The sequence below is a fragment of the bacterium genome, from assembly GCA_021108215.1.
Taxonomy (GTDB): Bacteria; Oederibacteriota; JAAXVQ01; order JAAXVQ01; family JAUVAV01; genus JAIORK01.
In genome coordinates this window covers 1-115343 of the sequence record JAIORK010000001.1, presented here as the reverse complement: position 1 = coordinate 115343, position 115343 = coordinate 1, and the positions used below count along the sequence as shown (strand labels likewise).

Here is a 115343-nt window from a genome sequence, read left to right as displayed (position 1 = left end):
TTCGCGCTAGCACGATAAAGATGTGACAGGGGTCTTCCTTTTGTTCTGAAAAAATCACGAGGAATGCCTTTTTCCAGCATTGGAAAAAAAGCCTTGATTGCCTCCCGCCCTGTCCGCCCAGCAGCATTGCTATTATCATCCGGGCCTTTTCTTATTCCAATGCTGGAAAAAGGCATTCCTCGTGATACACCCTGTAACATTAATGCACAACAGTTGCCTGTTTATAATCCGGGTGCTACAATCCTCCCATGCAACAGCCCTGTTTTTTACCCATGACAAAAAAAGAGATGCAGGCCCTGGGCTGGCAGGAACTGGATATCCTGTTGGTCACCGGTGATGCCTATGTGGACCATCCCTCCTTTGGCGCGGCCTTGCTGGGTCGTCATCTGGTCAACCAGGGATTCCGCACCGGCATCATTGCCCAGCCAAACTGGAAGCAGCCGGAAAGTGTGCTCACCATGGGGCGGCCGCGTCTCTATGCCGGGGTCACCGCCGGTGCCATGGATTCCATGGTTGCCAATTACACTGCGAACAAAAAATTACGCCGCAATGATTCGTATACACCCGGCAATGACTACGGATACAGGCCGAATCGCGCATCACTCATTTATACCAACCTCCTCAAAGCCGCTTTCCCCAAACTCCCGATTGTCTTGGGCGGGATTGAGGCGAGTATGCGGCGCCTGGCACACTATGATTATTGGGAGGATAAAATTCGGCGTTCTTTATTACTCGATGCCAAAGCAGACATCTTGGTTTACGGGATGGCCGAACAACAGGTGATCACGATCGCCCAACGTTTGTCTGACGGGACAACAGGTTCCGTAGGGGCGACCGGCCGGTCGCCCCTACCACAATTATTCGCCAACATTCCCGGCACCGCTGTGGTGAGTTCCCAATTACCTGAGAAAAACAGTTTTCTCCAGCTGCCGGCTTATGAGGCTATTCTCAAAGACAAATCAAAGCTGATTGATGCGATGCATCTTTTGGAAAAAGAGCACGCTATTCCCGGCGGCCCCTGTCTGGTGCAGGCCCATGCCAACCGCTTTGTCATTCTCCAACCCCCGTCAGCCCTGCTTTCCACAAAAAAAATGGATGCCCTCTATGCGCTGCCTTTTTCCCGGCAGACCCATCCGTCTTATGCACAACCCGTCCCCGCGCTGGAACCGGTGGTGAATTCCATTGTCACCCATCGCGGTTGTTTCGGCGGTTGCACCTTCTGTGCGCTCGGCGCCCATCAGGGTAAACTCATCCAATCACGCAGCCAAAATGCGATTATTGCAGAAGCAAAAAAAATAACCACCATGAAAAGTTTCCATGGCACCTTTACGGACTTGGGCGGCCCGAGTGCCAATATGTATGGCATAATCTGTACACGACCCGGCGGACCGTGCAACCGGCCTTCCTGCCTCATTCCGGAAATCTGCAAACATCTTTCCACTGACCATAAAAAACAAACCGCACTGTTAAAAGCCGTGAAAAACATCCCCAACGTAAAACATGCTTTTGTGGCATCAGGCATCCGCTATGACCTGGCCAATGAAGACCCGGCGTATATCGCCTATCTGCTAAAAAACAAACACATCAGCGGCACTTTGAAAATCGCGCCGGAGCATACCAGTCCAAGTGTGTTAAAACGGATGCGAAAACCCCCGGCACCGGTCTGCGAAAAATTCATCCGGCACTACCGGCAGGCAGCCAAAAAAAATGCCCAGCCGGGATACATCACAGCCTACTTCATTGCCAGTTTTCCGGGCAGTACACGCGAAGATATGCAAACTGTCAACCGTTTTGCCCAAAAACACAATTTACGCGTGGAACAAATGCAGGATTTCATTCCCCTGCCCATGACCCTGGCAGGTATCATGTACGCGACCGGATTGGACCCCTGGACACGCCAACCCCTGATGGTTGCCAAAAATCAGCGCGAAAGAAATGTACAAAGAAAGGTTTTATTGAAAAAAAACAGGTTTTCCCAGGCGATTAACCGCCCCAACAAAAAGAAATCTTAAGCAGACAAATACTCCTGATAATTCCAAATTTTTATTTCTTCCCCATAAGGAAAATTCGTGCCGTTATACAGCAGAATTCCTTTATCTTCAGCTTGCCTAAACTCCTCAACAACATGAATCATCTTTGGTTTAAACGAAGACGAAAATTTAATTTCTATCAAATCTTTTTTATTTTTTTTATCCACAATCAAATCTATTTCTTTCCCATGGCTTGTCCTCAAATAATATAAATTATATTTTGTGTCCGCATGATACTGTTTTTTCGCCACTTCAGATACAATATAATTTTCAAATAACGCCCCACTCATAGGTCCTTTTTCATATAATACTTTATTACTAATACCCGTAAGAAACGCGGCCAAGCCTGTATCATAAAAATACAATTTGGGCCGTTTAATAATTCGCTTATTGTAATTTTTATAATAAGGCGGAAGTAAAAACAACACATAAGACGCTTCCAGCAATAACACCCAACGTTTAATGGTGGAAACAGCAACACCAATATCATTTGCATAATGTGTCAAATCCAACACATGTGAAACATTGGCTGCCAGCAATTCAATAAATCTCCTGAAATCCCTCAGCTCACCTATTCCCGCCATGTCCCTTACATCTTTATTTAAGTAAGTTTCCAAATAGCCGGCATACCAATTTTCTTTATTACGATATTTTTGTTGAATCAATTCAGGATAAGATCCGCTATAAATGGATTTCGCTTTCATGGTGTCCGGTATTTCCCGATACTGAAACGGCAGCAAGGTCAACAATCCCAATCTTCCCGCCAGACTTTCTGATATTTTTTTCAGCATCACAAACTGACTTGATCCTGTAAGAACAAAATTTCCATAGGATGTCCTGTTTTTATCCACAGCAAGTTTTATAAGATTAAACAACAATGGAACTTTTTGTACTTCATCAAAAATAATCTTCTTAGAATAGAGTTGCATGAATTTCTCAGGATCATCCTGCAAAAAACGCACCATGCGATAATCATCAAACGTAACGTATTGATATTTATTTTTCAGCATCTGTAAAAGCATGGTTGATTTCCCGGATTGTCGCGGGCCGGTGACCGCCACAACCGGAAACTGCGTACAATATGCTTTAACTTTTTTTTCCATAATCCGGGAAATATATCTCATGCCGCGTTCCTCGGTTCGTGTATTTTTGCCATCCAATAGTATTATTGCACACATCCTGTTTATGCATCAATCTTATTTTTCAATTGGCGGTACGCGCGCGGACATGCAAGCCGTCAACCGTTTTGCCCAAAAACACAATTTACGCGTGGAACAAATGCAGAATTTCATTCCCCTGCCCATGACCCTGGCAGGTATCATGTACGCGACCGGATTGGACCCCTGGACACGCCAACCCCCGGCAATTTCCAAAAATCAGCTCGAAAGAACTGTGCAAAGAAAGGCATTGTTGAAAAAAACACCAAATTATCGTAAAAGAAACAATTCATAGCGCTCGCTTTTCAGCACAACTTCCACTTCCAATCTCCCGCTGCTTTTCAAAATATTATTGAAATGCTCGTTCCCCAAATGACTTGTGATAAATATCTTCTTCCCGGAATTTTTTTCTACAATATCAATAATGTCCGTCAATTTTTCGACATCCTGTTTTTGAAAAAAACTAATTCCATTTGCATAAAACTTATAACACCATCCCGAATCACGCATAAGCAAGATCTTGTCATCAGTATCTATCTCCCTTAAATATGCCGCCACTTGCTCTATGCCATCATTGCTCCTATAAAAAGCACCGTATTGCAATGTGTCTTTCTTAATGAATTGAAACGTTAACATTCCACATCCAATCAGAAAAATGATTGCCATGACAACAGTGCCCTTCTCATGGATTATTTTTTTCAATAAATTTTCAATATAAACTAAAAACGCACCTGAAATCAACACAACAAAAGGAACCCACAGAACAGCATAGCGGACATATTGGAAGGGTTTAAGCAACAACAAACTCACGAGATAGCCTGCGATAAACACAACAAACATCAATTGAGCAATTCTATTAATCTTTTGTCGCTTTGTCACATTTTTAGAAAACAACAATGCATGACTGTTTATCAGTACAAGCCAGACTATGGAAACATATCCAATGATGTTCAGGAGCGGCAGTTCAAATATTTTTTCATAGTGGCTCATCCAAAATGTCAATCCCCGGACTGTACTTTCTATGGTTGAAGAGCTTTTATGTAAATACAGCATAAATCCCCAAAAAGGATTGGAAAACGCAGTAATCAACAACAAGCTTCCAATCGTAATAAAAAAACCTTTTAAAAATGATTTCAAACGCACATCACGGAAGCATTCCCGCAAAGCGGTGTCTTGCATAATCTCCAACATCAACAGGACAATAATCAACGGTACCCAAAAAACACCAAATTGTTTAGTTGCCAGAGAAAGCCCCACCAGCACACCTGCCAAGGCAAAACGTTTACTCGTCATGGCCGCAATGCCGGCCAATCCTAACATCACCATTGTCATATCGGTAAATGCAGTATTGCTATAGGCAATATGCAAAGGTGAAATTGCCATGAGCCACGCACTCACCAATCCGGTCTTTTCGTTAAAATAATACTTCCCGATTTTATAAATCAGACTGACAGATACCACTCCGGCAATGAGGTTGGGTATCCGGGCGGCATTCTCTGTGATGCCAAAAAACAAATAGGCTATGGCTTGAAGATAAAAAAGCAGTGGGGGTTTATCAACACCGGATGCTCCGTTGAGCAAAAGATCATAATGTTCAAATATCCGTATTCCCCAGGAAGCGTAAAGCGCCTCATCCTCGTGAAAACGGTGAATTCCAAAATGGGTAAACCGAACAAAAAATGCGCTAATCAAAATTAGCCCTAACCACATTTTTTTATTCCATAAATTCCCTGCGTTTACATTCATTTTTCCGATGCCTCATCCCAACCATAGGCGTTCTATCAGTATCTGTCCAAACATACCACCCAACAGAAGTGCCCCGGCCAGCCGTATAAGGTGAAAGCAGTAGCCCACGTACCACAATGGCCAAATCGGCCAATTCGCCGGCGGTGATGTCGGCCGCGGCTGGGAGAGCAAGCGCCATACCGAGCGGGCACGCGGAATGGAAAAAAATACCAGCAAGGCTGCCAAAGGTAACATGTTGGTAATGGCACCGGCAACCACAGCCACATAAAATAAAACAATCAATCCTTTGACAACCGCCATGGCACGGCTATGCCCCAAAATAACCGGCAGGGTGTGAATTTTCTTCTCCCGGTCTTTTTCCAGCTTGTCAATATGCTTGGCCATTAAAATAGTGGTCACCATCAATGCGTAAGGAATCGAGGCCAGGTACACTTTCCAGGGCACCGATCCTGCAATCACAAAATAGGTCCCGCCCACCATCAAAGGCCCCCAGACAAAAAAGACCGCGATCTCTCCTAAACCAAGATGCTTCAGGGAATAGCGGCCGCCCACATACACCGCGCTGATGAAAAAACCGGCCAAAGCATAAACCGCCACACCCCAGCCGCGCAGACTGATGAAATACAGCAACAATCCCAGATCCAGCAAAGAAAAAAGCAGAAAAGCACCAAACAATTGGCGCTGGGTCACCCACCCCGAGGTCAAAGGATGAAAAGAATATTTCACTCGATAATAATCAGGTGTATCCACCCCGCTGCGGTAATCCATAAGATCATTAAGCACATTGTTGGCCGCATGCGCGAGCAACAATCCGAGTATAACCAAAAGTGCTCTAATCCAATCGGTCTGGCCTGTGCGCCAAGCCAGTAAAATGGCGATTAATGGAGAAAATACTGTCATGGAAAAGACACAAGCGCGAATAATGACCAGCCACTTGGCAAACCAATTTAAGTGAGCTCCCGCAGGCGGATTACAGGTATCGAGAATGGTTTTAATCGTATTTGCCACAACAGTCCTCCTGATAATAATTTCGAATTACTTTATTTTAAATATTTTTCCGCCAGCTTGCGCTGATCCTCAGCGAAAATTCCGGCAATGGATTCGAAATGTTTTTTCAACAGTGCATTGCCTTTTTTATCCGGAAGAAGTAAAAGTGCGTGCACAGCCTCGCGTTGGATTGCCGGTTCCCGGGCAGTTAAAAAAGATTCGAAAAACGCCGGATCAGCACAATAGCCGCCGCAGCCCAAAACCGCCAGGGCATCACGGCGCTTGGTTGCATCCTTATCCCGCGTCGTGCGTCGAAGCTTTTCAACACCGGCTTTGTCATATTGACAGACCGACAAACGGTCAAAATCATAATAAACAACATCGAAGTCCTGCTCTTCGTCAGGCTTCAAATAATCGACCGCTTGAAAACTGGTACCTTTTTCAAAATCCCCCAAATGCAATTTACCCTGTTTTATACGCCCGGCTTTTTCTTCCGGCGTCTGCTTCCAAATCCTTTGTTTGAACAGGGACAAAAACATTTCCTCCACGGGTAACCAGGCATCTTCCCGGACATAAAATATTACATAGGTGCTGTCATAGCCCACGATACTCAAATTAAGCAAACATTCCTCTCCGGTAGGTTTATCGGGACCCTTATACGCTGTCAAAATTCCCCGTGCCCAAGGATGGGTTGATCCAGTTGATTTCAATTCAACCAAATACGCATCCAACCATTTACCCAATGCCTCAATCACGGGTTTGGCTTCCGCCTCCTGTTGTTTGAGACTTTCCCACTCATCCCCGCCGTCCCTGGAATGGCCGATGGTAATGGCTTTGCGCACCTCACAATGCTTTCCGATAAATTCCACCCCGCCATGTGTGCTGGCTGAAACCTTTGCCTTTACCGTAATAACCATTATTATAAGAACAACCAGCACTGCCGTCCATTTCATAGACATTCACGACCTCCTGATGATTGTGGCTTCCACACCCTCATTTCCCAAAATGGTTCATAAACGCCTGCATGACCTGCTTCGCCGGGATATCCTCCACCCGGCCGGTAACCGACCGCACCAGCGTGTGCCGGGCAAGATCATAGGGGTGCCATTCCGCTTCAGGTTCATCCGTCCAAAGTGTCACTGTTTTGGCACCCACTGCCACGGCGATATGTTTGGGTCCGGAATCACAGGTAACCACCCCGCGGCTCATCTGCATTAAAACACCGGCTTCTTTTAATTCTTGCTGAAAAACCAACGGCCTGGATTTAGCGTACAGACTGATTTCCCGGGTAAGCGCTTCTTCCTGGGGTCCTGAAAGTAAAATCCAGGGACCGTACCGTTTTTTTTCCATGCCATCCAAAAATGCAACTGCTTGCCCCGCTGTCCAGCGCTTGCGCGCCTTGCCCGCCCCTGGTGCCAGCACCCAAAAGGACTTGTCAGCTGCCAAATTATTCTGCCTAAAAAAACCATCCACGCAAAGCCGGTCTGCTTTTTCCAGAACAAACTCCAGTGTGCTTCCAGTATCGGGTATCCCCATTGCGCGGACAACATCAAGATCACGTTCAATGGCTGACTTGGATTCTTTTTTTGCTGTGATGGGAATGGTAGTAAAATGGTCGGGACCGCTGTGATTGTGGACAACCCGTTTTTTTGCGCCTGTAGCCCGGGCTAAGAGCGCGGTCCTAAAAGAAGCGTGCAAAGTGATCGCCAGATCATAGCGTGAACGACGCAGTTGGGCCATAAAACCCAGGGATGTCAGCAGGTCCTTTTTGTCATAAACCAATACCCGGTCTACATGCGGATTACCTGCCAACACCTCTGCGCCGGAGGATGAAACAACCACGGTTATCATGGCTTCCGGATTGGCATGGCGCAGCGCGCGCAAGGCCGGGGTTGCCAGCAGCGTATCTCCCAGTGCGCGAACTTTGATCACCACCATATGATTACTTTTCATCATACGCCACTCCTGTCAAAAAAATTACACGGCTGCAAAATCATCCTAATGCAGTTATTTTTTGTATCACATCAATGAATTCGAAAACACTGTGACAAGACCATAAAACATATCATTTTTCGAAGGATAGGACTGTTTAAGCTTCTCCGAAGGAGGGCGAGTTCCGCATCCAAGAAAAATGATATGTTCTATGGTCAAAAACCGCATACTTGATTTTTTCACTAATATAATACTAGTATTTTTCTTTGATCACGTACAATCACATTCATTATTTCTTTCTACTCTTGATTTTTAACATTTCCCGGATTTTTTCCCAGACTTGCTCCACAGAAATATGCTGCATACACTTGAGCTCGCTGAATTTGCATTCATTGCGCACACAGGGTGCACATGCCAGAGAATGATCACGTAGATACGCACTGTGTTTTCCAAAAGGACCGGTCACTGCCGGATCAGCAGCGCCTTGCAATACCAGGACAGGGACATCTTGCGCATAGGCCATGTGCATGGCCCCCGAATCATTGCTAATCAGCAGTGCCAATTGTTTTATGACTGCCAAACCGGTACGCAATCCGGTTTGACCCGCAGTAATCAACGGTTTGTTTTTTGCCTGGCGCGCAACCTGCCTGGCCGCCTCCGCATCCACCGGACTGCCCACCAGCACGACTTTAAATCCCGATGCTGTCAAACGATCGACAATTTGAGCGTAGCGTTTGACCGGCCACCGCCGGCTTTTTGCCACTGATCCCGGGGCAATCCCCACCAGTCGCTGCCCGGCATGCGGACCCACCAAAGAGCGTGCTGCGCCAATTTCTTCAGAAGTAAGTTTGACCACAAAATCCCAGTGTTCGCACAGGTCCACGTCTGCGCCGGCCAGCCGGGCGAGGGTCAGATAAATTTTCGGCCGCGCAATCTGCTCCAGACTCTTGTTCCAGACCGCGCCCTGAGTGAGCAGCCAGCCACGATTGTCCGTACGATAGCCGACACGCTTGGGAATGCCGCTCCAAAAGGCAAGCCAGGCAGCTGAAAACGCATTGGTCAGCAAAATGGTAAGATCATACTTTTCCTTGCGCAATTGCATTATCAATTGGATCCACCGGACCCATCCCAATTTCCGGTCCAACCCGATCACGCAGTCAATGGCCGGATGATTTTCCCAAAGCGGTGCCACCCACGAACGGGCCAGCACATGAATGGCTGCATGGGGAAATGTTTTTTTCAAGGCAACCACCACCGGTGTGCCCATGACAGCGTCCCCCACCCAATTGGGACTGCGCAGCAAAATTTTCTTGGGCCCCTGGGTCTGTTTGGACATGATTTATGCTTTCCTTTTGAACATAGTTGAAAAAACCGGCAAATGTTCGTTTTGTCTGCGATAGGTGTCCCAAGCCTTTACCTCGCTCGTGAAAATATATGCAGCAGAAAAAAGATGAAATAAAAAACCTTCCAATCCATCTTTGAAACCACCCTTGAAAAGATAGGATTTCGTAAACCGATGCAGCGGTTTCATTAAAAGCGAATACCCGGTAGGCCGCCGTTTGAGTGTAAGTATGCGCTCGGCCTCAACTGTTGTGTAGGTATTGAATTTTTCAAAATAATGATAAATGTCGCGATACGAAAAATGCAGAATATTTTCTTGCAGGTATCCGGTTTCGCCTGAGACCTCAATCCCGCGGTGCAGCCCCACTTCCGGATAACCGCCTTTTTCCCTTTTAAAAAAACGCATATGATAATCCGGATAAAGACCGCCGTGCTGAAGCCAGCGCCCAAAATGAAAATTTTTAATCGGGACCCAATACCCGTCTTGGGCCTGAGCCGCGTCCTTAACTGCAAGCAATTCAGCACGAAGTTCCGGAGTAACCCGTTCGTCCGCATCCAGAATAAACACCCAGTCATGATTTAACTGTGTCAATCCAAAAACCCGCGCCGGTTCGGGATAACCATGGTGTCCGGCATACGTCGCGATCCGCGCACCACAAGCTTTGGCAAGTTCCACGGTCTGATCGGAACTTTCGTTGTCCACCACAACGATCTCATCAGCAAATGTCAGGGTTGCCAGACAATCCTTTATGTTGTGCTCTTCATTATACGTGTGTACGACCGCAGAAATTTTCATCATTGTTCTTGTACAACCTCTGTATAAAATTCTTGATATTTTTTAATCATGGTCTCGCGGCTGAATTTTTCTTTCACCTGTGCCCTTGCCGTCTCGCCCATCTGCATCCGCTTGGTAGGATGGCATACAAGATCATTAATCGCCTCGGCCAATGCTTCCGGGTCACGGGGCGGCACCAAAAGACCGGTCTCGCCATGGGTGACAATATCCGGAACCCCGCCTGCTTGTGTAGCCACCACCGGAATACCGCGCGCCATGGCTTCAATGAGAACCAAACCAAATGGTTCACACTCGCTTGGAAGCACAAAAACATCCAGCGCAGACATAAATTTCCCAATATCCTCTAAAAACCCGGTATATTTCATGACACCGGATGTCCTAAGAATGCTCCCGCGCATCCAAAGCAGCGTTGCAAAGGATGCATCGGTTGGATAGGCTTTGCCCCCCAGTAAAAACCGTACCATGGGATTCCACCGATTAATAATCTCAGCAGCTGCAATATAATAAGGAAATCCTTTGTTGGGCCGCCAAATACCGGTGGTACCCACCACCGGAGCATCGTAGTCAATCGCCAATTCTTCCCGCAAAGAGGAAGGAAATTCTTTTTTCACCGCTGTATTGGTGGAACAATGAATCAGACGGCACTTCGCCGCTGGAATACCATACCCGGTTACCAGCTGCTCAACATAATCGGAAATACAAATAAAGGTATGAGTTTTCCCGGCCAAAGCCTGCATGGCCCGGCCAACATAACCTTTGCGTCTTTTTTTCATGGCGCCACCAGCCAAACCATGGGCACACGGGCCCACTTGCATCCATAGGCGGCCAGCTTTGCTTCCTGGAGCCCGCTCACATGCACCAGACGAGCGGACACCTTTTTCACATACTGGTAAAATTGCCAGAGTGCAGGCAAATTTTTATGCAAGTAGCGAAGCTTACCTTTCCAAAAAGGAATAATTTCCAACGGAATGCCGCGCCGGCGAAGCTCTTTGGCAAACTGACCGTCCTGGCAGCAAACCACATGCGGCAAAAATCGTTGCCGGTCCAACCCATCTAAAATGGTCAATAAATGGTTCTGTCCGCCGCCGATGGTCCCATGATAATTAACAAATACAATCGGCACGGCTTTTTTTATTGGTTGTGTCTCTAAATAAGTTTCCATCGTCACCTCATTGAAACATGCTGCTTTTTCAGCAATGATCCCTTTTAATTTACAAAATATCCTGTTGCAAAGCCGGTCGTCGGAATGCCTGTTTTTAAAGAAAAACCAATACTGTCAACACACAACCAAGCAAACTTCGACGATCCGACCCACTTGAACGACACCTATATTGCTGATGCGTTCTTTTTCTTTAAAAACAAGCACTCCGACGACCGGCGCTATCATCTACTGGATTACTTGATTTTGATAAAAATGTCAGAAAACACATTTTCTATTTTCGCGCCAGTTCCCAGTGCTTGGCATGTTTGACCAGCGTATTTAACGCTGAAAACACGCATAGGACAAGCCCGGCAAAGCCATCCCGCCAGCCTTGCTTAATAAAATACATTTTCACAAACGTCCAGGGCGGATCAAAAACCATCCGCAAGCCGAAAACCCGTTTCCCGCGTTCAAAGCGGTCTTGGGCCGCCAAATTTGTATAGTGATTCAATCGTTTAAAATAATCTTCAATCGTTGCGTAAGAATAATGATCCAACGGCTGCTTAAAATAGCCTTTTCCTTTTTCCGTGACCAGCGCCTCATGCACATGCTTTTCCTCAAACCGTGCGCTCTTGGCCCGAAAAAACCGGAGCTGCCAATCAGGCTGCCAACCGCAATGGGCAATCACTTTCCCGAGAAAATAATTTCTGCGTCCAATGAAATAGGCATCCTGGACATCTGCTTGTTCGGCAATTTGACGGATCTCCCCGGCCAATTCAGGCGTCACCACTTCGTCGGCGTCAATCGATAAAATCCAGCCCGAATCAATTTCATCAATCAACCGGTTCTTGGTTTTGCCGTAGCCCTCCCAGGCAACCGAACGCACCTTGGCCCCGGCTTTTCGCGCCAGTTCCAGGGTATTGTCCGTTGAATTATTTTCACCCACCAGAATCTGATCGCAAAAACGCAGCGCAGCAATACATTGGTGAATGGTTGCCGCCGAGTTTTTGGCAATGATAACGGCTGTGATGGATGTGCCCATGCTCAATCGTCCTTTTTTCTTTTTCTGGGATTCAATTCTAAAATTTCTGCGACTTTTTCACAAACCGTATCCACCTGAATCCCGCGCAGACATGCATGATGTTTTAAAGGGCAGACCTCGCCACCATGCAGTGTACAGGGCCTACAGGCCAGCTCTTTTTCCAAAACAACGGCACGCGGATGTAACTGCGGCGCAAACCCAAAGGCACTCACGGTCGGACCAAAGAGCGCTACCACCGAGGTACCGGCTGCCAGCCCCAAATGCATGGGGCCTGAGTCATTGGTAATCATGATATCCGCCCGGCTGCACACCGCCGCCATGGCCGGGATATTGGTCAATCCTGCGAGCGAGACCACCCGGTTGTCAATCGCTTGAACTGCTTGCCCGCACAGTTCCCGCTCCTGCATACTGCCGGTAAAAACCGGGATAAGATTATGCGTCTTTTGCAACTGTTTGGCTGTTTCAATAAAATACTCCAGGGGCCATCGCTTGGCGCGCCATTTAGCTCCGGGTACAAACAGCGCAATCCTGTCCGCTTTTTTTATCCCGTACTTTTGCAGCGTCTGCAAAGCAGCTGCGTGAGCCCACTCGGAAATCTGCAAGGTAGGCTGCTTTTCCGGCACAGTAATCCCTGCCCGGCCCAATGCTTCCCCATACCATTTTAAAACCTGTTCATCTTTTTTTAGTCCGCTAAACCGGTTCCAGAAAACCGATCTGCCCTGGGGCCGAACCAAAAGCCGGCGCCCCACTGCCCGTTTGCGATACCGGATGAGCTGTTTGGTCTTAACCTCCCGCAAAAGGCGCCTTGCACGCAGCGTGCCGTGTAAATCAAATACCCAATCATACGCTGCGGCAAATTCCACTTTTGAACACAATACCCGGTCAACCCCGGGCAGCATTTTCCCCAAAGCAACATAGTCCGGATGCACCGCCAAATCCACTCCATGACCGGCCCGGTGTGCCGCCGCGATCGCCGGTTGGGTGAGAATAATATCACCCATGGAGCTTAAACGTACTATGAGTATGCGTCCCATTAAAATTCTTCTTTCCTAAATAATCACCTGTAGGGGCGACCGGCCGGTCGCTCCTACAGGTTCTTTTTTTTTTCTGCCACAACTGTTTCCAATAATTTTTCCAATCCCTTTTGTGGCGAAAGAATTTCCATCTCTATTTCCAGCGCCCAAACCGACACATCCTTGAACACTTCATCCACCGGCATCCGAACCGCATCTTTGGAGGTTGTGACCACCATGGCACCCAAAGACCGGGCCTGCCCGGCAATACGTTCCCGGTCTTGCCGGGTAAACCAATGATGATCTTGAAACCGCAAACATGCGCTAATCCGGGCACCGGCTTTTTCCAAGCTCTTTTCAAAACTGAGCGGCCGGGCAATTCCTGAAACTGCCAGTGTTTTGCGTTCATTCAAATAATCCAAGGACTGCCGCGTATGATCGTTTACTGAAACCAACTGCTTGGCTGTATGACACGCGGTGAACAACAATTTTTGAGGAACAATTTTTTCCAGTTTTTTATAAATCACCTTCAAAGGATACTGATCCGCCCGGGTAATTATCATGACATCCGCTTCTTTCAAACTTGTCAGCGGTTCACGCAAACGACCGGCCGGCAACAACTCCTCTTCCCCAAAAGGATCACCTGCATCAATTAAAACGATGTCCAAATCGCGATACACCTGATCCCGCCGTTGAAATCCGTCATCTAAGACAAGAACATTGCACCCCAGTTCATTTGTCGCTATTTTTCCGGTTGCGGTCCGGTCCTTGCCGACAATAACCGGGACATCATACAACCGCTTCGCCAAAAGTGCCGGTTCATCACCCGCGTCTTGCACACTGGTTTCCAGACCCTTTCCCCGGGAAACCACCAAAACCGATTGACGGCTTTTACGGCCATATCCCCGGCTTAAGATACCTGGTTGCAATCCCAAGCTGCGCAGTATCCCGCAGATCAATGCCACTGCCTCGGTCTTGCCGGTTCCGCCGACTGTAATGTTGCCCACCGAAATCACCGGCACTGCGAACCGATGACGCGGCTTGCGCTGCATCCGCAGACGATTCATGCGTACGCCCAAACCGTACAACCGGCTCAATAGCAGTAAAATAATTTGCATGATTACCACTCCGTCCAATCATTGGACAAAATTTCTTTGGGTGTTGTGTAACCTTGATTTTGAAGGGATTCCTGACGCCATTTGCGGACCTCTCCGGCCCAGCGCTTGATCAGCATTAATTTTTGCAGCAGCTCTACCGTCTCATTGGCAGTTCCCTGACAGGCTGCGACCACTTTTTTAGCCTGCTCCCCCATGTGCCCGGCTTGCTCAGGCGCAAGCAGCAGCGTGCTCACCGCTTGCGCCAGTTCCTCACTTGTGGTTACCACTTTGGCCCCGCCGCTTTGCAGAAGCATTTGTGTAACTTGGGCAAAATGCTCGGTGTGCGGTCCAATCAGAACCGGGACGCCGAGACCTGCCGGTTCAAGCGGGTTATGTCCGCCAAAAGGCTGTAAGCTCCCGCCTACAAATGCCACGGTACCCAAACCATAAGTTTCCGCCAATTCACCCATGGTATCCAATAGAATCACCGGAAAATCAATCAGCTCTTTGCCGACCCGGGAGCGGTGTGTAAATGCAATTCGTTTTTGTGTGAGCAATCGTTCAATATCCCGCAACCGTTCCAGATGCCGCAATGCCAGAATCAAAACCGCGTTGGGGACTTTTTCCTGTACCTTGGCAAACGCTTCCAGCACCATCTCTTCTTCACCCGGCCGGGTTGATCCCGCGACCCATACCGGCCGACCCGGAGCCAGCCGGAGGTCCTCTTTCAGCTTGGGAATTCCCGAACCGCTGGAAACATCAAATTTAACATTCCCAATCATCTTGAGCCGTTGCGGATTCGCCCCCAGCGCTTTGAAACGCTCACCATCTGCTTTGGATTGGACCGCAATCAGATCAAAGCCGGCAAGCATCTGCTTGACCATGCTGCGGATTTTTCGATACCGCTGAAAACTTTTCTCCGACAAGCGTCCATTGATGAGTGCCATCTGACAGCCGTTTTTTTTCGCCAGACGAATCACATTGGGCCACAACTCGGTCTCGGCAATCACCAGCAAATTGGGCTCCACCATTTTAAAAACACGTTTGACCACACCGGGATAATCAAGCGGCATAATAATGCAGGCAGATGCAAATGTCATTTTTTGCATCGCCAAAGCATACCCCGTAGCCGTATTGGTTGAGACCACAATTGCCATGTCTGGATTGCGTTCCTTTAATGCCTGGACTATCGGTGTTATGGCGGACAATTCACCCACACTGGCCGCATGCAGCCAAACGCGCGGTCTTGGCATTTCCTGAAATTGTTTCCGCATCTTGCGTGAATGAAATCCCAGGCGCTGACCCAGATGAAGACGCAGCTTTCCGGAAAAAAGCAGACCTATCAAGAAAAACGGTGACAACAACAATGTAATCAATTGAAGAATAAAATTGTATAAAAAACGCATGTCCCTACCCGATTATTTTTAAAATGACCTCAGCGGTCCTGGCGGCTGCGCCGATCCCGCCCAGGCGATTGCGAACCCGCGCCCAGCCTTGTTTCTGTTTCTCAATCATCGCCTGATCCTGCAGCAAGGCCTCGGCGATTGGGAAAACTTTTTCAGGCGAAAATGCATCCTGTAAAAACTCAGGCGCGATTTTTTCATCTGCCACCAAATTGGCCAATCCAAAAAATTTCAATTTCACAAAAATCCGAGCCAGCCAGTAGCTGATCCGTTTCATACGGTACCCGACAATCATGGGTGTTCCCAAAATCGCGGTTTCCAACGTGGCTGTGCCGGACGAGACAATCGCCAGATCAGCCGCAGCGCGAGCGCTATACGGTTGCTCACGAATCAGCTGTGCCGCCAACCCAACCTTGTCCAGAATCGCTGCAATGCGCTCCGCAGAAACGGTTCGCGCTACCGGAACAACAAACTGTATTTGCGGATGTTTTTCCCGAAGCCTTTTTGCAATCCCGGCCATGGTCGGCAATAAAAACTCAATTTCCTGTCTGCGGCTTCCCGGCAGCAATGCAACCAAAGGTCCCCGGGCCTCTCCCAAAAGCGCTTGCCGTCTTTGCGCGACCGGCACTTCCGGTTTCACCTGTTCAAGCAAAGGATGCCCTACGAAGGTTACCGGAATACCGGCCTTGCGATAGAGCGGTTCTTCAAAAGAAAAAACCACAATCATGTGGTCCACAATTTTTTTAATGGTATGGATGCGTCCTTTACGCCAAGCCCAAATTTGAGGGCTGACAAAATAGATCACAGGAATACCCAATGACTTTGCGTACGCCGCAATCCGAAAATTAAGATCAGGAAAATCCGTCAGGACCACCGCATCCGGGCGTTCTTTTTCTAAAAGCCTTTTTGCCAAGGTGAGGATTTTAAAAAACTCACTAATCTTGGCCAATGCTTCCACAATCCCGATCACGGCATGCGAGACCAGGTCAACCTCAATCCGTACCCCGGCGGCCTCCAGCATGGCGCCGCCCATCCCAAACGCCTCTATTTCGGGACGTTGTTGCTTTATCTTTTTATAGACCTCAGCCGCGTGCTGGTCGCCCGACGCTTCTCCGGCCACAAACATTATTTTTTTCATTATTTACGCAGAATAATCCTGTTTTTTTATTTGCTTGCTGATCTCAATTGCCACGGCCAAAGCCTCACGCCCTGCCAGGCCGGTCACTTCCGGCTCGGTCCGGTTGCGGATCGCGTCTACAAACGCGGTTAATTCAATCATCAACGGTTCCTTTTTCCCGAACACAATTCGCTTACGATCAATCATCTTCATAAGATTATTTTCATCAATTTTCCGTCCCTTTTTCAATTGGTAAATAGAAAGTTCCTGTTTTTGGTAATCAATACTTATATAACTGCTGGGTGAAAAAATTCTGATTTTACGCTGCGCATCCATCGTCACCCGCGAGGCATTGACATTGGCCACACAGCCGTTTTTCATGGTAATCCGTGCATTGGCAATATCTTCGTGCTCAGAGAGAATCCGCACACCCGTGGCTTCCACCTGTTCCACAGGTGCACCGACCAGATCAAGAATAATATCCAGATCATGGATCATCAAATCAAGGGTCACCCCGATATCAGTATTGCGTTGCGAATAAGGACCCAAACGATGGACCTCGATAAACTTTGGAGAATCCAGTACCTTCTTGAGTTCCTGGATTGCCTGATTAAAGCGTTCGATATGCCCAATTTGAAGCGTCGCCTGGTTGACTTTGGCCAAAGCAATCAGCTCATCCGCCTCTTCCACTGTCCGCGTCATGGGTTTTTCTAAAAGCACGGAAACACCTTTTGCTAAAAAATCTTTGGCCACTGCATAATGGACTGCGGTGGGCACAACCACCGAGACCAGATCAACTGCCTGAATCAGGTCATGATAATCCACAAACGCCTGGCAATGGCATTTTTTCGCGATTTCTTGGGCCCGTTTTTGACTACTATCCGCAACCCCCACCAGTTCAATTCCGGAAATTTGGGTATAAACCCGGGCATGATGCTGACCCAGGCTGCCCACACCGATCACTGCGGCTTTCAATGTTTTGGCTTCATTTTCAGACATAATAAGTCATTGGCTCCTTCAATTAAAACACCGATTATGCGGACATGCCTTTCACCTGTCAAGACGAATAGTTGAAAGCGGCATGACCCTTTCTTCGAATAGGCTTACCCTTTTCCACTTAAATTAAAACTCATCTTACCATTTTTGTCCCGTTTTCGGAGTTTTTTTGCAGGAAATAGAATGATATAATTTCAGGCGGGAGTTTGACTTGCAAGGTGATAAAAATCCACAGGCTTGCCCGGCACCCGGCATTCGCCCCCGCATACGCGGGGCAAGCTGCCCATTGTGTTCGCGCCGGCACGATAATCTTATGACCATCGGTCTTTTTTTCTTCCGGGAACACCTTACTCAAGTTAATATACATTGTTAATCACTGCTGTCCTAATTCACAAAACACCCTGTTACCAGGCCGGTTAGAATGCTTATTTTTAAAGAAAAACCGACGCTGTCAACGCTCAAGCAAGCCTCGACGACATGGCTCACTATAGCCATACTCTTTTATTGCTAATGCGTTTTTTTCTTTAAAAACAAACATTCTAACCGGCTTTATCACATACTGTAATACTTACTTTGGACAAAAATGATTGTTAACAATTAAGTAAGGTGTCCCCAATCCAAAAAACGCGACTTAAAAAAACCAAAATCAGAACCTTTATTTTTTCCCGTATTTAATTTGCGTCATTAAATAAAATTCTTTAATGGGATTAATGTCGGTTTCACTCTTTTTCAAACGGTACGTTGCTTGAACCTTCATCTTATTAAAGAAATAATTCAAGCCAATACTCCCGACCTGACTCCCATCCAATTCAACAGCTTGATCAGGATCGTACATCTCAAATTTCACTGCAACATCCAACTCCGGAACAACACAATAAGTAGCCAGCCCATACCAGCCTGAAGCAAAATTTTTGCTCGCGTCAACTTGTTCTTTTTCTTGATAGATATATTCACCCTGTAATGTAAAGCCGGCGTATGCGTACTTCAACAGTCCACCGTAGCGGGTGCGTTCACCTTCATCCGTCCCTGCCTGCGGTTGGCGGCCAACTTGAACAGCCCCCCCCAGAGAAAGACCGTCCAAAAAAGAACCGCTCCCTGCCATGGGTGTCAAAACCACGCGGCCCACAACATCTTTGTTATCATTGTTATCCGCTTGGTTACGGCCAGTGCCATTAAACACACCCGCGCCATAATAAATTTTATTTCCCAAGAGCTTGCCATCGGCCATGAGTCCCAGATCATAGTTATAGGAAAGTTTGCTGGTCGCTTCAGAGCGATGAAAAACAGCCAGTTTGGCGGAAGAACCTATTTGTTCCTCACTAAAGGGTATTTTAACTTGACCCATTTTTAAATTCAGATACGAAAAAGGTTTGTAACTAATATATGCATCCAACAAAACATTCGTCGCCGAAGCCATGTCAACTTGAATTTTGCTTTTAACCGCCCGGGCAATTACCCCTTCCAATGTCATCCGGGCGCGTTTGATTTCAAAATAGCTGTCCGGATTCATTTTTTCATACCACGCATAGTAAGCCTGGATAAAACCATGCACCTTCAAATCAGTAATAGCAACCGGCGCAGGAATTTTTGGCGCAACCTTAGGCGCGGTTTCCGTTGTCACCGGCTGAACCGTCTGAAGCACTGTTTCTTCCGCCATTGCCGCCGCTCCCAGGGATAACATACATAGTGCGCCCAAACAAACCACAAACCGTTTCAGCAAATCCGACATTAAGCATCCTCCTGTTTTGAATTATTTTTTTACTGTTTTCTTATCTCGATATAATTAAAAATAATTTTCTCTAAAAAATGCTCACCCCCTATTCACACCCATACGACTGATTTTGGCTGCTACGCCTTTATCGCATCGACATGTTTGTATTAATCTTAGTTTGCTCCACTTTTAATTATTAAATATTACAACACCGCACATAAAAGTATCAAGACTTCTTTTTTCCGGTCCGTGTCTTGATGTCACCCTTTCATACACCCCTTCTTAAAAAAACAAAGTCCAAATCAGCGCGCTCCGGAAATAGTTTTACTTATTCGCTTGACGCAAGAATCCCTGTGATGCATTATTATAAAGTAATACTTTTCACTCATAAATACCAATGTTTTTTTTAGGTTGCTAAACTATTAAAAAGGAGAAAAAAATGACAAAAAAATTATTAGGAATTATGTTGATCTGTTTTAGCTTGGCGCAAGCGGGAGAAATCTGGGCAAAAACATATTATCTCGGTATTTTGCCACTTAGAAAACCCACGGAGATGATGGAAAGATTCAAGGGAATAGAAAAAGTTCTTCGCGCGGAAACCGGCCTGGATATACGTTTAAAACTGTATCCCACCACCGGGGTTACCGGCGGATACACTGCCGTGGTGAAAGATATTGTGGCCGGTGAAATTGATTTTGCATTTCTTGCGCCCGTTACCTGCGTACAAGCTGCCGGCAGCGGCCCGGTGCTTCCCTTTGCCTGCGCTCAAAAATCCGGTTCCCCGACTTATTACGGCCATCTCGCGGTTAAAGTTGAATCTCCCTACCAATCACTTAAAGATTTAAAAGGAAAAAAAGTATGCGGGACCAGTCCTTCTTCCACTTCCGGCAATCTCATGCCGACCGGCTGGCTGAAAGACCAGGGAATTGACAAATTTAAATATTTTCAATTTGAACATCTCGGCAGGCATGATAAAGCTGCGCAAGCGGTTATTATTGGACAGTTTGCCGCTTGTTTCATAAATGAAGCCACTTTCAATCAATACAATGAAGAAAAAGAACAGTTGCGAAGTCTCTGGCGGCATCCTGCCGTACCGGAGTTCCCGCTTTGCGTCAATACCAAAACAATTCCTAAAAAAGAATTAAAAAAAGTCAAACAGGCACTCCTTAACATGCATAAAAAAAATCTTGCTGATATCCAATTGGTGAATAAAAAATACGAAAAATGGGTATCTATAGAATTAGCGGATTATAATACGGTAAAAAAAGCGTGTGATTCGATTCACGGTGAAAAATTTTATGACCTGGATTACTGGAAAAAAAAGTTTGATAAATAAATTATACTGTCTGATTAAGGAATGCTTTGGTTTCAGGATAACTATAATCAACTAAAAGGAGCTCCGCAAACTTTTGGCCGAAGCCGGATTCACCTAGTGCAGCTCCTTGTCGGCGGGTTAATCTCATGTTGATTCACTTTCATAACGGAGTCTATGATGGGGGAAAAAACAATTTTTTCGAAAACTAAGGTTCTGGGTTTAAGTATTCTTAATAAATACTTGATTGTAACCGTTGCCCTGCTCGTGGCAGCCATTCTTGCCTTGACGCTGTCATTTTCCTTCAACATCCAAAAAATCATTCACACTGAAAATATCATCCGGTTAAAAACCTTATCTTCAAATCTGGCGACCAATTGCAAGGAGATGTTAGTGTCATGGGATTATCCTTTATTAAAAGAAGTCTGCACTGACGTGCTTAAACAGGAAGATATTATCTATATTACGATTTATGATGACCGCGGCCGGATAATCGGTGATAGCGACTATTCCCGCGTGAGCCGGGAAGAACCTGAAATATTTAATGAAATAACCCAATTTGATTACAGTCAACCTGTTCCTTATACCAAAACTGTTGAAGATTCATTTTATATAAACAAAACGAAACGCGAGGATAAAGACGTCATAGAGGCGAGAAGGAAGCTGTTGATAAATGGCCGACTCATCGGCGCCATGGTGCTGGGTGCTTCACAGGAAAGATCAAATAAAATTATTCATACAGCGACACTACAGATTTTTATAATTTCCATAGGTATTCTTGTGCTTGGTGTTATCGCGGCATTTTTCTTTACGCGTACTTTAACCAGGCCGATTAAGCTTTTACAGGCGGGTGCCCAGAAAATTGGCGCCGGAGATCTAACACACACTATAAACGTCAACACCCGCGATGAAATCGGTCTATTGGCCAGTACATTTAATAATATGAGTCATTTTCTCGAATCCATCCAAACTGCAATCTTCCGCACCAAATCCCTGACCGAGACCCTGCAGCGAATCTCTGAACACTTGTCATCCCTGGCTGAAGAAATCAGCGCCGCAACCCAGGAGGTCACCAGCAATATCTCCTCTGTTGCCACCAATGCCGAGCAGCAGCGGGAACATACGGTCAATTCGGCCAAAACCATCCAAGACCAAGCCGCTTCCCTGAAAAAATTCCTTACCTCCCTGGATGAGGCCAGCAATCTGGCCCGACTCACGCATTCTACCGCCGAAGATAGCAGCCGGATCATTCAGTCCGCCATCGAAAAAATCAACCTCCTTTTCAATATCTTCGATCAAAACGTCCGCCAAGTAGAAGAGCTCAGCGGCACGATTCAGGAAATTGACCAGATGCTTGAAGTGATCACGCAGATCTCCGAGCAAACCAACCTGCTGGCGCTAAACGCAGCGATCGAGGCGGCCCGGGCCGGCGATGCGGGCCGGGGCTTTGCTGTGGTGGCGGACGAGATCAAAAAGCTGGCCGAAGAATCCGGGGATGCCACCAAACAAATCGGCTCTCTGGTGCAACGCATCCAGCATGAGAACCGGTCTGCGGTCACGTCCATGACCGACGGTGCCAAACATGTAATATCCGGCCGGGAATCCATGACTGAATCTGAAAAATCACTGGCCATCATCGTAAAATCCGTCAGCAACCTGGAACAGCGCGTGGCATCCATGTCCACCCTGTCCAGTTCGCAATTGGAACGAACAGACGAAGTCCAGGGCAACATGCGGGAAGTAATCGTGTTCGCCGAAGATAATGCCTCCGCACTGGAAGAAATCGCCGCCAGTATGGAAGAACTCAACAATTCCATGGTCTCGGTCACCGACAGTATTCAGGAAATCTCCACCGCCTCCGACTCCCTCCAGGAATCCATCCGAAAAATGACCTGATCAAGCTTCCTCAAAAAATTATCTGTCAGTTAACTTTTTCAGGACTGGCTGGATATTTTTATACAAATATCCACCTTTGGCGGTATTGACTCGCTTCAGCAATGGCTCACCCGGCACCCGGCATTCGCCCCCGCATACGCCGGGCAAGCTGCTCATTGTGTTCGCGTTGGCACGATAGATAAAAATTTTATTTCCCGGCGAGTTTCATTTCCTTTTTCCACTGCTTGACGAGACCAATGATTTGGGGTGGCAGCTCCGCTTGCAAGGTGATAATTTTGGGTCCATAAATTTCTTTGATGATCCGGCCCCGGCGTTTAATCAACGAAAGAATATCGGACTGGTTATAAGGAATTCTCAGGATGATTTCTTGCCAGGTCTCGGCCAGTTGCACTTTGAGTGCTTCTAATAAATCCTGGATCCCGTCCTTTCTCAAAGCTGAAACTAAAACACAGCCGGGGAATTGGTACCGCAAACGGTGGTGCATGGCACGGCTCACTAAATCAATTTTATTGAAAACCAAGATAACGGGTTTATCCCGGGCCTTGAGGTCTTCGAGCACGCTGTTGACCACTCGAAGGTGCCCTTCCCAGTCAAAATGTGAACAATCAAGGATATGCAGTAAGAGATCAGCGGAGACAACCTCTTCCAAGGTTCCGCGAAACGCCGCCACCAAATGATGCGGCAAGCGACGAATAAACCCGACTGTGTCGGTGAGCAATATTTCCTGACTCGGCGGCAGGATCAGTTTACGGGTAGAAAGATCCAGTGTTGCAAAAAGCTTGTCCTGTACAAAAGCATTTTCGCCGGTCAATGTTTTTAACAACGCGGATTTTCCGGCATTAGTATACCCAATCAGGGAAACCAATGGCAACGGAACAGATTCCCGTTCCTGGCGATGGAGTTTACGTGTTCGCTTAAGGGTCTCAATCTGCTTTTTAAGTACAGAAATTCGGGTACGTAATTGACGACGATCTTGTTCCAGCTTGGTCTCGCCCGGACCTCGGGTTCCGATCCCTCCACCGAGACGGGAAAGTTCCACCCCTTTGCCGCTTAGTCTCGGCAATAAATAGGAATACTGGGCCAGTTCCACCTGAAGCTTGCCCTCATGCGTCTTGGCGCGCTGTGCAAAAATATCCAAAATAAGCTGAGTGCGATCAATAACCCGAACCTCAAAAACCTGCTCCAGATTTCGCTGCTGGCTTGGTTTGAGTTCGTGGTCAACAACCACCAAATCAACCCGAAGTTCATCAATTGTTTTTTTGATTTCTTTGGTCTGGCCAGGCCCAAAAAAAAGTGCCGCATAGGGATGGGGACGGGAAAAAAGTCTGTTCCCGGCAACATCACCACCCGCAGTGATGGTTAGGCGTTCCAATTCTTGCAATGATTCTTCCCCATCATCTGCACCACCTTGAAATTTAAGACTGATTAAGTAAACTTTATCCAAGCGTATCTTCCTTTCCACCAGCTGCACAGGCTTCTTTCCAGAGCCTGCCTGCATTTTTATATGATTATACACGATCACTATCGATCTTACCCAAGCTTTTTGTAGACCCCCGGCTGAAGCCTATGGTAGAATCGTCCACATACTACACTTTTTCTTTCTATTCACTATATGATTTTCCTCATTTCACGATGGAGTCGACAATGACATCAAAAATCACACAGTTCATCATTGCAGTCTTTTTTCTATTTCTCAGTGCGTCCGGCGGATTTTCAGAAGAACTGACGGGGCAATCACCCACCCCCAACCTGGCTGTCTCCAACCCAACGCAAAATTCCATTCATGTGCGCTGGGAAACCATTGCGGGAGCCACCCGGTATGAACTCTCCTTCGGCACCGATGAAGGCGCTTCCAACCGCAGACCCATGTTTGTAAGCAACACGAAAAAAAATCTAACCCGACTTTTACCCAATACAATCTATCGTGTAAAAGTCCGGGCTATTATTGGCGGCCGGGCTGCTGCCTGGAGCAAAATCCAGTCTTTTTCAACCCAAATTCCCATGATGACCGATCTGGAAGCGGATACGATTACTGATACATCTGTGCATCTTAACTGGAGCGATCGCTACCGTGATCTACCTGATATTTATTATGAGCTGTCTTACGGAACAGATACGGATGCCAGTGTGGATGGATTCAAAACAACAGAAAAAAACTTCACAATGGTTCATGATTTAAACCGTAATGCCACCTATTATATTAAAATCCGGGCCAGCAATCCCAAAACCCAGGGACCTTGGAGCTTACCCATCTCAATTACAACACTTCCCTTTGCTTCTGATCTGGCACCCAGTGGATTGTCGGTTCGCAGCGGGAACAATTCATCCGCTGTTTTAAACTGGCATAAACTCGCCAACGCAAGCACTTATGATATTGCGTATGGTACAGATCCGATTGGACAAAATATCGGTCTGGTACCTACCGAAAACAGCAGCTTCACTTTTCATCTTTCTCCAAATACTCAGTATTACTTTAAAGTGCGTGCAATTGTCAATGGCACGACAACCCCCTGGGGAAAAAGCACTCCTTTTTTGACCCTGCCTTCCAAGCCGCGTGGTGTCTCGATTCTTGGTCAGACCAATAACCAGGCAATTATTGGCTGGCAATCCCTTGCCGGCTCGCGCATTTCCCGCTATTACCACATCCAATGGGGTACTGACAGCCAGGGTACCAATACCGGGACAACCATTACCGCCAATGCCACTTACACGCTAAAAAACCTTTTCCCCAACCGAACCTATGCTGTCCGCGTTCGTACAGTCAACACAACCGGGTCAAGTTCCTGGACTCTGCCGGTCAGCTTTAAAACCCTGCCTGGCGGATTAAAACAAATGGTGGTTTTTGATGTAAAGCACGCAAGTGCCAAATTACGCTGGCCGAGGCTGCGGCAGGCCAGCGCGTATGAACTTGCTTATGGTCTGGATGTCGAAGCTGGAAACAGTCAATCAATTGAGGTAACCGCACCACCGACCGAAATCATCGGCCTCATTCCGGAAGCCACTTACTATGCGAGGATCCGCCCGATTTTACCCAACAACCAGGTCGGTGCCTGGTCCAATATTATCAGCTTCACCACCTTCCCGATTCCCCTGCAACCCAACCAACCCAGGATTACTGAAATTACCGGAACCTATGTCAATTTAACCTGGTATGCGCAGGAAGATATCAGCACCTACGAGGTTTCCGTTGCGCTTGACGACAATCCGCTCGAGAGTAAAGTCCATACTTCCCATCAGAATAAAACGCGTATCAGCGGTCTCAAAAAAAACAGTATGTATTATTTAAAACTAAGAGCGCTCAATTTAGGCGGCCCCGGCAATTGGTCTGAACCGGTCCGTTTCGTCACACTCCCTGCCGAGGGACCACGAAATTTTACGGTCTCCAACATCTTGCCCTTTGAAGCTTATCTGGGATGGGAACCAGTAGCCGGCAGTATGCCTGTCACCTATGAAATCCGTTATTCACCCCAACGCCGTCAATGGACGATGCTTAAAAAGCGCGAAGGGACTTCCATGACTTTAAAACCGCTTGACTCAAACCGCAAGTACAGAGTCCAGGTTCGGGCAAGAAATTATTCCGGAGTGGGTCCTTGGAGTTCCCTCGTTTCGTTTGAAACCCCGATTGCACCGCCAAATTCCGCACCGGCCCTGTTGCTTGCTTCAGAAGTGTCTGATATCGCTGCGATGCTTAGTTGGAAAGCCATGCAGGCGGTCACCGGCTATGAGCTTAGTATTGGAACAGATGTCAGCGCCGGTAATCGCGGTATTGAAAAACTCAAACAAAATAAATATGCCATGACAGGCCTCAGTCCAAATACAAGCTACTATATTAAAATTCGCGCTTTTAATACGTCAGGTGAAGGCCCTTGGTCAGACACCATGTTGGTCACAACCCGTCCCTCACCGCCTATTACCGCACCGACCAATCTGGCATTCTCTGATATTTCTGAAAATGCTTTGACCCTCACCTGGATTTCCGACAAATACTATTTTCAATATGAGGTCAGCATCGGTACTGATGGCCAGGGACAAAATTCCGGCCAGCCCAAGGCGATCAGCACGCCGCCGTATATTTTCAATAATCTCACTCCCAAAACCACCTATTTTGTTAAGGTACGCAATATCAATCGCGGCGGCGGCGGTCCTTGGAGCCGTATTTTAAAAATCACAACACCGAAGGAATAATTCACAAAACAAAAAATCCCTGCACCAACAAGGTGCAGGGATTTTTTTATTCATTCAAATCAATGATTTAATTTAAAACGCTGAACATCCTTTTGCAATTGCTGCAAAATCTTGCTTAATTTTGACAGGTCCTTGGTCAATGTCGGAGAAACTTTAGACTTGGATGAACCGCCTTTTTGAATTTTACTGATCAACCCGGCCATTTCTTCAATCATTTGACGATCAGTCGAAAGGTTGCTGCGCAATGATTGAACCATCTCATTGAGCAAATCCGCCAATTGCTTAAACTCATCCCCTTTTCGCAAGCCGATATTCAAGGTCAAATCACCGGCACGAATGGCCTCAATCGATCGTTCAAACCGATACATGGGACCGGCAATCGAATGAGAAACAAAAACCGAAATTACCGCAGCAGTCAGCATAAAAATAATCAAGAGTAAAACCATGATCTGATTTACCGAAGCAAACAGCGGCGCAAATTGTGCGGCAATTTGCGGAACATTATAAAATTCATCCATAATTTTTACCCAAGTCGTGTAATAAACCGTAAAAGCAATCACCAACGCCATCACAACAATACCAAACATCACCCTGCCAATATACCGGAATTGAAAATCCTTATTAATGATGTAATTTCTTCTCCGCCATTGCATCGAAACGGTCACCTCCCAATGGAAACCCCGGCAAACAAAACTCACCGAATTTTAATAGGCTGAATATGAAATTCCCCGTGAATCAAGACCGATGGAATTAATAAAAATCTGTCCGCTTTCATAATTATAATACCACCCACTGCCATACCCTTCAGGCGCACTGTTGCCATAGGTCACTTCATTCCCCACCGGTGAAAGCACACCGCCCCGAGGATGCAAATGATCTACTGCCGGCAATTCCTCCATATAACGACTATAGGGAGATCCGGGGCTGAGCTCGCGCGGAAAAATACCATTGTGGTCCTGATAATACAAAAGAACCGCTTGCCGAATTTGATACAAGTTCCCCACAGTAGTGCCTTCCCGGGTTTTTTCTGATAACTGCGAAAACCGGATGACCACAATAATAATTAAAACCAGCAATACAATCGCGGGCATCAGCCGCCTTCGTATTTTCAGCATTCTTTCTTGACTGTTTGCCATGCCAGGTCCTCCTGTCAAATTCTTAAGCCATCTGAAGTCTGCGATTATTTTCCCAGGGTTATTGTTGCCTGATCCGCTTTTCTCATCATTTGAACCAAGTCGCTGTGTAAAATACGGTTACTGGCTAAAAATGTTCCACCATAAATCGTCAGAGTTTTTCCCTGCAAATTGGTTATCCTGCCGCCCGCTTCATGAATAATCAATGCTGCGGCAGCCACATCCCAGGGTTTGAGTTTATATTCCCAAAAACCATCAAAACGTCCACATGCCACATCACAAAGATCCAGTGATGCTGAACCCGCCCGGCGAATTGCCTGGCAGTGCCGAGAAAAATAAAAAAATTCCCTAAAATTATTAAGCGTACTGATCTTCAAATCATAAGGAAATCCGGTTGCCAAGAGTGCCTGCCGCATTATTTTAGTTTTTGAAACACGAATAGGTTTAGTGTTTAACCAAGCGCCCTTGCCTTTTTCTGCATAAAAGAATTCATTGAGCATGGGGTTGTATACCGCTCCCATGATCATCTTGCCTTGATGCTCAATCCCGGCCGAAACACTAAAATGAGGAAAGCGGTGAGCATAATTGGTTGTGCCATCCACCGGATCAATAATCCAGCGGTATCGCCCCCGGGATGCCGGTTTTTCAGGAAATGATTGGCCGCTCGCTTCAATAAGTTCCTCAGAAAGAATTTCATGATCCGGAAAATTTTTAGAAATTGTCTTAACAAAGTGTTGCTCCACCTGTTGATCCATTTCCGTGACCATATCAATCTCGCTTTTAAAGGTAATGCTGCGTTGGTCGGAAAGCTTCCGTTTCAACAAACGACCTGATTGAAGTACGGTTTTTTGCAATGTATCTCTTAATCGACTGATTGAGGTTGCATTTGCCATGTCGTGATTCCCATCGTTTTTATCAAAGACACACTTAATTAAATATTTATTTATTGTAGCATTTGCCCAACAATGGCGTCAATCAAAAGCACCCTGGACACCGTCGTGCCCGCCGGCGGTCAAAACCGAACATCCCGGAGGTATCACTCACCGGGAAAAACCGTAAAACGGATATTAAAATATCCTAAAAAAGCCCAACCCTGATTCCAGTGCAGGTAGGCCACATCAAAATTAAACAGCCTATCAACATGCAGATTAATCAACACCGGGTGCTGCTGTGAAATCAACTCACTGTTTAACGGATACATGATCTCCAGGGCGGCGTTCATCCGGCGGGCGACGGGAAAATCAATCCCCATATAAAAAAGGTTACGCGTTCGTTCCGTCTCACCATAGCGCATATATTTGGAAAGGTAGAAAAACGGATCTCCCAAAGATCCCAGCGAATACCCGCCATGAATACCCCAATTGCCAAAACTGCGGCTCAGACTTAAATAGCCGCCCCATACATAATCAAATTCTGTTTTTTCCGAAAAGGTAAAACTGCCGCTGGCTTCACTTTGCTGTCCGGCAAAAAGCAGTAAAGAAGCCTTTCCACCCAGCGCGGCGGCCAAAGGAAAATATTTGTTTTGTTTTTCTGTTAAAAAGGTGTATTTTACATCTGCTGTCAACAGCCAAAGACTGATCGGGTCCAAATAGAGTGCAAATTCAGATAGTTCCTCATCCTGCTCGCCGTAAAGCGTCCCAATATAGTATGTAAACTGCATGTCTGCGGTAAATCCAAGATCATCATGCCCCAGTCCACGATAGGCTGTGGAGGTAAGCACCAAACCATTGCGGTTTCGGGGGCGTGATTTGCCAAGGACTGTTTTTGAAGCGGCACTGGTCTGACCTTTGCTATCGACCGTTAAAACTTGATACTGATATTCCACCCCCGGCATCCCGGTATCATCATAAAATTCTTCCTTACTGATCACAATCGTGGTAACGAACGCCCTTTTTTCCGCACCCGGCAGCGCGCGCATGACCCTATAACCACTCACATCATGTGATGTTTTAAGTGTTTTTTTCCAAGTAATACGAACCCTTTCTTCCAACGTTTCTGCTTTGATTTCCGATGGAATCCCGGGCGGTTGTGAGGGTTTTAGTACAGCACTGATTTTGTGGGAAGCCACAAAAGTGGTGCCTTTGCCATCGACTGCAAAAACCTGGTAAAGATAGTGGGTCTTCGCTGTCACGGTACGATCTACAAATGAAGTGGTCGGCTGCGGTGAAGCGGTGATCACCTCAAGAGTTTTTCCCACCTCAGCTTTACAAACACGATAACCCAGAAATCCGGAAAAAACTGTTCCGGTGTTCGTCCAGGCAAGGGCGATTATTTCTGCGGTGGCAGCTGCGGTTAGACCGACTGGATCAACGACCTGCAATTGAGAAACAACACTGGCTGTCAAATTATTCCCGGATACCGCCTGAACAGTGTTCGAAACAAGCTCAACCTGACCAGGCATCCAAAACCGTTCCCGGGATGTCGGGGTTATCGATTGCGCTGCAACAGATATTTCTTCAGAAACCGTCACCGCATGCAATGCTTCTTCAATCAAGGACATTTTCTCAGCCGCCCAAGCCGGCACGAGTGCCCCAAAAAATAAAATGAATAAAACTGTAATCCAACGCATGGACCGCCCCTTTTTATTTTGGCGTTTTCATTTTTAAAAAATTCTTTAAAATTTGTTTTCCTGCGCCGGTAAGAATGGATTCCGGATGAAACTGCACACCCACCGTCGGCAAACTTTTATGCCGGATACCCATAATTTCTTTTTCTGCGGTCCGGGCTGTGACCAGTAATGTCCTGGGAAATTTGTCCGGTGAAACGATCAACGAATGATATCGCGTCGCGGTAAAGGGATTTTTCACACCGGCAAAAACACCTTTGCCGTCATGCTTTACCTGTGAGGTTTTACCATGCATCAGCCGTTGGGCGCGTACAACCTTCCCGCCAAATGCCTCTGCAATTGCCTGATGCCCCAGACAGACACCTAAAATCGGGAGACGGCCGGCAAAGGTCTTGATTGCACTGACTGAAATCCCCGCCTCTTTGGGAGTACAAGGACCGGGCGAGACAACAATTCGCTCCGGCTTGAGTCGGGCAATCCCGGGAAGATCAATTTCATCATTGCGAACCACCTTAACCGTCCCTCCCAATTCACCTAAATATTGAACAAGATTATAGGTAAAGGAATCATAATTATCGATCATCAAAATCATCGACCTGCTCCTCGCTTTCCCACAGCCCTGTGAGGAAACCCATTTTCGTTGGCCAGTTCCAATGCCTGTACAAGTGCCTGCATTTTATTCAACGTTTCCTGATATTCCCGTTCCGGCCTGGAATCCGCTACAATACCGGCAGCTGCCTGAAGATGGTAGTAACCGTCTTTATAGACAATTGTACGAATCGTAATGCATGCATCCAAATTTCCCGTATAATCAAAATAGCCGACCGCCCCGGCATAAGGGCCCCGTCGGGTGGTTTCCAATTCTTCAATAATCTCCATGGAACGTATTTTAGGAGCGCCGGTCACTGTTCCGGCCGGAAATGCAGCTTCCAACGCATCAAACTGGTCTTTGCCAGGCGCGATTTTTCCTTCCACGTGTGAAACGATGTGCATCACGTGTGAGTAACGTTCAATAACCATAAGTTCGGGAACCTGCACCGTGCTGTAACGGCAGACACGCCCAACATCATTTCTCCCCAAGTCCACCAGCATAATATGTTCCGCGCGTTCTTTGGGATCTGCCAATAATTTTTTTTCCTGCAAAAAATCCGCTTCAGGTGTTTTCCCGCGGAGCATCGTTCCGGCAATCGGCCGGGTCGCGACAACGCTCCCCGTTTTTTTCACCAACACTTCCGGAGAAGAACCGATCAATTCGCACTCCGGAAACCGCAAATAGTACATATACGGTGAAGGATTGACCATGCGCAGGGCGCGATAAACATCAAACGGCGCGGCCGAAGACGGGGTGGAAAGACGCTGTGAAATTTGAACCTGAAAAATATCCCCGGCCTTGATATATGCCTTACAGCGTTTTACATTTTCAAGAAATTTTTTCTTGCTGATATTGGATGTCAATTTTAATTTTGCGAAGTGCTTGCGCCGTTTCACGCCCGGAAGGGGCTGTTGCAGCTTTAACATTAATTTTTTAATGGAAGCCATTGCCCGTTGATAGGCTTTGTCCGGTTTGCCGGTCACGTGAACATTACTCACAATTTTAATCACATGTTTGACATGATCAAACACCAGTAAATTTTCTGTAAATACCAGCAGCGCTTCGGGCAATCCCAGATCATCCGGATTATGGGTTGGAAGTTTTTCAAAATACCGGGCCAGATCATAAGAAAGATAACCCACCGCCCCCCCGTGAAAAGGCGGCAGCTCCGGGGTCTGAACAATCTGATAGCGCTGCATGAACTGCCGCAACACGTGAAAGGGATTCCCGCCATGCGAAATAATCCGCTTTTTCCCATCCTGTAAATGCTCCAGGATTCCACCGCGCAACGAAAGCACCTCTGAAGGGTCTGCGCCTAAAAAAGAATAGCGGCCGATTTTCTCGCCGCCTTCAATGCTTTCCAGCAAAAAAGCGCGTTGGGCTTTATCTGCGATTTTTAAAAAAGCAGATACCGGCGTCTCCGTATCTGCCGGCAATTCGGCATAGACCGGAATCAGATTTCCCTGACGGCACCTTTTTTTAAATTCTGATAGTGATGGGTAAAACATTTCCAGGACTCCTGTTTGTATGTCGCAGAGGTCATATAAATCAATCTCTTTCCAAAAAACACGGAATGAACGTGCCCATACACTGCTATTTCCGGCAAGTATTTATTTTATTCATTTTTTTCGCATAAAGCAATCACTCTATTTCCAAATAGCTACGGTTGCCTGGATACCCGAACAGTCTTGTTTTTCAATGAGCAAACTCAGTTATAGCCAGTGGTTGCGTATCAGAAAATATCAAGTGCTAGCCGACTTGGTATGGTCGCGACAGTGCCGTACTCATTGAAAAACAAGACTGCCCGGGCATCCCCCGTACAACGGTATCTTCTACCCGGCTATTTATTATACGCTTGCTTGGGATCAAATACTTTCTCGCCGCTTTCTCGCAGGCTGCCATCCTTTTCCACCACCCGATAAAAACATGACCTGAATCCCACATGGCACGCGCCTCCGACCTGTTCCACTTTCATCACCACAGCATCCAAATCACAGTCAATCCGCATCTCCTTGACATGCTGCAGATGACCGGAGGATTCCCCTTTTTTCCAAAGCTTATTCCGTGAACGGCTATAATAATGTGCAATGCCGGTCTCGATGGTCAATCGGAGCGATTCTTCATTCATAAATGCCTGCATTAAAATTTCGTTATTGACCACATCTTGCACAATGGCCACAATTAAGCCTTGATCATTAAATTTCATCTCCTGAGGAATTGCCATGGTCGTGCCTCCGATTTTCAATTCTTATTATGTAGGGGCAATTCATGAATTGCCCCTACATATGTTTTTTTCACGCCAGCCGCACTGCGACTCCGCGGCGCGCCAAATACCGTTTGGCCTGTGCAATGGAATATTTACCATAATGAAAAATACTGGCTGCCAACACCGCGTCCGCCCAGCCCTGATCCAACACATCCGCCAAATGCTTGAGCTGACCGGCACCCCCACTGGCAATCACCGGCACGGTGACTGCTTTGGAAATTTCCCGTGTCAATTCAATATCATATCCATTCTGAGTTCCATCGCAATCCATGGAAGTCAACAAAATTTCACCCGCACCAAGTGCCACACCCTGCTTAGCCCAATGGATGGCATCGAGCCCGGTTGGCGTTCTACCGCCATGGATGAAAACCTCCCATCCCTTCCGCCCCTTTTCCCGGCGGCGCGCATCAATCGCCAGCACAATACAACTACTTCCAAACATCTGAGCAGCTTTTTGCAATAGCTCCGGTTTTTGCACTGCTGTGGTATTGATCGAAACTTTGTCAGCGCCGGCCCGCAACAATTCGCGGATATCGTGAACAGTCCTGATCCCGCCGCCTACTGTCAATGGCATAAAAATATTATCCGCACAACGCTCAACCACCCGGATCATGGTCCGGCGACTTTCCACACTGGCGGTAATATCCAGAAAAACCAATTCATCGGCGCCGGCCCGGTCATACACCTTGGCCTGCTCTACCGGGTCGCCGGCATCCCGCAAATGAACAAAATTCACTCCTTTGACAACACGACCATCCTTGACATCCAAACATGGAATAATTCTTTTTGCCAGCATCCTTATTTCCCTGCTTCCACAATCGCCTGCTTAAGCTCCAAAACACCGGTATAAATAGCTTTACCGATAATGCAGCCGGAAACACCATATTTTTCAAGATTTTTCAAGTGCGTGATATCTTTCAGGCTGGTAACACCGCCCGAAGCAATCACGGGAATCGTCACAGCACTGGCAATCGCTTTAATACTTTTAAAATTGGGTCCGGATAAAAGACCGTCCCGTTTTACATCCGTATAAATGATATTTTTTACGCCGGCTTTTTCAAGCTCACGTGCAAACTCAATCGCCGGTTTGTCGGTGGTATCTTTCCAACCCCGGATGGTAACTTTTCCATCACGCGAATCCAATCCTCCCACAATTTTAGCGGCACCAAACTTTTTAATTGCTTTGGAAAGAAACTCCATCGACAGGGCATTTGTCCCGAGAATAACGCGTTTAATACCATGATCCAACAGCTCCTTGATAATGCTTAAATCACGGACACCTCCGCCGAACTGGATCGGTATTTTCACTGCCTTGGCAATCTGATAAACATGCTTCAAATTTTTCGGAACACCGGTCAGGGCACCGTCTAAATCGACAACATGGAGATACTTGGCACCCTTCAATTGCCACAACTTGGCCATCGAGGCCGGTTCTTTTGAATACACCGTCTCATCACGAACTTCGCCTCTGACCAATCTGACACAGCGACCTTTTCTTAAATCAATTGCCGGATAAACTACCATACTTTGCACCTAACCTTTCAACAGGCTTGCCAAATTGTGATAGACCTTCAATCCAATTGCCTGGCTTTTTTCCGGATGGAATTGGGTTGCACATATATTATTTCGACCTACTACTGCAGCTACTTCAATACCGTATGCCGTGGTTGCCAGCAATACGTCCTTATCTTTGGGATCACAATAGTAAGTATGTACAAAATACATATAAGCGCCTTCTTTAATTCCTTTTAACAGCAGCGCACGTTTTTTCATAATAAGACTATTCCAGCCCATATGCGGAACTTTGAGTTTCTTCGGGAAATGCCGGACTTTACCCTGAAAAATACCCAGCCCGGCATGATTACCAAATTCCTCGGAACTCTCAAATAAAAGCTGCATACCCAGACAAATACCTAAAAAGGGTTTGCCTGACTCCGCCGCCTCTTTGAGTGCACCGACCAAGTGCTGTTGATTCAAATGCGCCATCGCCTGTCCAAAAGCGCCCACACCAGGCAAAATTACCGCCTTGGCCTTTTTTATTTCAGACGCCTTGGAAATAAACTTCGATTTCAATCCTGCTGCTGCACAAGCTTTTTGGACTGAGTGCAGGTTCCCCATTTTATAATCAACAATACCTACCATCATCTTTCCTTTCAAAACCGACATCCCAACTGCATCAATAGTCAACTGTATATACTATTCGTTGAGAGGGTAAGCATTCGTATTTTTCAAAGCGAGTACTGTTTAAGCTTCCCGTAGGGGGCGAGTTACGCAGCCGAAAAACACGAATGCTTACCCTCCCAACGAGCTCGGCTCATTTTTCAATAATTGATTATAAACTTCCCTTGGTACTGGGAACACCTTTTTGCCGCGCATCACGGGCGATTGCCTTACGCAGTGCCCGCCCCAACCCCTTAAAGGCCGCTTCCACCAGATGGTGGGTATTGCCGCCGGTCTGCTGAATAATATGCACCGTAATGCCGGCTGCATTGGCCAATGCACGAAAAAATTCGATCACCAGCTCAGTATCGAAATCCCCCAATTTTTTCTGACGCAGTTTCAATTGATAATTTAAGTACGGACGGCCGGAAATATCCAAGGTCACCTGAACCAGTGATTCATCCATGGGAATCAATGCCGCACCGTAGCGCACCAGTTGCCGCTTATCTCCCAATGCACGGAGCAATGCCTGACCCAAAGCAATCCCAATGTCCTCAACCAAATGGTGCTGATCCACTTCCAGATCCCCTTTGGCTTTTATCTGGATATCCATCAGGCTGTGTCCGGCCAGAAGGGTCAGCATGTGCTCGAAAAACGGCACACCGGTATCCAAGCCGCTTTTACCGTTTCCATCCAAATTTACCGAGAGTTGAATATCCGTTTCCTTGGTTTTCCGCTTTACTGTTGCCGTGCGTTTTTTCACCGCCATAGTCATCACCCCACAGATTGCAGTACTTTTTGGATTCTATCCAAAAACACGTTATTTTCCTCCACCGTGCCAATGGTCACCCGAAGGCAGTCGGAAAGCCCCTCTGTTTTTGGAAAACCCCGAACTGCGATATTGTTCCGGGCCAGTTGATCCTTTACTGCTTCGGCATCCGGAACTTGTATCAATAAAAAATTTGATTGGCTGGGATAAACAACCACACCCTCCAGCGGTCGCAGAATTCCGGCCATGCGTTCGCGCTCGCTAACAATCAGCTTGGCATTGGCCTTCCAAAGACCGACATTTTCCATGGTCTTTAACGCCACCACCTGGGCAAAAGCATCCAAATTGTAAGGCAGCCTGACCCGATTGATAATATTTACTATTTTCTCATGTCCCAGCAAATAACCGATCCGAATCCCGGCCGCAGACATGGACTTTGAATAAGTATTGAGGACCACCAAGTTGGGATAGGCCGCCAGTTTGGGAACCATGGTCTGAGTACCGAATAAACGGTAAGCCTCATCCACCACCACCAGTCCATCCGTGGCTTGCACGATTTCTTCCAGCATGCCCACATCAAACGCATTACCGGTCGGATTGTTTGGACTGGCAATAAACAGTATCCGGCTGTTTTCCGTTTCCATCTCTTTTAGTAAATTTTCTTTGTCCAGCGACCAGTCATCACGCAACCGGACACCCACCGGTGTCCCGCCCAGGGAGATGGTCAGGAGACGGTACATGGCAAAAGTCGGCGTGGGAAAAACCGTCCGCGTACCCTGTCCGCCAAAACAGACCTGAAGGTCGCGAATAATTTCGTCGGAACCATTTCCCAAAACAATATTCTCTTCCGCCACACCTTCATAGTGTGCGACCGCTTTTTTCAACTCCCGGCACTCCGGATCAGGATAGCGATTCCAGGAATGCTCCATAAAAATTTTGCTGATTTCTTGCTTCATGTCCTCCGGGATGTCAAACGGACTTTCATTAGCATCCAACCGTATCTGCGGCCCGGCCGCCTCGGGTACATACGGCTGCAAACCGCGTACCTCCGGCCGAATCCATTCATTTATTTTTTCTATTCGGCTTTCCATAACCGCCCCTTTGATCACCCAGCTGCACAAGCAAAACGCGACACGTCTTTATTTTTTCCACCGTTTTTTCATAGCCACGGCTGATTACTTTTGAATTCGTACCCGGATTGAACCGGCATGGGCGCGCAGTCCTTCTGCTTCCGCAATTGTGATCGCAGCCGGTCCTTCCTTTTGCATTCCAGAGTCAGAATATGTGACCACACTGGTAAAATGTTCAAAATCGCGTACAGACAGGGGCGACGACCAACAAGCGGTCCGGTTGGTCGGCAGCACGTGATTCGGACCGGCAATATAATCTCCCATCGCCTGAGCTGTCTGAACACCTAAAAAAACGGCCCCGGCCCGGTTAATTTTATCCAACAGCCGGTGTGGTTTGGCGATCTGCAAAGAAAGATGTTCCGGTGCATACGCATCCGCCAATTTTACAGCCTGATCAAGTGTCGCGGTCTTCACCGCGATGGCAGATTGAAACGCCGTAGTCAACTCAGGATACATTTTAACCAAACCGCTTGCTGCTTTCATTGCAAGCGCCATCACTTTGGCAGACGGTGTCACTAGTATGGCGACTGCCCCGGAACCATGTTCCCCCTGGGCAAGTAAATCCCATGCCAGTGCTTCCGGCCGGGCAGTCTTATCCGCAATGATTAAAATTTCGCTTGGTCCGGCCAAGCTGTCAATCCCAACTGTGCCCACAACCTGGCGCTTGGCCTCGGTTCCGAACACATTGGCAGGCCCCACAATTTTGTCAACACGCGTAATGCTCTGCGTTCCGAATGCAAACGCACCGATGGCAGTTGCCCCGCCAAGCCGGTAAATAACATCCACCCCCGCCAATTCCGCTGCATACAAAATCGCCGACAGTATCTCTCCTTTGGGGCCCGGTGGTGTTGCCATGATAACGTCTTTCACCCCTGCGACCCGAGCCGGAATGGCATTCATCAAAACAGTGGATACCAGCGGGGCCACGCCGCCGGGCACATAAATACCCACCCGGTTTAAAGGCTGCCTTCTTTCCAAGAGCCTCACCCCGGGCCGGGAAACAACTGCCGGTTTTCTTCCCAGTTGTGCCCGATGAAAGCTGCGAATATGGGATGCCGCCTTACGCAATGCCCGCTGCAAAACCAGCGGAACCTGCTTTTTTGCAGAGTGACGCTCAGCCGCAGAAATTTTCAATCCTGCTGCTGTGGTCTTATATTTTTCCAACAACCGTGTATAACGCAAAACCGCCCGGTCTCCCTGACGGCTGATCTCCGTAAGCATGCGCCCTACAGCTTCCCGGGCGGATACCGGCTTACTAAAAACGCTTTTTGTTAAAGCATCCCTCCGAACTCGCAAGGGATCTGAATGACCGGTTTGTCGTTTAAGGTACTGCTCCCAAATTTTCTTTCCGGCAGCTGTTTGAATATTTACCTGACGCATACAAAAACTCCATATTTCCCTATTTTCATCCAGCCAAACGATTCATTTAGGATCTCAGGGGTTTAATCCTCATTTTGATGTGCGACGGAAAGTGAAGTGGATTTCCCTGAATAAAGATGTGTACTATAGCATGGCCCACAGCGTTTTTTCAATGGATTTCCCTGCTTAAATCCCTTGTTTCTATTTCAATCCAGTTCTCCCACAGTCGCAACCTGTCTATATTTAACGTCCTTAAACTCATTGAAATGTGCCTGTCCGCATTTAATTTTTCTTTTTTCACTTGTCTTTAATTCCTGGCCTGCTGATTTGGTTTCAGCAACAAAGTAAACCGTCTTCTCGTTCTTCTTTATCAAAGCCCAGTCAGGATTATAGCTACCTATTGGCGTCTTAATCTTGAACCAAAAGGGGAGTTTAAAATAAAACTCAATATCATCTCTGCTCTCACATTCTTTAGCAAAATCATATTCAACATTGGAATCAAGCGGCACAAAATTACTGTAAATGGTTTTATCTTTCTTGGTGATCTTAAATGTCAGATCATTTACGTGGATGTCATAGTCCTCAAACAATCTCATTTCATATTCTTTTGAACCGACTTTATCGTATTGAATACCCTCAATCATCAACTCGGTAAGAACATTTTTTATTATAATAACAACATTGTCCAGAAACAACTGCGGATTAATTATTACATCACCGATTCTCCCTGATTTTGTGAGAATATCAAGAATCGTGGAACGTGTAAGTTCCGTTCTTTCCTGTATATAAAAAAGGATATCGGGTATTAGAAAGGTCCCGTCAAGTACTGTTGCATAAGAAGCTTTTGTTTTCATAACAATACCGGCTTCATCAAATTCAAGCGCGGTCTTTGTTGTTTTGATAGCTGCCTTTCTTATGGCAGGCATTTGCTGAACAGCTTTTACAGCTTGCCGGATAAATTCAGATGTGTCGTATTCTACCAGATAGGTGGTTTGATATTTTATTTTATCCCATATATCCCTGAATTGTTCGTCCAATCCAAAGCCTTTCCGGTACGTAACCGTTGCCCTTTGCTGTTTATTTTTGATTCTACCCTTAAAAGACACACCGCAATCTTCTTCTATCTCCGTTTGCAATTGTTTGGCAAAATCTTCATAGGATTCATTGGCCACAACCGTTAATCTATTAATATTAATGTCCTGTATTCGTGTTCCTTCCTGATTGACCGAAAGCCGCAGTCCCCGGCCAATTTCCTGCCTTTTTTTAAGTTCCGATTGCGTTTCATTTAATGTACATATCTGAAAAACATTGGGATTGTCCCAGCCCTCACGCAAAGCAGAATGGCTGAAAATAAACTGCAAAGGTTCATTAATGTCCAATAGCTGTTCCTTGTTTTTCATTATCAGCTTAAAGGTATCATCATCCGCCTGAGTCGTCCCTTTGGTATCTTTCCATTTGCCTTTTTTATCAGCAGAAAAATAACCGTTATGGACATCTTCCGCTTCAAAAGGAATCAAATTTTTATATGCCGTTCTGGATGATATTTCCCGGTATAATTCTTCAAACCATTTTGCAAACTTCCCTTTTACCGGCTTGCCGTCCGAATCATAATCCCGGTAATTGGCGACACGATCAATGAAGAAAAGCGAAAGAACTTTTATACCTTTGCTTTTAAGTTTCCTTGTTTTTAAAAAGTGTTCTTCAATGGTTTTTCGAATTTGAACTTTCATAATTTCATCGGAAAGCCCACCAAAGGTATCCCCCATAAAAATGGTTTCGCCGTTTGAAAGCTCAATCAAGTTTTCCGAAACATCAATACCGTTGATAATGTATCCATTTTTATAAATCTCTCTTTTGTTGGACAAATCATACAAATCATCACCGACCTTGGCGGTAACGGTTTTTCTCTTAACGCCATCGGTTGTATTCACATCTATTTTGATTTTAGAAGATGTACGGGTTTTGGTCGCAATTACTTTTTCAAGACATAGATAGGCTTCATTAAAATCATTTTCCGTAATAATGGAATCCACTTCTATTTGCTTAACCAATCCCAGATCATAGGCTTTTACAGGATCGAGACTGTATACCATATTATACCGGTTGGTATGTGTTGCCGAATACCGAAGCGTACAAAGGGGATTCAATTTCTCAATTGCTTTCTTCCTTATATCCGTTTCCATATTTTGCGGTTCATCTACTATTACAATTGGAGAAATTGCCTGTATAAACTCAATCGGCCGTTTACCGGTCAGTTTATCATTCGGCTTATTAATGATATTTTCATCTTTGGCAAAGGAGTCAATATTGATAACAAGAATCTCAATAGTATTATTAATAGCAAAACTTCTTAAATTAGAAACATTTTTAGAATCATATACCTTAAAATTAACCGGCGTTTTATCGTAAAGATTCTGAAAGTGTTCAAAAGTTATTTCCAGGTTTTTTAATACACCTTCACGAATAGCGATTGAAGGTACGACAATAACAAATTTCTTAAAACCATACTTTTTATTCAATTCATAAATAGTGCGGAGATAGACATAGGTTTTCCCGGTACCGGTTTCCATTTCAACTGAAAAATTCATGCCATCCAATTTGTCAGAAGCGCTTAACTCATTCTTCGTTTGTATTTCCTGAATATTATTTAGAATCTGTTCATTACTAATTTCAAGTCTATTCCCAACCGCACCATCTTCCAGAAAATTTCCCTCATATTGCAATGAAAAACTGAAATCACTCTGATTTAACGGTTGACCTTCAAATATGTCAATAATAGCGTTTATTGCATCATGCTGAAATTGCTGATTAGGGTCGAAATGGAGTTTCATTTCCTTTTTTGGCCTTTGGGAGAAAATATCAGGGTTGATTCCAGAGCTTTTCTCTCCTGTTTCAACTCCGCAATCAATTCTTTTTCCGAAGGCAAGTACAATTTGTATTTGGAAGCAAAAAGCCGTTTATTTTCACTAAGCACTGAATACTTTACCACTGCGTCATTTTTTTCAGAACAAAGCACAATGCCGATGGTCGGATTATCACCGGTGATCCTGGTTTTTTCCTCAAACATTCTGACATACATATCCATTTGTCCGATATCCTGATGTGTTAGTTTGCCGGTTTTTAAATCAATCAGGACAAAACATTTTAAAAGATAGTTATAAAAAACAAGATCAATATAGTAATATTCATCCTCAGCGGATATTCTTTTTTGCCGGGCAACAAAACTAAAACCCTTTCCCAACTCAAGCAGGAATTCCTGCAATTTATCTATTAGTGCCTGTTCCAGTTCTGATTCACGATAGGAACTCCGATCCGCCAAATCAAGAAATTCCAGAACATAAGGATCTTTAAGAATATTTTCCGGCTTGAACTTCCCGGCCTTTTGAGCCGCTTCCCGCCGAACAGGTGCTTTACTTTTGCTGGCCAGCAAACGCTCATAGTAAAATGAATTGATCTGTCGTTCCAATGCCCTGGTGCTCCATCCGCAATCGGATGATTCATTCATATACCACTCTCTGGCCCTGGGATTCTCCACACGCAGCAGTAGTTTATAATGAGTCCATGACAATTCCCGCCGCACTGCGGCGATAATTTGTTCCTGTTTATCTATCTCTAAGCCAAACTTTTTCAATGGCAAGATTTTACCGGATTGGTGCCGCAGTGCGGCACTTTTTGGAAAAAGAAGATAAAACTGCCGCATCCGCATAAGATTGCTGGCATCAAACCCTTTTCCGAATTCCTTACTTAATTTTTTCGACAATGCTTCGATTAATTTTTGACCATATTCAGCGCGCCTTTTACCTGCTTGCTCTTCTTCAATAATATTTTTTCCTATATTCCAGTAGGCTCGTACCATAGCCACATTAACCGTATAAGATATCTGTTCCCTGGCTTGCAGCAGTATATTGCGAATTGAATTATAAAAAGCTTTTTTTAAACTATTCGTTTTCACGCCTATACCACCTTAAACTCTATTATTCTATCATGCTGAAATTGCTGATTAGGGCCGCAGTGGAGTTTCATACTTTATGCCTTTGCTCCGTTAATTTTTTACTGGCAGCTTGAGCATTTAATCTGTTTTTTAGGTTGTCATTCCCGAATGCTCTTATCGGGAATCCAGAAAAGCTTATTTTATAAGTCCTGGATCCCCGCTTAATACGTGTGGGGATGACAAAACGAACTGAATGCTCAATCTCCTAACAAATAATTAGCGTCCCATCTGTGAGACACTAACTAATTAGCGTTCCATATTTCTCGTTTCGCAGGACGCTAACCGCGTAGCATGTCATCCATGATACGCTAACTTTTACCTGATAATTTTCAATAATTCAGGAAAAACGTACACTGTCGGTCTTCTTCCGATCCCTTTTCTGATTACTTTAAGAATATTATTCTCTAATAAAATACGTATTATTCTTGAAGTTGCTGACTTCGCTACTTTGGATTCTTCTCTGAATTTTATAGTATCAAACCAGGGATTGGAAAATATAAAATCAACAACTTTGTGCGTGTACTGAGAATGTGTGCTATTTTGAACATTATTCATCATGTCCTTATAAAGGGCTAGAATTGACTCGACTTTTTCTCTATTAATTGCCGATTGAACTATGATGGCCTTTAAAAAATAGGTTATCCACTTTTCCCATTTGCCGGTTTCAGAAATACTATTCAGACCGGAATTATACGAGTCACGGTTTTTCTCAAAATATTCACTCAAATAAAAGTTAGGCGAACCAATTATTTTTTTATAATAGAGAAACAGAGGCATGATAATCCGGCCTGTTCTTCCATTACCGTCCCAAAAGGGATGAATGATTTCAAACTGGGCATGAACAATGGCCAATTGTACAAGAACGTCTTTTTCGTTGAAATGAATATATTTCTCAAAATTGCTAAAATGTTCCGAAATAGTTTGCGGTTCCGGCGGCACAAAAGTAGCACTTCCGATATCTGTTCCCATCTGCCCAATATAAACCTGTCCGGTTCTAAATTTACCAGGAGTTTTATTTTTACCTCTGGCGCCGGAAAGTAATGTTTTGTGAATCTCCCGAATGAGACGGCTACTGAGCGGAAGTCTATTCAATTTTTCACTTGCTTCAGTAATGGCTCGCCTGTAATTAATAATTTCTATAATATCATCATATTTTTCTGTTCTTTCTTTTGGCGCAGCTTCAAATTTATAGACATCTTCAAGCGTTGCCTGGGTTCCCTCTATTCTGGAAGAAAGCACAGCTTCATTTGTAGTTAACGGAGAAAGCAAAACATTAGGTTCCGGTATACTGTTTAATGCTGCATCAAACTTGGCAAGCTCCCGGTTTGCTTCACCAATCAAAGAAACAAACATAGCCCAATCCAGATTTTTTATCGGTAATTCATGGGGAACAAATGGCTTCATCTCTACACCACCTTAAACTCTATACCCGCGTCTTTCATCTGCAATGCGGTATTGGTTTTTAACTGGTCATTGTTATTAAATAAACGATCAAGAGTAATCACTTTTTGCGGTTTTGCATCAATAACCTTCTTCATGATTTTATTATTAACCTTCTCAAGAATTAAAGCAATTTCATTATCATTCACAAGATAAACCCCGGCTTTTTGTTCAATTTTAGCAGTAAGTGAAATGCCGGATTTTATAAGCAATTCACAGAGAATGTTTTCAGTTTTAGCATTTTCATCTACCGGGTCGGTGTGTATTTCAAGTTGTTTATTAAGTTCTTCTTCATTTTCTATCTTTGTTTGCCAAATTTTAAAATTGGAGTCCTGTAATTTAAACACTTTAAAACCCAAATCCTGTTTAGCAGCATTAGTATCTAAATTAAGTTTGCCTTCCTGTTCTTCCTTGATTTTTTTTATTACCCGCCGAATACGCTCCTTGCCAATATCAGCAATAGTTTTATATCCGGTTTTATGAGCCACACTATCATTAGAGCAAGACTCTGGTAATTGAATACAAATAAATTTTATTCCCTTTGGCCTGCTATTATTTTCTTCAAATATTGCTTGCCCCAGAGAACAAGAGCCTGCAAAAAAATCAAGAACTATATCATCATTATCTACACTAATATTTAATATCTTTTTTAATAAACGAACTGGTTTTGGAGTACTAAATACTTTCTTTCCTAATAATTCTGCTGTTTCCTTTTGGCCTTCATCATTGTGACCAACCTCTTTAAATTCCCACCACGTGCTTGGGACTATACCCTCTTGTATTTCGTTTAAAAAACGTTTAAGTCTTGGTTTTTCATAAGACAAATCCGGTCCCCAGTATAATCTGTTTTCTTTTTCAATTGCTTCATGCTTTACTTTTGAATACCGCCAAACAGCACTTTTATCAGGCCAAACTTCTTTTCCTGTTTTTGGATGCATTATTGGATACCATAGAGTAGGTCTTTCTTCCATTGACTTATTACTAACATAATTATCCGAACTCCACGATCCTCTGGGATCATTATCTATATTTTTATACCTTAAAATTTGTTTTTCTGTTCTTGGAAGTAAAATTCGCTTGAAATTCGAAGATTTTTGATAAACTACTATATAATCATGCATTGGTGCAATACTTGGATCATCTGCACTAACGGCATATTTTTTTTGCCAAATAATATTTGCAACAAAATTTTCTTCCCCAAATACCTCATTCATTAAAAGTCTTAAATTATGCACTTCATTATCATCAATAGAAACAAATATCACACCATCATCTCGCAACAAATTTCTCGCTAAAAATAACCTCGGATACATCATGGAAAGCCAGTTGGAATGGTAATGTCCGCTGTTTTTGCTGTTTTTTCTGAACAGCCCTTCACGGGTCATAAATCCGGTCTCATCTTTATCGCCAATTCGGCTCAAATATTCTTCTTTGGTTTCAGAAAATTTATCCGGATAAATAAAATTGTCATTGCCAGTATTATAAGGTGGGTCAATATAGATCATCTTGATTTTGCCAAAATAGGATTTTTGCAGTACTTTTAGCACTTCAAGATTTTCGCCCTCAATAAATATGTTTTCAGTGGTATCAAAATTAACAGATTCATCTTTTACCGGAACAAGCGTTGCGGTTGTGGGAGATTGCAGCACTCTAAATGCATCGGATTTTCCTGCCCAGTTCAACACATATCGTTCATTCTTGAATTCAATATCTTCACCCAACGCAGCTTTCAGCTTTTCCCAGTCGATCTTGTTTTCAGTAAATGCTTCTGGAATTATTTCTTTGAGTTTATTCAGCTTTTCTTCTGTAATATTCAATGACTTGCCATTCATTATGTTGTCATCCTATATTCTTTATTTTGATCCTAGCTAGGTGATCCTGAAAAAACAGCACTATTGTCATTGTGAGGAGCGAAAAAACAGTTTTCAATACCAACTAACACTGCTGTCCAAATTATAAAACACACTGTCTTCTGTTCGTCTTAAGTGCTGATTTTTAAAGAAAAACTGATACTGTATCCATACGCTAGAGCCGGATTTGACGATACAGTCCCCTGATGTTCCATCGAAACTTATGGTGCGTTTTTTTTCTTTAAAAATCAGCACTTAAGACGAACCGGTTAGTTGCCGTTTTTTTTAATTTGAACAAGAATGTCCACCTAATTAAGTTTAACTGATTCAAACTCATTTTTCAAATCAAAGATATCATTCCAATAAAAAAACGCCAATTGTGTTATATCCCTCTTCACAACAATCTGGCAGGCTTTGATTTTTCCCAATCCACTTCAAACCGTCCTTGCATCTCATCCACCACTGCCGGCAAAGAAATATCCAAAACACCCTCGTGGTGAATGGTCAGACCCCAATAGGTCCAGTTGGGACTTCCGAAAATAAGCCGCTGCATGTCAAACAGCCCCATCTTGACATGCATAATCTGATTTTTTTTAGTAACAGGATACCAACGAACTTTCGCGCCGGTTCCCAAAAGTTTATTGGCTGCTTTTTGATTACTTTTTTGTGTTGGACATAAAATGACGCGGACGGCAACACCCTCGCCGGCTGCATTCCCCAGATCAGCAATCACGCCGCGGTCTGTCATTTTAAAAACTTCCACATCAACACTTTTTTCACTTTGTGTAATCGCACCACGAATCAAGGAACGTAAATCCGGATCAAATACAACACGAATATCATCCGCATTTTTCGCAAAAGAACTGACGGCACACAACAATAATACCGCAAGGACTACAATCCAGGTTTTCTTGTTTCTCATGCGTGTACCCTTTTAATATCCGCGCCCAATGCCGCAAGTTTCTTTTCCAGATGCTCATAGCCTCTGTCAAGATGATAAATTCTTGAGATCGCAGTCTCGCCTTCAGCAACCAAACCAGCCAAAATCAAAGCAGCGGAAGCACGCAGATCTGATGCCATGACCTGAGCACCGGAAAGCGGCTTCCCGCCCCGCACCAACGCATTGGTACCTTCTATCTGAATATCCGCCCCCATCCGGTTAAGCTCCATCACATGCATAAATCTATTCTCCCATACCGCCTCCGTGACCACTGATCGTCCTTCAGCAATACACATCAAAGCCATCCACTGTGCCTGAAGGTCTGTGGGAAATCCAGGATATGGGAGGGTTACGATATCAACCGGCTTGATCTTTTCTTCACGGCATTGAATACGCACCTGCCGGGTACCGGTCTTGATGATGTCCACACCCGCTTCAGCCAGTTTGCGTTCCAATGCTATCAAATGTTCAATCGGATATCCGGCAATGGTCATGGCGCTGCCCGTCATGGCACCGGCCAATGCCAATGTTCCTGCCTCAATACGATCGGGAATGACAGTATACTCAACCGCCTCAAGCCGGTTGACCCCGTCTATCACAATCCGGCTGTTGCCGGCTCCCTGAATATGTGCACCCATCGCATTGAGCATGTCGGCAAGATTAACAATTTCCGGTTCACAAGCTGCATGATCCAGAATTGTCCGGCCTTTGGCCAGCACAGCCGCCAACAGTATCGTGACCGTTGCACCGACGCTGGCGATATCCAAATAAATTTCCGCCCCTTTTAACCCCTTAGGTGCCTCTGCCTGGATATAGCCATGCGCCAGGTTCACCCGCGCCCCCAATGCTTCCAGCCCCTTAAAATGCTGATCAATCGGGCGCAATCCAATCGCGCAGCCGCCAGGTAAAGCGACCTGAGCTTTCCCAAACCGTGCCACCAGGGGTGCCAAAACATAAATGGAAGCACGCATGGTACTGACCAACTCATAGGGTGCCGGCCGGCATGTAAATCCTGATGGATCTAGTTGAAAACAATTGTCCTGCAACCGGTTCTTCGCTCCTAAAATTTCCAGCATTTTTCCCATCGTCCGGATATCCTGGACCTCAGGAATATTGTTGACCCGGCTTGTCCCCTCCGCCAGCAAACAGGCTGCCATGATGGGCAATGATGCATTTTTAGAGCCGCTAACCTGCACACTTCCTTGTAACGGTTTCCCGCCTTGCATAATAATTTTGTCCATGGATCGAACCTTTCCTTTTTTTCAATTCAGGCAGTATAGCATGATGCCTTGCGGGTAAAAAGAAGGATTGCAAAAAAAAGACCCGCTTCCAGATCAAACTGAAAACGGGTCTTGAACCTTGCCTGCTTATACTTTATTCAGCGCCGAAAAACACATCTTGTCCCAAACGCATGCTGTGCACCCGGGGATCGCCGAACATATCATCCATGGCCTCGTTCAATTCCATGGTCTGGTCACCCATAGTCTCGGATTCCATTCTTTCAAAACGCCCGCTCTCCTTGTCCAGTGAAGAAACCAGACGCCCGGTCCGGTCGTATTTAAATACGGACTTCTCCCCATCCTTATCCTGCTTCTCCTCGGTAACTGCCAGAATTTCCCCACTGCCGTCGGTCATATACGAATAACTGCTCACTGTGCCATCCGATCGTTTGCGCTCTGCCAGACGGCTATTTTCATAGGTTTTTTCCTCCAACAAAGAACCATTGGCGCTAAAAATTTTAGCCGCATAGCTCTTATCCTCTGGCCCATCATAACTATACGTTGTCTTCTGCTGTGGTTGATCAACCATGAGCAACCGACCCTGATTATCATACTCACAGGTAGTCAAAGCTGACTCAGTTCTTTCTTGCATCGTAACTTTTTCAACTTTTCCTTCAGCCATCGTATAATTATAGGTTCTTACGGTATCGCCTCTATTTTCTGATACTAGCTTACCTTCGGTGTCAAAACGCCGAACACTCTTACGCCCATCTTTCGCAGTGAGTGTTTCGGTAACTCCGGACTTGTCATACTTAAAGATACGTTCTGTTCCTTTCGAATCAACCGATTCAACCACGCGACCTTTTTCATCAGTCGAGACCTGTTTTGCATCTTTCATTTCGCCGGCAATCTTGGCTGCCAGTTTTGCCTCGCTGGCCACAACGGTTCCGCCGGAAATCGCACTTTTAACCTCTTCTACCAAAATTCCGTTGTCCGACGCCATCTGGGTAAATTTGCCGATCAACGAATCTTGGTACCCCTCGCCGAAGACCAGGTTGTACGCCTGTGTCAGTGCGTTGATCAAATTCACTGTGGTTGATTTCATCAACGAAGCGGCAATTGCCTTGGGATTCATCTTGGACAACACCAGCTGAATGAATCCAGGAACATCGTCAATAGAATCAATAGCTTTAAAAGCGGCGACCAGATCATCTTCCGCGCCGATCTTCACATCGGCATCGACTGCAGCGGCTTGCACACCGCCTCGACCAAGCTGCCCCCCGGCCAGCACCAGTCCAATCCCATTACCGGTTTTAACAACTTCCATGGTTTGGGTATCATCATCCGGTTCAACATCCACATCAGACGGTTCGGTTTCATCACTGGCGATGTCTGCTTCGGAATTGGCAGCCGCATCCGCTTCAAATTTAACTCCTGCCGGTTTATCTGCAACAGAAATCTCATTATCTTCGGCACCACTCACTGCGGTTGATTTCATCAACGAAGCGGCAATTGCCTTGGGATTCATCTTGGACGACACCCGCTGAATGAATCCGGAAACATCGCCAATAGAATCAATAGCTTTAAAAGCAGCGACCAGATCACCTTCCACGCCGGTCTTCACGTCGGCATCGACTGCAGCAGCGGCCTGCACACCGCCTCGACCAAGCTTCCCACCGGCCAGCACCAGCCCAACCCCATTGCCGGTTTTAACAACTTCCATGATTTGGGTATTATCATCCTCCGGTTCAACATCCTTGTCAGACGATTCGATTTCATCACTGTCGGCTTCTTCTTCAGAATTGGCAGCCGCATCCGCTTCAAATTTCACGTCTGCCGGTTTATCCGCGACAGAAATCTCATTATCTTCAGCACCACTCACTGCAATTGGTTTTTCAGTTTTCCCGGTTGATTGCCCGGCGGTCTGCGTGGTTTTCACTGCTTGATTTTCTTCTTCCTCGACCGCAGTTGCGTCGCTTGCGACAGCGGCTGCCTGGACGGTACTGCCGGAAGTACTTAAGGATGTCTCAAACTTACTGACCGGTGCTGCTGTTGCTGCCGGAGCGCCGCCGGCTAAAAGAACACCACCGGCCTCGCCACTACTTGATTTCCTATAAATCCGCCGATTGGAGGCAGCGGCAACCGCCGACCCTTCCTGGCCGATCGGCCCGGCAGTGAGCACACCGGTATCCAGTTCCATTGCATCCTCATAAGCCTGACTCTGGGTCGTCCCTGTGGCAACCCACATCCAGCCGTCATAGACTTTGGAATAAGTGGTTTTCGTATACCGGTAACGCGTACCATGCTGCGGAACCTGGCGTGTATGTTCCGTATACTTCCCTTCATCCGGGGTATCCGGATTGTTATCATGATCCCAATAAACCTGTGAGCTGTGCTCAATTTCCTCATATTCATCAACATCCGGAGTTTCCGGATCATCTGGAATAATTTCCAAATAATACGTCTCCGTCTGCGTCCCGGTCTGAACCTGATAGGACTCAACATTGGTGATCGTGTAGCCGCAATTACCGGCATAAAAAGGATCATTCGCCTTTGCGCTGTCATACGTATCACTCGGCACCGATATTTGTCCGGAGACCTGATTTGCAGATGAGGTCGGTTTGTAACGATCCTTCTTTTCAAACACATCTTCCATAAACTCGATGTTATTAAAAATAGATATCGAACTGCCGTCTCCATTGATATTAATCAGTACATCAGCAATACCGGAAATATCGTCCGCACTGAAATTGGCCAATATACAATCACCCAGTGTCAACAGATTTCCGGTTTCACCCGGGGCGCTCCAGGAGTAGGTCTCCATTTCGGTATTGTATTGAGCAATCAGACCCTCGAGGAAATCCATGGCAGCCGAGCTGTCCATTAAAACGGTATTGATCGCACCGCTCTCGTAAACATTGGCATTGGCCGCTTCCAGTGTCGCGTTCTCAAAGTAAAATCCGGTATCTGCATAATTCACAGTTCCGGTCCAAACCGTACCGTTGGCATCAGTAAAACTCTCATTGGCTGCGGTCACATACCCTTTGTTCGTTTCCGTGGGGGAATAAGTATGCACCACACCCATGCTGTCGGTCCACTCGCCCACATTCCAGTACTCATCCATAATCACCGAGCCGCCCACACTTACCGTCCCGGCAATCTCCGTAACGAATCCGCCGCTATAGGTATAAGTGAATGTTCCCAGACTGCCGGTTGTGCTCGTACGCCGGTTGGCAGCTGTATCAAATACGGTAATACCTTTGTCATCCGACATCTCCGCCACTTCACCCACACCGGTAAAACTGTAGGTTACGTTCTGACCATCTTCGCGCTGTCCGGTAGCGGTGGTTAAATACTGGCCGTCGTTTTCAAAGGTGATGGTCTCATTCCAGGTATCGGAATTATTCATGACCTGCTGGGTCATAACACCGAATTCATTATACGTTTCCGTACCAAAACCATTATGCATACCCATAAAACCCGTGTAAGTGATATCAGCAGAATGGGGATATTCATCTTCCGGATTTTTATGATAATTCCAGGTCATGGTGGTCCCGTCAAAATTAGTGCGGGTCCGTACTGAAATATTTTCATAACCGTATCCATCCATGACCCAATGTTCTGTCCCTTTATCATCCTCAACATAAGCACTGGTCGGACTATCCACCCCCAGGTTATAGTGGATGGTCATATTAGTAATATAATCGGCATACATCATCTGTACCTGTTCCCAGGTCGGAAGATAGTACTGTCCATTTTGGCCTTCATCAAAGACCTGCAAATCATGCTTGGTAATAATCATCGTGGTACCGAATCCCTCACCGCTGAGCTCAAGGACCGCCTGTTGGGGATGCCCGTTGGGGGTTTCAAAGCCGCCAAACGTTGTGAATTGGTATTGCGAACCGCTGACCCAGGTACTGCTGCTGCTCCAGTTGGCATCTTCCACCCCGTGGTTGTTGTACCAGATGGTTTCGTTTTCCGATCCAGTCCGCACTTCTTTTTTCATCAGCCCTGTCCAATTATTATACTCATACGAACTGTAGTAAGTCTCCCATTTGGTGCTCTTGCCGTCCGGTTTTTCCTGTGAAGTCGAACCACTCCGTTTCAAACCACGCCCCCAACTATCGTATGACCCTGATGCCACATAGCCATCACCCGTGGTCGAAGTGGAAGAAGTCAATCCGGTACTTGTATTAAAGTTCGTACTGGTCTCAGTAACATCACCGTCCTTGTTCCAATTTTTTGAGTAGTCTGCAATACCATAGGTTTGATTGTAGGTGCTGTAGGTTTTGGAGTCTCCATACCGGGAACCATTCCAATAATTATATTTCCAGGAGGAAAGGTTCTGGCCGTTCGCCTGATTAATGGTAGGTATAAATTTAGTCAGTTCATCGCCGGCAGCACCGTACATATTTCCGGTCCAGGTATAGAGGGTAAATCCATTGGTATCCAAATAGGTATCGCTCACAGAAATAGGATTGCTGGTACGCGTCATTGAGGGATTGCCGGACCAATGTATATCTCCTGCCTGAACATACTCTACCTGTCCGGCATCCGAGGCGGAATATTTGTTGTACTTCTCCTGATAAATTTGCCCGCCGCCGCCGCGTGGCAAACCACTTTCATCCAAATAGGTCCAGGTCTTGTTTAGCCCGCTTTCCGAATAGGATCTGATCTTAATCCCGGTATCCTCATTGTACCAGGACTGTTCCTGACTACTGCGCCCATAGTGGGGGCCGAGATAATTTTCCGTCTCCGAATACACATCCAGCCCCTTGACATTGGCCCAGGACTTGGACTCGGATAATGAAGTGGTGGTCTCTGAGTAGGTTTTCTGGCCGGTATAAATATCCGTGTCAGTGGTCGTGGTGGCCTCTCGCGACAGAGTCGGTCCGGTGGTCTTGGTGCTTACCGTTGTTACGGCAAAACCATTAGCATCATAGGTTGTGACTGAAGTGGAAACCAGCTTGCTACTGTTCAGGCGCGAATAAGAATAGGCGGTAGATGAGCTGTTCATCCCGGTATGGATATTGGCTGTGTAATAGGTCGTTGTGTATTCCACCGCGCCGTAGGCCGCATGATTATAACTGACTGCAATAAAACCATTGCTGTCATACGTCGAGTAGGTCGAACCCAACTGATTATTCGCCGTACTTGAATCCGTCATACCGGTCCACTCATCCATATCGAACGTGGTGGACGTATAGACCGCATAATTAAGCGTAATGGCCTCATTCATTTTGTTGATCGAATCGGTCTGCAGCCCGTATTCACTGTCATAGTTCGTCCAGGTCTCGGAGAGCATGGAATAACTATAAGTGGCTTGGTTCAGACCTGTATAATTGCTGGCATCCACAATGGTTGTGGTGTTGCGGCCGTAAAGCGCTCCGGAATAACTCTCTGCTTCAGTCATCACTGTCTTGCCATAGACATCGTCAAAATAGCTGGTAGTCTCGGAAAGCAGATTGGTTGCCACAGAAAAAATATTCATCCCGTTCCACTGGTTCACTGTAAAATCAGTCGTCGTTGAGCGGGAATTCAGGGCACCGTACTTCCCATAACTAGCAGATGAGTAGGCTGTCCCATACTCAGCGTCAAAATAGGTATACGTAATATTTAAAGCATTTTCAGCCCGAGACCAATTATTTATGCCGGTCTGTTGGTTAACGGAAAAGGTGGTGGTGGTTACCCGGCTGCCATCAACACCATAGTAATTGTCGGAAATACTGCTGTTGATGGTGCCGTATCCCCAGGAATCATAGGTTGAATAAGTCATCCCGAAGTCTGTGTAGGCCCAAGTCTCGATATTCTGACCGGTATACGTGTTGGCATTATTAATGGTGGTTGAATTACGCGAAGAAAGCAGTCCAAAATTCTGGTTACTCACGGTGGAGGTGGCAACACCATAATTATCCGACTCAAAATAAGTAATTGAAGTCCCGGCCGCATTGATGGACGTGGTCTGAGTATTCTGACCATTATCGGTCCGCGCGGTAATATCGGTATGCGTCATGCGTGAAGCACCAATACCGTAAAAATTCAGGACGTCGGAGTACTGGGCCGTACCGTATTCAGTATCATCATAAACAGTGGCAGTAATACTGTAATCATTCATTGCCAGGGTGTTTTTGTTTAAACCGTTCCAGGTATTAACATCATTGATGGTCAATGTGTTCCGGGCCAGTCCAATGCCGTAATTATTGTTCCCGATTGAGTAAAGCGCGCTCCCGGTGCTGGCATAATCAAAATGGCTTTCCGTGGTACCGTAGTTGTTAACCGCGATCGTCATCTCGTTTAGGCCGTTCCAGGAATTGGATTGAACTGTGGTGGCGGTACTGCGTGTGGCACCGAACCCAAAATTATTAGTGGCCAGCGAGTTGGTTGCCGTGCCGGTATCCATGGAATCATACCAGGTTGTGGTGCTGGAATAATCACTCACCGCTGTTGTCCAAATATTCAAACCCGTTGCATGACTTGCATTGACCACGGTGTCGGTTGTCCGGCTGGCGGTCAGACCAAAATTAGTGACTGCATGCGAGCCGGTGGCCACGCCATAATTGACTGAATCGTAGTAGGTCGTGGTAGAACCATACGCATTGCTGGCTGTACTCTCTACATTCAAACCATTATAAGTGTTGGCAATGCTGACTGTGGTCGTATCACGTGCCGCTCCCAACCCGAAAAAGTTATGCGCTTGCGAACCGGTCGCAACACCATACTGGGAATCGTCATAAAATGTCTCGGTCCAGCCATAGCCATTGGTCGCAAAGGTCCGCTGATTCAAACCATTGTCCGTATTGGCGGTTGTGATCGTGGTCGTAACCCGTGAGGCGCCCAAACCGAAATTATTCCAGGACATGGACCCGATGGCCACACCATAAGCATTGTTATCGTAAAATGTCTGGGTGGTCCCATAATCATTAGTCGCCAATGTCCCCTCATTCAAACCGGTCCGGACATCGGCGGTAATCACGGTGTAGGTTGAACGACTCATGGTCAAACCAAAATTATTTTGAGAGTGCGACCATTCCGACACACCGTATTCCTCATCATCATAGCTGGTGTAGGTGACACCGTAATCATTGCTGGCAACAGTGGATTGATTCAGACCATTATAGGTGTTGGCAGTAATCATCGTCGTACTCTCACGTGAAGCAGTCAATCCATAATTATTGGCCGCCGCCGACTGAAGAGACACCCCGGTCAAGGCCGAATCATAGAGGGTTGTGGTGGTCCCATAATTATTGGTGGCAATCGTATATTCATTCAGACCGTTCACCGTACTGGCCTCCACATCGGTGAACGTAACCCGCGATTCCCCCAAACCATAATTGTTCCAGGACATGGAAAAATCAGATGTTCCGTAATCCTGGTCATCATAAAAGGTCAGGGTGTGGCCGTAATCGTTCACCGCCGAGGTAAAACTATTCAACCCATTGTCCCGATTGGCCGTGGTCTGGGTATCGGTAATGCGGGAAGCTAAAAGGCCGAAATTATTTTCCGCATGGGAAAACACCGCAGTACCGGAATCCTCATCATCATATTCCGTATAGGTTGTGCCATAATCATTGGTGGCAACCGTACTGGTGTTTAAACCGGTTTGAATATTTGCATTGACCTGCGTACGCGTCAAACGAGAGGCATATAATCCAAAATGATTTAACGAGAGAGTTTCCGTCGTCGTCCCATAAGCCTGGTCATCAAATAAAGACCAGGTCGTGCCGTATGCATTAACGGCTATCGTGGACTGGTTCAAACCATTGAAACTATTGGACGTAATCTCGGTATGCGTATTGCGTGACAGCAACAAACCAAAATAATTGACCCCGTCTGATTCCTGTGCCGTTCCCGTCTCGACACTATCATACAGCGTGGTGGTGGTACCGTAGAGATTGCTGGCAATCGTCGAAATATTCAGTCCATTCCAGGTATCTGCCGTGATCTCCGTATGTGTTTCTTTTGAAAAATTCAGGCCGTAATTATTTACAGCATCCGAATTAAGCGCCACACCATACTGCTGATCATCATAATTAGTCTCCGTAACACCGTAATCGTTGGTCGCCACGGTTTGCTGATTGAGGCCATTAAAGGTATTGCAGGTAATGGCGGTATCTGTAATACGCGAGTCCAAAAGCCCGAAATTATTCGAAGTATGCGAGCTGACCGCGCATCCTGTCAGTTGGTCGTCATACTGGGTCACCGTGGTCCCGTACAGGTTAATCGCCGTGGTCCGGCGATTAAGACCATTGTCAAAGTTTGCTTCGATATCAGTTTCTGTTGTCCGTGATGCATAAAGCCCAAAATTATTTAAGGCAATCGAACGTTCGGCCACACCGGATTGATTTGAATCGTAAAAAGTCCAAGTCGTGCCGTAATCATTGACCGCTTTGGTCATTTCATTGAGTCCGGTGTTCGCATTGGCATAAATCAGCGTATGTGTGTTTTGGCTGGCGCCCAGACCGAAATTATTTTGCGCCCATGATTCTTCGGCTTTGCCGGTATCATCCACGTCATACTCCGTGCGTGTGACCCCGTATTGATTAAACGCCAGGGTCTGTTCGTTGAGCCCGTTCCAGGTACTGGCCTCAATCAACGTAAAGGTATTCCGAGTGGCACCCAATCCAAAATTATTCATAGAATAGGACGCCTCAGCCACACCCGTATCTTGATCATCATATAACGTCAGGGTCTGTCCATATTGATTGGTCGCTTCGGTCGATATATTCAGCCCGTTCCAGGTATTGGCTGTAATGATGGTGTCGGTCTCGGCCGCAAAATTCAATCCAAAATTATTCGATGCGTGTGATGTGACAGCAACACCGAAAACCTGGTCATCGTATTCAGTGACTGTTGTCCCGTACTCATTGGCTGCCACCGTCGTCCGATTCAACCCGTTGTCAACATTGGCGTCAATCGTGGTAAAAGTGTTTCGTGAATAATGAAGACCAAAATTATTTTCCGCATAAGAACGTACCGCCACACCATGATTTTCACTGTCGTAAGTAGTGGTCGTGGTTCCATAATAATTCAATGCGGTGGTCTGATTGTTTAAACCGGTTGAAATATTTGCATCAATCGTCGTCATGGTCAACCGGGTTGATTTGAGCCCGAAATTATTCATTGCCAGTGACCGGGTGGGCACACCGTAATCATCCGCATCATATTCTGTATAGGTCCAGCCATAATCGCTTTGCGCCAGGGTCCATTCATTCAATCCGTTGTAGGCATTGGCGGAAATAACTGTTTCCGAATGCCGGGTTGACCCCAAACCAAAATTATTGTCCGCCACCGAGTTTAAGGCCACACCATGTTTCTGATCATCATAATGGGTCGTGGTGGTGCCATAGCGATTGGTGGCTGTGGTTTCCTGATTCAAGCCATTCCAGGTATTGGCCGTTATCTCGGTGTAGGTTTCGCGCGCCGCATTGAGTCCATAATTGTTATACGCATCCGAATTGAGCGCCACACCGTAGGCCGCATCATCATAGCGGGTTATCGTCGTACCGTATTCAGAATCAGCCCTGGTTGACTGATTGAGTCCGTTCCAGGTGTTGGCGGTTATGGTCGTATGGGCCACACGGGTGGCCAGGGTCCCAAAATTATTAAAGGCCATGGATTCCTCGGCCACACCGGTTTTCTGATCATCATAAAGAGTGATGGTTGTGCTGTACTCGTTGGAGGCTATTGTCACTTCATTGAGCCCGTTTTCCACATTTGCCTGGATCCTGGTTGCCGTATTAAGACTGGCTCCCAATCCAAAATTATTTTCCGAATAAGAAGCCTGGGCAACACCGTAATTATCACTATCATAATATGTTGTGGTTTTTCCATAAAAATTTACCGCAATGGTTTTTTCATTTAAGCCGTTATGTTTGTCGGCTTTTATCTTTGTGAAGGTCTCGCGCGAGGCACCCAGACCAAAATTATTCCGGGAAAAAGATTCCTCTGAAACACCGGTTTTATTGCCATCATATAGCGTCCAGGTCTGTCCGTAATCGTTTTTAGCATGCGTCATTTCATTGAGTCCGTTATACTCGTTGGCCCAAATCTTGGTACGGGTGGTCTGAGAAGCACCGAGTCCGAAATTATTCCGGGAAACGGATCTCTCGGCAACACCGAACTGTTGGTCGTCATACAAGGTCGTGGTTGTGCCGTATTCATTGACTGCGACAGTCTGTTGATTCAATCCGTTCCAGGTATTGGCTGTAGTATCGGTGTGGGTGTTGCGGCTGAAAACCAGACCAAAATTATTTAGTCCCTGTGATTCAAGGGCCACCCCGTACTCGGCATGATCATACAAGGTCGTGGTCTGGCCATACTCACTGTTGGCAACCGTCATTTTATTCAAACCATTAAACGTATCCGCTGTGATAAGGGTATGGGATTTCAGCGTAGCGCCCAAACCAAAATTATTATCCGCATACGATTCCACCGCCACCCCAAAATCATCGTCATAAAATGTCGTGGTCACTCCATACTCATTGCTCCCAACCGTTTTCTCATTGATACCGCTATCATGATTTGCATCAATTTTGGTATAGGTTATGCGTGAGGCCAGAAGACCGAAATTATTTTTGGACAAAGACTCCTCGGCCACACCCGATACTTCACTATCATATTTTGTCACAGTCGTACCGTAAGCGTTTGTCGCGATGGTCATTTCATTCAAACCGTTGTAGGGATTGGTATAGATCAAAGTTGTCGTCTCGCGGGTAGCACCCAGTCCAAAATTATTAATTGTAATGGAAATTTCTGCGGTTCCATACTCCACATCATCAAACTGGGTTTTGGTGGTGGAATAATCATTGCTGGCAACCGTGACCTGGTTGAGCCCGTTGTCCGTATTACAAGTAATCTTGGTAAGCGTCTCCCGGACGGCATCCAGTCCATAGTTGTTTTTCGACTGTGATTCCTCGGCTACACCGGTTTTTTGATCATCAAATTTGGTAATGGTTTCTCCGTATTCGTTCCTGGCAATGGTCTGGCGGTTCAAACCGTTGAAAACATTCGCGTCAATGGTGGTGACCGTATGCATGGTCAGTCCCAGACCAAAATTATTAAAGGCCTCGGAACGGGTGGAAACACCAAATTCCTCATGTTCAAATTCCGTGACCGTCATCCCGTACTCATTTTTAGCGACAGTCGCTTTATTCAAGCCATTATAAAGATCCGAATCAATGAGGGTGGCGGTCTTCCGGCTGGCAAGCAGTCCAAAATGATTATCTGCAAAGGAGCGAACCGCCACACCGTGGCTGCCGCCGGATAATGTATCGAATTCCGTCAGTGTGCTCCCATATTTATTGGCTGCTTTGGTGGTTTTATTCTGCCCGGTCTTCTCATCCGCATCAATCGCCGTCGTTGTATCCAGTGTATATCCAAGTCCAAAATTATTAATCGAGCGGCTGGAAACCGCGATGCCATACTGCCCTTCACTCTCCGTGTCAAAATGAGTACTGGTCTTGCCGTAGTCATTCGTCGCCAGAGTGTTGCGCGTCAGTCCATGACGCTTGTCCAATTCAATCCGCGACGTTGTTTTACGCGAAGCCAACAAACCAAAATTGTTGTCTGAAAATTGCAACGATTCCAAGCCGGTCTGCGGATCAAATTCCATACTCCAGGTTGTGCCGTAAGCGGTTAATGAAACACGCTCAGTGGTCATCCCCGTATCCGCCTCAAACGCAGACCCGGTCCGGGATATCCGCGAGGCTTCCAGACCGTAATTCCCCAAACGCAGGGTCTTGGTTGCATCGCCGTGAATATCATAAGTGCTGTAGGTAGCACCCATCAGATCTTTAGAAACATTGTTTTGTAACCGGCCATCACCATCATAAACAAAACTGTCACTGACCTTGTCGCGGGCATAGGTTATACCAAAATTATCCTTCTGGCTCTGGAATTGACAAAGCGAATCCTTATCAAATTCCTTTGCCATCGATGTCATAAGATTCTTGCTGAGGGAATCCACCATGAAGCCTTCGCCATCATAATTGTTTACGGTCATCGTATTGCGGCCATATTCAACCCCATAATGATCAAACCGCATATTGGTCAATGCCAGTGAATCGCGATTAAATTGAGTGATTGTGCAGCCCTTAAGGTCGGTTTCCTTACTCACGGTCATAAAGCCGGCATTATCATATTCATTAATCGTCCACTGCTGCCGTGCATGCCCATAGGTGTTTTCCCGATAAGAAATCGCCACCAATTCATCGATATTGTACCAGTTCTTCGTGAATCCATTGGCATCGGTGGACTCACCGTAAACCATATAACCGTTGCCGTCATACTCAAAGGTGGAGTAATCCACGCGGGGGTAACCAAATTTCTTCTCGCGTTTTGACTCAACCATGAGCCCGTCGGCATTAAACTTATTATAAGAAGTTCCCCGGGTGTCATCGGAAACACTGGTAACCAACTCACCCTTGATATAATTATACGTTGTTGTTTTCATCTTGGGAAAACCGTATATGTCCAGCCGCAGGCTTTCCGTCATCAAACCGTCGTCATCAAAATCATTCTCCGTATAGCCGCGCGAATCAATTTGATAACTGTTGGTCAACTCACCGCTGGTATTGTAGGCGTTGGTCACCCAATTTTCACGTGGAAAACCGTGATAATTAACACGATGGACAACCTGGGCTTGTTCATACATATTATATTCCGTATAACTTTTCCCCTTCACATCCGAAGAAACACTTCGGACCAGAATGCCATCCTTATAAATTCTCTCCTCTACCGATTTGCGCGGAAAACCAATGGTATTAATCCGGGTAATTGAAACCGGTTCCTCAAATTTATTGAACTTGGTAATACTCTTCCCTTTTTTATCAACTGAAATTGAAGCAGACGAGCGGCCATTCATATACTGATGGGTCGTGGTTGTGACCCGCCCCCACTTGTCGGTCTGAACCGAACTGTCCGGTTTGCCAAAGGCATTGTACATGGTTTCCGTAACACTGGACTCGCCGATTTCCTTGCTGGCCACCATATGATCCCCAAAATAGTCATAGGTGCTTACGGTCTGCTTGCCATTATGCTTGGTAAAAACGGCGTGCTCGGGCTGTTCGCTCGTGGAGTCACGATACGTAGTCACACGAACCCCAAAAGGTTCACTGGTGATGCCATAGCGCTTGCCCTGATCATTGATGCCATAGGTCGTCAGTTCCATCACACCGCTGTTTTTGTATTTTATTTTTTTAGCCGGCAGCTTGGTCTTAATATCATACTCTGTATAGGTTGTACTCTTATGATCAATGGTCACGCTTGAAATCATATTACCGTTCGTGTCATAGGTGTATTCCGTGCTCTCGAACTCGCTTTTTGAATTGATCCGGTTGCCGGCGGCATCATAAACATACTCCGTCCGGTGACCGTTGTCATCCACCTTGGCCATCACTTGCCCTTGCTCGTTGTATTCCTTCTTGATTTCCTGGGTAAAAGACATCATGCCCAAATGAATCGTAATTTTATCTGTTGAAGAAACAATATTACCCCGGTCATCCAACACATATTCTGTGTTGGCGGTCTTGCCTTTTTCCACCACCCGGATAATCCGACCCGCATCATCATAATCAGTTGTTTTCTCAGACGGTTCAAAAGATCCGTCCGGACTCTCAATGCGTTCAAACCGGGAAATAATTTTGCCGTCTTTATCCAAAACATACGAATAAATATGAATTCCCATCTGGTCGGTTTTTTTGGTGACCTGACCCTGTTCATTAAATTCCTTGATGGTTATATCCTCAACCGTACCGCCGGCAGCCGGGAGAACCTTCCGCTCCTTTTTCATCACCAGCACACCTTTTTCATTTAAGATGTTCTCGTGTGTCGTCCTGACACCATCTTCAATGACCTCTACCAACTGACCGTTCTCATATTTTTTAATTTTCTCGTGCCCTTGGCTGTCTTTTTCAATGGTTGCGATCATTTCACCATTGGCATCCCGCTGGTATTCCATATCGGTCCGCACACCATTTTGGTCAATTTTTGTCTGCACTGCACCGGTTTTCGAATCGAGAAATACTTTCTCGGTTTTCCCGGTATTCATATTTCTTTCCACATAACCCGTGGTCTGGCCTTTTTCATTTTTCGTATAATTACTGTAAAATTTTGTGCCTTGCGGAGATGTGTTCTGAATAACATTACCTTTATTATCAAAATGTTTAATATGAACACCACTCTTACCGGTTTTAATTGTTTTTCTCAGTTTCCCTTCCGGACTACGAAAATATTTAGTGGTTGAAAGCGTTTCACCGGTAGGACTGATCTCCTCCACCGGCATCCCGTCTTCGTAACGCGTAATTTTTCCATCCGGATGCTTGACCTCTTTGAGCCGGCCTTGATTGTCATAGGTTTTCACTTCACCACTGATCAAAGTTACAACAATAGTGGTTTCTTCTCCTGCCTCAAGGACTGAGGTGCTTTTAATCTTCTTCCCTTTCTCCTTCAATTGCTTAACAATTTTGGGTAGAAGCTTATCATCCACCTCAGCAGCAGAAAGTGAAACACCGGCAAACAACAGCAAGGTCCCAAACAGCGCCAAGGTCCCTAACCAATTTGCCTTCCGCATAAACGTAGGCTTGTACTCATAAGTGAGCTTACTTGTAATTTTGGAAGCCATAACCGCTCCCTCCTTTTCAACTGCACAGTATTCTTACAATTTTTATTATAAATACGTTCTTTTATTACCTTTGATTGAAGTATATCACACAAAAAAACCCATTGCAAATTTATGGGATAAATTAAACCCTTTAAAAACAGACTTTTTATTGACTTTGTCTGACTTACCATGGAATTGTAAAAATTTCATAAAATCAAAAAAAATTTTTATGGGGATTTTTTTCTGATTCAATAGTAACATCAAACTATTGATGTAAAAACACATCCGGCTGCGTAGCGTCCCCAAAAAACATCATTCATCAGGTCTGGGCTGAGACAACCACTCGTTTCATCGATGGGCAGCGACAGCGTCCCAGGGATTAATCGTTATTCCAGGCGGGGCATAAGCCCATTGTGTTCGCGCTGACACGATAAATCATATATCATGCATATTAAGCCTGTGGATTTTCATCCTGAACTGGACGCTCTTTTTTTTCCTTAAAAAGAAGTATTAAAAAATCCGGATTTTATCCTGTTGGATGAGCAAGACTACCGCATAGGCAGCCAACCCTTCTTTTCTGCCAATGGCACCCAACCCTTCATGGGTTGTGGCTTTAACATTGATCTGTGCCTGTGCCACAGCCAGCGCTCGCGCCATACGAGTACGCATCAACCCTGTCTGCCCGGCAATCTTAGGCGCCTCCGCGAGAAGCATACAATCCAGATTTAAGATTCGATATTTTTCTTTTGCGACCTTTTTGCCAACATCTGTAAGAAATTCCAAAGAGCTGCGGTTACGATTACGTGCCGAAGTATTCGGGTATAAAACTCCGATATCCGGCAAACCCGCTGCTCCTAACAGGGCGTCGCAGGCCGCATGAAGCACGACATCTGCATCCGAGTGTCCTTTAAGTTGAAATCCCGCTTGGGGAAAAGCGACGCCGCCAAGCCATAATTTTTTCCCGGGCATCACAGGATGCACATCATAACCAAAACCCACTCTAAGCATTTTGTTTCCTTCCTCTATTATTTTTCCAACCCCAGGCATCCACCCAGGAGCGCCACGAAGTATTTGTTTTCTTCATACAAAACGGTATCCAGGTAAGGGCATAACTATTTGCCAAGTGACCACTGGTAAATCATGCGGTTTTTCCGTTTTTTGTATGAAAAAAATAAATACTTCGTGGATTCGGTTCCATGCTTCTACTCGCTTAAGGAGCCGGTATTTTTAAACAGTATTTCAGCCAATGCAAGATCATAGGGTTTGGTAATCTTAAAATTTTTCGCATGTCCTTCCACCACCGCAATCCGGTGACCAAGCAATTCAACCAACCCGGCATCATCCGTTGCCGTAAGATTTTTCTTCCAGGCATTTTGATACGCTTCCCGCAAAAGTATCCGCTGAAATCCTTGCGGTGTCTGAACTGCAACCAAACTACGCCGGTCAACGGTTCCATGTACAAATGCCTCCCCATCAACCTTCTTCAACGTATCCGCAAGCGGAATACCGGGAACTGCGGCACCGTGTTTTTTCACAGCTATCATTACACGCTGAATAATTTCTCTTGTGCAAAAAGGACGTGCTGCATCGTGCACCAGCACAATCTCCGTTTCCTCTAGGAGATGATCCATCCCGCTACGCACCGAATCTTGACGACGTGCGCCGCCGCATATGACCAGATAGGATTTATCGAGTGTCAATTCCCGGCAAACTGCCTGGGCTTTTTCCTCTTCTCCTGGGGGAACCACTAAAATAACACGCCTGACAGCCTCTATTGCGAGAAAGGTCTTCAGGGCATAGGTAAAAATCGGCAGACCATTAAGTCCCAAAAATGCTTTGGGCACCGGACCGCCCATGCGCCGTCCTTTGCCGCCTGCAACAATAATTACCTCTACCCGCTTTTCCATACCCCATCTCCCATTCTACAATTCACTCACTTAACGTCATCAATTATTCTAAACCATTTTATCTTGGAGTCCGGAAGGTCTGTTTTTAAAGGAAAACTGACACTGTATACACACGATAGAGTAAGCTATGACGATATAATTCACTAATGTATCAGCTATTGTAATGATGCGTTTTTTCCTTTAAACACAGACCTTCCGGACTCCAAATACAACAAGTGTGATTCTACTTTCGAAACTCGTGGTTCTAAACTAATATTTCCAACCAGGTACTGTGTTTTTTTTAATCCGGTTATTCAAATAAAATCGCAAGTGCGTCTGTAATCGTATTGACACCCAAGCATTCCAATTTGGGCAAAGCACTGACTTTTTCCAAATCTTGCTGAGGGACAATACAGGTACCAAACCCCATTTGCGCAGCCTCTTGACAGCGCCGTTCCGGCTGGGTGACGGCACGCAGTTCCCCGCCGAGTCCGATCTCTCCGAAAACCGCCACATCCGGCCGGATGGCCTTATCTTTCAAGCTTGAGACAATGGCCGCTGCTACCGCCAGATCCATGGCCGGTTCCGAAACTGCGAGTCCACCGGCAATGGATAAAAACACATCCTGCGATCCCAGTGTAAAACCGGCGCGGCGTTCGAGGACTGCCAGCATCAGACAGCAACGGTTATAGTCCAACCCCGAAACACGCCTTTGCGGCATGCCAAAATAGGAAGTTGCCAACAGTGCCTGGATTTCAACCAGCAAGGGACGCGACCCTTCCAGACTAACCGCAATGGCAGAGCCGGCTGTATTTTTGTGCCGCTCTTTCAAAAACAGTTTTGAAGGATCACCGATTTGTATCAGACCCTTGCCGCCCATTTCAAAAACGCCCACTTCATTAGTCGGTCCAAAACGATTTTTAATCGTACGCAAAATCCGGTATCCGTGCTGCGGGTCACCCTCAAAATAAAGCACCGTATCCACCAGATGCTCAAGAATTCTTGGGCCGGCCAAGGTGCCTTCTTTGGTCACGTGACCAACCAAAAAAATAGCCGGCCCATTATTCTTGGCGATCGCCATCAGCGCAGCCGTGCACTCCCGCACCTGTCCAACAGAACCCGGTACGGATCCAACCTCCGGATGCATCATCGTCTGGATGGAGTCAACAATCACAACGTCAGGTTGACTACTTTCAATCGCCGCCGCAATGGCATCCATCCCGGTCTCACATAAAATCAAAAGTTTGTCCGGGGCGGTTTCCAGGCGGTCCGCCCTGAGTTTTATCTGAATGCCGGATTCCTCACCACTAATATAAAGAACCTGTTTCCCGGTATGTGCGACCGTAAATGCAGCCTGCATCAACAAGGTTGATTTTCCGATTCCCGGATCTCCTCCGACCAGGATCAACGAAGAAGGCACAATCCCTCCGCCCAATACACGATCCATCTCCTCCATCCCGGTGGGCGAACGGTCTGCTTCAACTGCGCGAATCTCTTTGAGGGCCAACGGCACTCCGGGCGACCGGGCAAGTGTCACACGCGACTTACTGCCTGTCCGCACAGTCTCTTCCAAAAACGTGTTCCATGCGTGGCAATCCGGACAACGCCCCATCCACTTGGGTGCGGCATGACCGCAGGACTGACAGACATACTGAACTTTCTTATCCTTGGTACGATTCATTGTTTCCAGAGCAGTTTCCAGGGATCATCCTTGAGTTCCTTCACCAGCTGCTTCAAATCCTTCGCCATTTTTTCATCATTAATTAAAACCCCCAACGCTCCTTTGCTTTTTTCAATATTGAGGATCTGTTCATCCAGCCGGACCGAAACATTTTTTAGGCTCACCAGGGTTGTTTCGATATTTTTCTGATTGGTTTTAGAGAGTACTTTTTCCAGCCCATGGGTAATGCTCTCAATATCCTTGGAAAATTCATTAATGGATTCCGCTGCCTGAGAAAAATTTTCAAAACTGTTGGACAGGTACTGCTCATTTTCCCTGACCAATTGGTCAAGCCGGCCTGACAGACTTTCAAAATTCCTCATCATATCACCGAGCGATCCCTGGATATCCGGATCCCCCAGCATCAGCTTAATCGAATCAGCCACCTGACCAAAACGCTCAAAAGCCTTGTCAATATTGAGCGGCTCAACGCCCACCACCCGGTCATTGGCTTGCAGGTACTCACCCACATCCTTTTGCGCGACCACATTGAGATACTTATCTCCCATTAATCCTTTAGAAATAATCTGGAACTTGGCACTTTTAGGAACCTTAACGTTTTTATTGAGCATGACCGCCAAAATTATCCGTTCCCCTTTGGCCGTGATCTGGCTCACATAACCAATTTTAACCCCGCCGCCAATTACCACGTCAGCCTGGGGGTTGATGGCATCTACAAATTGAAACGATACATAAATTGGATATCCGGCTTGCCCGAAATGAATTTTTTCAACCATAAAAATAGTAAGCGCCAGAAACAGCAAGGCAATTCCGGCTGTAATACCGACCTTGAGCTCCAAACCACTTATTTTTTTCACTGCCATCTCAGTTCCTCCTAAACCAGTTTGATCGGCCCGTGCGCCGAACCGGAAATAAATTGTCGAATCAATGGATTGCGGGTTTTCTTTATCCGGGCCGGCGTCCCCACACCTACGATCTTGCCCTCATGCAGCATGGCGATCCGGTCCGCAATTTTATACGCACTAACCATATCATGCGTCACAACAATGGAAGTCACTGATAATTTTTTGCGTAATGAAATAATCAGATCATTGATCGCATCCGCCATAATGGGATCAATGCCGGTCGTCGGCTCGTCATAGAGAATCACTTCCGGGTCCAGGGCAATGGCCCGTGCCAGGGCCACTCGCTTTTTCATACCCCCGGACAATTCCGCAGGGTAGTGTTGCTCTATGTTCTTTAGCCCGACCATGGCCAGACGCTCGGTCACAATTTTGTCAATCTGCGTCTCGCTGAGTTTTTTCATCCGACGCAGACCGAAGCATACGTTTTCTGCGACCGTCAGGGAATCAAACAGAGCCGAACCTTGAAACAGCATACCGAAATGCTGCCGGATGCGGTCTTTCTCCTTTTCACGAGCCATACTGATATTGTGTTGATTAAACCAAACCGCTCCATGATCCGGCTCGACGAGGTTAATGATGCTTTTTAAAAGTACGGACTTACCCTCACCGGAGCGGCCGATAATCACCATGGTCTCGCCTTTTTCTATTTCCAAATCCACGCCGCGCAAAACCCTTTTGGCATGAAACTTTTTAAACAATCCCTCAATCCTGATCAATGTGCTATTCTCCTAAAAGATGGCAAATAATTGTGTCAGAAAATAATCCGAAATCAGTATGGTGATGGAGGCATTGACCACAGCTCCTGTGGTTGAACGCCCCACCCCGGCGGCACCGCCATGGGTGGTGAATCCGCGATAAAGCGCAAACAGACAGATAATCACGGCAAAAAAGAAGCTCTTGACAATACCGGAAGCCACATCACCAAATTCCACTGTAGCGCGTGCCCCCTGCCAATAAACATGTGAACTGATTCCCAGGTAAAACGTCGCCACCACCCAGCCTCCCAGGGAACCAAATACATTGGCCATGATGGTCAAAATCGGCAGCATAATCATCATTGCCAAAAATCGCGGTACGCCGATATACTCTATTGGATTGGCTGCCAAAGTCCGCAACGCATCAATCTGCTCGGTGATTTTCATCGAGCCAATCTCTGCCGCCATGGCGGAACCTACCCGGCCGGTCACCAGGATTGCCGTGAGCACCGGACCCAGCTCCCGTGTCAATGACAGGTTGACAATGCTGCCGATAAACATCGCGGCCCCCTTCATTTTGGCTTCTATCGTCACGCCGGTCTGGACCGCCAAAACCATACCGGTAAACAAGGCCGTGGTGATGACCACCGGAATGGAGTCAACCCCCATACGCACCAACTGCTCAATAATCGGCTGATAATAAAAACGCCGTAAGACCCGTGGGTGACTTAACAAATAAACCGTTGACTTGATAAGTTTACCGAAAAATATAAAGATTGCTCCGGTTTCTTCAATCAGCGCAATGAAAGGACCGGAAACATTGTTGAAAAAACGCAGAAAAAAAATATTTGTTTTTCTCATCTTCTCTCGCCTTTCATGATGCGCGGCACGCGCTGCCCAATGGCACAAAGCAACTCATAAGAAATCGTGTTCAAACGCGCAGCCATCTCATCAACCAATATCCGCCGCCCCCTCTGCTTGCCGATCAGGACGACCTCATCTCCGGTTGCGACCCCCGGAACCCCGGACACATCCACCAGACACATGTCCATACACACCCGGCCTATGACCGGACATTTTTTACCGCGTACCAGTACCCTGCCGCAATTGGAAAGCCCGCGGGAAAAACCGTCGGCATAGCCCACCGGCAGTGTGGCAATCATTGATTTTCTCTTGGTCACATAGGTATGTCCATAGGAAATTCCGGTCCCGGCAAAAACAGTTTTAAGTTGAATGATTCGGGTCTTCCAGGTAAGTACGGGTTTAAGCTCAGCCTTTTGAAAAAAACGCTTGGCAGGATAAACACCATAAAGCATCAGACCCGGCCGAACCTGATCAAGATGCGTAGAAGGCGATTCCATCACAGCTGCTGAATTGGCTGCATGCGCATCCAACTCCGTATATCCCGCTGCTTTAAAAACTGTTAAACTGCGTTTCAATTCATCCATCTGATGATGCAGCATTTTTTTATCCCTGCCGTCGGCATGAGAAAAATGGGTAAAAACACCCTGTACCTGTATACCATGACAGATTTTTAAAGCACGGGCAAAAGCAAAACTCACTGCTGCGGAAATACCAATACGCCCCATGCCGGTATCCACCTTGACCTGCACCTTGATGTGCCGGTGTTTTTTCTTCGCAGCAACATCCAACGCTCTCGCCTGAACCAGATCAACCACCGTAGGCTGCAGATCCAGTTGAATCACCCGGTCCATTTCATCTAACTGGACAATCCCAAAAACAATCAAGGGAACACGAATACCAGCTTTGCGCAATTCAGCCGCTTCTTCCACAGAAGCCACACCCAAAGCATGCACACCGCTTTTTTCCAATACACTTGCGCAGCCAACTGCACCATGCCCATAGGCATTGGCCTTGACCACCGCTAAAATTTTAATTTTCGAACCCACCAATTGGCGAACCTGCTTGAAATTCCAACGCAGGGCGTTCAAATCAATCTCCGCCCAGGTGGGGCGACCGCTGATGCCCCGTATCATTGCGGCGCTCCGGACATGCGCAATGAAATGCTGTCAAAACGTGTATACTGTTGATTAAAGATGAGTTTGACAAAACCGGTTGGACCATTTCGCTGTTTGGCAATAATTATTTCCGCAGTTTTATCGTCCTTTTTATCCTTATCATAATAAGCCTCACGATAGATAAAGGACACCAAATCCGCATCCTGTTCAATTGCGCCTGATTCGCGCAAATCGGACAATTGCGGGCGCCGGTCACCGCCGCCCCGGGATTCAGGTGCACGGGAAAGCTGAGACAGTACTAAAACCGGAATACGTAATTCTTTGGCCAACCCTTTTAAAGAACGGGAAATTGTTGCTATTTCCTGCTGGCGGTTCTCCATTTTACCGGATCCGGACATCATCTGAATATAATCAATCACAATCAAACCAATATTATGTTCCGACTTAAGGCGCCGGGCTTTGGAACGAATCTCTAAAATAGTACTGCTCGGAGAATCATCAATAAAAATCGGTGCATCAAACAAGCGTCCGGCAGCCATCGAAAGATGCCCCAAATCACCCTCTCCCAATCTTCCGGTCCTGACCGCTTGCAGATCAACCCGGCCGTCAGAACACAGCATACGTGTCACCAGAGACTCAGAACTCATTTCCAAAGAAAAAATAGCTACCGGAACCTTGCCCTCAATCGCGGCATAAGAAGCCATATTTAATGCCAGCGCCGTCTTCCCCATTGAGGGTCGGGCAGCCAGGATTACCAACTCGCCGGGTTGAAAGCCGGATGTCATCTGGTCCAGTTCAGGATACCCGGTGGGAACACCCGTAATATGCGATTCATGTTTGGAAAGATTTTCGACCATCTCCATGGCATCATGAATAATGTCGCGAATCTGAAGAACGGACCCACGCTGCCGGTCCTGGGAAAGATCAAAAATAGCTTTTTCAGCTTCATCGAGCAGGGCATCGGTGTCCTCCACCTCTGCATAACAGCGTGAAACAAGCTGTGTCGAGGTGCGAATCAAATTCCGAAGAATATATTTTTCCTTGATAATGCGGGCATAATGTTCCACATGCGCTGTCGTAGGAACATCATCGGTCAGCCCGGTAATATAGGCAGCACCACCGATTTTGTCCAATTCACCCCAGCGCGAAAGTAAATCAGTCATGGTAATATAATCTACCGGTTCATTACGATTATACAATTCCAAAATCGCACGAAAAATAATACGATGCGCAGCCTGATAAAAGGTGTTTTCATTGACCAGCTCAAGCACCCGGGCAATGGCCTCTTGATCAAGCAGCATTGCACCCAAAGTCGAACGCTCGGCTTCCAGATTCTGGGGCGGAATTTTTTCAGGCGATGTCACTTGTGAATTGGCCGCAACCATGAAAGGCCTCTTTATGAAAAAATCTGGATGATAAATACTTAATAAGCAAAAATGATATCTGAATTTGAATAAAATTACAAGACCCCATGACCGGTTTATTCATTGCTTTGCAAACCGACAATGAGGTCTATAAAAACATCAACAAATGTATTAGGCTGACGACGTCTCTGTTTTATCCGCACCAGCTTGTTCTGACGTGTCATCACCCTTGACTGCAGGTGCCGCTTCTGCCGGTACTGCTTCTGCCGGTACTGCTTCTGCCGGTGCCGCGTCCGCTAATACTGCTTCTGCCGGTACTGCTTCTGCCGGTACTGCTTCTACTGCCACCGGCTCAACTTTGGTTTCTACCGGTTTGACAATATCAACTTCTTTTTCCGCTTTCTCTTTTTTCTCAGCAGCGGCCTTTTCCTCTTCGCTTTGGACCACCACAGTCAATTCGGCATCCACATCAGCATGCACCTTGATACTCACCTGGTAAGAACCGGTCATCTTTATCTGGTCATCCATCGTGATCTTGCGTTTATCAACCTCAATACCCCGTTCTTTGAGACCTGCTTCGATATCAGCCGAAGTGACCGACCCGAAGAGTTTGCCGCCCTCGCCTGCCGAAGCTGTAATCAGCACTGGTTTGGCTGAAATTGCTTCAGCCTGATATTCGGCATCTTTTTGTACCCGACGGGCCTGACCTTTTTTACTATTCAATTCCTGCTCCAGTCGCTTGATGTTTGGCGCTGTTGCAATCATCGCAAGTTTTTTCGGCAACAGATAATTACGACCGTATCCATCGGCAACTTTCACCGTATCCCCGGCACGTCCCAAATTTTTCACATCGTCACATAAAATAATTTTCATGATTTCTTGCCTCCACACAACCAGTTAATCATTGCGGAAGAATCCGCACAGGATTCTTCCGGCGTTTTATTTAATCTGGCGGATTTTCCGCCAATCCCACCACGTATCAAAAACACCTATTAATATGATAAAAATCATCATCGCCGGAACAAAGCCGAGCAGTGCTACGAGCAACACCTTAAAAATCCTTGGAATTTTCCGCTTTTCCAAGTAAAACATAACCACTGCCAATCCTATAAACAAATACAACCCGCCCATGACAATCAAGCTGTTTAAACTCAGCCAAGCAATCCAAGTGTGAGTCCGCGAACCCAAAACCACCAAACTCAGCGTTCCCAATAAAAACCAGATCGTCTTTTCCGGTGCTCCCCAATGGGTAAAGGGAGGTATGGATCGTGTCGCGCCAGACAGTAAGGGAAACAAACGCCGCATCACCAAATAACTGACCAGTGAAAACCCAATCGACAGCATGAGTACCCAGCCGGCAGCCCCCTGCATAAAAACACGGCGAATAAAATCAACTGCCTGTTTTATCTCAGCCGCATTCCAACCTAATTCCAAATAGATCGCGGTCGAAGCCTTCAAACTGGCCTCAAATTCCTGATGCCAGATACTGATGATGTCCTGATGAAAAACCACCCTGATTAAAATCAAGGTGACTGCATAAAAAACCAGCAAAGTAAGTACACTGAACCCTACACATTGAAACGGAGATCGTCCCTGCTTCAATCCCCACCAAATAGTACGGTTGGCCACGAGTATCATTGCAATCGCAACAAATACGAGAATGCCGAATGCAGCCAGCGCGTTCATCAGAGCGACGGAGTCTTATCCGGCAATATAGGGCAGGAGCGCCAAAGAACGGGCGCGTTTGATGGCCGTTGTCAGCGCACGCTGATGACGGGCACAGGTTCCCGAAATCCGGCGCGGAACAATCTTTCCCCGCTCCGTTAAAAAATTCTTTATTGCATCCACACTCTTGTAATCAATACCGGTGACTTTATTCGCACAGAAGCGACAGCTCTTGCGATGCGGCCGTCTTCTTCTCATTGAATCTCTTCCCCGGGGGGGTCCTGATGTTCTACTAGCCAAGGTACATCCTCCTAATCAGCGTCTATTTAAACTTCCCCGCTCAACCGGCATCGTCATCACAAAAATGCCGACTTTCCCCTTCTCCATTCGGGTGGGAAAATTAATATGAGTTAAAAATAATCATAATTACTGTCCCGCTTCACCCCTGAACAAACATCAGGGGATTCAGCAGCTATCCTATTTAAAAAGGAATATCCTCATCCGAACCTGCACTCACCTCTTGATGCGTCGGACGAGCATCATTCCTTTCACCAGTGGTCTGTCTGCTTTCACCGTCACCGCTGCCGCCGGTCTTTTTGCGGTCCAAAAATTGTACCCGGTCGGCAACCACTTCCAATACCGAACGTTTCTGACCATCATCGGTCTCCCACTGACGGCTCTGCAAGCGCCCTTCCACAAATACCGAGCTTCCTTTGGCAAGATACTCAGCACAATTTTCAGCTTGTTTTCCCCAAACCACGACGTTAACATAGGTTACTTCCTCTTTTAGCTCGCCGCTCTGGTTTTTATAAGTCCGGTTGACTGCCAAACGCAGGTTGGCAACTGCCGACCCGCTGGGAATGTAACGCAATTCCGGATCACGCGTCAAGTTGCCCATTAGTAAGGAACGATTGTAGTTAGCCACAGTTTTACTCCTGTGTGCCGTTCCCTGCAACCGGTGCCGCTACTTTGGCATCCGTGCTCGGGGACACTGGATTGACTTCCTTTTTGGGCGCCGCTTCTACTTTGGCAACGACCGGCGCTGCTTGCTTTTCCGCTTTTTTCTTACTCGGTTTCAGCACCGCAGGCTTGGTGATAACTTTGGTTGAGAGATATTTGAATACTTCATCGCTGTTTTTCAGCGTACGCTCTACCTCGTGAATGGTCTCGCCATTGCCCTTGTACTGCAAAAGTACATAATACGCTGAGTTTAATTTGTTAACCGGATAAGCGGTTTTCCGTACACCCATCTTTTCAATTGCTGTGATTTCGCCATGCTTCTTTTCCATCACTTCCTGAACATGCGCAACAAAAGTATCAATTTGTTCCGCGCTCATGGTCGGCGGGAGCAAAAACATTGTTTCATAAGGGGTTTTCATTGTTTACGTGCACCTCCGTCTTTCTGCACAAATTTTCTATCTTGAACCGGGAATAATAGCACAAGCTTATTTTCGACGCAATACTTTTATCGAATTATTTTACTTTTTTTGTTTGTTCAACTTCCCAGCTCTAATCCGGTTTAAACGCCGGGGAATTCACGGCTAATCTATTAAAATAAGCATAAAAATCCACAGGCTTACCCGGCACCCGGCATTCGCCGGGCAAGCTGCCCATTGTGTTCGCGCCGGCACGATAAAAAAAGGTATCGCGGTTTTCTTACATATAATATATCCTTAAACAATTACTCTCACACAAAGTCTATTCTTAATGTTTTAACCTTTTCCACAATATTTTCTGCCTGTGTAATCTCGGTCACCATGGCAATTTTACGTGCACCTATCTTAAGAACCTCAGCAATATTGTTTTCATGAATACCTCCCATGACCGTAAAAGGAATACTGACGAATCGGGAGATTTCCTGAACCCGCTCAGGTCCCAATGCTGAAAATACCAACTGCTTAGTCCGGGTGGCAAACACCGGACCGATATTGATATAGTCCGCACCCGCCTGCTCTGCCGTAATCGCTTCTTGAATAGTATGTGTAGAAATACCTAATAGCAGCTGGGGCGCCATCTCGCGGGCCTGTGCGATCGGCATATCCTCCTGCCCCAAATGGACACCATCTGCACCGACTGCCAAGGCAACATCAACATAATCATTGATAATCAGCAAAACATCCGCCGCCAGGGTATATGCGCGTACTTCTTGCGCCAGTGCGATCAATGCCGCTTTATCTTTATCTTTTTCCCGCAGCTGAATGATTTTTGCGCCGCCTGCAATCACGTCCCGGCAAACCGATAGACTGCTGCGCCCCAGGCAGTAAGCTTCCGTCACAACCGGATAGAGATCAATCTGCATAAATTTTTCCAACCGGGTCTGCCTGTTCACCACACTCACTTAACCTGCGCGGGATGACGGTCAAACGACTCATCCCAGTCTTTCCAGACCGGTTCAAAATGCAGCTGCGCCAATTCATCCGCAATCACACTTGCGCTTCGCGTGTCTTCCACTTGAAATTGCTCTAGTTGGGAAGATGGATTACCGTATCCTCCCGGTGCGGTACAACTCTCGGCACTCATCTGAGTAAACCCCAGCGGGAGTAAATTGCGGCGCAATTCATCCGGCTCGCGTGTGGAAAGCGAGAAAGGCGCATCCGGCAAATACAGGCGCAAAGCCGTCACCAACTGGACCAGTTGACGGTCACTCACCGGCATGGGTGGTTGAAACCCGCCTTGGGCCTGGCGTATGCGGGGAAAGGAAACACCCACAATCGTACGCCAGTAAAATTTTTCAAGATAGCGGGCATGCTGTGCCAAATAATACCCATCAACCCGAAAATCCGCCAGTCCAAGTAAAACCCCGATCCCAATTTGGCGCAATCCGGCTCGCGCGCCCCGTTCAGGTGTCTTCAAACGGTAAGCATAATCTTGTTTACGGCCTGCCGGATGCATCGCTGCATAGGTCTTTTTAAAATAGGTTTCCTGATAGATCGCCAAACCATACAAACCTGCTTCGCCCAAATAGCGGTATTCATCCTTCTCCAGCGGATAAACCTCCACCGAAATTTCAGGCAGCAAATCTTTAATCCGCTGGATACACTGAACCAAAAAATCCATTGGCACATGCTGACGCGACTCGCCGGAAACCAGTAAAACATTCTGAAAACCGCGCTGTGCGAGATAGTCCGCCTGCTGAACCACCTCTTCAATTTTGAGCGTCCGTCGGGAAATAGTATGATTACAATTAAAACCACAGTAGCAGCAAGCATTGCTGCACTCATTCGATAAATACAGCGGCGCATAAAGTTTCATAATACGGCCGAAACGTTTGGCCGTGATTGCATGGGCCCTGTGTGCCATGATCTCTAAATAATCGTCTGCCAAAGGCGAGAGCAAATTGATCAAATCCGTCTCATGCAAACGCAATTTACGCAAACTCGCCTCGATCGCCTCATGGGTCACCGCCGCCATTTTTTCCGCCAATACTTCGGGCGATTCCAGTTGTTCAATATCAAATGTATTCATGATTGAAGCATTCCTTTTTAAAAAAAAATCAAAAGCTTTCACCACGGAGAACACGGCGCACACGGAGAAAGATAAAGTCTAAAGAAGATTAGAGCAAAGTTTCTAAAGGATTATTTATATATTGATTTTATGCTCTTAACCCTATTTGGCTTTTGATCTTCTCCGTGTACACCGTGTTCTCCGTGGTGAATATTTTTCGTTTTCGACTTTTTTGGGCGCGGGCACCGCGCCCCTACAAATTATTTATCCAAAAACCCGGTCAGAGGACTGGATGCTTGTGCCGTATCATGCGATGCACCCATACCGGCCAGATAGGCCATGCGTCCGGCAGTTACACCCAATTTAAATCCTTCCGCCATCCTGACCGGATCACCTGCCACAGCCAGCGCCGTATTGACCAGCACTGCATCCGCCCCCATCTCCATGGCTTCAGCTGCATGTGAGGGCGCACCCAGTCCGGCATCCACTACTACCGGCACATTAGCTTGTTCAATGATAATCTGAATATTTTCTTTGGTCTTAATCCCTTTATTCGTTCCGATGGGCGCACCCAGCGGCATAACCGTGGCAGTTCCGGCTTCTTCCAGGCGTTTGGCCAGCACCGGATCTGCATTGATATACGGCAAGACCACAAATCCATCTTTGATTAAACATTCAGCTGCCTTGAGCGTCTCAACCGGATCAGGCAGCAGGTAACGCGGATCGGGTGTAACCTCAAGTTTAATCCATTGAATGCCGCTTAGCGCCCTGGCCAATTTAGCCACCCGGACCGCTTCTTCGGCATCACGCGCACCGGAGGTATTGGGCAATAATAAATATTTATCACGATCAATCGCCTGCAAGGTGGGATCGACTTTACTTTTCAAGTCTACCCGTCGCAATGCCACTGTGACAATCTCGGCACCTGAGGCGGCAATCGCCTGCTGCATTATCTGTGGAGATGCAAATTTACCTGTCCCCACCAAAAGCCGCGACGCAAACGTTTTGTCGGCAATTTTCAATTCATCCATATCAACCGCCTCCTAAAAAACGCACAATTTCCAATTGATCATCCACGCAAAGTTCAAGCGTTCTAAAATCACTGTGCGCATGAATCTCCCCATTACGTTCCACCACCACCGTACGACCCTCAATGTCCAGCATATCTAAAAACGTCTGCACCGTTGTGCCGCTCTGAACGTTTTTTTCCTCACCATTGACTATAATTTTCATACTAACCTCCGTTCAAAAAACAGTTCAAAAAAATCTTCTGTTCATCCCTGGATTTGTGTGGAATAACTCAGATCACTCCATATTCAATCGGGGCGGTGCAAAACGCAGGGAAGGCTGGCTGTGAAACGGTTCCACCACCGGCAAATGAATAATACCCATGGATTGGTGCAAACGATCCTCAAATTCTTCGCGCAACATGGAGCCCTTATTCACTTTACAAAAAGAGGCATACAATCCTTCGGCAGTCATCAGACCGATACGCATCTCGCGGGCCCGGGCAACCACCTCCGCAGAAAAGGCCGCAGGCCGCTCACAAGAAGGGTCTTCCAGCCGGTAATGATTAAAAATCAAAAGACCTTTCCATATCCGGCCATCCTCTTCCTGGGCGAAAACCGCATGCCGAAGCAGCATTTGTAAATCTTCCAGTTCAGCCGGACCGGACCGTCCGGTGGCATCAATCAGCATATTTCCAAACCGGGTGTGCAAAACCATCATCCCCTCAGCCATCCGGTAAGGTTTGATGGTAAACCCCATGCGCTGCAGCACATCAACCGTGGCGCGTTTTAAATTTTCACCATGTTCAAAGAGCAATGATTTACTGCGCTGCAGATCACGATACGTTTGAAAAAGTTTTTTCTGCTCCCGTTCCGCCGCCTTAATCCGTTTGGCAGCATCATCAATTTTGCCCTCAATTTGTTCTTCCCCCGGCACATGATACAGATCCACCCAGTCCGGTGTAATCGTTCTGGCCGGAAGCCCTTTGGCTTCCTCAATCAACAGGTCAATGCCCGCTTCCACTGAAATTTTGGTTGGCGGCGGCAGCAGGTGGAGAAAATCCGACATAAAACGGATTTTCGGTTCACCATATTTATTTTCCTGCTGGCGAACTCCAAAACAAAGCGAAGCTGCCAGCGGTTTCCCATAGCGATTCATGGCCAAAGGAAAGCTCTGCCAAAAAAGCTCCTCGCTCTGGTCTAGTTTCCCCTCTTTGCGAAGACTCTCCTCTACATAACCCAAGCTGGCCGTGGAATTGAGATAGCAGTCCCAGCCTGAGACCTGATGCAAATATTCCTCAAATTTTACTTCGCCTTCAAGCTTAACCGTCTCCCCGCGTATCTCAGTAAAAGAAAACCCAATCGGCGACCAGTTCAAATTGGACCATTCCGGTTCCAGCGTACCATCCGGGAAATAAACGTAAGAACCAAATGCCAAAAAGGGGGCTAAAATGCAATAGACCTCGCCCTTGGACATCATAAGCTGAAAAAGTTGGGCACGCATACGTGTCAGACGTTCCTTGTCCACACGTGAGAGTTTGACCAATGTCACCCGATCCAGCGTTTTCAGATTGATAATAACCACATCATAATCCGCCAGATCAGGCCATTCATCCAACCAGCCGACACCGGACACCGGACGCTGTTTCTCAGAACCAATCACCAGGACTCTGCGCTGTCGTGATTCAAAACGATAAAAATCACGGACCACATCCTCGGTCCGCTTTTCAGTCGGGCGTTCCGAAGACATCTGGAATGCGTTTTGCGAACGAACACGTCCCTGCATGCAAAACTCCTTGTGACAATTACGACGCTACATACTCTCCGGTGCACTGACCCCCAAAAGGGCCAGTCCATTTTTAAAAATAATGCGTGCTGCATCGACCATGACCAAACGCCGGGTGGATTGTTCCCGGTTTTCCAGATCCACCACGCGGCAAAACGTGTAAAAACGGTGAAATGCAGTTGCCAGATCACGCAGATAAAAGGTCAGACCATGCGGTTCTAAATTACGAAAACAGGTTTCCAAAATTTCAGGATAAGTGCTCAGCACCCTGATCAGATCCAATTCCGCTTCCTGGGCCGAATAATTTTTCAATATTTTCTCATCCGCTGCCGGAACCGGCAAGCCTTCTGTTTCGGCTTTTTTCAAAATACTGCAGATTCGGGCATAGGCATACTGCACATAATAAACCGGATTGTCATCACTATGTTTACGCGCCAGATCCAGGTCAAAATCCAGATGCGCATCCGTAGAACGCATGAGAAAAAAAAAGCGTGCCACATCGCGTCCCACATCCTTAATCAAATCATCCATTTCAAGCAAGCGCCCCTCTCCGCGCTTGGACATCGAGACCGCCTTGCCGCCTTCCAGTAAATTCACCTGCTGCACAATCCGCACACGAAAAGCGTCTGCGTCATGCCCCAAGGCCTGCATGGCTGCCTGCATACGCGCAATATAACCATGATGATCCGGTCCCCACAGGTCCATCAATTCGGTAAACCCGCGTTCAAATTTATCACGATGATAAGCAATATCTGCTGCAATATAAGCCCAGTCGCCATCCGCTTTTTTCAGTACCCTGTCTTTGTCATCACCAAATTTAGTTGATGCAAACCACAGCGCTCCCTCTTTTTCATAAACAAAACCGCGTTCCTTCAATTCAACAATTGCCGTCTCAACCATACCGGAATCGTGCAATTTTTTTTCAGAGTACCAGGTATCAAACGTAACACCGTAGTCACGCAGGCTCTGCTGATGGCGTCCCACCATCTCACGGACGCCAAAACTACGATGCAGCTCAATCGCACTTGCCTCATCAGCTTTTACAAACGCAGCGGCCTGGATTTCCGCACTGGCCCGAGCAACCTCGCCCACATAATCTTTCTCATAGCCGCCCTCAGGTACGGGATAATTTTCTCCCTGTGCTTGTTTCCAACGCGCATACATGGAATGCCCCAGCAAACGGGCCTGACGGCCTGCATCATTGACATAATATTCCTTGGAAGTCACGACACCCTGACTGATCAGAATTGCGGCCAGAGCATCACCCACTGCCGCCGCCCGGGCGGACACAATATTAAGCGGCCCGGTCGGATTGGCAGATACAAATTCCAGCAGCAACTTGCGGCCCTTCCCCAGATCAGATGTCCCGTACGCTTGGCCCCGTTCGCGGATGGCATGCGCCTCTTCCAGCAGGCACTCCGGATGTAAGCGGAAATTAACAAATCCCGGACCGGCAATCGTAACCTCGGCAAAAAAATCCTGGTGTGCACTTAATTTCCCCACCAATGCCTCAGCAATAACACGCGGCGGCTTGCGAACCGACTTGGCCAATTTCATCGCGAGATTGGTGGAAAAATCGCCATGTGTCGTCTGCGCCGGCCGCTCAATCTCAAGTGCGCGTGTACTCTCCTGCGGCAAAAAACCTTCCGACTCAAGTACTGCAATTTCTTCTTTCATTAAGGTGTGAACACGGTTTTTTAAATACACAGGTTTACAACTCCTTCATCTTTCCGGTTCATATTCATTCATCAATCAGGGCACGATTAATCGTGCCCCTATAAAATTATTTTTTCAATAGTGGCTATAGATACTATTTGATCAATTCCTGATAATCCCCACCGATCACAATCGTCACGGTCGGATAATTGACATTCTTGGGAATGACCTGAACACGGCCCTCATCCAGACCCAGGATTGTAGCAATTCTCTCAGCCCAGGGCAAGTGATTCGGCTTGCTTTTTATAATCGTATAAGGAAAATCAAACGATGGGGCATTGGTTGTATTTTCCTCTTTAACCTGTATATTGGATTCCATGAGACGCTGGGTAATACGGCCGGCCACACCCGGCACGCCACAACCATTAAGCACCCGTATCAGCGGTTGTTTGCCTCTGGGCAATGGGCCCAACACTTTTTCAGGCGTGGGTTTCAATGTCGGTTTGGGTGTTGGTTCAAGTACAATAACAACCGTCTCATCTACAGGCTGCTTTTTATTTTTTTTATTCGATTTGACTGCTTGGGTAATTTTGCGCGGCGGTTTGCCCAAGTCAGCCACAACCTTGCGCAATCGCGGCAAATCGGGCTTCCAAAACGACTTCCCTTTAATATACACGCCCTCACCCGGCAAAATCGCCTGACGCCAGGACCCCTGCGCAATCCCCTTGATCTCCACGGCCAAAAAGAGCGCTGCCGGCATGCTCATATTGGTCTCGACTTGCTTGAAAAACGCAACAAAGGCGTTGATGGTGCGCGGCACTTTGGTAAAACGCACCAGTTGTGAAACAAAAGCTTTAACAAATTTTTGCTGCCGCCGAATTCTGCCAATATCCCCTTCCCGGTCATGCCGGAAGCGCACATAATTCAAACACTGGCGGCCATCAAGCAACTGGTAACCCGGCTCCAGATTGATATTCACGCCACCAGCCTGATCCGTATAACGCATCTTTTTTTCAACATAGAGCGGGATACCGCCGATCGCATCCACCAGATGAATAAAATTCGAGTAACGCACATGAACAACATAATGAATCTTCAGGCCCAAAAGCGTCTCGATAGCGGCCCGGGTCATGGCCAAGGCATACTCACGGGTGCCAAGCGCATTGCCATAGGCATAGACCGCATTGATCTTCATGGGCCCGCGCTTGGGCATCTTGATCAATGTATCACGCGGAACAGAGAGCAGGGCCAGCCGTCTCGGCAAAGGACGCCAGTGGACCAGCATAATGGTATCAGTGTGCTTGGCATAGTCCACATCATCTGTTCCCAAGATCAAAACATTAATGGAAATCGCAGTAAGATAAATCGCACCGGCCACCATAAGACCTAAAATAGCAAACCGTATCAAAGAACGCCACGCCGGGATGTCGGCCACAGCCATAAAATCATCATCTGCATCATGATTTCTGCCGCGCGCGGCGAGGTTCTGTTTTTGATAGCGATTTTTACGTACGGGCTTTCTTTTCCGCATACCTGGTGTCACCAAAATCTCCTTTGTGAATGCAAAAAAACCTCCAAAACTGCAGGAGGATTTTTACTTATTATATAGAAGAAATGTGGAATATTGAAGGTTATTTTTTAAAAATAGCATCAATTCACCACAAAGAACACGAAGCTCACGGTGAAAAACTAAAAAAAATTACAAAGATTAAACTAACTGGAAAAAATAATTGTTTTTTAAAATAATGATTTGACTTTTTCCCCTCCGTATTCTCCGCCGGTCCTACGATTCTGATGATTTAATATCAAAAAGCAGGGTGCTCTCTGTGGTGCATGCTTTTGTTTTCTGCTTTTATACCTTTGCTTTTTCATCATTATTCAATATAATCTGTTGATCCTACTGTTTAAAGAAAGATGTAAGCAACCATGACCACTTGTACAACTGACACCACCATCTCCCTACGTAATGTTCATAAGAAATTCAAGAGCGTCCATGCCGTCAATGACATCTCACTTGATATCCAGCGCGGGGAATATGTCGCCGTACTCGGCCCCAATGGTGCAGGCAAGACCACCTTGGTGGAGATGATCGAAGGATTGCAAAAACCCGATACCGGTAAAATCATGGTCTTGAACAAAGCGTGGGCCAAACACGAGCGTTTTTTGCGTGAACGCCTGGGTATTGCTTTACAGGAAACCCGGCTGATTGACAAGCTTACTGTGCTGGAAACGTTGAATCTTTTTGCCAGTTTTTACGGCAAAGACAAGAACATCTCCCGTGGCATTCTCAACCTGCTGGGCTTGCAGGAAAAACAAAACAGCATTGTCGAGACCTGCTCCGGCGGGCAGAAACAAAAATTGGCATTGGGCATTGCCATCATCAACCAGCCGGAGGTCCTCATTTTAGATGAACCGACCATCGGATTGGACCCGCATGCGCGGCGCGAAATGTGGGGTATTCTACGCGAACTAAAAAAACGCTGCACCACCCTGGTGCTGACTACGCACTACATGGAAGAAGCCGAGTCGCTGTGTGACCGCATTTTCATTATCCACAAAGGACGCATCCTGACCCAGGGCACACTCAAAGAATTGCTGGCCCATCACGGCAACAGCGAGGTGATTGAATTTTCTCTGGCTCCCAATCAAAACCCCGCGGCCTTATCCAAACTTAAAGGCGTACTCAAATCCAACTGGAATGATGCCGCCTTGCAAGGAACACTTGAAGTGAACAATGCCGCCGATTTTTTACCGGTTTTTTTTGCGACAGTCAAAAAAAAATCCCTTGATCTTTTAAGCCTTACCTCGCGCAAAAAAACGCTGGATGATCTTTTCATCCAGTTAACCGGGAAGCGGCTGGATGAAGAATAGCCCGCTTGCCAATCTGCTGGCCATGCATTTTCGGGAATTTTTCCGTGAACCGGAAATTCTTTTTTGGACCATGGGCTTCCCGATTATCCTGGCCCTCATCCTGGGGTTGGCGTTTGTGCGCAAAGACATAACGCCTCAACACATCGGCGTCATTATCTCTGCCAACAGCGAAACACCCGCGCCTTTCCAAACCTGGATGGACATAATCAAAAAAACGGACAAGAATAAAAAAACGGCCCCCGAACAAACCGACACCTTGCCGCCCATCGTCTTTAAACACTATACCTCCTTTGATGATGCCCTGACCGGCATCAAACGCGGTGACATTCTACTCTTCATCCGATATGACCGCGAGACCCAGTCACGCGTCTATTCATTTGATCCGCAAAAATCCGATGCCCGGCTGATGTACCATCTGCTGGAAAAAGCGGACAACTCCGGAGTAAAACCCCTATCACACCGCACCAAACACTTAAAAGCCATCGGATCACGCTATATTGACTTCCTCATTCCCGGCCTGATCGCATTTGGCATTCTGCAATCCTGCATGTGGGCCATCGGCTGGAGCCTGATTGACCGCCGGATAAAAAAAATGCTGCGCCGTATGGTGGCCACACCCATGAATCGCTACACGTATCTACTTTCCTATCTTATTTCGCGCCTGCTCCTAAGCGCCATTGAAATCAGTGTCTTGCTCTTATTTGCCATGCTGGCCTTCAAAATACGGATTGAGGGGAGTCTCTTGGCGCTTTTCCTGCTTTTTCTTTGCGGCAATTTTGCATTTGCCGGAATTGCCGTACTCACTGCCTCGCGTGCTAAAAATGCGCAAGTGGGCAATGGGTTGATCAATGCTGTGACCTTGCCCATGATGATTTTGTCAGGAATATTTTTCAGTTATAAAACTTTCCCGGAATGGGCCATTCCGGTGATCGAAATGCTGCCGCTCACCATGCTGGCAGATGCCACGCGCCGGGTGTTTATCGAAGGTGCCGGCATCCCGGAAATTATTTTGCCTTCGCTTGCCCTGACTGCCACAGGTACACTCTGCCTGCTGGTCAGTCAAAAAATCTTCAGGTGGTATTAATTTTATGAACAAACACATTTTATTGATCAATCCTTGGATTCATGATTTCGCAGCGCTGAATATGTGGATTCGTCCTTTGGGTCTGCTCCAGACCGCTGAATTTTTATCCGCCTACAATGTCGACTTATCTTTGATTGACTGTTTGGACACACCGGTCAAACCCCCGTTTCATATGGGACAATTCCCGCGCACCGTGCTTACCAAACCGGCTGTACTCAAAAATTTCCCGCGCACCTATGCACGGTACGGCATCACCCCGCCGGCTTTCACGAACAAGTTAAAAACGCAAAAGAACCTTGATGCCATTTTTATCACCAGCATGATGGCGTACTGGTATCCGGGTGTATTTGAGGTTATTGGCGCATGCCGGAAACACTTTCCCAAAACACCCATCATTTTGGGCGGCATCTACCCCCAGCTTTTTCCCGCCCATGCCATGGTCCATTCCCAAGCCGATGCGGTTTATCTGGGCCCGGTTGATGAGACGCTCATCCAGGTACTGCATGATCAGGGTATTGCCATCCATCAAACCCGCGACACCCTGCCCTTTTACAACCTGGGTTTTTATAAAAAACCTAAATACGCGCCCCTGCTCACCTCCGAGGGTTGTCCTTACACCTGTGCCTATTGCGCTTGTCCCATTTTGCATCCGCATTTTTCTCAGAAAAAACCCAAGGAAATCACCCAGGCGATTTTTGATCAGGCAGCCATGGGTGTCCTTGATTTTGCTTTTTATGACGATGCATTGCTGCACAAACCCGAAAAACATATCCAGCCCATCTTGCAGGCAGTGATTGATACCAAGCTCGCAGTACGTTTCCATACCCCCAATGGATTGCATGCCCGGTTCATCGATGCCAAAACCGCGCAATTGATGTTTGACTCAGGATTCAAGACCGTGCGTCTCAGCCTGGAGACCATCAATGCCTCGCGCCAGAGTAAAACCGGCGGCAAGGTTATGAACGCAGAATTTAAAAAAGCAGTACAGAATCTCAAAAAAGCCGGTTTTACGAAAAAAGAGATCGGCGTCTATATCATGTATGGCTTGCCCGGTCAACCGGCCAAAGAAGTCATGGAGAGCATCGCTTTTTTAGAAAAACTCAATGTCCGCATCCACCTCTGCGAATTTTCTCCCATTCCCGGCACCCCCTTGTGGGATGAACTCATCCGGAAAAAAATCATTCCGGAAGAACTTGATCCCCTCCTGACCAACAACAGCGTTTTCAGTGTGATGTATAGTGCGTATACCAAAGCAGAGATCAAACTGCTCAAAGATACCGTTGCGCAGGTTAATCAGCGGGCATGATCGAGCCGTTGGAGCATCCCGCCGCGCTATTGAATAACAGAGCCGGCATCGCAACCTGGAATTTTCTTTTCTAAAAAAAAATCAAATTTCCCCCTTGCTGAATGACTTGTGGTTCGGTATGATCTGTGCTCAACGACAACTCATTCCACAAAAATAAAAACAGCGAGGTGAACACATGTACAAAAACAGAAAAACGATCGGGTTTTTAATTTTGGTAATCGCGATTGCCGCAGCTTCAGGCTGCGCCACCCTTGGCGGTGGAGCAATCGGTGCAGTCGGCGGCGGGGCCATTGGTGCCATCATTGGCAATCAACTTGGCGATGATAAAGCAACCGCACTGGGTGCCATTATCGGTGCAGCAGTTGGCGGTACCGCCGGCGCGCTCATTGGCAATCAAATGGACAAGCAAGCCGCTGAATTACAAAAAGATATTGAGGGCGCTAAAATCGAACGTGTGGGTGAAGGTATTAAAATCACATTCGACTCCGGTCTGCTCTTTGCTGTGAATGCATCAAACCTACAGTCTGCCGCCAACCAAAATCTGGCCAAGCTGGCAGTGACCCTGAACAAATATCCGGACACCAATATACTCATCGAAGGACATACCGACAGTGACGGCAGTGAAGAATACAACCAGACGCTCTCCGAAAAACGGGCCAATGCTGTTTCCAATAAATTAAAAAGTTCCGGCGTCATCCCCCAGCGTTGCACCCCCATGGGATATGGCGAAGGCCAGCCGGTCGCAGACAACGCCTCCGACTACGGCAAGCAGCAAAACCGGCGGGTGGAAATCGCCATTTTTGCCAATGATAAATTAAAAGCCGCTGCCAAAAAGAAGGCTGCTGCACAACAAAAAACAAAATAATTATTATTAACCTCGCAAAACGACCAGCGGGAGTTCCTTACGACACACCATTTGGCCGAAGCGATTGACAGGGTCCTGGTTCCCAAACCGGGATCCTGTTTTTTTTCACTATTTTCCGGGAAACTCCAGTGGCGGGAATCAGATTGCCCGTTTAACAAAAATACCACAGGCGTGAGCCTGTAGTGTTTTTGTTAAACATTGTTTTCCGATGTACTTTACATTCCGCCAAACATTCCAACTCTACTTGCGGTTTATGTAACAGTTTAGGTTTTATTCCTTTATTAATTCCACCGTGGTCTCCGGCGTTCCCGGTTTGCCGCGAATCTCACTGGATTTGATTAATATCCCGTCGCTTTCCCGAAACCATAAATAGCAGGACCAGAAAAGCGCGCGGTAATCCCTAAAAGTAACTTTTACTTTTAGGGTTGCATATTCATTTTCAGCCAGCATTATTTTTTCTTTTTTTTCCTTTATAGCGACCAACTTCATCATTTTCCATTTCTTAATACTCTCTTTAAAAAATTCCTGCCTGGTAGCTTCCGACAAAACAAATGCCCGCAGCTGCATAAAACTGCTGTACCAAACAGGATTTTCTATGGATATTTCCTTTTTCCGAATTACTTTATCACCGGCTTTTTCTAAAAAAACAATTTTATTTTCCCGGCGTTGCATTGAACTCCGGTTGGTTTGACCGGCTAATTGGTAAAGAACATTAACAGTTTGATAATCATGCGTAACCTGAATAGTCATCTGCCCCTTAGGATTTAATATTTTCCATAAATAACCTTCGTTGTTTTGCTCTGTATAATATGTTTTGTCGACTATTTTCCCTTCGGTTTTTTCCTGATAAATTCTCATCTCGCTTTTTTCCATTCCCGCGGCCGCTCCCAGTGAATTTATTCCAAGAATACAGCTAAAACTTAATAAAACAAGGGTTGTTTTCATTAAAAGGCCTCCTTGATTATTATATAAAACATAAAATTTTTCTCATCCGGATAACTATTCAAAGCAAAATCAGCGCGCAAATTAATATTTCTTTCTTCATTTAAAACAAACCGCAAACCAGCGCCATAAGCTATTTTAAATTTATCAGTGGAAATTCCTCGCATTTCAGAAGCGACTTGTCCTAAACCCGCAAAAACATTTCCTTTAAACCGCCAGTATATGGGGAAACGATACTCTGTTTGCAGAGCCAAATAATGTCTGTCAATAAATCTGCCCTGATAAAAGCCGCGCATCATGTGAGGCCCGCCCAGGTGCGGCATTAGCTGGAACGGAACATCACCCCCGGTGGTAGTAAACATTATTTGCCAGGCTATAATATTCTGTTTAAATATTTCGTGAAACCGGCTATAATTAAAATCAAATCTATAAAAATCCGATTCGCTGCCAATGATTTTAGAATATAAAGTGGTTTTAATCTCCAATAGCCAGCCCTTATACGGGTAAAAAATACTATCCCGCATATCCCAGATCCCCTGCAATTCCAAACCTAAAACCCTTATACCCTCGCTCCCTAGCACATTTTCCGCAGCTAAAATTCCATTGGTTTTTTTATCCTGCGCCTCATAGTCTATAATCCTCAGGCCCGGACCAAAAAATATATTTTTAGAGATTTGCTGTAAAAATGATCCGGCAAGTAATATTTCATTTTGAATATAATTTTCCTCATTTTGGCTTAAAGTATTTGGTCCTATGCCATAAAAATTACCTGGAAAATGGCTATAACTGATCTCAGTTAACACTATGCTGTTTTGTCCCATACTTTTATTGAGCATAAATTTTATTTTACCTTGCGCATTAACCGTATAATTCGCCATTAATTGAGTGACATCCGGTTTGTGATTTTCGATTTCAGGAAACGGTTGCTGACAATGAATTACCATAGCGCCGGTGCCAAAACCCGTTTCCGGCTTGCTGAAGAATATCGGCATAAATGTCCAGTCCGACTTTGTCTTCACTTTATCAGCCTGCGAAGATACTTCTGTTGCCAGTATGCCCGAAGGCAGCACAAGTAATAATAGTAACCCTAACGGGAATAATTTATTTTTCATATCGCTTTGCTCCTTAATATGCCTATGGCAAAAGTTTTTGACATAAGTCCGGATATTGTGGTAAAAGCAAATCCCTGATCGCCATATAAGATAATTTCAATTTAGATAGATGAATCCGGCTCTGGATAAGCTGCAAACGAATAGTGGTTAAAGAATTTCGCGAATCAATTAAATAATACGTATCCAGACGTCCCATCTTATAATTACTTCTGTCAATGTTCATTTTTTCTTCAGCAAAAGTATATTGCTGCTGCATAACTTCCAGCATTAAGTCCAGGTCCCGGATGTTTTCTCCGGTTTGCAGCAAGCCCAGGCTTAAGGTTTGTTTTGCTGCGCGCAAGGATTGATTAATTTCCTCCTGTTCGCTCGCGATTATCAGAACATCCGCATTGGCCTTAGGGCCTAAAGGATAACCGGCTTTTAGAAATACCGAATAATCATTCTCATTAATATCATCATATCCGCCCCTGAGATTCCCGGTTTGGCCCTTGAGGCTTAAACTACCAATTATATCCAACTGGGGAAGGCGGGCATTTTTGGCAATAGTGTTTTTTTTAATTAATTGCCGCTCGATTAGGTTTAGTTTTTCTATTATGCGCAGTTGGGATATCCGAAGGTTGGCAGTATTAAGCGCGGAAGTTGAAAAACCGGCGTTGTTATTTATAAATTGCGGTTTGATTTTCGGCAAAGCCGGGAGGATTGTCTCCGGCGCTTGTCGCAAAACATTAATTTGCATACCCATGTTTTTGAAATTCATAGTTGCCTGCAACAGTTGTTTTTCAGAGCGCAAAATATTATCCTTGGTTTTTAACCAATCCGCTCTTTCCGCCATTCCGGTTTTTACTTTACGCTGCACCAAATTTTCCAGTTGTTTTAATTCTTTCATAATCTCTTCCATTGCCGACATATTTTCATAGGCATCAACCCAATCCAGATAAATCGTCAATAAAGCCTGTAAACGATTTTCCCACGCTTCCTGAACATCCAACCAGGCAGCCTGCTTTTGCAGGGCAGCGCTTTCCAAAGGATAGCGGTCAGCCAAGCCAAACGAGTTTTTCAATAAAGGCTGAATAATCTGTAAGGTAAAAGACGGTGTACTGGTTTCTTCCGACTGCTGAAACATATCAGCAAACATATTGGCATTGCCACTTTCTACAAATTCCAACTCGGAAAGAGTATTGTCATGTGACAAGCGGACGCTGGTTCCACTTCCTGGAAACAACTTTTGCAGGCTTATATTATAGGCTGCGGCATCTACTTTATCCGGTTCCATGAAGGAACCGGATATTGATTCATTATAAACTATTCCAGCCTGGGCTGTGAAAGTCCAGGCCGCTATGGCAGATACGCTCAATTTACGATACTTAACTTTAAGGTAGGTCTGTAAGTCGTGTTTAAATTGAGGATCATTTTGAATGGTTTGTTGAATAAAATCCCGGCAGCTTATTTCCAGATAATTCGAATAACCGGAAGCAGCCTGTACATTACTACTCATAAACAAGCAAGTTATACTTAATAGCGTATAAAAACTTAGTGGTTTTTTCATATTTCCTCCTTTTTAATGGCCTGGTATTGTCAAAATTGTTTTGTCATCCTGAGTGTACACGAAGGATCTTTTTTAGATTCTTCTCTTCGATCAGAATGACAGATAATGCCTTTCTTCATGTTATTTTTGACATTCCTATATGGCATGGTTGTTTTTACGGAACTTACCTGTCACATCCAGCCATATAGTATAAAATACCGGCACCAGCACTAAAGTCAGAATTGTGCCAAATATCAAACCCCAAAACATTGCCATTACCATAGGTGCCACAAAAGGATCATGTCCGCTTAAACCATAGGCAACTGGAAATAAACCCGCAGTGGTGGTTAGGGTAGTTAATATAATCGGACGTAAACGGGTCTGCGCCGCATCTATAATTAATTTTTTTAAATCAATAATTCCATTTTTTGCTGTCTGGATTGAATGATTAATAAAACTTAACATAATCAAGGAATCATTAACAACCACGCCGCTCATACCTAAAATTCCCACTAATGCCAGAAAACTTAAAGTAATACCATGTACCCAAAAAGCTAAAATAACGCCGATTACCCCAAAAGGAACAGCGCATAACGCGATCAAAGGCTGCAGCAGCGAATTAAACAGCAGCACTAAAATAAAATAAATCGCCAGTACAGCAATAATTCCGGATCTTATTATTCTTTTTTTCGCCTGCCCGGATTCTACTGCTTCACCGCTGACCAATAATTGAATGGGAGAGTGTTTTTGCAAATACTGTGGGAATTTTTGTTTTATTTTTTCAGTCACTTTCTCGGAATTGGTTGTTTTAGTATCAACATCCGCTGCAATGCACACTACCCGCCGGCCGTTATAATGTCTGATACCCTGCAAGGCAGGCTGCTGCTTTGTGCGTATAAACTGACCTAAAGAAATAAGTTTGCCCTGTGAATTTCTCACGCTTAAATCCATAATTGTATTTTTATGCTTACGGCTTTTTTCATCCATTTGCACACGAATATCCACTTCTTCCTGCTGAAAGCAAACATCGCTTACCACTTCTCCTTCCAGAGCTAAACGTATGGTATTTGCCACTGCTGCTACGCTTATTCCCATACGCGCTAATTTTGCATAATCCAGGCTAATGACTTCTTCATCTTTGGTAAATTTTAAATCAGTATAGGGATCACAAACTTCCGGCAGGGTTTGCAAATAGGCTAAAACCTCCTGGCCGGCTTGCCGGATTAATTGCAAATCCTCGCCCACCAGATTAATTTCCACCGGACGTCCTACCGGCGGTCCGCCGCTTGAAATCTCGAAATTGACGCCCTTAAAACCCTGCCAGTGGCTGCTTTTTTGCCGCAATTCATCCACGATTTCCAGGATCGTCCGCTGACGGTTGCCAAAAGGCGTCAAGCCTAATTGAATGGTAGCCAGATTATCACCTCGAATTTCATGGGCACCGCGGCTAAAATCTTTGCCGATCCAGGTCTCAAAATAACTGACTTCTCCCGAAGGCAGTGCTGCCAGGGCTTTTTCAATTTGTTCGATCTTTTTGGCATTGGCTTTTAATGAATTACCGCGTTCGGTTTCCAGGTGAATCAGCACTTCTTCGGAGCTCTCCTGAGGAAAAAGAACAAAGCCTATATGCTTTTTAACCAGAATAACAGAACCACCCAGCAGCAAAATCGCCAGCAGCAAAACCAGATATGGCCGTTGCAAAGCCCGGCTTAAAAGACCTTGGTATATTTTTTTGAATTTAATAAAAAGAGGATCAATTAAAGCAGCGCGGGATTTGCGGGAAGATGGTTTGCCTTCTGACAAATGGCTGGGCAGAAGAAAAAATGATTCAACTAAAGAACCTAATAAAGTTCCGGCCACAATAATCGGAATAATAGAGATAAACTTGCCCAGTTTTCCACCCATAGCCAGCAATGGAAGGAACGCTACTACTGTGGTGCAAATAGTGGCGGTAATGGGAGCTGCAACTTCTTTCACACCGGCAATTGCTGCGGCCATTACCGTCTTCCCGTCTTCCCGGTGGCGATGGATGTTTTCAGCCACCACAATAGCGTCATCTGCCAGCATACCCAATAACATGATATAAACCGTGAGTGCTATTGAATCCAATGTGCCCTGAAATAAAACATGAACAATAACACCTATTGCCATAGCAACCGGTATGCCCATAGCAGTCCAGAAAGCTATTCTCAAATTTAAAAACATTATTAAAACCGCAATCACCAGCACAAACCCCATAAGGGCGTTTTTTTTCAGCATATCCAGCCGGTTTTTGGTCACCAGGGTGTCATCTCTGCCGATTTCAATGTCTATTTCTCCGGGGTAGGCTTTTTCAGTATGCTTTATGTATTGCCGTATCTTCTGCACAGTACGAATGGCATCAGCTGACGATTCTTTCAGTATTTTCAGCCCTATGCCGGGCACGCCGTTAACATTCATCTGAAATTGTGTTTTTTCCAGATCATCCTGAATAAAGGCCACATCCTTTAATAAAATTCGTTCTCCATCAAAATTAGAACGAATAATAACATCGCCGATGTCTTCAGGAGAGGTAAATTTTGCCAGGGTCAGCACACTTGATTCATGAATAAAGGTTTCCAGAGTTCCTCCGGTTAAGCGAATATTACGGTTTTTAATTGCCTGCACAATATCCGGAAGGGAAAGATAATATTTCTTTAGTTTTTCCGGTATTACCTGCACACTGATTTCGCGGTCACGATCTCCGATTTTTTCAACCTGGGCCACTCCGGGCAATTCTTTTATTTCTCTGGCCAGAGTTTTAACGACTGTTTGCAGCTCCTTTTCCGTAAATTTTGTACTGGATATTCCAAGAATAGTTATAGGCCGCAAGGAAGTTTTTATTTCATACACTTTAGTTTTTTCCTTGATTTCCCCGGGTAAATCCGTTACCTGATCCACAGTGCGGCGTACATCCTGTTTAATTTCATCCGGATCCTTAGCATCACTGTCAATCACTACCCGAATCAGGGAATAACTTTCCATGGATACCGAGCGAATGCTTTCAATGCCGTCTAACTCCAGGAGTTTATCTTCTATGGGTATGGTTACATTGATCTCAACATCCTCTGCCGAAGCAGCAGGATAAATGGTTTGCACGTTCATTTCCTGCATTTCAACCTCAGGCAGAGATTGACGCTGCATAGTGCTCAGACTAATTACGCCGGCAACTATAATCATGATGGAGATTAAATATACCACTCGTGGTCTTTGAATAAAAAAACGAATAATTTTTTCCATGATAACACCTTCCTTTAAATCATATTATGCGCAACATCTTATAAAGATAATTAAAAAAAATGTTCTACTTTATTCCATGTTTTTTATCAAACTCCTCGCACTGCTCGAAAGCGAGTTTTTCCATAGTATTAAATATATTTTTACATTCCCGCATTGTTTCAATATTTATAGAATGAAAAACCCTGTATCCTTCCCGCTTAGATGTAATTAATCCGACGTTCTTTAATATTTTTAAATGCTGAGAAGCAGCCGGCTGGGTGATATTCAAATTTTTGGCCAGATCATTCACGCACGGCCGGTAATCCTTGTGCGAAGCCAGGATTTTAATGATTTTTAATCGAGTAGCATCTCCCAGGGCTTTACACAGGCTTTCCATTCTGTACACTATTTGTAGATCATGTGGTATTGAAGATATTTTATCCATATAACATTATTAGCATAGTCTTATTTGGTTGTCAAGAATTAATTGTATTCAGAAAACTTAATGCTGTTCAAAATATGCCGATAATTACTAAAGTAAAGAGCATTATGTAACGTCTTTCCTGAAGAGGTGTCACAATGGGCCAAGCATTATTATCCAGGTTCAGCCAAAATATCCTGGTGTTTTTTGCCTTGCTTTTGATCCTAATCCTTTTGAATCCAATCACAGCCAGTGCTGATCAGATTAAACTCGGTGTCCTGGCTAGTCGGGGGACGGAAAAGTGCCTGAAAAAATGGCAGGCCACGGCTGATTATTTAACTCAACAAATCCCTGATCACACATTCACTATTTCACCCCTGGATTTCAAACATGTAAAACCTGCGGTGAGTGCAGACGCCGTAGATTTCATTCTGACGAATCCCGCGCAATATGTGGATCTGGAAATAAATCATGGCGTAACCCGGCTGGTAACTTTAAAAAATCTTGTAGGAAACATCGCCGTCACTTCTTTTGCCGGAGTGATATTCACCCGGTCCGACCGCAAGGACATCCGGGTCCTGGCTGATTTTAAGCATAAATCTTTCATGGCGGTTTCCGAAATGTCCTTTGGCGGATATCTCACAGTCTGCCGCGAATTGAAAGAAGCGGGTATTGATTTACATAAAAATTCCTCAGTCTTATGTTACGGTCACACGCACGACCGGGTGGTTGAGGCGGTAAAAAACGGTGAGGTAGATGTCGGCATGGTCCGCTCCGACACGCTGGAACACCTAGCAAATGAAGGTAAAATCCGTTTGGATGAATTCCATGTGATCCGCTTACCCGGGGAGCATCCTCACAGTGTGAATCTGCCTATTCTGCATTCCACCCGCTACTATCCGGAATGGCCGCTGGCAAAATTGCAGCATGTTTCAGAGACTCTCTCAAAAAAAGTGGCCGTGGCCTTACTTACTCTCCCACCGGATAGTCCGGCCGCTCTGGCCGCCCACTGCCATGGCTGGACCGTCCCCCTCAATTATCAAACCATCCATGACTGCCTGAAGATACTTCGGTTTGGGCCCTATAAAGCCGCCGGTGTTTTTTCTTTCCAGGATGTTTTCAAACGCTACTGGCATGTCCCTATGTTTGGTGTAATTTTTTTACTGGTTGCCTTTGCGGTGGCTGTTTATGTATCCCGGATTAACCGTAGGCTGCAATATGCAATTGATGTTCAGAACCATGAAATAACAGAGCGCAAACTGGTGGAAAGCACTTTACACCAGAGTGAAGTTAAACTCAGGAATATAGTCGAAACATCCAGCGATTGGATATGGGAGATGAATGAAAAAGGCGTTTATACTTATATTAGCCCAAGAGTACACGAAATATTGGGTTATACACCCGAAGAAATGCTGGGCAAAACACCCTTTGACTATATGATGCCTGAAGAAGATGAACGTGTCTCCGGACTTTTTGGCACTATTGCCGCTTCGCAGAAAGCGTTTAAATTTCTTGAAAATACGCATCTGCACAAAGATGGTCATCCGGTTTTCCTCGAAACCAGCGGAAGTCCTCTCTTTGACCAGAATGGAAAGCACTATGGTTATCACGGTATAGACCGGGATGTCACTGAACGCAAACAGAAAGAAGCCAAACTGCTGAATGCAACTACCCAAATTGAACAGTTGTTTTCCGCGAATCCCCTGATCCTCATCAGTATGGATGAGAATGGACGGATCCGTCACTGGAACCCGGCTGCGGAAAAATTATTGAGCATTCCGGCATCCCAGGCCATTGGCCAAATTTTTACCCAATGCGCAATTCCCTGGGAATGGACTCACGTCCTTAAAAACTTTCGGGATATTTTGCTTCGGGACAAACCAATACAAATTTCAAATATTCACTTTAAGCACCCTGATAAAATAGATGGAATCCTGAATATTTTAATCACCCTGATCCCAACGGATACACCGGATACTTCAAAATATCTTCTGGTTGGCACCGATATAACAGAACGTGCATTGCTGGAAACCCAGCTCCTGCAAGCTCAAAAACTGGAATCCATCGGACAATTATCCGCCGGTATTGCCCATGAACTTAATACTCCTATTCAGTATGTAGGTGATAATCTTCGCTTTCTTCAGGATTCATTTGGATATCTTTTTAGATTGCTGGAGGAAGTCAGGCACTGTATAGACTCATCCAAAAATAAGTCACTCTCTTCGGAACAAATCACAAAAATCAGGCAAATCGCAGAAGATATTGATCTGGAATATCTTTTAAAAGAAATGCCTTCTGCCATATTACAGTCTCTGGAAGGAGTAGAGCGTACATCTTCCATTGTACGCGCTATGAAGGGTTTTTCTCATCCGGATTCTTCTCAAGATATGACGCCTACAGATATTAACCAGGGTATTATGAACACCGTCACCGTCGCACGCGCTGAGTGGAAATATGTGGCTGAACTGGAAACGCACTTAGATCCCCAACTGCCGCTGGTATCCTGCCTGCCCGGCGAGATCAATCAAGTAATACTGAATATTATTATAAATGCCGCGCATGCCATTGCTGAAGTTGTCGGCGAGCAGCCGGAGGTAAAAGGCAAAATTACGATTGCCACACTTTCAAACAATGATCATGCAGAAATTCTTATCAGCAATACCGGCAAAGACATCCCCCCTGAGATTCAGCATAAATTATTTGATCCTTTTTTCACCACCAAGAAAGTCGGACTGGGAACCGGCCAGGGATTGGCAATATCCCATTCCATTATTGTGGAAAAACACAAGGGAGCCATCCGGTTTGAAACCGGTTCGGGAAAAGGAACAACGTTTATGATCCAGCTTCCCCTCAAAACATGATTTCATTTTGAGTATCCCCTCGCAATTTTTCAGCTTCAATCCAGCAGAACGCGAATGGCTTCACTTAGCTTGGCCATGGTTGCCTTATGCAATTTCCCCAGTTTCTTTTGAAAGCGAGTATTGTCAATCGCCCGCATCTGATCTACCAACACATCAGATGCAATGGTAAGCCCGGCTTCTTTTTTCTTCACATGCACACGCAGGTACTGGACATTTTTTTTTACATTGGTGGTTAAGGGGCAAACAATGGTGGAGGGATGCACGGTATTGATCAAATCGGTCTGAATCACCACGACGGGCCGGATCTTGCCAGGTTCGGACTTGTGCCGTGGATTGAGGTTGGCAATATAGACATGCCATTTTTTTATAGGAACTGCCGGCGTCAATTCAAGCCATCGTCCAACTCGGCCAATTCCCGATTGACCTGCATGGACTCCTCGCTGACCAAGGCTGATTCTGCTGCCAATTGGCCCTTCAGGACCCGACGACGCATGAGATGATTGTAATAATCCAGCGCCATATTAATATAGGTATTGCGCTTGAGATGGCTTTCTTTCCGCAGCATCTCGATCTCATGAAAAATGCTTTCATTGACTTTTAAGGATATGGCCTTGCTCATGATGTTTACCTCAATTCTTTAAATCAGGCGCGATAAAAATCCACGGGTTTACACCCGTGGTATTTTTGTCGAGAGATGTTCGCCTTTGGCGATATTTCCACTTGCTTCATCAACGGACTTACGTCCATCGTGTTCGCACCAGCACGATAAATCGCGCCCCTACGCCGCATTCAATTTAACGGTGTTATTCTTGGTATATACTAATAGTATATACTTTTATTATATCCTGTCAACTCCTGCGTCAAAAAAAGCGGGGGCCCAACCGCCCGGCCCCCAAACCGCTTCCCGCCAGAAAAGGGTTCTATCGTGTATGACTGATTTTTCTCCAATTCCATGCATATTATTTTCAAAAAAAACACAATTCACCACGGAGATCACGGAGCGCACGGAAAAAGATAAAACTTAAAAAATATTAGGGTAAAAATTTTAAATGCTTTAGTGATAAAATTAATTTTGTGATTTTAACCCTATTGGATTTTTGGGTTTCTCCGTGCGCTCCGTGATCTCCGTGGTGAATCGTGTTTTTTTGTTGCATTTGGGAATCAGCGCGGTACAATCATTGTCAACCTATTCCTTGCCTACGGTAAACAATCCTCTTGAGGTCTAAAAATGCCCATGTTCGAGACAGAAGTCCCTTTACAGATCAATCCCGATGTTCTGGAAGCCTACCAGGTCTTAAATGCCCGTGCGCTTCCCCGTGAGCTGGCCATGCGTTTGGCCAAGCTGACTGCCGATGATATTCCCGACCTGATCTCCCTGGCCAATAAAGTACGCGGTAAATTCACCGCTGATTTCCATGCTTGCACCATCATGAATGCCAAATCAGGCGCTTGCGCCGAGGACTGCAAATTTTGCGCTCAGTCAAGTCATCATACAGCTGAAATTGAGACCTATGCCCTGACATCTCAGGATAAAATCCTGGCTGATGCAAAACAGGCATTTGAAAATGATGCGAAAAGCTTTGGCATCGTGACCAGTGGAACAGGTTTTCATAAAATAGATGCTGAATTCCAAAAAATCATTGATGCCATCCAGGCGATCCATGAAAAATATCCAACGCTCAATGTCTGTGCCTCGTTAGGAACGCTAACAGCTGAAACCGCAGCTGCCCTGGCCAAGGTTGGGATTGCGCATTACAATATCAATCTCCAGGTCGTACCCCAACGCTATGCTGAGCTGGTCAGCACCACCCAGTCCATCGAAACCCGGATGGAAACCATCCGCTTGCTGGCTGAGCACAACATCAAAACCTGCGTGGGCGGTATCATCGGCTTGGGCGAGAGTATGGAAGACCGTATTGCCATGGGCTATGCACTCAAAGAGCTGGATGTGGATGTAATCCCGCTCAATGTCCTGATCCCGATTCCCGGGACTGCGCTGGAAAACCAACCTCTGGTCCCTGCTGCGGATATTGCCAAGACCTTTGCGATCTTCCGTCTAATCCATCCTATGAAAACCATCAAATTTGCCGCTGGACGGGAGACACGGATGAAAGATTTCCAGGGATTGCTCATGCTGGCTGGTGCCAACGGACTGCTCACCGGCGGGTACCTGACCACCCGGGGCCGGGAAACAAAGGAAGATGAAGCCCTGATCAAAGAACTAAAATACTTTTAATCGCAACTACTTAGAAGATTTTTACCACGGAGGCCACGGAGCTCACGGAGAAGGATAAAAGCTAAAAAATATTGGGGTAAAAACTTTTCAAAAATTATATATATATGCTCTTAACCCTGGTTTACTTTTGATTTTCTCCGTGATCTCCGTGGCCTCCGTGGTGATATCTATTTTTGAATGCTTTAGGAGTTTAGTATGTACGACAAAGAGAAAACCCTAGCTGTGGATCGGGCGCATATCTGGCATCCTTACACCCAGATGAAAGATTATGCCGACCGTGATCCGATTGTCATGGTCAGCGGCCGGGGGGTCAAACTCTATGATGCCGATGGCACTGAATATTATGACACCATTGCTTCGTGGTGGTGCAATGTGCATGGGCATGGCAATCCTTACCTAAATCAAGGCATCTCACAACAGCTCAACCAGCTGGCGCATACATTGTTCGCCGGGATAACCCATCCCCCGGCCGCCGAATTGATTGATCGCCTCCAGGCCATGCTCAACCCTGCCTTACGCCGCTTCTTTTTCTCTGATAATGGCGCGACCAGCAATGAAGTGGCACTCAAAATGGCATTTCAATATTGGCAAAACCGTGGAAACAAAAACAAAACCCGGTTTGTTTTTCTGGAAAATGCCTATCACGGCGACACCGCCGGTGCCATGAGCGTGGGCGGTGTCGCCCTGTACCATAAACTTTATGCCCCCTTGCGTTTCAAATCCTTTCAATCACCCTCACCAAATTGCCGGGCCTGTCCACATCGTCAAAGCGAATTTACGTTTGATGCCCGGGAAACCGGCTGTCAGCTGGAATGCTTTGACGCCATGCAACAATTGATTGAAAAAGAGCATACACACATTGCGGCTGTGATCGTGGAACCGCTTATGCAAGGTGCAGCCGGCATCTCCTTTTATCCTCCGGAATATTTGCAGAAGCTACGCGCCCTAACCCAAGCGCATAACGTACTTTTGATATTTGATGAGGTAGCTACCGGTTTTGGCCGGACCGGCACGATGTTCGCGTATGAGCAGGCCGGGGTGGTGCCGGATATTCTCTGTATGTCCAAGGGACTGACCGCAGGTTACCTTCCCCTGGCATTGACCGTCACCACGGAAACCATCTTCCAGGCATTCTATAGTGATGACGCCGCCGGCAAGACTTTCTTTCACGGACATACTTATACCGCCAATCCGTTGGCCTGCTCCGCAGCCATTGAAAATTTAAAACTTTTTGAAAAAAACTCCCTCCCTCAGAGCCAATCCGAAGTCCTGGCCTATTTCCACAGCCAGCTCCGGCAAATGGCGGATTTTGATTTTATCGGCGACATCCGTTATCTCGGATTTATCGGCGCAGTGGATATTGTGCGCAGCCGCAAGGACCAGCTCGCGTTTGATGAAAAAGATAAAATTGGATTTCAAATCTACCTCGAATCCCTAAAGAACAATCTTCTACTTAGGCCGCTGGACAATACAATTTACTGGTTCCTGCCCCTGGTGGTGACAAAAGAGGATGTGGATACGATTCTCTCCAAAAGCCGGGACACACTCAAAATTGTGATCGCCCGAATCCGGGAGCAAGCCGGCCAATGACGAATACTCGCACCTATCCTGAATTGGAAGCTTCTCTGGCGGACCGGGAAGCGACAGCCACGCTTCGCAAACTGCATCCCAGTGAAAAACGCGAAGGTGCCTTCATCTGGCAAAAAAACAAAAAATATCTCAACCTCTCTTCCAATGACTACCTCGGTCTGGCAACCGACAACCGGTTACAGAAAAATTTTATGGCAACACAGAAGTTCGAAAGTCTGGGTGCATCCGGTTCCCGGCTTTTGAGCGGCAATCATACTGCCTATACTGCCGTGGAAGAAATGCTGGTCGCGCTTTTCAAGCGCGAGGCTGCCCTGGTTTTCAATTCCGGCTATCATGCCAACCTGGGAATCCTACCCAGCTTGCTCGGGCCGGGTGACGGTGTCTTTTCCGACCGGATGAATCATGCCAGTTTAATTGACGGTATCCGGCTTTCCGGTGCCAAACTGCTGCGTTACAACCACTGCGACACCCCGCATCTGGAAACCTTGCTCCAAAAGTATCGTTCCCAATTCAAGCAAGCCGTAATTGTCACAGAGAGTATCTTTAGCATGGATGGCGACAAAGCTGATCTGAAAACATTATGCGCACTCAAATCCCGCTACAATGCCCGATTGTATGTGGATGAAGCCCATGCCTTCGGGGTGATTGGCAGGCTGGGGCTGGGTGAATGTGAGGCCCAACAGTGTATTGATGAGGTTGATTTTATTGTCGGCACCTTTGGCAAAGCTCTGGCTGCACTGGGTGCCTTTGTGGTGACCGACCGGGTGGTGGTTGATTATTTAATCAATACCATGCGACCTTTTATCTTCACCACCGCCCTGCCGCCTTTGCTGGTTCGCTGGGTCCATTATCTCCTGGAACGCATCCCGAAAATGCACACCGTGCGGGAGCACCTGCACACACTGCACACCCGGTTGCGTTTGGCCCTCCAATCCCAGGGACTGCATACCCTGGGAAACAGTCATCTCCTGCCCATCATGATCCATAAAAGCAGTCAGGCGCTGCGTGCCGCCGAAACCTTACAATCTCAGGGATATCTGCTCTATGCCATCCGGCCGCCCACCGTACCGGCAGGGTCCGCCCGCTTACGCCTTTCGCTATCCGCCGCCATGACGCCTGACGATTTGAGCGCTTTACCGCAAACGATTCTGTCCGCACTCAACCGTGACAACACTCAAATTACTTAGGAGACAACCATGCAGAGCACCTGGCTGATTCAAACCAAAAAAGAAAAACTGCTGCTCTTTGTCAATGGCTGGGGAATGGATGCCGCTCCCTTCCGCTATTTAACCAGTGATCGCTATGATGTCCTCATGCTGTATGATTACCGTGATCTCACACCACCCCGGGAACTGGCCAAAATCTTTAAAGCCTATCACGAAGTTTATGTCATGGCCTGGTCCTTTGGCGTTTGGGTCTGCCAAAGCATCAAAGACATTCTCCCGGACCGAACGGTCTTCTCTTTGGCAATCAACGGCACCTTGCAGCCTATTCATACGCGCTACGGCATCACACCTGCCATTTTCGAAGCAACTTTAAAAAACCTCACCCCCCGGACATGCCGGCGTTTTTACAGTAATATGTTTTTAGAGGACCCGCATGCTGAGCGTTTTTTCAAAAATGCACCCCAGCGCAGCTTCGATGCCGTGCGTAATGAGCTCGCGATGCTCCAGCGCGCTGTTTTAGCAACAGATGATGAAGAATATATGGGATTCGATACAGCTCTAATCAGTAATTTCGATATCATCATCCCCTCCAATCATCAAATGAAATTTTGGAAAAACCAGAGTACCTGCCGTATCATCCGTGCCGGTCATTTCCCGTTTTATTTCTGGGACCAGTGGGAGGATATTCTTGTCCACATTAGTCATGAATAAAAATCATATCCGGCGGTGTTTTCAGAAATCCCAGGCAGCCTATGATACCCATGCGATCATGCAAACCCGCATGGCAGACACCCTGCTCAACGATCTCAGACATCTGCCGCACAACCATTTCGAAAATATTTTGGAGATCGGCTGCGGTACCGGGCTTCTCACAAAAAGACTGGCAGCACAATTTCGCAGCCGCCGCTATTTTGCCAACGACCTGATCGCCGGCAGCCTGAACCCCGGAACCCGTTTCAATGCCACCCGGCAACACTTTCTAGCCGGCGACATTGAAACCATGCCGGCGCTGCCCGACAATCTGGACCTGGTGGTTTCCAACGCAGCCTTCCAGTGGCTGAAAAATATCCAGGCCCTGCTGGAAAAACTCGCTTTGCTGATCCGGCCCGGCGGTTGGCTGGCCTTTAGCACCTTTGGTCCGGAAAATCTTAAGGAATTGGCAGCCTTAACCCGGCTAAGTCTCGACTATCCCGCCTTGAAAGAAATAAAAAAAATGACAGCCCCCTGGTTTAATGCCCTGGCCGTTTCCGAGGAACACCACAGTCTCCATTTTCCCGATGCCCTGTCTATGCTCCGTCATCTTCGTGCCACCGGCGTCAATAGCTTGTCCAAACAAATCTGGTCAAAATCACAGCTCAACAAACTGTTGTCACAGTATGCATTACGCTTCGGGAGTGAAAAGGGTGTTTGTCTGACTTACCATCCCATGTATTTCATTTTGCAGAGGAAAAAATGGTAACCTGTTTCATAACCGGCATTGATACCGGCGTGGGCAAAACTTATGCCACCGGCGCCTGGGCAAACCATCTCATAAATCATGGCCAAACCGTGATCACTGCCAAATTAGTCCAGACCGGATGTCGCGGCATCAGCGAAGATATTCAACTGCACCGCAAGCTGATGCAGGTGCCGCTACATGACCTGGACCGGGACGGTACCACCTGCCCCTATGTTTTTTCCCTGCCGGCCTCACCCCACCTGGCCGCCGCCCAGGAAAACCGCAGCATTGATTGTTCCGTAATTGACACCCATCTGGAACGTCTCGGACAAGTTTATGAGACCATCCTGTTAGAAGGTGCCGGCGGCATCCAGGTCCCTATCACACCTGACTGTACCATGCTGGATTTTGTCGCAGCACGAAACCTTCCGGTCCTGGTGGTCACCTCTCCCCGGTTAGGCAGCATCAACCATACCTTGCTAACCTTGGAAGCACTTTTATCCCGCAATATCACTGTGATCGGCATGGTCTACAATCTGGCAAATACCACTGCACCTAAAATCACGGATGATTCCAGAAAATTATTCCAAACACGCTATCCCCGGATTCCCCTGATCGACATGCCCCAAGTGGAGAAAACCGATGCCATCCCGGCGATTGATTTTGCCAAACTTAATTTCCCTGGAAAAACTCAAAACCAAAGCTAACCACTAATAAAAATCCACAGGCTTACCCGGCATCCGGCATGCGCCGGACAAGTACGCCGGGCAGGCTGCCCATTGTGTTCGCGCCGGCACGATAAAGCCCCTTTGCAGCACAGGAGTGAAACAATGCACACAGGTCTCAACCGCCAGTAGGGAATGGTCGCGACCATTCCCTACTGGCGCCTGATCAAACAATTGATCGCGTGAGCTGCCAAAGGACAAAATACGGAACGGCAATAATTTCATTTCCCCATCAGTTTTCCTTGAATTGTGACGACTATAAAAGCAGGAAACTATTCATGTAAAGGAACCTACTATGACCCTACCGCGCAAAGATCAGTTTCAAGGGTGTCTGATCGGTCTGTGTTTGGGTGATGCCGTCGGCTATCCTGCCGAAGGGTACCCGACTGTAATCTGTCAGCGTTATACTCAGGACATCCTGCTCACCGGCCGCACAGGTGAATGGACCCATTTCCCCTATCCTTTCGGACAATACAGTGATGATGGTCAGTTATCCCGCGAACTGATGATCAGCTATCTCCACTGTCAAAAATTTGATCCCGCTGACTTTGCCCACCGGATCGCAACACTTTACCAATTTAAAAAATTAATCGGATTTGGAAAATCAACTGAAGCGGCGATACGGCGGTTGGTCCGGGGTTTTTCCTGGACCCAGACCGGAACCCTGGCACCGGCGGCGGGAAACGGCAGCACGGTCCGCGCGGCACCCTTGGGACTGTTATTCTTTGATGATCCCGACCAGATGCAAATCGCTGCTGAAAACCAAAGCCGCATCACCCACCAGGATAACCGGTGTATTGCCGGCGCCATTGCGCTTGGCGGCGCGGTGGGTCTTGCCATGCAGACCCCGGAAATTATCATGGAACCCTTTTTAAAACAACTCAGCCTGTGGGTACGGCCTTATGATCCCATTTTAGCGGAAAGTATCCTCACCCTGCCGGACTGGCTCATCCTGCCTTTGAGCGAAGCGCTCTTGATTATTTCCCAAACAGGAGTCTTGCCGGAATACGAGCAAACCTGGCAGGGAATTTCTCCCTTTGTCACCAGCAGTGTACTCTGGAGTTTGTATGCATTTTTAAAATCACCGGATGACTATTGGCAGACCCTGTGCACCGCGATCAGTGTGGGCGGCGATGTGGATACCACCGCAGCCATGGCCGGTGCCATCAGCGGCGCACATTTAGGACTGCCCGCCATTCCTCAAGCATCTGCCAACACATTGACTGACCAGGGTTCATGGGAATACACAAAATTACTCGGCCTGGCAGAGAAATGCTTTGATGTCAAAATGACCCAAACCCTCCAAACCAAAAAAGCTTAATCCACAGATTACGCCCTGCTCCCTGATAGTAAATCATCTGATTCGCAGGACCGGCAGATTACATAAATTTAAAAATAAATAGAGTTATTTTCTTTACGCTTTTAACCCTAAAAAATATTTTGATCTTTAATGGTTTTAATTTTTTAATCTGCGAAATCTGAGTAATCTGTGAATAATGCTCTTAGGATTTAACTTTGATACCCTGTTCTTTGGCCAAAGCCAGTGTCCAGGGATGAAGGGTGAGATGATTCTTCGCCAGATAGTTTATTTTTTCCTGCGTAACGCGGCGTGCGGCTGCCTGCAAATCTTTTGCAAGCAATCGGCGTACCGCTTGCGCGGCCGTGTGGGTACGGTGCGGCTCACAAAAATCCGCAACATAGATCAACCGGTCCAGAGCATTCATCCCGGTGTGCCCGGTCGAGTGCATCCCAATGGCACGTAAAATCATGGGATCTTTTACCTGATAGCGTCTTTGTGCCAAAAAAACACCTGCCGGATTATGCCAGAGACAGGGGTCGGCACATGTGGCTGCCGGTGCAAAGCGTCCCCGGTATTGTTGTATTAGTTTTTTTTGTGCAGATGGTTTCAAATCGCGGGCACAATCATGCAGCAGTCCGGCCAGATAGGCGCGCCGTGGAGAAACCGCATAGCGCCCTGCCATGGCCTTGGCCATATCCGCCACCGCCAGGACATGCTCAAAGCGGGCGCCGGTTAAGGCATGGTTTAACTTTTTGTGAAACGGGTCACGTGTGGCGGGTCCGGCCATTACCTTCCCAGTGCCAGCCAACCCAGCGCAAATAAAACAACACCGGCGGCCAGCCAAATCAGTATCCCCCGGGCTGCTTCCCAAGGATTGGCGGGCAAAGAGCGTAAACGGCTGGCATGATCCGCCATATCCAGTTCCTGATTCACCGGTTTTCTTAATCTGCGTTTTTTCGTAGCCATTCATTCCTCCATAAAAAATGTATTGCTGTATTTTACCCCTGCAGACCGGTAAATACAACACCGCGTACAATATATTTTTGAAATGCAAAATAAAGAAAGATGGTAGGCAGGGTTGTCAGTGTCACCACCGCCATAATGATGTTCCAGGGCTCGCCGCTTTCCACCATTTTCTGCACACCCACCATGAGCGTATAAAGTTTCGGGTTATTGATCACAATTAAGGGCCAGAAAAAACTATTCCAGGTGGTAATAAAACCAAAAATTCCCAACACCACAAAAATCGGCCGGGATACCGGCCAGACAATTTTTCTAAAAATCATCCACTCCGAGCAGCCGTCCAAACGACCTGCGTCCAACCAATCATCCGGCAGACGTTCAAAAAAACTTTTCATAATTAGAATATTAAATGCCGAAACAATGGTCGGCAGAATCAATCCCCAAAACGTGGAGATCAAATTAATATTGGGGATATTTTCCGCCGGAAAACTCTTCATGACCAGGTACAAAGGGATCAGGATACTCTCAGCCGGAATCATCAAAGTGAGTAAAAATAAAATCAAAATCATTCTCCCCAAAGGCGGCCGCAATTTGGCAAAAGAGTAGGCCGCCAGGGCCGAGAGGAAAAGCTGCCCCGCCACCACACCAAAACAGTGAATCAGCGAATTAAAAATATAGGTGGCAAAAGGCACATGCTGCCAGGCGATCAAATAGGATGACCAATCAAATTTTCCATAAAACCACTTCGGCGGCCAGGTGAATATCTCCTGGGCAGGCACTAAAGACGTGGCCACCATCCAGAGAAACGGAACCACGACCAATGCCGCCAGCACACAAACCAGCAGCGTCCCGGTAATCATGAATAGTCTCACCGAAGTTGTTTTCCGGTCAGCGGATGATATAATTGCACGATGACTCATACATCAGCCTCCATTCGAATCCAAACGCCGCAACCGCAGCAGCGTAATCACCAACAGCATAAACAGCAGAATCATAGACAAGGCTGCTGCATAACCAATATCCATATAAAAGAACGCTTGTTTGTAAATATATGTCGCAATCATCTCGGTCGAATTCATGGGACCGCCATTGGTCATGATATAAACCTCAGTAAACAATTGCAAGGTGTTAATAATGGTGATAATCAGCATCACCGCAATCACGCTGCGCATGGCCGGCAGCGTGACATGCTTGATCTTGTGCCACAAGGTCGCGCCGTCCATCTCCGCTTCCTCATAAAGCGTCGCATCAATATTACCCAGCGCAGCTGAATAAATCAGAATCGCCCAACCCGTATTTTTCCAGATATAAACCATCACAATGGAAAACAAAGCCAGTTTGGGATCGGTCAACCAGCCGATATGCGGGTCCGCCAGGGGTAAAAACGCCAGCAGCGCATTGAGCAATCCCAGGCCCTGGTCCATAATCCACTTCCACAAAATTGCGGCCGGAACAGCCGGCATGAGAAACGGCAGAAAAAAAACAAATTTCAACGGCCCTTTTCCCCAGCGCAATTCATTGATAAAAATAGAAAGAAAGATCGGCAGCCAAAAACCGAGCATTAAAATCATGATACAAAAACCGCCGGCATGAAGAAGTGTTTTCCAGAACATCTCATCGTGAAAGGCACGAATATAATTTTGTAATCCTATAAACGTTGATACCCCGGTGGGATGATAATCATACAGGGAAATCAGCAATCCCTTGATCATGGGATACCATGAAAATAATGAAAACGCAATAAAAGCCGGCAATAGAAACATCAATGCCGCCTGATGCAGCCGGGTAAATTTAAAAGGCTGCTTTACCTCACCAACCTGACCTAAAATCGCCGCCAGCTTATCCGGACGGGGCTGTTCCACTGCCACCGGCGCTGAAGGTTTGGCCAGCTTGGGCAGCTTGGGTTTACGCGCCGGACTCTCCCAGCGTGCTTGAATTCTGGCATGCAACAATTGTTCATGTGAAGGCATCGCAGCAACTGCCGGTGCCTGCACCGGCGGTACTGCAAGGGTTTCCTCTGCCGGGGGCGGTTCCGCCGGCATGTCCTCCACTTGAAAAGCCGCCGCCATGTCCTCAGCCGGCTGTGTGCCGGCTACCGGCGCTTCCGGTCCAGGCAAAGCAGACATGTCCGAGGCCGGTTGCATCTCAGGTGCAATCGGCGCCTCTGAAAAATCATCCGTCGCCTCCGGCGGTGCAGTCGGCACCTCGGGCGGCAAAGGGACCTCCGGGGGTAAAAAATTATCTTCCAAAGATTCGTCGGGAACTTCCGTTGCCTGGGGCGGTGCTTCCGGTACCGGCGGAGCATGTTCGGACAAATCCTGCACCGGTGCTTGTTCATCAACAAGCAATTCCGGCGGCACTTCCAGATTATCCAGACCGGGAAGTTTTACCTTGGCCGGAGCAGCTGCCGGGGTATCTGTTTCCGGATACAAGGGCGGATGCACGACATCACTTTCAACCGGAGCAGCCGGCACCTCGATTTGCTGAGCAGTATTTTGCATCCGGTTAGTACGTGGAATCAATTCATCCAAGGCCGAATCCTGCTCACCTGTCAGCGGTTCTTCATCTAATTCCTCATCGCGGGTAACAATGGAATCCTCAATTTTATCACGGCGAAAACCACGATGCATACCCTGTGCATTCTCGCCTTGTGTTTCCGCAGGAATGGGTGCCAATTCCGGTTCCGTCGCGGGCATGATCTGCTCATCAACCAATGTGGTGAGCAGGTCATTGATCTGATCATCGGTCTGGTTGGAGAGCAACCGGTCAAAAAAATCGGTTGGCAGACGTTTGGGTCGTTTCTGCGCCATACTTTACTCCTTCAATCTCTCGGGCGCGATCAATCGCGCCCCTACAGCGAAATGCACGTTCGGGCTTATATGTCACCGGCATGCGCCGGACGCGATTCACCGGACAGGTCGCGTCCGTAACATCATTTCTTTTTTTCAAACGGAAAAAAACGTTTATTAATCTTCAAGTTAAATGTCTGAACATACGTTTCCAGGTTAATTGAATCATCCACAAAAATCGCCTGTAAAAGATCTTTGTCCATGGCATCCTTCATGAGTATCCACTCCGCAAACTGGGGTTCATTGCGGACAAATGCCAGTTCCTCCTTGACCATCGCAAACTCCGGCATGTTTAAAAGATTGGTTGATGCCGCAAAAGCACCGGGAAAAATTGTCATCTTCATTTCATTCATGCGCACCCACTTCCAAAGCTGGTTGGCGGGCGAGAGATCAAACTCAATATACTTCCAGGCTGCCTGCTGCCGTTCCTTTGGAATTGAAGCATTGATGATAAAAACATCCCCCCCGGCATGCGACGCCCGCAATCCATCCGGCCCGGCGGGCAGCGGTGCAATCCCGGCATTGCTGAAATCCAACCCATATTTATTGATCAATGACGGCAGCTCGTTGGCAACCCCCATCATCATCCCGATTTTTCCCAAAGCAAACATCTGCGCAATATTTTCATGCGTCGGCAGGGCATTCGGGGGCAGGACTTTATAATCATTTTTAAGTGCGCGCCAAAACCGGAGTACCTGTACGATCTCAGTTGAAGAAAGCGAGGCCTCCATATGACCGCGGTTGTTTTTCCGTATCATGGTTCCACCGTTTTGCCAGACGAAATCCATAAAATTCCAGGTTGTTGGCGGCAGGCCAAAACCATACTGCCCGACTGAAGGATCAGTTAAAACCTTGGCATACTCAATAAGTTCATCCCAGGTGCGCGGGGGTTCCTCCGGATCAAGCCCGGCCCGGGCAAAAAGATCCTTGCGATAGAACAAAACCGTGAAGTAAGTATCACGCGGAACACCGTAAATCTTGTTATCCACCTTAGCCGGGTCCCATACAATCTCGGGAATATACTCTTTTTGGTCCCAGTCCTCGATATAGGTGTCCATGGGCGCGATAAAACCCTGACGTGCCAAAATGGGCAGTGCCCCGACCCAGACTTGCATCACATCCGGGCCCTTGCCGCCGGCCATGACAGTGACAAATTCCTGCGGTGAAAATTCACGCTCAATACCATTAATTTTAATCCGGGGATTTTCCTGTTCAAAACGCATCACAGTTTCTTTCCAAAGTCTGCGTTCTTTTTCCTGGCGTGAAGGTGGTTTGTTCCAGACTTCTAAAACCAACCCTTGTTTGGGAACTTCATTTACAAAGTAATAATTCTGAAACCATACGGCCAACATAAAAACCGATAAAGAAATAAGAAATAATATTCCAAAAATCTTTCTGAGCATAACCATCCTCGTGTTGTACCGCTTAGGGTCCTAGCGACCGTCTGTCTCTCAAAAGTAACGGCGTTTTTTGAAAAAAATCAATTATTCAATTGATAATACAAGCGTTATTGAAGAAAGTCAAGGCAATGACACAAACCCCAAAACCTTAAAACCAATCCACCCTTTGTGCTCTGCTCTCTAACCGGCAAATCATTCTCCACAAATTACGCAGATAACACAGATTAAACCTTAAAACTTTTAGGATTACAGACTTAATAAATTTATGCTTTTTAATCCTATATTGTTTTTTTAGTTTTTAAAATCTGTGTAATCTGCGTAATCTGTGGATAAATTCTTTTCCTTTGCCTTTTTATTTCTGAATAATCAACACCACTTCGACCCGCCGGTTTTTTGCGCGACCTGCCGAGGTAGTCTCCGGTGCCAGCGGCAGCCTGGCCCCATAGCCTACCACCGCCATTTGGTTATTTGGAATACCGCATGAAAAATTCAAATACTCTTGCACCTTCCGGGCCCGCTCCCAGGCAAGCTCCAATTCCTGACCCTTGGCTTCCTGATTATCCGTATAGCCCTTGATTTGTAAACGGTAGCGCTTGGCATATTTTTTAATGGTCTCTGATGCCTGCTTGAGCCGCTTATAATCGCTGACCTGAATATCCGTGGCACCCGGCTTAAACGTAATCATGGTAAGGTGCAGCGCCAGCGCCCTGCCGGTATCCTCTGTATCAATATCTGTGGCCAAAGCCAGTTTGGGTCCGCGCATGACATAGTTGCCGCTATAGGTTATTGCCGCTTGTGCCTGAAAATACTCACCCCGTTTAACCAGCACACCTTTTTGGTTTTTACAATCCCAGACCACACCAACCGGCGGCACACCCTTGCCGGAAAGCGTCCTGACCAAAGTCTTGATACGCGCATTGCGGATATTCAGTTTCCAGGATTTAATTTCACTACGCGGACCGGCGGTGATGGTGAATGTTGCCTGACCGCCTTGCTTATCACCCAGTTTGATCAATCGCGGTTTAACCTGCATGGCAACCTTGGGTTCAATGCGTTTTACGGTAAAGGGCTGGAGCGCTGTCCTGACCTGTCCAATCGCATCGAAAACCTTCACCAACACATCATAGGTTCCCGGCGTAATTGCCCGCTTCTGTGTCAACATGCCATCCCAGCGGACGATGGGCGGCACGCGGCCTTTACCGCTAAACGATTTCATAATAATACCATCCGGCTGCTGAATTACGATCTCCCAGGTCACATTGCTGAGATTTTGCGTATTGGTCATGCGGAATGTAACTTCCCGCTGCGGACGGGTTGCCAATATAATAAGCGTCCTGGGCCGGATACGCAATCCAATGGCCGGCATTTGAGTACGGATCAAGACCGTAACCGATGTGGTCCCAATCGTTTTTCCCTGTAAATCAAACAACACCAGTGTCGCTTCATACGTGCCGTCCGGACAGACTTTGCCCTCACGATCCGTACCATCCCATTCAAACTGTTCGGAGTAATCTTCTCCTGAAAAATCCCTGACAACTTCATTTTCAACATTTTGGATACGCAGCCGCCAGGCAGTTGTCCGGCTCCAGTCGCCCTCAATGAGATTTAATTGAAATACCACCGTATCTGTAAGGCTCCCGCCGCCCGGCGAGAAGACCTCGGGCAGTGCCACCAGTTCCATTTTGTAATCCGGCACCCGGCGAACCACGATCTCGGGTATGGGGATTGCGGCAACCCCGATTTTTTTCGGCAGCGCCGGAAGAACATAGCTAAGTGTCAAGCGGTGTGAGATACCCAGTTGCGCAACCTCACCCAACAGGGCGTACTGAAGATCCCAGCCTGAAATTTTGAAACCCGCACCGGCACTAAACGTACTGGCGTGGTTGCTGTCCAGCATATAACCGGCACGCAGCCCGATGATTTCGCGAAACCATCTTTCCATCCCGATCCGGAGAATACGCGTGCCTTGCACCTCTTCCTGACCGGATTGGACCATCTCGAAATCCAGCGTGGCTGCGGTGAAATCATCAATATGAAATGCCGATCCCACAACCATGCTCTGCGGTACTTGCTCTGTCAGGCTGTTATTCCAGGTGATCCGGGTATCCAAATCCCGAAGTGTCACGGCCCAAGCCAGGACCTGTTCTTCTCCCAATGGCAACCGGTATCGCAATCCAAAATCAAATCCCATCCCGGAATAAGTGTGAGTATCCAGGGTCATCCCGCCAAACAAAATTTTCAACCCGGCACCCAGATAAAGCCGCCGGTCCGCTGTCAATGGCATACTTCCCGCAAGGGTTACCGTCTCGGTATTGATGGGTGATGAATCACTATAGTAATGATGCACCCAGTTCAATCCAACCGCTGCATCGGCGGTAAGCGGTGCTGCTGCAGAAAAATTAAATAACCGCATTTTTCCGTTGTAAAGTGATCCCAACGATGTCCCTATCTGCAAATGATCCAAACTTCCCAATCCGGCCGGGTTCCACCAAACCGCGCTCTCATCCGCGACCAGTGCCGTATAGGCGCCCGCCATACCCATGGCGCGGGCACCCAAACCATTGGCGCCGCCTTTTTCATACAACCCCGCGTAAAGCGGCAGCGTCCCGATCACACCGGCCAGTCCAATAAATATCAACTGCCTAAGTATCCGCCTCATCGCAATACCGCCAGTTTCATTACTTTTCTTTCTACCTGCCCGGTCACAGGATCCTTGGCTAAAATAACCACCAGATAGACACCGCTGGCCAAGCGTTCACCGCAGGTGTTGGTCATATTCCAATCCACGTAATCCATGCTCCCAAAATAAAGACGCCCGACCAGCTCCCCGGCAACGGTATAGACATTGGCTTTGACCTCGGCCCCGGCAATGCGTGTCCGTCCCCAGACCCGGACTGTATCACGCGCCGGATTGGGTGCCAGCCTGGTGCTTTCCAAAACCCGGATAAAGGGACGCTGCACTGTCACCGGTTTAACCACCACCGTCTCCCGATTAATGCGGTCCACACTGATGGTCTTAATATAATATTGTCCACTGGCGACTAATTTCCCCGCTTCATTGGTGCCATCCCACAAAGTCTCAAAAAGAGTATCAGTCCAAATACGCAATTGTTCACGCCCATCCGCCTGTAAAAGGTCTGCTGAAAGACTGAAATCATTCACCGGTTCCAAAACATGTGTCTCCAAAAGGGTCCGCACCCGGTTGCCGGCGGAATCCAGAATTAAAACTGTGAATTCAATGCCGGCCACCTCCGTGGCTGTCGGGGTCACGGTGGGTGAATGCGTTATTGTGGGGGTCACCGTCACAGTCGGCGTAACGGTACTGGTCTGTGTGATCGTGGGCGAAACTGTAGCTGTCGGTGACATGGTCGCGGTCTCTGTGATGGTCGCACTCGGGGTCGCACTCGGGGTTGCAGTGAAACTCGGCGTAACAGTCGGGGTTGTTGTCACGGTAAATGTTGAAGTCGGTGTCCCGCTCAGTGTGACAGTTAGCGTAATGGTTGCCGTTGGCGTGGCCGTACCGGTCGACGTATTGGTCGGTGTTACAGTTCCGGTCGCAGTCGGGGTTACGCTTGGTGTCGCGGTCGGCGTCGCAGTGAATGACGATGTGGCCGTGGCCGTGGGTGTATCGGTTTCTGTCGCGGTCGCGGTTGTGGTCGGCGTGCCGGTAGATGTTGGCGTTACTGTCGGTGTGGCGGTCGGGGTCGTGGTGTATGTCGACGTAAACGACGGCGTCATAGTCGGTGTATCGGTCGGGGTTGCGGTGTATGTCGGCGTAAACGACGGCGTCGCTGTGTTGGTCGCAGTCGCCGTTGGTGTCATGGTGAACGTCGAGGTCTGTGTCACTGTGATGGTCGGCGTAGCAGTCGCGGTTGGTGTATCCGTCGGCGTTATGGTCAATGTCGGTGAATGCGTTGCTGTAGCCGTATCGGTCGGGGTCGCGGTTGGTGTGGCTGTGAATGTTGCTGTAACTGTTGGTGTGACTGTATTTGTCGATGTTCCCGTTGGCGTCGCGGTCAGTGTCGGCGTATCGGTCGGCGTGACCGTTGATGTTACTGTATATGTCGGTGTCGCGGTCGGTGTGGCGGTCGCGGTTGATGTTCCTGTGGGCGTCATCGTCAGTGTCGATGTATCGGTCGGGGTGACCGTCACTGTCGGTGTCCCGGTCGGGGTCACAGTAAGCGTTGGAGTATCAGTCGGAGTAACCGTCAATGTCGGGGTTACGGTTAACGTCGGCGTCACGGTAAGCGTCGGCGTACCGGTTGGCGTGGCGGTCAATGTCGGTGTTTCGGTCGGGGTCGCGGTATACGTCGACGTCGCAGTCGGCGTTGCCGTAAACGTCGGTGTATCCGTCGGCGTCATTGTAAACGTGGCAGTATCCGTTGGCGTGGCGGTCAATGTCGGTGTCCCGGTCGGGGTCGCGGTATACGTCGACGTCGCAGTCGGCGTTGCCGTAAACGTCGGTGT

89 protein-coding genes and 1 pseudogene (1 of these 90 running past the window's edge) are annotated in these 115343 nt (G+C 46.7%); 17 read left to right on the top strand and 73 right to left on the bottom strand.

From position 1 onward, the window contains the following. Positions 1–80, bottom strand: partial view of a hypothetical protein gene (locus K8S19_00450; GenBank protein MCD4812153.1) — the 5' end (the start) only. The gene continues 220 nt to the left of window position 1, outside the view; the window shows 80 of its 300 coding nt (coding positions 1–80); its start codon is at positions 78–80; its stop codon lies off the left edge, out of view. A gap of 168 nt (positions 81–248) precedes the next feature. Here K8S19_00450 and K8S19_00445 point away from each other — a divergent pair, with 168 nt between their 5' ends. Then, positions 249–2012 carry a YgiQ family radical SAM protein gene (locus K8S19_00445; GenBank protein MCD4812152.1) on the top strand — a complete coding sequence of 588 codons (1764 nt, stop codon included), beginning with the start codon at positions 249–251 and terminating at the stop codon, positions 2010–2012. On the opposite strand, the gene K8S19_00440 is transcribed toward K8S19_00445, so the two are convergent. Further along, positions 2009–3154: an ATP-binding protein gene (locus K8S19_00440; protein ID MCD4812151.1), complete on the bottom strand. Its 1146-nt coding sequence runs from the start codon at positions 3152–3154 to the stop codon at positions 2009–2011. The genes K8S19_00445 and K8S19_00440 overlap by 4 nt on opposite strands. On the opposite strand from K8S19_00440, the gene K8S19_00435 reads away from it, so the two are divergent. Continuing rightward, positions 3153–3482: a hypothetical protein gene (locus K8S19_00435; protein ID MCD4812150.1), complete on the top strand. Its 330-nt coding sequence runs from the start codon at positions 3153–3155 to the stop codon at positions 3480–3482. The genes K8S19_00440 and K8S19_00435 overlap by 2 nt on opposite strands. On the opposite strand, the gene K8S19_00430 is transcribed toward K8S19_00435, so the two are convergent. The 15 genes from K8S19_00430 to K8S19_00360 form a co-directional block, all read right to left on the bottom strand. Then, positions 3458–4897: a glycosyltransferase family 39 protein gene (locus tag K8S19_00430; GenBank protein MCD4812149.1), complete on the bottom strand. Its 1440-nt coding sequence runs from the start codon at positions 4895–4897 to the stop codon at positions 3458–3460. The two genes, K8S19_00435 and K8S19_00430, sit on opposite strands and share 25 nt — an antisense overlap. Before the next feature lie 48 nt (positions 4898–4945). Next, positions 4946–5941, bottom strand: coding sequence for a prenyltransferase (locus K8S19_00425; GenBank protein ID MCD4812148.1), 996 nt, complete (start codon positions 5939–5941; stop codon positions 4946–4948). A gap of 32 nt (positions 5942–5973) precedes the next feature. After that, a complete protein-coding gene (locus tag K8S19_00420) occupies positions 5974–6879 on the bottom strand; it encodes a hypothetical protein (GenBank protein MCD4812147.1) in 906 nt (301 codons plus the stop codon). Positions 6880–6913: 34 nt separating this feature from the next. Further along, complete coding sequence (locus K8S19_00415) at positions 6914–7876, bottom strand: glycosyltransferase family 9 protein (protein ID MCD4812146.1); 963 nt, start codon at positions 7874–7876, stop codon at positions 6914–6916. A 265-nt stretch (positions 7877–8141) separates the two neighbouring features. Next, the gene (gene waaF / locus K8S19_00410) at positions 8142–9188 is read right to left on the bottom strand and encodes a lipopolysaccharide heptosyltransferase II (protein MCD4812145.1); all 1047 of its coding nucleotides are present in this window, start codon (positions 9186–9188) and stop codon (positions 8142–8144) included. Positions 9189–9191: 3 nt separating this feature from the next. Further along, positions 9192–9992, bottom strand: coding sequence for a glycosyltransferase family 2 protein (locus K8S19_00405; GenBank protein MCD4812144.1), 801 nt, complete (start codon positions 9990–9992; stop codon positions 9192–9194). Further along, positions 9989–10762, bottom strand: coding sequence for a glycosyltransferase family 4 protein (locus tag K8S19_00400; protein MCD4812143.1), 774 nt, complete (start codon positions 10760–10762; stop codon positions 9989–9991). The genes K8S19_00405 and K8S19_00400 overlap by 4 nt, the downstream gene beginning before the upstream one ends. Next, positions 10759–11151, bottom strand: coding sequence for a glycosyltransferase (locus tag K8S19_00395; GenBank protein ID MCD4812142.1), 393 nt, complete (start codon positions 11149–11151; stop codon positions 10759–10761). The genes K8S19_00400 and K8S19_00395 overlap by 4 nt, the downstream gene beginning before the upstream one ends. A gap of 271 nt (positions 11152–11422) precedes the next feature. Continuing rightward, positions 11423–12172 (bottom strand): glycosyltransferase family 2 protein, encoded by a 750-nt coding sequence (locus tag K8S19_00390; protein MCD4812141.1) that lies wholly within the window; start codon positions 12170–12172, stop codon positions 11423–11425. 2 nt (positions 12173–12174) lie between these two features. Continuing rightward, positions 12175–13206 carry a glycosyltransferase family 9 protein gene (locus tag K8S19_00385; protein MCD4812140.1) on the bottom strand — a complete coding sequence of 344 codons (1032 nt, stop codon included), beginning with the start codon at positions 13204–13206 and terminating at the stop codon, positions 12175–12177. 53 nt (positions 13207–13259) lie between these two features. Next, positions 13260–14303 carry a tetraacyldisaccharide 4'-kinase gene (lpxK, locus tag K8S19_00380; GenBank protein MCD4812139.1) on the bottom strand — a complete coding sequence of 348 codons (1044 nt, stop codon included), beginning with the start codon at positions 14301–14303 and terminating at the stop codon, positions 13260–13262. 2 nt (positions 14304–14305) lie between these two features. After that, positions 14306–15688, bottom strand: coding sequence for a 3-deoxy-D-manno-octulosonic acid transferase (locus tag K8S19_00375; protein ID MCD4812138.1), 1383 nt, complete (start codon positions 15686–15688; stop codon positions 14306–14308). A 4-nt stretch (positions 15689–15692) separates the two neighbouring features. Beyond that, positions 15693–16823, bottom strand: a complete 1131-nt coding sequence (lpxB, locus tag K8S19_00370; GenBank protein MCD4812137.1) for a lipid-A-disaccharide synthase — start codon at positions 16821–16823, stop codon at positions 15693–15695. A gap of 3 nt (positions 16824–16826) precedes the next feature. Continuing rightward, positions 16827–17801, bottom strand: a complete 975-nt coding sequence (locus K8S19_00365) for a Gfo/Idh/MocA family oxidoreductase (protein MCD4812136.1) — start codon at positions 17799–17801, stop codon at positions 16827–16829. Positions 17802–18453: 652 nt separating this feature from the next. Next, positions 18454–19527, bottom strand: a complete 1074-nt coding sequence (locus K8S19_00360) for an OprO/OprP family phosphate-selective porin (protein ID MCD4812135.1) — start codon at positions 19525–19527, stop codon at positions 18454–18456. 421 nt (positions 19528–19948) lie between these two features. On the opposite strand from K8S19_00360, the gene K8S19_00355 reads away from it, so the two are divergent. Both K8S19_00355 and K8S19_00350 read left to right on the top strand, forming a co-directional pair. Next, the gene (locus K8S19_00355) at positions 19949–20845 is read left to right on the top strand and encodes a phosphate/phosphite/phosphonate ABC transporter substrate-binding protein (GenBank protein MCD4812134.1); all 897 of its coding nucleotides are present in this window, start codon (positions 19949–19951) and stop codon (positions 20843–20845) included. 153 nt (positions 20846–20998) lie between these two features. Next, positions 20999–22717: a methyl-accepting chemotaxis protein gene (locus tag K8S19_00350; protein MCD4812133.1), complete on the top strand. Its 1719-nt coding sequence runs from the start codon at positions 20999–21001 to the stop codon at positions 22715–22717. A gap of 187 nt (positions 22718–22904) precedes the next feature. Here K8S19_00350 and hflX read toward each other — a convergent pair whose 3' ends face one another. Further along, positions 22905–24215, bottom strand: coding sequence for a GTPase HflX (gene hflX / locus K8S19_00345; protein ID MCD4812132.1), 1311 nt, complete (start codon positions 24213–24215; stop codon positions 22905–22907). Between the two features lie 146 nt (positions 24216–24361). On the opposite strand from hflX, the gene K8S19_00340 reads away from it, so the two are divergent. Further along, positions 24362–26902: a fibronectin type III domain-containing protein gene (locus K8S19_00340; GenBank protein ID MCD4812131.1), complete on the top strand. Its 2541-nt coding sequence runs from the start codon at positions 24362–24364 to the stop codon at positions 26900–26902. 59 nt (positions 26903–26961) lie between these two features. Here K8S19_00340 and K8S19_00335 read toward each other — a convergent pair whose 3' ends face one another. The 40 genes and pseudogenes from K8S19_00335 to K8S19_00140 all read right to left on the bottom strand — a co-directional run bounded on the left by K8S19_00335 (position 26962) and on the right by K8S19_00140 (position 82528). Further along, positions 26962–27555, bottom strand: a complete 594-nt coding sequence (locus K8S19_00335; GenBank protein ID MCD4812130.1) for a methyl-accepting chemotaxis protein — start codon at positions 27553–27555, stop codon at positions 26962–26964. A 51-nt stretch (positions 27556–27606) separates the two neighbouring features. Continuing rightward, the gene (locus K8S19_00330; GenBank protein ID MCD4812129.1) at positions 27607–28038 is read right to left on the bottom strand and encodes a hypothetical protein; all 432 of its coding nucleotides are present in this window, start codon (positions 28036–28038) and stop codon (positions 27607–27609) included. A gap of 44 nt (positions 28039–28082) precedes the next feature. Beyond that, entirely contained in the window at positions 28083–28928 is an 846-nt protein-coding gene (locus K8S19_00325; GenBank protein MCD4812128.1) for an inositol monophosphatase, read from the bottom strand. Positions 28929–29071: 143 nt separating this feature from the next. Beyond that, positions 29072–30604, bottom strand: a complete 1533-nt coding sequence (locus K8S19_00320) for a hypothetical protein (GenBank protein ID MCD4812127.1) — start codon at positions 30602–30604, stop codon at positions 29072–29074. A 13-nt stretch (positions 30605–30617) separates the two neighbouring features. Further along, positions 30618–31193, bottom strand: coding sequence for an aminodeoxychorismate/anthranilate synthase component II (locus K8S19_00315; protein MCD4812126.1), 576 nt, complete (start codon positions 31191–31193; stop codon positions 30618–30620). After that, on the bottom strand, positions 31190–32701 hold the full coding sequence (gene trpE, locus K8S19_00310; protein MCD4812125.1) for an anthranilate synthase component I: 1512 nt from the start codon (positions 32699–32701) through the stop codon (positions 31190–31192). The genes K8S19_00315 and trpE overlap by 4 nt, the downstream gene beginning before the upstream one ends. A 332-nt stretch (positions 32702–33033) precedes the next feature. After that, positions 33034–33417, bottom strand: coding sequence for a phosphoribosyl-AMP cyclohydrolase (gene hisI / locus K8S19_00305; protein MCD4812124.1), 384 nt, complete (start codon positions 33415–33417; stop codon positions 33034–33036). A gap of 70 nt (positions 33418–33487) precedes the next feature. Next, positions 33488–34255 carry an imidazole glycerol phosphate synthase subunit HisF gene (gene hisF / locus K8S19_00300; protein ID MCD4812123.1) on the bottom strand — a complete coding sequence of 256 codons (768 nt, stop codon included), beginning with the start codon at positions 34253–34255 and terminating at the stop codon, positions 33488–33490. Positions 34256–34257: 2 nt separating this feature from the next. Further along, positions 34258–34983, bottom strand: a complete 726-nt coding sequence (gene hisA, locus K8S19_00295; protein MCD4812122.1) for a 1-(5-phosphoribosyl)-5-[(5-phosphoribosylamino)methylideneamino]imidazole-4-carboxamide isomerase — start codon at positions 34981–34983, stop codon at positions 34258–34260. Between the two features lie 9 nt (positions 34984–34992). After that, positions 34993–35601, bottom strand: coding sequence for an imidazole glycerol phosphate synthase subunit HisH (gene hisH / locus K8S19_00290; protein ID MCD4812121.1), 609 nt, complete (start codon positions 35599–35601; stop codon positions 34993–34995). A 190-nt stretch (positions 35602–35791) separates the two neighbouring features. Then, positions 35792–36394: an imidazoleglycerol-phosphate dehydratase HisB gene (gene hisB, locus K8S19_00285; GenBank protein ID MCD4812120.1), complete on the bottom strand. Its 603-nt coding sequence runs from the start codon at positions 36392–36394 to the stop codon at positions 35792–35794. Further along, positions 36394–37479: a histidinol-phosphate transaminase gene (gene hisC, locus K8S19_00280; GenBank protein MCD4812119.1), complete on the bottom strand. Its 1086-nt coding sequence runs from the start codon at positions 37477–37479 to the stop codon at positions 36394–36396. The genes hisB and hisC overlap by 1 nt, the downstream gene beginning before the upstream one ends. 84 nt (positions 37480–37563) lie before the next feature. Next, complete coding sequence (gene hisD, locus K8S19_00275; GenBank protein MCD4812118.1) at positions 37564–38898, bottom strand: histidinol dehydrogenase; 1335 nt, start codon at positions 38896–38898, stop codon at positions 37564–37566. A gap of 185 nt (positions 38899–39083) precedes the next feature. Then, positions 39084–41708: a DEAD/DEAH box helicase family protein gene (locus tag K8S19_00270; GenBank protein MCD4812117.1), complete on the bottom strand. Its 2625-nt coding sequence runs from the start codon at positions 41706–41708 to the stop codon at positions 39084–39086. Beyond that, positions 41705–42799, bottom strand: a pseudogene (locus K8S19_00265) (PDDEXK nuclease domain-containing protein). The gene K8S19_00270 and the pseudogene K8S19_00265 overlap by 4 nt, the downstream one beginning before the upstream one ends. Positions 42800–43183: 384 nt before the next feature. After that, complete coding sequence (locus K8S19_00260; protein MCD4812116.1) at positions 43184–44272, bottom strand: Fic family protein; 1089 nt, start codon at positions 44270–44272, stop codon at positions 43184–43186. Between the two features lie 2 nt (positions 44273–44274). Beyond that, positions 44275–46140 (bottom strand): site-specific DNA-methyltransferase, encoded by a 1866-nt coding sequence (locus tag K8S19_00255; GenBank protein MCD4812115.1) that lies wholly within the window; start codon positions 46138–46140, stop codon positions 44275–44277. A 412-nt stretch (positions 46141–46552) separates the two neighbouring features. Continuing rightward, on the bottom strand, positions 46553–47080 hold the full coding sequence (locus K8S19_00250) for a phospholipase D family protein (GenBank protein ID MCD4812114.1): 528 nt from the start codon (positions 47078–47080) through the stop codon (positions 46553–46555). Continuing rightward, positions 47077–48339: a UDP-N-acetylglucosamine 1-carboxyvinyltransferase gene (gene murA, locus K8S19_00245; protein MCD4812113.1), complete on the bottom strand. Its 1263-nt coding sequence runs from the start codon at positions 48337–48339 to the stop codon at positions 47077–47079. The genes K8S19_00250 and murA overlap by 4 nt, the downstream gene beginning before the upstream one ends. Before the next feature lie 133 nt (positions 48340–48472). Continuing rightward, positions 48473–62938: a hypothetical protein gene (locus K8S19_00240; GenBank protein ID MCD4812112.1), complete on the bottom strand. Its 14466-nt coding sequence runs from the start codon at positions 62936–62938 to the stop codon at positions 48473–48475. A gap of 489 nt (positions 62939–63427) precedes the next feature. Then, positions 63428–63925: a 2-C-methyl-D-erythritol 2,4-cyclodiphosphate synthase gene (gene ispF, locus K8S19_00235; protein ID MCD4812111.1), complete on the bottom strand. Its 498-nt coding sequence runs from the start codon at positions 63923–63925 to the stop codon at positions 63428–63430. Positions 63926–64119: 194 nt separating this feature from the next. Beyond that, positions 64120–64824: a 2-C-methyl-D-erythritol 4-phosphate cytidylyltransferase gene (ispD, locus tag K8S19_00230; GenBank protein MCD4812110.1), complete on the bottom strand. Its 705-nt coding sequence runs from the start codon at positions 64822–64824 to the stop codon at positions 64120–64122. A gap of 289 nt (positions 64825–65113) precedes the next feature. After that, positions 65114–66484 (bottom strand): DNA repair protein RadA, encoded by a 1371-nt coding sequence (gene radA / locus K8S19_00225; protein MCD4812109.1) that lies wholly within the window; start codon positions 66482–66484, stop codon positions 65114–65116. Then, positions 66481–67347, bottom strand: a complete 867-nt coding sequence (locus K8S19_00220) for an MlaD family protein (GenBank protein MCD4812108.1) — start codon at positions 67345–67347, stop codon at positions 66481–66483. Before K8S19_00220 ends, radA begins: the two co-directional genes overlap by 4 nt. Positions 67348–67358: 11 nt before the next feature. Further along, positions 67359–68105 (bottom strand): ABC transporter ATP-binding protein, encoded by a 747-nt coding sequence (locus K8S19_00215; GenBank protein ID MCD4812107.1) that lies wholly within the window; start codon positions 68103–68105, stop codon positions 67359–67361. Between the two features lie 12 nt (positions 68106–68117). After that, positions 68118–68945, bottom strand: coding sequence for an ABC transporter permease (locus tag K8S19_00210; protein MCD4812106.1), 828 nt, complete (start codon positions 68943–68945; stop codon positions 68118–68120). Beyond that, positions 68942–70081, bottom strand: coding sequence for an alanine racemase (gene alr, locus K8S19_00205; GenBank protein MCD4812105.1), 1140 nt, complete (start codon positions 70079–70081; stop codon positions 68942–68944). Before alr ends, K8S19_00210 begins: the two co-directional genes overlap by 4 nt. Next, on the bottom strand, positions 70078–71448 hold the full coding sequence (gene dnaB / locus K8S19_00200; GenBank protein MCD4812104.1) for a replicative DNA helicase: 1371 nt from the start codon (positions 71446–71448) through the stop codon (positions 70078–70080). The genes alr and dnaB overlap by 4 nt, the downstream gene beginning before the upstream one ends. Before the next feature lie 150 nt (positions 71449–71598). Beyond that, positions 71599–72300: a 50S ribosomal protein L9 gene (rplI, locus tag K8S19_00195; protein ID MCD4812103.1), complete on the bottom strand. Its 702-nt coding sequence runs from the start codon at positions 72298–72300 to the stop codon at positions 71599–71601. A 66-nt stretch (positions 72301–72366) separates the two neighbouring features. After that, positions 72367–73113 carry a YybS family protein gene (locus tag K8S19_00190; GenBank protein MCD4812102.1) on the bottom strand — a complete coding sequence of 249 codons (747 nt, stop codon included), beginning with the start codon at positions 73111–73113 and terminating at the stop codon, positions 72367–72369. A gap of 15 nt (positions 73114–73128) precedes the next feature. Beyond that, positions 73129–73350 (bottom strand): 30S ribosomal protein S18, encoded by a 222-nt coding sequence (gene rpsR / locus K8S19_00185; GenBank protein ID MCD4812101.1) that lies wholly within the window; start codon positions 73348–73350, stop codon positions 73129–73131. 223 nt (positions 73351–73573) lie between these two features. Then, positions 73574–74017 carry a single-stranded DNA-binding protein gene (locus tag K8S19_00180; GenBank protein ID MCD4812100.1) on the bottom strand — a complete coding sequence of 148 codons (444 nt, stop codon included), beginning with the start codon at positions 74015–74017 and terminating at the stop codon, positions 73574–73576. A 4-nt stretch (positions 74018–74021) separates the two neighbouring features. After that, the gene (rpsF, locus tag K8S19_00175) at positions 74022–74471 is read right to left on the bottom strand and encodes a 30S ribosomal protein S6 (GenBank protein ID MCD4812099.1); all 450 of its coding nucleotides are present in this window, start codon (positions 74469–74471) and stop codon (positions 74022–74024) included. A 308-nt stretch (positions 74472–74779) separates the two neighbouring features. After that, the gene (thiE, locus tag K8S19_00170) at positions 74780–75391 is read right to left on the bottom strand and encodes a thiamine phosphate synthase (protein ID MCD4812098.1); all 612 of its coding nucleotides are present in this window, start codon (positions 75389–75391) and stop codon (positions 74780–74782) included. A gap of 35 nt (positions 75392–75426) precedes the next feature. Then, positions 75427–76557, bottom strand: coding sequence for a 2-iminoacetate synthase ThiH (gene thiH, locus K8S19_00165; GenBank protein ID MCD4812097.1), 1131 nt, complete (start codon positions 76555–76557; stop codon positions 75427–75429). A gap of 239 nt (positions 76558–76796) precedes the next feature. Next, a complete protein-coding gene (locus tag K8S19_00160) occupies positions 76797–77567 on the bottom strand; it encodes a thiazole synthase (GenBank protein MCD4812096.1) in 771 nt (256 codons plus the stop codon). Between the two features lies 1 nt (position 77568). After that, positions 77569–77769: a sulfur carrier protein ThiS gene (gene thiS / locus K8S19_00155; GenBank protein ID MCD4812095.1), complete on the bottom strand. Its 201-nt coding sequence runs from the start codon at positions 77767–77769 to the stop codon at positions 77569–77571. 72 nt (positions 77770–77841) lie between these two features. Further along, positions 77842–79329 (bottom strand): hypothetical protein, encoded by a 1488-nt coding sequence (locus tag K8S19_00150; GenBank protein MCD4812094.1) that lies wholly within the window; start codon positions 79327–79329, stop codon positions 77842–77844. A gap of 27 nt (positions 79330–79356) precedes the next feature. Next, positions 79357–81036: an arginine--tRNA ligase gene (gene argS, locus K8S19_00145; protein MCD4812093.1), complete on the bottom strand. Its 1680-nt coding sequence runs from the start codon at positions 81034–81036 to the stop codon at positions 79357–79359. Positions 81037–81139: 103 nt separating this feature from the next. Next, positions 81140–82528 (bottom strand): LCP family protein, encoded by a 1389-nt coding sequence (locus K8S19_00140; protein MCD4812092.1) that lies wholly within the window; start codon positions 82526–82528, stop codon positions 81140–81142. A gap of 383 nt (positions 82529–82911) precedes the next feature. Here K8S19_00140 and K8S19_00135 point away from each other — a divergent pair, with 383 nt between their 5' ends. The 4 genes from K8S19_00135 (at position 82912) to K8S19_00120 (ending at position 87111) form a co-directional block, all read left to right on the top strand. Beyond that, the gene (locus tag K8S19_00135; GenBank protein ID MCD4812091.1) at positions 82912–83856 is read left to right on the top strand and encodes an ABC transporter ATP-binding protein; all 945 of its coding nucleotides are present in this window, start codon (positions 82912–82914) and stop codon (positions 83854–83856) included. Beyond that, on the top strand, positions 83846–84940 hold the full coding sequence (locus K8S19_00130) for an ABC transporter permease (GenBank protein MCD4812090.1): 1095 nt from the start codon (positions 83846–83848) through the stop codon (positions 84938–84940). Before K8S19_00135 ends, K8S19_00130 begins: the two co-directional genes overlap by 11 nt. Positions 84941–84944: 4 nt before the next feature. After that, on the top strand, positions 84945–86246 hold the full coding sequence (locus K8S19_00125; GenBank protein MCD4812089.1) for a radical SAM protein: 1302 nt from the start codon (positions 84945–84947) through the stop codon (positions 86244–86246). A gap of 175 nt (positions 86247–86421) precedes the next feature. Further along, positions 86422–87111 (top strand): OmpA family protein, encoded by a 690-nt coding sequence (locus K8S19_00120; protein ID MCD4812088.1) that lies wholly within the window; start codon positions 86422–86424, stop codon positions 87109–87111. A 270-nt stretch (positions 87112–87381) separates the two neighbouring features. Here the strand turns inward: K8S19_00120 and K8S19_00115 are convergent, their stop codons facing one another. The 5 genes from K8S19_00115 to K8S19_00095 all read right to left on the bottom strand — a co-directional run bounded on the left by K8S19_00115 (position 87382) and on the right by K8S19_00095 (position 94372). Next, complete coding sequence (locus tag K8S19_00115) at positions 87382–88056, bottom strand: hypothetical protein (GenBank protein MCD4812087.1); 675 nt, start codon at positions 88054–88056, stop codon at positions 87382–87384. Beyond that, positions 88056–89165 (bottom strand): outer membrane protein assembly factor, encoded by a 1110-nt coding sequence (locus K8S19_00110; protein MCD4812086.1) that lies wholly within the window; start codon positions 89163–89165, stop codon positions 88056–88058. Before K8S19_00110 ends, K8S19_00115 begins: the two co-directional genes overlap by 1 nt. Before the next feature lie 22 nt (positions 89166–89187). Then, entirely contained in the window at positions 89188–90711 is a 1524-nt protein-coding gene (locus K8S19_00105) for a TolC family protein (protein ID MCD4812085.1), read from the bottom strand. A 135-nt stretch (positions 90712–90846) separates the two neighbouring features. Then, a complete protein-coding gene (locus tag K8S19_00100) occupies positions 90847–93948 on the bottom strand; it encodes an efflux RND transporter permease subunit (protein ID MCD4812084.1) in 3102 nt (1033 codons plus the stop codon). 64 nt (positions 93949–94012) lie between these two features. Next, positions 94013–94372, bottom strand: a complete 360-nt coding sequence (locus tag K8S19_00095) for a metalloregulator ArsR/SmtB family transcription factor (GenBank protein MCD4812083.1) — start codon at positions 94370–94372, stop codon at positions 94013–94015. 134 nt (positions 94373–94506) lie between these two features. Between K8S19_00095 and K8S19_00090 the strand changes: the two genes are divergently transcribed. Beyond that, on the top strand, positions 94507–97209 hold the full coding sequence (locus K8S19_00090; GenBank protein MCD4812082.1) for a PhnD/SsuA/transferrin family substrate-binding protein: 2703 nt from the start codon (positions 94507–94509) through the stop codon (positions 97207–97209). 35 nt (positions 97210–97244) lie between these two features. On the opposite strand, the gene K8S19_00085 is transcribed toward K8S19_00090, so the two are convergent. After that, a complete protein-coding gene (locus tag K8S19_00085) occupies positions 97245–97595 on the bottom strand; it encodes a type II toxin-antitoxin system PemK/MazF family toxin (GenBank protein MCD4812081.1) in 351 nt (116 codons plus the stop codon). After that, complete coding sequence (locus K8S19_00080) at positions 97592–97828, bottom strand: hypothetical protein (protein ID MCD4812080.1); 237 nt, start codon at positions 97826–97828, stop codon at positions 97592–97594. Before K8S19_00080 ends, K8S19_00085 begins: the two co-directional genes overlap by 4 nt. A 615-nt stretch (positions 97829–98443) precedes the next feature. Here K8S19_00080 and bioB point away from each other — a divergent pair. From bioB to bioD, 6 genes are all read left to right on the top strand, one after another. Next, on the top strand, positions 98444–99445 hold the full coding sequence (gene bioB / locus K8S19_00075; GenBank protein MCD4812079.1) for a biotin synthase BioB: 1002 nt from the start codon (positions 98444–98446) through the stop codon (positions 99443–99445). Positions 99446–99640: 195 nt separating this feature from the next. After that, the gene (gene bioA, locus K8S19_00070) at positions 99641–101035 is read left to right on the top strand and encodes an adenosylmethionine--8-amino-7-oxononanoate transaminase (GenBank protein MCD4812078.1); all 1395 of its coding nucleotides are present in this window, start codon (positions 99641–99643) and stop codon (positions 101033–101035) included. Next, positions 101032–102222: an 8-amino-7-oxononanoate synthase gene (locus K8S19_00065; protein MCD4812077.1), complete on the top strand. Its 1191-nt coding sequence runs from the start codon at positions 101032–101034 to the stop codon at positions 102220–102222. Before bioA ends, K8S19_00065 begins: the two co-directional genes overlap by 4 nt. A 9-nt stretch (positions 102223–102231) precedes the next feature. Then, complete coding sequence (locus tag K8S19_00060; protein MCD4812076.1) at positions 102232–102912, top strand: DUF452 family protein; 681 nt, start codon at positions 102232–102234, stop codon at positions 102910–102912. Further along, a complete protein-coding gene (gene bioC / locus K8S19_00055; protein MCD4812075.1) occupies positions 102890–103660 on the top strand; it encodes a malonyl-ACP O-methyltransferase BioC in 771 nt (256 codons plus the stop codon). Before K8S19_00060 ends, bioC begins: the two co-directional genes overlap by 23 nt. Beyond that, the gene (bioD, locus tag K8S19_00050) at positions 103654–104346 is read left to right on the top strand and encodes a dethiobiotin synthase (GenBank protein MCD4812074.1); all 693 of its coding nucleotides are present in this window, start codon (positions 103654–103656) and stop codon (positions 104344–104346) included. Before bioC ends, bioD begins: the two co-directional genes overlap by 7 nt. Positions 104347–104349: 3 nt before the next feature. On the opposite strand, the gene K8S19_00045 is transcribed toward bioD, so the two are convergent. Beyond that, positions 104350–104589, bottom strand: coding sequence for a hypothetical protein (locus K8S19_00045; protein ID MCD4812073.1), 240 nt, complete (start codon positions 104587–104589; stop codon positions 104350–104352). A 70-nt stretch (positions 104590–104659) separates the two neighbouring features. Between K8S19_00045 and K8S19_00040 the strand changes: the two genes are divergently transcribed. Then, complete coding sequence (locus K8S19_00040; GenBank protein MCD4812072.1) at positions 104660–105685, top strand: ADP-ribosylglycohydrolase family protein; 1026 nt, start codon at positions 104660–104662, stop codon at positions 105683–105685. A 181-nt stretch (positions 105686–105866) separates the two neighbouring features. Here K8S19_00040 and yqeK read toward each other — a convergent pair whose 3' ends face one another. From yqeK to K8S19_00005, 7 genes are all read right to left on the bottom strand, one after another. Next, positions 105867–106451 (bottom strand): bis(5'-nucleosyl)-tetraphosphatase (symmetrical) YqeK, encoded by a 585-nt coding sequence (yqeK, locus tag K8S19_00035; protein ID MCD4812071.1) that lies wholly within the window; start codon positions 106449–106451, stop codon positions 105867–105869. Further along, on the bottom strand, positions 106451–106630 hold the full coding sequence (locus tag K8S19_00030) for a hypothetical protein (GenBank protein ID MCD4812070.1): 180 nt from the start codon (positions 106628–106630) through the stop codon (positions 106451–106453). Before K8S19_00030 ends, yqeK begins: the two co-directional genes overlap by 1 nt. Before the next feature lie 32 nt (positions 106631–106662). Then, on the bottom strand, positions 106663–107547 hold the full coding sequence (locus K8S19_00025) for a carbohydrate ABC transporter permease (protein MCD4812069.1): 885 nt from the start codon (positions 107545–107547) through the stop codon (positions 106663–106665). 3 nt (positions 107548–107550) lie between these two features. After that, positions 107551–109437, bottom strand: a complete 1887-nt coding sequence (locus tag K8S19_00020; GenBank protein MCD4812068.1) for an ABC transporter permease subunit — start codon at positions 109435–109437, stop codon at positions 107551–107553. 122 nt (positions 109438–109559) lie between these two features. After that, on the bottom strand, positions 109560–110879 hold the full coding sequence (locus K8S19_00015; GenBank protein ID MCD4812067.1) for a sugar ABC transporter substrate-binding protein: 1320 nt from the start codon (positions 110877–110879) through the stop codon (positions 109560–109562). A 349-nt stretch (positions 110880–111228) separates the two neighbouring features. Continuing rightward, a complete protein-coding gene (locus K8S19_00010) occupies positions 111229–113535 on the bottom strand; it encodes an OmpA family protein (protein MCD4812066.1) in 2307 nt (768 codons plus the stop codon). Then, positions 113532–115343: hypothetical protein (locus tag K8S19_00005; GenBank protein ID MCD4812065.1), on the bottom strand; the 1812-nt coding region annotated here is incomplete at its 5' end. The genes K8S19_00005 and K8S19_00010, both read right to left, overlap by 4 nt.

Excerpts from the sequence above, each read along its gene's own strand:
- hisH (MCD4812121.1), bottom strand. The coding sequence starts at position 35,601 with ATGGTAGGTATTGTTGATTATAAAATGGGGAACCTGCACTCAGTCCAA.
- K8S19_00150 (MCD4812094.1), bottom strand. The coding sequence starts at position 79,329 with ATGCAGGGACGTGTTCGTTCGCAAAACGCATTCCAGATGTCTTCGGAA.
- K8S19_00010 (MCD4812066.1), bottom strand. The coding sequence starts at position 113,535 with ATGAGGCGGATACTTAGGCAGTTGATATTTATTGGACTGGCCGGTGTG.
- K8S19_00190 (MCD4812102.1), bottom strand. The coding sequence starts at position 73,113 with ATGAACGCGCTGGCTGCATTCGGCATTCTCGTATTTGTTGCGATTGCA.
- K8S19_00110 (MCD4812086.1), bottom strand. The coding sequence starts at position 89,165 with ATGAAAAATAAATTATTCCCGTTAGGGTTACTATTATTACTTGTGCTG.
- K8S19_00250 (MCD4812114.1), bottom strand. The coding sequence starts at position 47,080 with ATGAGAAACAAGAAAACCTGGATTGTAGTCCTTGCGGTATTATTGTTG.
- K8S19_00330 (MCD4812129.1), bottom strand. The coding sequence starts at position 28,038 with ATGGCAAACAGTCAAGAAAGAATGCTGAAAATACGAAGGCGGCTGATG.
- K8S19_00240 (MCD4812112.1), bottom strand. The coding sequence starts at position 62,938 with ATGGCTTCCAAAATTACAAGTAAGCTCACTTATGAGTACAAGCCTACG.
- K8S19_00040 (MCD4812072.1), top strand. The coding sequence starts at position 104,660 with ATGACCCTACCGCGCAAAGATCAGTTTCAAGGGTGTCTGATCGGTCTG.
- K8S19_00395 (MCD4812142.1), bottom strand. The coding sequence starts at position 11,151 with ATGGAAACTTATTTAGAGACACAACCAATAAAAAAAGCCGTGCCGATT.
- hisB (MCD4812120.1), bottom strand. The coding sequence starts at position 36,394 with ATGACTATGGCGGTGAAAAAACGCACGGCAACAGTAAAGCGGAAAACC.
- K8S19_00315 (MCD4812126.1), bottom strand. The coding sequence starts at position 31,193 with ATGATTTTGATGATCGATAATTATGATTCCTTTACCTATAATCTTGTT.
- K8S19_00045 (MCD4812073.1), bottom strand. The coding sequence starts at position 104,589 with ATGAAATTATTGCCGTTCCGTATTTTGTCCTTTGGCAGCTCACGCGAT.
- K8S19_00270 (MCD4812117.1), bottom strand. The coding sequence starts at position 41,708 with ATGAAACTCCATTTCGACCCTAATCAGCAATTTCAGCATGATGCAATA.
- K8S19_00080 (MCD4812080.1), bottom strand. The coding sequence starts at position 97,828 with ATGAGCAAGGCCATATCCTTAAAAGTCAATGAAAGCATTTTTCATGAG.
- alr (MCD4812105.1), bottom strand. The coding sequence starts at position 70,081 with ATGATACGGGGCATCAGCGGTCGCCCCACCTGGGCGGAGATTGATTTG.
- K8S19_00260 (MCD4812116.1), bottom strand. The coding sequence starts at position 44,272 with ATGAAGCCATTTGTTCCCCATGAATTACCGATAAAAAATCTGGATTGG.
- bioB (MCD4812079.1), top strand. The coding sequence starts at position 98,444 with ATGTTCGAGACAGAAGTCCCTTTACAGATCAATCCCGATGTTCTGGAA.
- bioA (MCD4812078.1), top strand. The coding sequence starts at position 99,641 with ATGTACGACAAAGAGAAAACCCTAGCTGTGGATCGGGCGCATATCTGG.
- K8S19_00335 (MCD4812130.1), bottom strand. The coding sequence starts at position 27,555 with ATGCAATGGCGGAGAAGAAATTACATCATTAATAAGGATTTTCAATTC.
- thiS (MCD4812095.1), bottom strand. The coding sequence starts at position 77,769 with ATGAAAATTATAGTCAATGGTGAGGAAAAAAACGTTCAGAGCGGCACA.
- K8S19_00255 (MCD4812115.1), bottom strand. The coding sequence starts at position 46,140 with ATGAATGGCAAGTCATTGAATATTACAGAAGAAAAGCTGAATAAACTC.
- K8S19_00115 (MCD4812087.1), bottom strand. The coding sequence starts at position 88,056 with ATGAAAACAACCCTTGTTTTATTAAGTTTTAGCTGTATTCTTGGAATA.
- K8S19_00060 (MCD4812076.1), top strand. The coding sequence starts at position 102,232 with ATGCAGAGCACCTGGCTGATTCAAACCAAAAAAGAAAAACTGCTGCTC.
- K8S19_00025 (MCD4812069.1), bottom strand. The coding sequence starts at position 107,547 with ATGAGTCATCGTGCAATTATATCATCCGCTGACCGGAAAACAACTTCG.
- K8S19_00095 (MCD4812083.1), bottom strand. The coding sequence starts at position 94,372 with ATGGATAAAATATCTTCAATACCACATGATCTACAAATAGTGTACAGA.
- rplI (MCD4812103.1), bottom strand. The coding sequence starts at position 72,300 with ATGAAAATTATTTTATGTGACGATGTGAAAAATTTGGGACGTGCCGGG.
- K8S19_00320 (MCD4812127.1), bottom strand. The coding sequence starts at position 30,604 with ATGCGTTGGATTACAGTTTTATTCATTTTATTTTTTGGGGCACTCGTG.
- dnaB (MCD4812104.1), bottom strand. The coding sequence starts at position 71,448 with ATGGTTGCGGCCAATTCACAAGTGACATCGCCTGAAAAAATTCCGCCC.
- thiH (MCD4812097.1), bottom strand. The coding sequence starts at position 76,557 with ATGAATACATTTGATATTGAACAACTGGAATCGCCCGAAGTATTGGCG.
- K8S19_00120 (MCD4812088.1), top strand. The coding sequence starts at position 86,422 with ATGTACAAAAACAGAAAAACGATCGGGTTTTTAATTTTGGTAATCGCG.
- yqeK (MCD4812071.1), bottom strand. The coding sequence starts at position 106,451 with ATGGCCGGACCCGCCACACGTGACCCGTTTCACAAAAAGTTAAACCAT.
- K8S19_00355 (MCD4812134.1), top strand. The coding sequence starts at position 19,949 with ATGACAAAAAAATTATTAGGAATTATGTTGATCTGTTTTAGCTTGGCG.
- K8S19_00385 (MCD4812140.1), bottom strand. The coding sequence starts at position 13,206 with ATGGGACGCATACTCATAGTACGTTTAAGCTCCATGGGTGATATTATT.
- K8S19_00220 (MCD4812108.1), bottom strand. The coding sequence starts at position 67,347 with ATGGCAGTGAAAAAAATAAGTGGTTTGGAGCTCAAGGTCGGTATTACA.
- waaF (MCD4812145.1), bottom strand. The coding sequence starts at position 9,188 with ATGTCCAAACAGACCCAGGGGCCCAAGAAAATTTTGCTGCGCAGTCCC.
- K8S19_00210 (MCD4812106.1), bottom strand. The coding sequence starts at position 68,945 with ATGAGAAAAACAAATATTTTTTTTCTGCGTTTTTTCAACAATGTTTCC.
- K8S19_00360 (MCD4812135.1), bottom strand. The coding sequence starts at position 19,527 with ATGTCGGATTTGCTGAAACGGTTTGTGGTTTGTTTGGGCGCACTATGT.
- hflX (MCD4812132.1), bottom strand. The coding sequence starts at position 24,215 with ATGCAGGCAGGCTCTGGAAAGAAGCCTGTGCAGCTGGTGGAAAGGAAG.
- K8S19_00160 (MCD4812096.1), bottom strand. The coding sequence starts at position 77,567 with ATGGATGAATTGAAAATTGCCGACAAAACGTTTGCGTCGCGGCTTTTG.
- K8S19_00375 (MCD4812138.1), bottom strand. The coding sequence starts at position 15,688 with ATGCGTTTTTTATACAATTTTATTCTTCAATTGATTACATTGTTGTTG.
- K8S19_00130 (MCD4812090.1), top strand. The coding sequence starts at position 83,846 with ATGAAGAATAGCCCGCTTGCCAATCTGCTGGCCATGCATTTTCGGGAA.
- K8S19_00135 (MCD4812091.1), top strand. The coding sequence starts at position 82,912 with ATGACCACTTGTACAACTGACACCACCATCTCCCTACGTAATGTTCAT.
- ispF (MCD4812111.1), bottom strand. The coding sequence starts at position 63,925 with ATGCTTAGAGTGGGTTTTGGTTATGATGTGCATCCTGTGATGCCCGGG.
- K8S19_00430 (MCD4812149.1), bottom strand. The coding sequence starts at position 4,897 with ATGTGGTTAGGGCTAATTTTGATTAGCGCATTTTTTGTTCGGTTTACC.
- K8S19_00030 (MCD4812070.1), bottom strand. The coding sequence starts at position 106,630 with ATGGCTACGAAAAAACGCAGATTAAGAAAACCGGTGAATCAGGAACTG.
- K8S19_00100 (MCD4812084.1), bottom strand. The coding sequence starts at position 93,948 with ATGGAAAAAATTATTCGTTTTTTTATTCAAAGACCACGAGTGGTATAT.
- K8S19_00105 (MCD4812085.1), bottom strand. The coding sequence starts at position 90,711 with ATGAAAAAACCACTAAGTTTTTATACGCTATTAAGTATAACTTGCTTG.
- hisA (MCD4812122.1), bottom strand. The coding sequence starts at position 34,983 with ATGGTAGTTTATCCGGCAATTGATTTAAGAAAAGGTCGCTGTGTCAGA.
- K8S19_00390 (MCD4812141.1), bottom strand. The coding sequence starts at position 12,172 with ATGGGCACATCCATCACAGCCGTTATCATTGCCAAAAACTCGGCGGCA.
- K8S19_00365 (MCD4812136.1), bottom strand. The coding sequence starts at position 17,801 with ATGTCTGAAAATGAAGCCAAAACATTGAAAGCCGCAGTGATCGGTGTG.
- bioD (MCD4812074.1), top strand. The coding sequence starts at position 103,654 with ATGGTAACCTGTTTCATAACCGGCATTGATACCGGCGTGGGCAAAACT.
- K8S19_00445 (MCD4812152.1), top strand. The coding sequence starts at position 249 with ATGCAACAGCCCTGTTTTTTACCCATGACAAAAAAAGAGATGCAGGCC.
- hisD (MCD4812118.1), bottom strand. The coding sequence starts at position 38,898 with ATGCGTCAGGTAAATATTCAAACAGCTGCCGGAAAGAAAATTTGGGAG.
- rpsF (MCD4812099.1), bottom strand. The coding sequence starts at position 74,471 with ATGAAAACCCCTTATGAAACAATGTTTTTGCTCCCGCCGACCATGAGC.
- K8S19_00440 (MCD4812151.1), bottom strand. The coding sequence starts at position 3,154 with ATGAGATATATTTCCCGGATTATGGAAAAAAAAGTTAAAGCATATTGT.
- K8S19_00400 (MCD4812143.1), bottom strand. The coding sequence starts at position 10,762 with ATGAAAAAAAGACGCAAAGGTTATGTTGGCCGGGCCATGCAGGCTTTG.
- K8S19_00325 (MCD4812128.1), bottom strand. The coding sequence starts at position 28,928 with ATGGCAAATGCAACCTCAATCAGTCGATTAAGAGATACATTGCAAAAA.
- murA (MCD4812113.1), bottom strand. The coding sequence starts at position 48,339 with ATGGACAAAATTATTATGCAAGGCGGGAAACCGTTACAAGGAAGTGTG.
- K8S19_00405 (MCD4812144.1), bottom strand. The coding sequence starts at position 9,992 with ATGATGAAAATTTCTGCGGTCGTACACACGTATAATGAAGAGCACAAC.
- K8S19_00420 (MCD4812147.1), bottom strand. The coding sequence starts at position 6,879 with ATGTCTATGAAATGGACGGCAGTGCTGGTTGTTCTTATAATAATGGTT.
- lpxK (MCD4812139.1), bottom strand. The coding sequence starts at position 14,303 with ATGCAAATTATTTTACTGCTATTGAGCCGGTTGTACGGTTTGGGCGTA.
- lpxB (MCD4812137.1), bottom strand. The coding sequence starts at position 16,823 with ATGAAAAAAATAATGTTTGTGGCCGGAGAAGCGTCGGGCGACCAGCAC.
- K8S19_00090 (MCD4812082.1), top strand. The coding sequence starts at position 94,507 with ATGGGCCAAGCATTATTATCCAGGTTCAGCCAAAATATCCTGGTGTTT.
- K8S19_00065 (MCD4812077.1), top strand. The coding sequence starts at position 101,032 with ATGACGAATACTCGCACCTATCCTGAATTGGAAGCTTCTCTGGCGGAC.
- hisI (MCD4812124.1), bottom strand. The coding sequence starts at position 33,417 with ATGGCAATTCCTCAGGAGATGAAATTTAATGATCAAGGCTTAATTGTG.
- hisC (MCD4812119.1), bottom strand. The coding sequence starts at position 37,479 with ATGGAAAGCCGAATAGAAAAAATAAATGAATGGATTCGGCCGGAGGTA.
- K8S19_00435 (MCD4812150.1), top strand. The coding sequence starts at position 3,153 with ATGCCGCGTTCCTCGGTTCGTGTATTTTTGCCATCCAATAGTATTATT.
- K8S19_00020 (MCD4812068.1), bottom strand. The coding sequence starts at position 109,437 with ATGGCGCAGAAACGACCCAAACGTCTGCCAACCGATTTTTTTGACCGG.
- K8S19_00415 (MCD4812146.1), bottom strand. The coding sequence starts at position 7,876 with ATGATGAAAAGTAATCATATGGTGGTGATCAAAGTTCGCGCACTGGGA.
- K8S19_00340 (MCD4812131.1), top strand. The coding sequence starts at position 24,362 with ATGACATCAAAAATCACACAGTTCATCATTGCAGTCTTTTTTCTATTT.
- K8S19_00015 (MCD4812067.1), bottom strand. The coding sequence starts at position 110,879 with ATGCTCAGAAAGATTTTTGGAATATTATTTCTTATTTCTTTATCGGTT.
- trpE (MCD4812125.1), bottom strand. The coding sequence starts at position 32,701 with ATGTTTTACCCATCACTATCAGAATTTAAAAAAAGGTGCCGTCAGGGA.
- thiE (MCD4812098.1), bottom strand. The coding sequence starts at position 75,391 with ATGCAGATTGATCTCTATCCGGTTGTGACGGAAGCTTACTGCCTGGGG.
- rpsR (MCD4812101.1), bottom strand. The coding sequence starts at position 73,350 with ATGAGAAGAAGACGGCCGCATCGCAAGAGCTGTCGCTTCTGTGCGAAT.
- ispD (MCD4812110.1), bottom strand. The coding sequence starts at position 64,824 with ATGGAAAAGCGGGTAGAGGTAATTATTGTTGCAGGCGGCAAAGGACGG.
- radA (MCD4812109.1), bottom strand. The coding sequence starts at position 66,484 with ATGAATCGTACCAAGGATAAGAAAGTTCAGTATGTCTGTCAGTCCTGC.
- hisF (MCD4812123.1), bottom strand. The coding sequence starts at position 34,255 with ATGCTGGCAAAAAGAATTATTCCATGTTTGGATGTCAAGGATGGTCGT.
- K8S19_00350 (MCD4812133.1), top strand. The coding sequence starts at position 20,999 with ATGATGGGGGAAAAAACAATTTTTTCGAAAACTAAGGTTCTGGGTTTA.
- K8S19_00125 (MCD4812089.1), top strand. The coding sequence starts at position 84,945 with ATGAACAAACACATTTTATTGATCAATCCTTGGATTCATGATTTCGCA.